Raw genomic sequence first — 113,886 nt, 5'->3', positions numbered from 1 at the left:
CACAGCATGGGCGCCCTGCTCGGCTTCGAGACCGCGCGCGTGCTCGAGACCGTGCACGGCCTTGCGCCCACGGCGCTGGTTGTGTCCGGACGAGGCGCGCCGGCGCTGCCGTCGGCGCGGCCGCCGTTCAGCACGCTGCCTGACGGCGCCTTCGCCGACGTCATCGCGGGGATGGGCGGCATGCCGGCCGAGATCCGCGAAACCCCGGAAGCACTGGCGTTCTTCCTGCCGGTGCTGCGTGCCGACATCGCGCTGTGCGAGCGCTGGCGCTACGTCCGCGGCCCGCGCCTGGGCTGCCCGATCACCGTGCTGGGCGGCCAGGACGATGTCCACGCGCCGCCCGCCACGCTGGCAGCCTGGCGCGACGAAACCCTGCACGATTGCCGCCAGCAGGTCTTCGCGGGTGGGCACTTCTTCCTGCACGAAGCGGCGCCCGCGGTGCTGGATGCCGTTGCGCAGGCAGTGCTTGGCACCGCGCCGCTCAGCGGAGAAGCCGGCCATGCGCTTGCCTGACTTCGCCGCACCGTCGCACGGCGACATCCACGTGTGGCACGTGGCGGCCGATGCGCCGGTGGATCCCACCGTGCTTTCTGCTGACGAGCACGCCCGCGCCGCCGCGTTTCGCCAGGCCGCCGACCGCAACCGCTTTACCGCGGCGCGCGCGGCCTTGCGCACGCTGCTGGGCGGCTGCCTGGCCCTGCCGCCCGCCGCCGTCCCGCTGGCCGCCAACGCCTTCGGCAAGCCCGTGCTGGCCACGGCCCCGGAGAACCCGCCCCTGCACTTCAACGTCAGCCACAGCGGCGCGCGCGCGGTGATCGCGCTGTCGCGCGCGCCGGTCGGCATCGACATCGAAGCCTGGCGTGCCGGCATGGCCTGGGCGGACTGGCGCGACAGCGCCGCCGTCGCCTGCGCGCCCGATGAAATGCACTGGCTTGCCGGGCTGGCGCAGCGGCAGCCGGAGCACGCCATGCTCGGCTTCCTGCGGCTCTGGACCGCCAAGGAAGCGTGCAGCAAGGCGCTCGGCACCGGCCTGTCGGCGTCGCCGCAAGCGGTGCGCGTGGCGCCGCCCGGCAGCGCCGGATGCGTGCCGCCGCTGGCGCGCGCCGGCGCGGGTGTCTGGTATCTGCACGATGCCGGCGGCGGTTCGCGCTATGTGGCATGCCTGGCCACGCCGCTCGCGGCGGTGCGCGTCGTGCAACGGCAATACCCGCCGCGGTGCGCCAGCGCCAACCCTTGATCCAGTCCTTGCAGTCAACGCCCCCAACGCCCCTGTATCAACGCCCTCCGCTAGGAACGACACCATGACGCCTCCCTCGCTCGCCACGCTCGCCCATGGCCAACCCGCGCCGTTCTCGGCCGGCGCCTTTGCCCGGCAAGCGCCGATCCGGCTCGACGACAATGCCTACCTGCAGCGCCAGTGCGCCCGCGAATCCAACGCCCGCTCGTATCCGCGCCGCATCCCGCTGGCGCTGGAACAGGGCTACGGCGTGTACCTGCGCGACACCAGCGGCCAGCTCTTCATCGACTGCCTGGCGGGTGCCGGCACGCTCGCGCTCGGCCACAACCACCCGGCGGTGGTGCGCGCGCTGCGCGACACGCTCGACAGCGGCCTGCCGCTGCATACGCTGGACCTGGCCACGCCGGTCAAGGACCGCTTTATCGACGACCTGTTCGGCCTGCTGCCGGACGAGTTCGCCGCGCGCGCGCGCATCCAGTTCTGCGGCCCGACCGGTGCCGACGGCATCGAAGCCGCGCTCAAGCTGGCCAAGACCGCCACCGGCCGCCACACCGTGCTGAGCTTCGCCGGCGGCTACCATGGCATGACCCACGGCACGCTGGCGCTGATGGGCAACCTGGGGCCCAAGGCGCCGCTGGGCGCGCTCGGCGCCAGCGTGCAGTTCCTGCCTTATCCGTATGACTACCGCTGCCCCTTCGGCCTGCGCGGCGAAGCCGGCATCGATGCCGGGCTGCGCTATATCGGGCAGATGCTGTCCGATCCCGAGTCCGGCGTGTTGCCGCCGGCAGCGGTGGTGGTAGAAGCGGTGCAAGGCGAAGGCGGCGTGATTCCCGCGCCGGCACGCTGGCTGCGCGAACTGCGCCGCATCACGCGCGAGCGAGGCATCGCGCTGGTGCTGGACGAAGTGCAGACCGGGCTGGGCCGCACCGGGCACACCTTCGCGTTCGAGCATGCCGGCATCGTGCCGGACGTGCTGGTGCTGTCCAAGGCGATCGGCGGCGGGCTGCCGATGTCGGTGGTGATCTACGACGGCGCGCTCGACGCCTGGCAGCCGGGCGCGCATGCCGGGACCTTCCGCGGCAACCAGCTGGCGATGGCGGCGGGCTCGGCCACCATCCGCACTATCGCTGCGCAAGGGCTGGTGGCGCATGCCGAGGGCATGGGGCAGCGGCTCGCGACACGGTTGCGCGAGCTGCAGTCGGACTTCGCCGCAATTGGCGAGGTGCGTGGGCGCGGGCTGATGCTTGGGGTGGAGCTGGTGGATGAGCGTGCCGACCCTGACGTGGTCGGCGCGTACCCCGCCGATGGCGACTTCGCGCGTACCATGCAGCGCGAATGCCTGCAGCGCGGGCTGATCGTCGAGCTGGGCGGGCGCCATGGGGCGACGGTGCGGTTCCTGCCGCCGCTGGTCATTGACGAGGCTGAGGTGGATCTGGTGGGTGAGTTGTTTGGCGAGGCGCTTGGCGCGGCAACGCGGGAGTTACGGTAAGCGCGCTTGACACGCGCCGGCCCTCTCCCCCGGCCCCTCTCCCCCGGCCCCTCTCCCGCAAGCGGGAAAGGGGAGCAAACCAACGGTTAGCGCATCGTGCTACAGCGCATCCCGCAACAGATCGCGCAGCCTGAATTTCTGGATCTTCCCCGCCGGCGTCGCCGGCAACGCATCGCGCACGACAAGCTTTTCCGGGATGTACTGCAGCGCCATCTTCTGCCCCTTGAGCCATTCCACCATCGCCGCGTGATCGAAGTCATGCCCGGCGCGCGGCACCACGAAGGCACAGGCACGCTCGCCCAGCCGTTCGTCGGGATAGGCGACGATCGCCACCTGCGCCACCGCGGGATGGCGGTACAGCAAGGTCTCGACCTCCAGCACGGGGATGTTCTCGCCGCCGCGGATGATCACGTCCTTGCTGCGGCCGGCGATGCGCAGGTACCCCTCGGCATCGAGCCGGGCCAGGTCGCCGGTGTCGAACCAGCCATCGCCATCGGTGCCGTTCAGCTGCGGGCGCTTCAGGTAGCCGCCGAAATTGGAGCAGGCGCGCACCAGCAGCCGGCCGGTCTCGCCGACAGGCACGTCCGTGTCGGTGCCATCGACCACCCGGATCGCCACGCCGGGCAGCGGGCGGCCGTCGGTGGTGGACGCGCGTTCGTCGCTGTCCTCCGGCAGCGTCGTGGTGACCGCGCCGTTCTCGGTCATGCCCCATGCCGATACGATCTTCGCGCCCAGCGCCTGCCGTGCCTGCTCGACCAGCGCACCCGGAATCGGCGCGCCCGCGCACAGGAAGATGCGCAGGCTCGGCACCGGCGCGCCGGACTCGGCCACCACGCGCGCCAGGTCCGTGAGGAAAGGCGTGGAGCCCATGGTGAAGGTCACGCCCTCGTCGCGGATCAGCGCGGCGGCGCGGGCCGGGTCCCAGATGTCCTGCAGCACCGCATGCGCGCCCAGCACCACCGGCATCATCAGGCCGTACATGAAGCCGGTCTGGTGTGCCATCGGCGACGCCATCAGCACCACGTCGTCGCCGGTGAGATGCAGCCGGCCGGCATAGGCGACGATGTTGGAGAACAGCGTGTTCGCGGTATGCATCACGCCCTTGGGCTCGCCGGTGGTGCCGGAGGTGTAGATCAGCTGCGTGACGTCGTCCGGGCCCGGGCGGCTGCACTGCAGGATGGTGGCGGCATCGGCTGCGTCTTCCCAGGACGGGCCGCTCAGCAGCGCCTCGAAGCTGTCGTCGCCGTCGCCATCCACCACGACGATATGGCGCAGCGCAGGCAACCCTTCACGCAAACCCCGCAGCATCTGCGCATGGTCGAAGCCGCGGAACAACTTCGGCACCACCACCACCTTGCTCCGGGCGTGCGCCAGCATGAACGACAGCTCGCGCTCGCGGAAGATCGGCATGACCGGGTTGAGCACCGCGCCCAGGCGCGCGCAGGCCAGGTACAGCACGCTCAGGTGCCAGCCGTTGGGCAGCTGGCATGAGACCACGTCGCCGGCCACGATGCCGAGGCGGGAAAGGCCCACCGCCACGCGTTCGGCCATGCGCTCCAGCTGCTGCCAGGTGAAGCGCGTCACGTGTTGACGATCGATGCTGAGCGCGGTCAACGCGGGGGCGTCGGGCCGCTCACGTACGCACTCGGCAAGATAGTCGTTGATGGTACGGTCCTGCCAGTGCCCGGCGGCAATGCTGGCGGCACGGCGCGGCGCGATCAGTACGGCGTCGAAATCCATGGCGGTCTCCTCGTTGTTGTGTGCTGCCAGTCGTTGCGTCGGGCGCGCGTCAGGCCGGTACCGCTTCGCGCCCCGCGCGCGTGCGCGCGATGATGGTCTTCATGATCTGCGCGGTGCCGTCGCCGATCTGGAAGCCGAGCACGTCGCGCAGGCGCTGCTCCATCACGCCGCGGTCATAGCCGCCGTGGCCGAACGACAGCAGGCACTGGTGCACCACGTCGTACGCCTGCTTGGGCGCCCACCACTTGCACATGGCGGCTTCGGCGGTATGCGGCAGGCCGCGGTCCTTCAGCCACAGCGTCTGCAAACACAGCAGGCGCGCGCCCTGCACCTGGGTCTCGAAGTCTGCCAGCGGGTGCGACACGCCCTGGAACGCCGACAGCGGCTTGCCGAAGGCCTGGCGCTCGGCCACGTAGGCCCAGGTCTCGTCCAGCGCCGCCTGCGCCACGGCCAGCACCTGCAGGCCGATCAGCGCGCGCGAGAAATCGAAGCCCTGCATCACCTGCACAAAGCCTTCGCCCTCCTTGCCGAGCAGATGGCTCGCCGGCACGCGCACGTTCTCGAAGAAGATCGAGCCGCGTCCGATGGCGCGCTGGCCGTGGCAATCGAAGCGGTTGCGCGTGATGCCCGGGAGGTCCATCGGCACCAGCAGCGCCGACACGCCGCGCGCGCCCGCCTCGACCGAACCGCTGCGTGCGAACACCACCGCGGCATCGGCCTGGTCGGCGGCGGAGATCGAGGTCTTCTCGCCGTTGAGCACATAGTGGTCGCCATCGCGTTCCATGCGCAGCCGCAGGCTGGCCGCGTCCGAGCCGCCGCGCGGCTCGGTCAGCGCGATCGCCAGCAGCGCTTCGCCGCGCGTCAGGCGCTGCAGCCATGGGCCGGCGATCTCTGGCCGCGCGTGATGCGCCAGGATCTGCCCGTTCAGCGAGGCCAGCAGGTTGATATACGACAGGCTCAGGTCGGCGCGCGCCACCGCTTCGTGGATCACACCGGCCGCGAGCGAGCCCATGCCCTGCCCGCCGTATTGTTCCGGCAGCTCGGGCGCGATAAAGCCCATCTCGCCCATCTCTCGCATCAGCGCGCGGTCGAGCACGCGGGTGCGGTCGCGCTCCAGGTAGCCGGGCGCGACGCGGGCGTCGGCAAAGCGGCGGGCATGTTCGGCCAGCGCCGACAGGTCTTCGTCAAGGTAGGGATTCATGGCTGTCTCCGCTGGCTCCATTCACTTTGCGTACTTGCGGAAGTCAGGCTTGCGCTTTTCCTGGAAGGCGCGCACGCCCTCGCGCGATTCCTCGGTGTCGTAGTAGAGCTTGAGCGCGTACATGCCCATGCCGGCGATGCCGCCCTGGTGCGCGGTGTCCATATTGAACGAGCGCTTGGCGATGGCGATCGCGGTCGGGCTCTTTTCCAGGATCTCGTCGCACCACTTCTGCACTTCGGCGTCGAGCTGCTCGTGCGGCACCACGGCATTGACCAGCCCCATCGCCAGCGCCTCGGCGGCGGGATAGCGGCGGCACAGGTACCAGATCTCGCGCGCCTTCTTCTCGCCGACCACGCGAGCCAGGAACGCAGTGCCATAGCCGGGATCGACCGAGCCGACACGCGGGCCAACCTGCCCGAACACCGCCTTGTCCGAGGCGATGGTGAAATCGCAGATCGTGCACAGCACGTTGCCGCCGCCGATGGCATAGCCCTGCACGCGCGCGATCACCGGCTTGGGCACGTCGCGGATGGCGTTGTGCAGCTCTTCCATCGGCAGGCCGATGGTGCCGCGGCCGTCGTACTGGCCTTCATGCGCGGACTGGTCGCCGCCGGTGCAGAAGGCCTTCTCGCCGGCGCCTGCCAGCACGATGGCGCCGATCTCGCGGTCATAGCCGGCGCGGTTGATGGCGTGGATCAGTTCGTCGCAGGTGCGGCCGCGGAAGGCGTTCATCTTTTCCGGGCGGTTGATGATGATCCAGGCCGCGCCGTTGCGCACTTCATAGCGGATGTCTTCGTATTGCATGGTGGTCTCCGTTGTCAGTTCGGGATGGGTTGCGCTCAGCCGTTCATGGTCAGGCCGCCCGACACGCTCAGCACCTGTCCGGTGATGAACGACGCGTCGTCGCCGGCAAAGAACAGCACCGCGCCGGGCAGGTCGTCGGGCTGGCCGATGCGGCCCAGCGGGATCGAGCGGGTGAAGGCTTCCACCAGCTTTTCGGGGTTGCCCGCGCCCTGCTTGTAGTCTTCGAACAGCGCGGTCTCGGTCGGCCCCGGGCACACCACGTTCACGGTGATGCCGTGGCGCGCATGCTCGCGCGCGATAGTCTTGGAGAACGACACCAGCCCGCCCTTGCACGCGGCATACACCGCTTCGCCGGAAGACCCCACGCGCGCGGCATCGGAGGCGATATTGACGATGCGTCCGCGCTTGCGCGCCACCATGCCGGGCAGCACTGCGTGGTGCATATGCAGCGCGCCGGTCAGGTTGATGGCGATCAGCCGCTCCCACTGCGCCGGCTCGGTCTTGACGAACGGGCGGAACACGTCCCAGCCGGCGTTGTTGACCAGCACGTCGATCGGGCCCAGCTCCTGCTCCACCGCAGCCACCGCGGCGTCGACGCTGGCGCGATCGGTAATGTCGCAGCGCACGGACAATGCGCGGCCGCCGGCATCGCGGATCTGCGCCGCCACGCGTTCGCCTGCCTCCGGGTTCAGGTCGAGCACGCCGACCGCCGCCCCGGCGCGCGCAAAGCGCAAACAGGTTGCGCCGCCGATACCGCCACCACCGCCGGTCACGATGACCGTCTTGCCTTCGAGTCCTTGCACAGCCGTTCTCCTTTCAGGGTTCCGGTGCTATCGTGCCGGCGATGCCGCCGCCACCTGCCCCGTCAATTACGTAAATATATTGACGTATAATAGGAGCGGTCGACGGCTGGCGCAAGGCATCAATACTATGGAAATGACTATGGTTAACCCCGACAAAAATGGCGCACCCCCTACCAGCGCCCGCGCGGAACTGGCCAACCGGCTGTTCTTTCGCCTATACCAATGCGCAAATATGTTGCATAAAACCGGGTCGCGAGCGGTCGAAGCCGAAGGCCTGACGACGCAGCAGTGGGCAGTGCTGGGCGCGCTGTCGCGTCCGGAAGCCGCCGATGGCATGAGCGTCGGCGACCTGGCGCGCTACCTGATGGTGAGCCGCCAGAATCTGTCGGGCCTGGTCAGCCGGATGGAACGGGACGGCCACGTGACGCTGGCGCCGGACGGGCGCGACCGCCGCTCGCGGCTGGTGCGGATGAGCGAGCCGGGCCGCGAGGTGTGGCTGCACCAGGCGCAGCCGAAGATCCGGCAGTACTACGAGCAGGCGCTGGACGGGTTCTCGACCAACGACCTGACGCATACGCTGCACTACCTGCTGAAGCTGCTGGACAACATGCGCGCGCTGGATACGCCGGACGGCGGCGATAGCGGCCCGGCGCAGGACTGAGGCGGGCCGCTGTATCAGGGCTGATACACATCGCGCCGCCACGCGGCGGCCGGCCCTGCGGCATCTCCCGCCACGCGGCGCGCCACGGCCGCTGGCGCGCGATATGCATCGGCATGGGGTTGCTCAGGCACCCCGGTGCTGCGCCGGGGAGTCCTGAACCACTGCCCCGGCTTGCGGCGATGGCTTGCGTGCGCGCAGCCGGGACGGCGTTCGATCGATCCTTTACCGGAGGTCCCGCCATGACCCGCTACATCGTGCTAGCCAGCTTCACCGACCAGGGCATCCGCGCCGTCAAGGACACCACCAAGCGCGCCGCCGCGGTGCGCGAGATGGGCGCGCGTTTCGGGGTGCAGATGAAAGACATCTTCTGGACACTGGGCAAATACGACATCGTGCTGACTGTCGAGGCCCAGGATGATGCCAGCATGACCGCCTTCGGCCTGGCGGTCGGCGCGCTGGGCAACGTGCGCACGCAGACGCTGCGGGCATTCAATGTCGACGAAATGCAGGCGATCCTCGGCAAGATGAGTTGAGCCCGCCTTCGCACTGTCCCCGTCATGAAGCACGCCCGCCATGGTGCCTGGCGGGCGTTGTCGCTTCTGGCTTGTGTTGTTCTCCTGATATCCGACGGCCTTGTCAGACGACGCCCGATACCTGGGAGGCGAGACAGAGCAGACACTCATACTGCCAACTTCCGGGAGAGCGCCATGCCAGGCAAGAATATCCACGTCGTGCCTACCCATAACGGCTGGGCGGTCGAAGCGGAAGGACGCTCCGGCAACCAGCAGCGATTCACTTCGATGGATCATGCGATCGCTACCGGCATGGAGAAAGCCAGGCGCGCAAAGGTTGAGCTGCTGATCCACGGCAGGGATCACCGGATCATGGAGCGAAGCTCATTTGGAAACGCTCCTGGCGACCTCGACGGGTAGTTGCAGGGCACCACCGGCATCGTGCTTCTGCGACCCTGAATCCGGGCGCTGCCTCCGTGGCCCCTCCAGACCGCGCACGGATCTGCTCCGGATAGCGACCGGCATGGCATACCCCACGTCAGGCCGCACACGTACACCAATGCGCTTCGACTACCGCAATGTACGCAGGCCGGACTCATGGACAATCCGATGCGCAACTTGAAAGGCTTTTACATCCTTCTGGTCGCCGTCACCATTGCGTTCATCTGGATACTGCTGCCCTTCTTCAGCGCGATCCTCTGGGGCACGATACTGGCGATCCTGTTTCATCCAATGCAACGCAGGCTGACGGTGCGATTTGGCAACCGGGAAAATCTCGCAGCGCTGACGACGCTGCTTGTTTGCGTGCTATTGGCCATTGTTCCCGTCTTCCTGATGATTGCCACACTCGCACAGGAAGTGGCGCATGCCTACAACCAGATCAAGACTGGCCAGTGGGACTTCGGGCAGTATTTTCGGACTGCCGTACAGGCCCTGCCCGCTTCCGTCGAGAACTGGCTGAACGAAATCGGATTAGCCGACATAGCGGGGTTGCAATCGAAACTGACCGAAGGTGCCGCGCGGATCAGCCAGTTCATGGCGGCCCAGGCTGTCACCATTGGCCAGAACACCCTGCAGTTCGCCGTCGGCATCGGCATCATGCTGTATCTGGTGTTTTTCCTGCTGCGTGATGGTACGGTCATTTCCCATCGCATCCGCGAGGCGATACCGCTGAACGACGCGCACACACGCCGGCTGGTCGGCCGATTCACCACCGTAGTCCGCGCCACGGTCAAGGGTAACGTCGTAGTGGCCGCGGTCCAGGGAATCCTGGGCGGCGTGGCTTTTCTGCTGCTGGGCATCAACGGGGTGTTGCTGTGGGGGACGCTGATGGCGTTTCTGTCCCTGCTACCGGCCATCGGGGCCGCGCTGGTCTGGGGTCCGGCCGCGGTTTATTTCTTGCTGGCGGGCCCTGCCTGGAAAGGAATCGCGCTCATTGCCATCGGTACCCTTGTCATTGGCGCCGTGGACAACTTGCTCCGTCCTGTCCTGGTCGGCAAGGACACCAAGTTGCCAGACTGGGTGGTCCTGATATCAACATTGGGCGGCATGTCTGTATTTGGCATCAACGGCTTTGTGATAGGTCCTCTGATTGCTGCGCTGTTTATTTCCTGCTGGGATATTTCGGTGATCGAGGATCGCGACGACACGATGTGAACGGCCGTCGCCGCCACTCCGGCATCCTGATGCCGCGATTGGCAATAAGCCGATCAAATCCCTAGAAATACGAATTATTCTTATTTATTATTCGGCCTTTCGTTGCTTTCGCCCTGGGCCGTCATGCTTTTCCGCCGTCTTGCCATACCCGCCGCTGCCAGTTCCCTGCTCCTGCCTCCCGTTGTCTCCCACGCCGCCGACGAACTCACCACGCTGCCATCCGTGACGGTCAGCGCCGCCAGTGACGGGCAAACCGACGTCGGTTTCGCCACGCGGCGGGCGGCCGGCGTGACCAAGTCGGGCGAATCGGCGGCCGACGCCGCGCAATCGATCACCGTCATCACGCGCGACCTGCTCGACAGCCAGCAGGCACAGAACCTCAGCGACGCGCTGCAGAATTCAGCCGGCGTGGTCACCAACGCCTATGGCAGGCGCGGCTGGGACGACTTCATCATCCGCGGCCAGCGTGCATCGGAATCGATCTTTGCCGACGGCCTGCTCGTCGACAGCAACAACCGCGTGGCGCAGGAACTGTTCGGCGTGGAACGCGTGGAAGTGCTCAAGGGACCGGCCTCGATACTGTTCGGCGCGGTGCAGCCCGGCGGCCTGGTCAACATGGTCAGCAAGCGTCCGCGCGCGGAACTGTTCGGCGAACTGGGGCTTACCGTCGGCAACTATGGCTTCCGGCAGATGACGGTCGACGTGGGTACGCCGCTGGCCAGGGACAGCAAGGCTGCGTTCCGCCTGAACGCGCTGATGATGAACAGCGACGATCCGACCGACTACGTCTGGTATCGCAACCGCTGGATCGCGCCGTCCCTGACGCTCGACCTTGGCACGCGCACGGACTTCACGATCCTGGCCAGCCACAACCAGCGCAACTACGTGCGCCAGCAGGGCCTGCCCGTGAACGGCACCCTGGTGCCGAACCGCAATGGCGTGGTGCCGAGCAACCGCTTCATCGGCGAACCGAATGCCCCGTCTTACGACGGCGAGCAGAACCGCATCGGCTACGCGCTGACGCACCGCTTCGACTCCGGCTGGACGCTGAACCAGAACCTGCGCTACCAGGCATCGTCGCTGACCGGCACGCTGGTATCGGCCGGCACGATGGCGGTCAACAGCCAGTCGATGAACCGCAGTGGCACGCAGCAGAGCTTTTCGGGGAATTCGTTCGGCGTTGACACCAACGTGCAGCGGACCTTTGCGTTTGCGGGGCATGCCCATAGCGTGACCTTCGGCGTCGACTACCGGCATACGAAGGAAGACCGCCTGCAGAAGACGTGCCGCGTGGCCGCGCTGAACGTCTACAACCCGGTCTATGGCGCCAGCATCAACTGTCCGTCCGCCTATAGCCTCGACGCGACCGATACGCTGGATGCGGTCGGCCTCTATCTGCGCGACCAGATCCGTCTTGCAGAGCGCTGGACCTTGACTGGCGGCGTGCGCTACGAATCGGCGCGGACGAGCACATCGGACCGGCTGGCGTCGTCGCGTTCCGTGAATGACAACAATGCCGTCACCGGCAGCGCGGGCGTGATGTACGAGCTGACGAACTGGGCACGGCCGTACGCGAGCTTCGCCACGTCGTTCCTGCCGAACGCCGGCACCGATGTCAGCGGCGCCACATTCCAGCCAGAAAAGGGGCGCCAGTACGAAGTGGGCATCAAGTTCGACATGCCCGCCAAAACCGGCCTGCTGACGCTGGCCGCGTTCGACCTGACACGCACCAATGTGCTCAGCAGCGATCCGGTCAATACGGGTTTCAGCATGGCCGTCGGCGAACAGCGCTCGCGCGGGCTGGAAGTGGAACTGACGCAGGATCTCGGCAATGGCCTTAGCGTGTCGGCGGCCTATGCCTACATCGCAAGCGAAGTCACCGAGGACACCACGGCCGCCAACGTCGGAAAGCCGCTGAACAGCGTGCCCCGGCACAGCTTCTCGGTCTGGAGCCAGTATCGCTTGCGTGGGGCGCTGGCCGGCTGGTACGTCGGTGCCGGCCTGCGCGGCGACAGCGCCAAGCGCGGCTACAGCTTCAACTACACCGTGCCGGGCTACACGGTGGCCGATCTTGCCGTCGGGTACGTGGCATCGCACTGGCGCGCGGCATTCAACGTCAAGAACGTGTTCGACAAGATGTACTACGCGGGAGGCCTGAACAACAACGTGTTGCCCGTGGGCAATCCGCGGGTAGCCATGCTCAACGTGACGATGAACTATTGAGCCCGGGAACGGGGTGGTGTCTCGCCTGCCATGCGAAACACCACCATCCTTCCGGTCAGACGGATGCTGGCTCCAATATCTGCCCGCCCCCATAGCTCGACTGCACCGGCACCTGCCCGCCCACCGTCATCCTGATCGCGCAATACTTGAACTCGGGAATCTTGCCGAACGGGTCCAGCGCCGCGTTGGTCAGCTTGTTGATCGCCGCTTCGTAGTAGCAGAACGGCACGAACACGGCGCCGCGCGGCGTGCCGGCATCGGCGCGCGCATACAGCGTGACTTCGCCGCGGCGCGACGACAGCGTGACCACATCCCCGGGCTTGCCGCCCAGTGCATCGAGATCCAGCGGATGCACCAGCGCCACCGGGTCCGGCTCGATCGCATCGAGCACGCCGGCGCGACGCGTCATGCTGCCGGTATGCCAGTGCTCCAGCTGGCGCCCGGTGATCAGCACCATCGGGTAGTCCGCATCAGGGCGCTCCGCCGCCGGAATGATGTCCGCGGGCACGAAACGGCCACGGCCGCTTTCGGTCGGGAAGCTGTCCGTGAAAATCACGGGCTCGCCCGGATCGCCTTCTTCCTTGCACGGATACGTCACCGCATGTTCGCGCTCCAGCCGCTCCCAGGTCACGCCGCCGATGCTCGGCATTGCCTGCCGCATCTCGTTGAACACGTCCACCACGCTGTCATAGTGCCAGTCCAGCCCGAGCTGTGCCGCCATCTGCCGGATGATCCACAGGTCCTGCCGCGCCTGCCCCGGCGGGTCGAGCGCCTGCCGCCCGAGCTGCACGGTGCGGTCGGTGTTGGTGAAGGTGCCGGTCTTCTCCGGGAACGCCGATGCCGGCAGCACCACGTCCGCCAGGTACGCCGTCTCGGTCAGGAAGATGTCCTGCACCACGAGGTGGTCGAGCGATGCCAGCGCCTCGCGCGCATGCTCGGCGTCGGGGTCGGACATCGCCGGGTTTTCGCCCATGATGTACATGCCGCGCACTTCGCCGCGCTCGATCGCCTGCATGACCTCCACCACGGTCAGGCCCGGCTGGCGGTCCAGCGGCATGCCCCATAGCGCTTCGAAGCTGGCGATCGCCGCCGGATCGTCGACGCGCCGGTAGTCGGGATACATCATCGGGATCAGCCCCGCGTCGGAGGCGCCTTGCACGTTGTTCTGCCCGCGCAGCGGATGCAGCCCGGTGCCGGGCCGTCCGATCTGGCCGGTCATCAGCGCCAGGGCGATCAGGCAGCGGGCGTTGTCGGTGCCGTGCACGTGCTGCGAAACTCCCATGCCCCAAAGAATCATCGAGCTCTTCGAGGTCGCATAGAGCCGGGCGACTTCGCGGATGGTTTCGGCGTCGATGCCGCAGATCGGCGCCATCAGCTCCGGACTGTACGCGGCAACGTTGCGCTGCAGTTCGTCGAAGCCGATGGTGCGGCTGTCGATGAAATCGCGGTCCACCAGGCCCTCGTTGACGATCACATGCATCATCGCGTTGAGCAGCGCCACGTCGGCATCGGGCTTGAACTGCAGGAAGCGCCAGGCGAAGCGCGCCAGGTCGGAGCGGCGCGGATCGGCCACGATCAGCCTGGTGCCGTTTTTCACGGCGTTCTTGATCCAGCTTGCCGCGACCGGATGGTTCACGGTCGGGTTGGCGCCGATCACGATCACGACCTCGGCCTTGTCGACATCCATCACCGGATTCGACACCGCGCCCGAGCCGATGCCTTCCAGCAGCGCCGCCACCGACGAGGCATGGCACAGCCGCGTGCAATGGTCGACGTTGTTACTGCCAAAGCCGGTGCGCACCAGCTTCTGGAACAGGTAGGCTTCTTCGTTGCTGCCCTTGGCCGAGCCGAAGCCCGCCAGCGCGCGCTTGCCATGCGTGTCGCGGATCTGCGCGAGCCTGCCGCCGGCGAGCGCCAGCGCCTCTTCCCAGCTGGCTTCGCGGAACACGTCCATCACATGGTCGGGATCCATGACGAAATCACCGCGCTTGGGCACGCCTTCGCGGCGCACCAGCGGCACGGTCAGCCGTTGCGGATGCTGCACGTAGTCGAAGCCGTAGCGGCCCTTCACGCACAGCCGCTGGTGGTTGGCGGGGCCGTCGCGGCCTTCCACGAACAGGATGCGGTTGTCCTTGACGTTGTAGGTCAGCTGGCAGCCCACGCCGCAGTACGGGCACACCGATTCGACCTGCTTGTCGGGCACGGCCAGGGCCACGTCGCGCGCCGGCATCAGCGCGCCGGTCGGGCACGCCTGCACGCATTCGCCGCAGGCGACGCAGGTGGAAGCGCCCATGGGGTCGTCCATGTCGAACACGATGCGGGCCTGATCGCCGCGCAAGGCCAGTCCGATCACGTCGTTGACCTGCTCGTCACGGCAGGCGCGCAGGCAGCGGGTGCACTGGATACAGGCATCGAGGTTGACGGCGATGGCCGGGTGCGACAGGTCAGCCGCCACGCGCTCGCGCGGCGCAAAGCGCGGCTTGCCTACCTCCAGCTTCGTCGCCCACTGGTCGAGTTCGTTGTGGCGCGTGTATTCCGCTTCCGGCATGTCCGACTGCAGCAGCTCCAGCACGGTGCGCTGGGCGCGGCGGGCGCGTTCTGATTCGGTCTGGACCTGCATGCCCTCGGCGGGATAGCGGCAGCAGGACGGGGCCAGCACGCGCTCGCCCTGGATCTCGACCATGCAGGCGCGGCAGTTGCCCGCGGCTTCGAGGCCGTCCTTGTAGCACAGGTGCGGGACGTCGAAGCCCTCGCGCTGCGCCACCCTGAGCAGGCTTTCGCCGGGTTGCGCGGTGACTTCACGGCCGTTGAGCGTGAAGGTGACGGCCGGCTCGGCGGATTCGACAAGCGCGCGTTCGGCGCGGGTCAGTGCATTCATGTCAGTCTCTCACGCGAGTTCGTGCGGGAAGTACTTGATCACGCAGTCGACGGGATTGGGCGCGGCCTGCCCCAGCCCGCAGATCGATGCATCGCGCATCACCGCGGACAGGTCGTCCAGCGCGGCGAGGTCCCACTTCGGCTGGTGGATCAGGTCGAGGGCCTTGGCTGTGCCGGTGCGGCACGGCGTGCATTGCCCGCACGACTCATGCTTGAAGAAGTGCATCAGGTTGCGCGCCGCCTGCGTGGCGCTGTCGTGGTCCGACAGGATCACCACCGCGGCCGAGCCGATAAAGCAGCCGTACGGCTGCAGCGTGTCGAAATCGAGCGGGATATTGCCCAGCGACGCGGGCAGGATGCCGCCCGACGCGCCGCCCGGCAGGTAGGCGTAGAAGGCATGGCCGTCGAGCATGCCGCCGCAGTATTCGTCGATCAGCTCGCGCACGGAGATGCCCGCGGGCGCCAGGTGAACGCCCGGCTTCTTCACGCGTCCGGATACCGAGAACGAGCGCAAGCCCTTGCGCCCGTTGCGTCCCTGCGCGGCGAACCACTCCGCGCCCTTCTCGATGATGTCGCGCACCCAGTACAGGGTCTCGAAGTTGTGCTCGAGCGTGGGCCGGCCGAACAGGCCCACCTGCGCCACATATGGCGGGCGCAGCCGCGGCATGCCGCGCTTGCCTTCGATCGACTCGATCATCGCCGACTCTTCGCCGCAGATATACGCGCCTGCACCGCGGCGCAGCTCGATCGCGGGCAGGCCGGGAATGGGCGGGTCGTCGCGCAGCTGCTGCAGTGCCTCGGCCAGCAACGCACGGCAGCCGGCGTATTCGTCGCGCAGGTAGATATAGATCGCCGACACGTTCACGACCGTCGCCGCGATCAGCATGCCTTCCAGGAAGCGGTGCGGATCGCGCTCCAGGTAGACGCGGTCCTTGAAGGTGCCAGGCTCGCCTTCATCGATGTTCACGGCCATCAGGCGCGGTGCGGCTTCCTTCTGCACGATGCGCCATTTGCGGCCGGTGGGGAAGCCCGCGCCGCCCAGGCCGCGCAGGCCGGAATCTTCCATCGTGCAGAGCACGGCGGCGGGATCGAGGGTGCCGTCGGCCAGCGACTGCAGCAACCCATAGCCGCCGGCTGCACGGTACGCGCCGTAGCCGATATGGGGCTCGGGCTCGTGACGCACGGCCCCGGCCTGCACCGCGGCGGCCACCGTGTCGGCGGTGGCACCGTCCACGGGATTCTGTCCGACCAGTGCCGCGGGCGCCTTCTCGCAACGGCCGATGCAGGGGGCTGCGATCACGCGCACGTCGGTGCCGAGCAAGGCGGGCAGCTTGTCGATCAGCGCGCGGGCACCGGCCAGTTCGCAGGCGATGCCCTCGCAAACGCGCACCGTCAGCGCGGGCGGCGCCGCGATCTGTCCGTCCGCATCCTCGCGCACCACGTCGAAATGGTGGTAGAAGGTGGCGACCTCGTACACCTCGGTCATCGATAGCCTCAGCTCGCTCGCGAGCGCGACCAGGTGGGGCATCGCAAGCTGGCCATAGCGGTCGTTGATGCAATGCAGGTGTTCGATCAGCAGGTCGCGGCGGCGCGGCATGTCGCCCAGCGCCACGCGCACTTCGGCCAGCGCGGCCGCGTCGACCTGGCGGCCCTTGGGCTGGCGGCGCTTGCGCTGCCGGCCGAGCCCGGTCGCCTCAAGGGGGATGACAACCTGGTTCATGGCGGTGCCTGGATCTTTTGTGGATGTCGGAAGGCCGATCAGGAAGGTGCCTCGCGGGCCACCCTCCTGTCGTGCTTCATTTTTCTCGTATTGTGCTACCGGGGCGGGTGCCCGTGCAGGTATCGCGGCCGCCCGCCCCGGCTACTACCGGCGCCCGCAGGCGCCGCAAGGCTCCTCTCTTCATCAGGTCAGGTCTTCCGGCACGGTACGGTAGCCCATCGGTGCCGAGGTATTGGCGTGGACATACTTGCGGGCATGGGCTTCGCGCATTGGCTTGAGCACGAACAGCGCCATGATCGCAGTCAATGCCGCCATGCCCGAGGCCACCATGAAGACCGCATGCCAGCTGCCCGTGGCGGCCGTGATCACGCTGGAGAACGGCACCAGCAGCGCGGCCGTGCCCTTGGCGGTGTACAGCAGGCCGGCGTTGGTCGCGGCAAACTTCGGCCCGAAGGTGTCGCCGCAGGTGGCCGGGAACAGGCTGTAGATCTCACCCCAGGCGAAGAACACCACGCCGGTCAGGATCACGAAGGCAACCGGATGGTGGCCGTACTTCGACAGCAGCAGGATACCGACGGCCTCGACCCCGAAGGCAAAGAACATGGTGCGTTCGCGGCCGATATGGTCGGAGATCCAGCCGAAGAACGGTCGCGTCAGGCCGTTGAGCACGCGGTCGATGGTCAGTGCGAAGGTCAGCGCGGGCAAGGTCAGGCCAAGGATCGAGATCGGCGCCTCGTGCAGGCCGAAGTCCTTGGCGATCGGACCGAGCTGGGCGGTGGCCATCAGGCCGCCGGCGGCCATCATCACGAACATCGCGTACATGACCCAGAAGATCGGCGACTTCAGCACCTCGCGCGGCGAAGCGTTGTAGGTGGCGGCAGCCTTCAGCGTGGTCTTGACCTCGCTCAGGATCTTGGCCGACGGCGGGAACAGGGCCATGCCCAGGATGAACACGACCAGGCCCTGGCCAAGACCGAACCACAGGAACGCGGCTTCATAGCCCGACGTCTTGATCATGTTGGCGATGGGCACCACGGTCAGCGCGGAGCCCGCGCCAAACCCGGCCGCCGTGATCCCTGCCGCCAGCCCACGGCGATTGGGGAACCACTTCAGCGCGTTACCCACGCAAGTGCCATACACAGCGCCAGCACCCAGGCCGCCGATTGCCGCCGCGACGTACAGCATCGGCAGCGAGGATGCCACCGAGTTCAGCGCCCAGGCAACGGCGCAGAGCAGGCCACCGCCCACCACTACCGGGCGCGGGCCGTACTTGTCGACGAGGTAGCCCTCGATCGGTACCAGCCAGGTTTCCGTCACGACGAAGATGGTGAATGCCACCTGGATCGCGGTGCGGCCCCAGTGGTATTTATCGTCGATCGGGTTGACGAACAGCGTCCAGCCGTACTGCATGTTGGCGATCATCGCCATGCAGATTACGCCGAAGACCAATTGCACCCACGGCGACGCAAAGCGCGACGTGGACTCCCTTTGCTGCAGTTCCATGATGTCTCCTTATAGCGGCATGCCGCCAAGGTGGAAGATTGGGCGCCTGAAGACGCCTCTGCGTGACTCTCGGTCTCGAACAGCTTAGCCGTTCTAGTGCTATACGGTATGTGATATATCAACCAAGTCAAGCGTATTTGTTGCGGCTCTGCAGCAAACTCTGTCCGCAACCTGCGCCGGGCTGCTCGATGCTGCCGCGCCACTATTGCGCGCGTTGCATCAAAGGCCGTGCCTCTGGTACCGGGAATCCTTGGAAATCAAGCAGTTGTCCTGAGCCGGCGCATCAATCGGCGCGCCGGTGGGCAACCATCAGCATGCCGGGGATTGGCGACCGGGGAAACCGGGGAAAACGGTCGGGTGGGGAAAGTCCCTAGTTTGATACATTCAGACCAACGTGACTCTCGCTTCGCATGCCGGAGCGGAATGCGGGTACGGTTCAGCCGAAAGTCAGGGAAGACGGGAACGCAAGCGCCGGTGATAAGAGCCTGGCGGGAGGTTCGCGATGGGGCGGGGAAGCAGGACAGCGCGCAGGACAACAGCGCACCGAAGGGCGGAAAGATGGCGGCCGCAGGATCTTCAAGCCAGGCTTGAGACGACAGGGTCTACGACAAGGTGCCGGCCGCTACATCCTTGTCAAACGCGCTCAGGGCCCCGCCTGCCATGCGCAGAACGCACGGACGGGCCAGCCCGGCACGGATCAGGCGTACGCCAGTTCGCCGGCAGCAGGCACGACACGCGTCTGGCGTGCGCGGCCCACTCCGTCGCTTTCCTGGCTCGATCCCAGCCCGGCAAAGCGGCCATGTTCCTGCGCGGTCACCAGCACGTCCATCGGCAGGCGGGTAGCCAGCAGGACGGTCATGGCGACACCGCCGGCAAGCGCGGCCAGGCCAAGGACGAAGAGCAGTGCGACTTCCATTTCAAAAACTCCAGTTGCGTTGTGGTCAGGAGTTTTCATTATATGCTGCGCCGCACTATGTGTAAATATCCTGTATGTAATATATCAATAGAGAGTTTACTCCAATACAACAGCGGTTGGACGGCGATCCCGCATGCGTCACACGGTGGTGGTATCGCGGCGCGCAGCGGTCGCTGTGGCCGGGGGTTCGTACTCCAGGCCGCGCAAAGCGTCCCAGATCGCGGCTGCGTTGGGCTTCAGCGACCGGCTCTTGCGCCGCACCAGCATGACTGTCGAAGTCACCTGCGGCCGCAATGGCCGCATCACGGCGGCCGGGTTCAGCCCGCCCGCCTGCGCGCGCGACGGCACGACGCCGATGCCCAGCCCCAGCGCCACCATGCCGAACACCGCGGCAAAGTGCCCGAGCAGCTGCAGCGAGCTGGTCCGCACGTGGTAGCTGCTGAGCGCCCTCTCCACCGCCGGCTGCACGCCGCACTGCTGGTCCAGCGTCAGCACGCTGGCATCGCTGAGCTCGCCCCACCCTACCGAGTCGCGCGCGGCCAGCGGATGCTGCGCGGGCAGCACCGCGTGATAGGGATCGATGCACAGCGGCTCGCAATACAGGTCATCGGCGGCAATCGGATCGGTGGCGATGCCGAAGTCGACCTCGCCGCTGCGCACGCTCTGCAGCACAGATTCCTGCGAACGGTCCTTCAGGTGGATCGCGATCGCGGGCCACGCCTGCCGGCAGCCCGCCAGCCAAGCCGGCAACGACATCGAGCTGAGCACCGGGTCCGACGCGATCTGCACCAGCCCCTGGCACGGGCGGCTCGCGCTCTGGCTGTCGCGCAGCGTCTGCTCGACCTCTTCGATCAGGTGGCAGATGCGCTGCGACAGGTGCAGGCCCGCGTCGGTCAGTTCCACCTGGCGGGTAGTGCGGTCGAACAGGCGCTGGTCGATTTCTTCTTCCAGCTCGCGCACGCTGCGGCTTACCGCGGACTGCGTCAGGCCGAGTTCGGCGGCCGCGCGCGTAAAGTTCTTGTGCCGCGCCACCGCGGCGAAGGCCTTCAATTGGGGCAGCGAGATATTCATGGCCGCCCTCCCTGACACGCCACGGCGCGGCTCGGGCGCAACCCTAGGTCGGGCGCGGCGGGATGTCGCGGTGCGGGCACCGATGCATGCGGTCCGGTCATGGCAGTCTCCTTGGATGGGGCGTGGCTGTGTGCAGCCATCGTTGCTGTGGGTATGGATTTGCTGGTGTCGCGCGGTCGTTGGCCTGATGTCATGGCAACGGCCCGCACGCAGGCAGGCCGTTCTTCCGGGGAACTTAGTCTCCTTCTCTCTGGATTCGTGGCAGATAGGCGGCATCCGCGACCTGCAGGCCTTCGGCCTGCCCGGTGATGAATCGCCTGCGCATTGGCGCCAGCAATACCTTGGCCGAGATTCCCGCTCTCGCGGCCGAACTTGTCCGACAGGAACCCGCACAGCGGCCGCGTGAAGCCGTTGCACAGGTTGTCGATCGACAAGGTCATCGTCAGCAGCGGCAACGTGAGCCCCAGCAGCGTCACCGGCATCGACGCAAACCCGTAATCCTTCGCGATCGGGCCCAGTGCTCCCCAGTGATGCCTGGCGTCCATCGGGGATACAAACAGGGTCCAGCCATACTGCAGGTTGGCCACCAGCCCCATGCATACCACGCCGATTGCGAGCTGGATCCAACGATTCTGCAGGCCCCGGCCGTTCACATTTCCGTGAGCGGGCGTGGCCGCCGCTTCATATTGCGCCATCTGTTCTTGTCTCCTGGTGCTTGCCAGCTGCGTCCCGGATGGGACACCCTCCCGGGCCTCTTCGGTGTGGGCCCTTGGTCGCGATGAGATCGGCGCCTGACATTGCGGCATGCAAATCCGGGATTGATGCTACTTGAATCTAAGATCAGGACTGCATAAAGTTTTTTATCGTTTGTATTGATGACCGTTTATATATTGCACGGAACGATTGAATGAGGAACGCCACGCTGCGGCAACTGAAGGTCTTTGAAACCGTCGCCCGCCATATGAGCTTTTCACGCGCCGCCGAGGAGCTGCACCTGACGCAGCCGGCCGTGTCAACCCAGGTCCGGCAGCTGGAGCACCATGTCGGCCTGCCGCTGTTCGAGCAACTCGGCAAGAAGATCTACCTGACGCCGGCAGGGCACGAAATGCTGCATTACAGCCGCAGCATCATCCAGCAGTTCCGCGAAGCCGAAGAAGCCATGTCGCAACTCAAGGGCATTTCCGGCGGGCGCCTCAACGTGGCGGTGATCAGCGCCGGCGACTATTTCTTTCCGCGGCTGCTGGCGGAGTTCATGGAGCGCCATGAAGGCGTGACGCTGAACCTTGCCGTGCACAACCGCGAGGAATTGCTGCACCAGCTAGCCGGCAACCTGACTGACCTTGCGGTGATGGTGCGTCCACCCGAAGGCATGGACACCATCAACGAAGTCTTCGCGCCCCACCCTTACGTCATCGTCGCGGCGCCCAGCCATCCGCTGGTCGGCAAGCGCAACATCCCGCTGGCGGCATTGGCGGACGAGGCCTTCGTTTCGCGCGAAAAAGGCTCTGATACGTGGAATTCGATGCAGGAAGGCTTTGCCGGGCGGCTGTCCAACCTTCGCATTGCCATGGAGATCAAGAGTACGGAGACCATCAAGCAGGCGGTGATTGCCAACATGGGCATCGCCTTCCTGTCGGCGCATACGGTCGGGCTCGAGTTGCAGGCGGGGAAGCTGGCCGTGCTCGATATCGAGGGCTTTCCGGTGATGCTCAACTGGTACGTTGTGCATCGCAAGAACAAGCGGCTGCCGCCGGTGGCGCTTGCGTTCAAGCAGTTCCTGATGGAGGAAGGCGCCGGACTGATCCAGCGGATTACAGGCGTGGAGGGACTGATTCGACTGGAAGCCTAGGCCGCCAATCCATAAACAATGGATTATGGTTTTGCAGTGAAACTTTAATTATCGTAAATCCTTCTCCGTCCCTATGCTTGTCTCAACCCCACCGCTACGGCGTATCGAGGAGACAAGCCATGAACCAGGTCCAGACTGACAGCCGCCCCGCCGCCATCACGGTCGGCACCGACAACCGGCCCATCCCGCGCGAGACGCAGCTCGCGGCGTATAACGCCGCCTTCATCGAGCTGGGCCTGCGTTTCCGCTGGGACGCCGAGATGTATGAATGGCTGTGCGGCATCGAATGCGAAAAGGCCCGCGTCGCCCGCTATATCGAAGAGCACCACGCCCACCTGCTCGCCGCTTATGATGCGGCCTTCCTCAGCGGGCTGATCTTCGAGAAAAAGAACGAGTACCTGCGCGCGGTCGGCCATCTCAACTGAGCAGTCCGATCGGTTACAGGCGAGGCGCTTTGGCGGCCTCGCCTTTTTTATTGCGGTGCGAACTGCCGACTCGACATTGGCATCGACATTGGCTTTGGCGTTCGCGGCGGCGCTCACGCGGCGGCATCTTCCACTGCCCGCCGGATCAGCCGCTTGATCCGGGGACGAGGCTTCTGCGCCGCAAGCCAAAGGTCATGGGCCATCTGCATGCCACTCCACATCTCGCGGCTTGCCCCCAGCGCGTCTTCGAGCCTGATGGCAATGTCAGGTGTAATCGAAGAGTGTCCGTTGAGGATACGCGAAAGCGTTGCCCGCGTTACGCCGATATGCGCGGCAAACGCCGTGATGGTCATGTCGTCCACGCCTTCAAGCCACTCGGCCAGGACGGTTCCGGGGTGCGGCGGGTTGTGCATGCGATTCATGATGCGGTCCTTCAGTGGTAGTCCTGGTAGTCCACGACGATGGCATCTCTTCCCTCGAACCTGAATGTCAGCCGCCAGTGGCCATTGACAACGACGGACCAATGGCCAGCCAGGTCGCCACATAGCGGATGCAAGCGCCCAGCCAGGAACAGCCATGTCTTCAGGCCGGATGGCCTGATCCAATGCACCGAGTTGCCTGCGCAGCCGATCCGCGTGATGCGGTTGAAGCAGCGCCTTATCGCATAGGCACCGAGCGCTCGTGACGATAGCCCGCTGGGCTACGCCCTGCAATGAGATTGCTTCGCTTGCCGCGCCGGACCAGGGTTGACCACCACATCGACACCGGTCATCACCGGCACCCGATCCGCGGCGGCCGTCATGCGCGCGCAGCCCACTTTGGTGACGGCATGAAATTCGCTTGCCATGACGGTGTCGCCGCCATACGGGCGCTTCCGCAGCGGCCAGCGCAGGCATGTGCCGCACCGCTGCCACCACATGGAACCTACTCGCCACCACTTCCGCACAGACATGCCGGCCGGTGAAGCCGCCGGCACCGGGCAGCACTTCCCGGCGGATGCGTCGACCATCCTGCGCCGCGCGGCGATTTCCGGGACCTGCGCCAGCCTGGTCTCCACCGGCATGCTCGCCCGTGGCGGCACCGTCGATTGCGGCAGTGCGTTCGCGCCGGTCAATGCGGTCAGCCACTGGATCTGGGGCGAACGCGCCATGCATGCCAACCGGCCGTCGGTCCGGCATACCATGCTGGGCTACGTCATCCATCATGCGATGTCGGTGTTCTGGGCCGTGTTCTATGAAACCGCGGTGGCACGGCATCATGCGCGCGGCGCCGCGGGCACCCTGGCGCTTGGCGGTCTTGGCGTGGCAGCCCTTGCCTGCCTGGTGGACCTGACGTGTACGCCGCACCGCCTGACGCCTGGCTTCGAGCGGCGCCTGTCGCCGCGCATGCTGACGCTGGTCTACCTGGCTTTCGGGCTGGCCCTGCCGCTGGGATCGCTGCTGGTGCGGCACACAGCGCGCAAAGGGTGAGCCCGCAGCGCGCGCAAAGCGCGCGGCGGAGACGATGCGGGGTATGCCGGGGAAAGTCAGTCGACGGAAGTCAGCGGTTTCGACAACGCGCAACGGCATTGCCGACGCCAAGGCGGTACGGAGCGAAATGCAGGAAGCGGCCGGCAAGCCGGCCGCCGGGATGCAGCGATATCAGGCCTGTTCCTTGACCTGAGTTTCCAGTTCGACCAGCCGCTTCTTCAGCGCCCGCTCTTCCTGGAAGCGCACGGTTTCATCGCGGATTATGGCGACGATGCCGGTGATGGCCCCCGCGTCATCCTTGAGCAGCGCCACGGTAAAGGCGATCGACAGAGACTTGCCGTCCTTGTCGACCGCGGGCACCTTGAGCAGGTCATGGCCGTAGCGCGTGATGCCGGTGGCCATGGTCTTGTCATAGCCCTCCCAATGGCGCCCGCGCAGCCGCTCGGGAATGATCAGGTCGAGCGACTGGCCCATGGCCTCGGCCTGGGTGTAGCCGAACATGCGCTCGGCGGCGGGGTTCCACAGCGTGATGGCGCCCTTGGCGTCCGAGATGATGATGGCGTCGCCGATGGCGGACACCAGCTGCGCGTAGTCGATGGGTTCTGGCATGGGAACTCCCTCTCTGTCGGTCATTGCCGGTTGGGGTATGTAGCCATCAAGGTAGCGCGGCACGGGGCAGCGCTGCAAGCGAAAACGCCGGGGCGGCGCAGTTGGCGCGGCCCCGGCGTACGCCCCGGCACATGCGCCGGGCGGGCGGCGTCAGATCACCTGGGACTCGCGCAGGCGCTTGATGTCGTCCGCACCGTAGCCCAGGCCGGCCAGCACTTCTTCGCTATGCTCGCCCAGCAGCGGCGAACCCGTGATTTCCGGCTTGAGGTCGGAGAACTTGATCGGGCTGCCCACCGTCAGGTAAGTGCCGCGCTCCTTGTGCGGCACCTCGGTGATGCTGCCGCTGGCGCGCAGCGACGGATCGGCGGCGATCTCCTTCATCGACAGCACCGGCGAGCACGGGATGTCATGCTTGCGCAGGATGTCAACCGCCTCGTACTTGGTCTTGTCGGCGAGCCAGTCCTCGATGGTCTTGAAGATATCGAAGATATGCGGCTGGCGTGCCTTGGCGGTGCTGTAGTTGGGATCGTCGATCCATTCCGGCTTGCCCAGCGCCTTGCAGATCGGCTCCCAGGCGTGGCCCTGGATGGTGAAGTAGATATAGGCGTTGGGGTCGGTCTCCCAGCCCTTGCACTTCAGCACCCAGCCCGGCTGGCCGCCACCGCCCGCGTTGCCGCCGCGCGGCACCACGTCGCTGAACGAGCCGTGCGGATACTGCGGGTACTCTTCCAGGTAGCCCAGGCGGTCCAGGCGCTGCTGGTCGCGCAGCTTGACGCGGCACAGGTTCAGCACGGCGTCCTGCATCGACACGGCCACCTTCTGGCCCTTGCCGGTCTTGTCGCGACCGATCAGCGCGGTCAGGATGCCGATGGCCAGGTGCATGCCGGTGTTGGAATCGCCCAGCGCCGCGGCGGACACCGTCGGCGGGCCGTCCCAGAAGCCGGTGGTCGAGGCCGCGCCGCCCGCGCACTGCGCCACGTTCTCATAGACCTTCAGGTCTTCATAGTGGTGGCCGTCGCTGAAGCCCTTGACCGAAGCCACGATCATCTTCGGGTTCAGCTCGTTGATGCGCTCCCACGAGAAACCCATGCGATCCAGCGCGCCCGGGCCAAAGTTCTCGACCAGCACGTCCGACTCGCGGATCAGCTGTTCCAGGATCTTCTTGCCTTCCGGCTTCTTCGTATCCAGCGTGAGCGAACGCTTGTTGCTGTTGAGCATGGTGAAGTACAGCGCGTCGACATCGGGGATGTCGCGCAGCTGCGTGCGCGTAACATCGCCGGAACCGGGGCGTTCCACCTTGATGACGTCTGCGCCGAACCACGCCAGCAGCTGCGTGCACGCGGGACCGGCCTGGACGTGCGTGAAGTCGATGATCTTGATGCCGTTGAGTGGGAGGTTCACTTTCGTCTCCTATTGGATTAGGGGGTGAAATTCGGATCGATTACTTCTTGGCCGAGCTTTGCGGATTCAGGTTGGTCAGGCGACCGCTTTCGGTGCCGGCAGCGGGGTCGATGACGGCGTTGACCAGCGTGGGCTTGCCCGACCGCAGCGCTTCGTTCACCGCGGCTTCGAGTTCCGCCGGCGTGGTAACGTTGGCGCCGACGCCACCGAACGCTTCCATCATCTTGTCGTAGCGCGCACCCGGCACGAAGGTCGTGACCGCCGGGTCCTTGCCGCCGGTCGGATTCTTGTCGATGCCCTTGTAGACGCCGTTGTTGTTGAAGATGACGATGCAAACCGGCAGGTTGTAGCGGCAGATCGTCTCGACTTCCATGCCCGAGAAACCGAACGCACTGTCACCGCACAGCGCCAGCACCGGCTTGCTGGTCTCGACCGCCGCGGCGACCGCGTAGCCCATGCCCACGCCCATCACGCCCCAGGTACCCACGTCCAGGCGCTTGCGCGGCTCGTACATGTCGATCACGGCACGGGCGTAGTCCAGCGTGTTGGCGCCTTCGTTGACGAACGAGATGCCCGGGTTCGCCTTGACCACATCCTTCAGCACGCTCAGCGCGCCGTGGAAATTCATCGGCGCGGCATCCCTGGACTTGGCCAGGGTCTCGGCCATCTTCGCCAGGTTCTTGTCCTTGCGCTCATCCACCGCGTTCAGCCACTCGGCGGGCGGCCTCGCGAAGTCGTTGCCGACCTTGCCGAGGATCGCCGACACGCACGAACCGATGTCACCCACCACCGGCGCGGCGATGGCGACGTTGCTGTCCATCTCGGTCGGCGCGATGTCGATCTGGATGAATTGCTTCGGGCCACCCCAGGTCTTGCCCTTCCCGTGCGACAGCAGCCAGTTCAGGCGGGCGCCGACCAGCATCACCACGTCGGCTTCAGCCAGCACGTACGAGCGCGCGGCCGAGGCCGATTGCGGGTGCGTATCGGGCAGCAGGCCCTTGGCCATCGACATCGGCAGGTACGGAATGCCGGTCTTCTCGACCAGCGCACGGATATCCGCATCGGCGCGTGCGTACGCGGCACCCTTGCCCAGCAGGATCAGCGGGCGCTTGGCGCTCTTCAGCAGCGCGACGGCACGGTCGACCGAGTCCGGCGCAGGCAGTTGGCGCGGGGCCGGATCCACCACCTTGATCAGCGACTTGCGGCCCTTCTCGGCTTCCATCGACTGGCCCAGCAGCCTGGCCGGCAGGTCCAGGTACACACCGCCCGGACGGCCCGACACGGCGGCACGAATGGCACGCGCGACACCGACACCGATGTCCTCGGCGTGCAGCACGCGGAAGGCGGCCTTGGCGTGCGGACGGGCGATGGCCAGCTGGTCCATCTCTTCGTAGTCGCCCTGCTGCAAATCGACGATCTCGCGCTCGCTCGAGCCGCTGATCAGGATCATCGGGAAGCAGTTGGTGGTCGCATGCGCCAGTGCCGTCAGCCCGTTCAGGAAGCCCGGCGCAGACACGGTCAGGCAAACGCCCGGCTTCTGGGTGAGAAAGCCGGCAATCGCTGCCGCGTTGCCTGCATTCTGCTCGTGACGGAAGCTGATGACGCGCATGCCGTTGGCCTGCGCCAGCCGAGCCAGATCGGTCACCGGAATGCCGGGCAGGCCGTAGATGTTTTCAATGCCGTTCAGCTTGAGCGCGTCGATGACCAGATGAAAACCATCGGTCTGTGCCTGATGTTCTTCCGCGGCGTGACGCTGCAGCTCGTTTCCAACTTCTGCCATGGTTGCTTCCTTCTATACGAATTGACTGGGGTTGGATTTCTTCTACTTCAGGGGGTCTGCCGCGGTGGTGTCTCGGCCCGCTTCGCTACGACTTCGGACATGCTTGGTCTCCTCGTTGAACTCGTGTTCGTGGTGCGCGGGGACTATCCCCCTTGCTTCAACCTCTGCCGGTTCGTTCAACCGGTCTTGATGACATACGGTATGTGATATATCAGAGAACGGCAAGCTCTTTTCCTACTCTGCGACGAACTTTCGTCAGTGCACCGCAGCAAACCAGCTTGTATCTGCGCTCAAATCGGCACAACTCCTTAATCTGTGGGAATCATTCTCCCTTTGCACAGATGCAGGAGTTCAATCGCAAGCGAATAGCCTGCGACTTCCAGCCAATAGATATATTACATACAACGTTTTGAGACGCTTTAAGGCCTTCTGAAATGACTTGCGGGATCCTCAACTTCTCATGCCTGCCCCTGCTCCCGGAACAGGAACGTCAGGCCCACAGCGGCGCCTGGCTTTGTTGCAGCATGAATCTGTGGATTGATGCTAACTGAGGCTTAATTAGTCTTGGCTTAAAGTTTTTTATCGTATCTATTCATGACTGTTTATATATCGCGGAAATGGCATGAATTTGGGTGCAGGGATGGCATCGAGGACCACCGGTGGCATCCCCGCCCGTGGAAAACCCCTACGCCGGCGTTTCCTCCAGCTGTCGCAGCAGCGCATCGACACTGCCCTTGGCGTCGCCAAACCACATCCGCGTGTTGTCCTTGTAGAACAACGGGTTGTCGACCCCCGCGTAGCCCGCTGCCATGCTGCGCTTGGACACCACCACGGTCTTGGCCTTCCACACCTCTAGCACCGGCATGCCGGCAATCGGACTGGCAGGGTCCTCCAGCGCACCCGGGTTAACGATGTCGTTGGCGCCGACCACCAGCACCACGTCGGCTTTCTCGAAGTCGTCGTTGATCTCTTCCATTTCCAGCACGATGTCGTACGGCACGCGCGCCTCGGCCAGCAGGACGTTCATGTGCCCCGGCAAGCGGCCGGCCACCGGGTGGATGCCGAAGCGGACGTTGACGCCCTGCGCACGCAACCGCCGCGCGATCTCGCTGATGGTGCCCTGCGCCTGCGCCACCGCCATGCCGTAGCCGGGCACGATGATGACCTCGTTGGCATCCTTGAGCAGGCTACTGACTTCCTCGCTCGATACCGGCAGCACCTCGCCCTGCTCCGCCGCCGCGCCCTGCGCCTGCACCGCGCCGAAGCCGCCCAGGATCACCGACAGGAACTTGCGGTTCATGGCCTTGCACATGATGTAGCTGAGGATGGCGCCGCTCGACCCCACCAGCGCGCCGGTGATGATCAGCAGGTCGTTGCCCAGCATGAAGCCGGTCGCCGCGGCCGCCCAGCCGGAGTAGCTGTTCAGCATCGACACCACTACCGGCATGTCGGCGCCGCCGATGGCCAGCACCAGGTGCGCGCCGACCAGCAGCGCGATCACCGTCATCGCTGCCAGCGGCACCAGCCCCTGCTGCACATCCGGCGCGCTGAGGAAGGCATAGCCCAGCCACACGCACACCGCCAGCGCCCCGGCATTGAGTACGTGGCGGCCCGGCAGCAGCATCGGCTTGCCGCCCATGGTGCCTTGCAGCTTGAGGAAGGCGATGATCGAGCCGGTAAAGGTGACCGCGCCGATCAGGATGCCGAGGTAGGTCTCGACCTCATGGATCGCCTTCTCCGCGCCGGCCAGCGTGGTCGGCTCCAGGTAGTTGGCGTAGCCGACCAGCACCGCGGCCAGCCCGACGAAGCTGTGCAGCACCGCCACCAGCTGCGGCATCTGCGTCATCTCCACGCGTTTGGCCAGCACCGCGCCGGCGATGCCGCCCGCCAGCATCGCGCCGATGATGATGGGAACGCCGTCGGGCGTGCCGGCCAGCACGGTGGTCACCACCGCGATCGCCATGCCGGCGATGCCGAACAGGTTGCCGCGTTTGGCGGTGGCAGGATGGCTCAGCCCGCTCAGGCTGAGGATGAACAGCGCGCTGGCGCCAAGGTAAGCGATATTGCTGATGCCGGAAGGCATGGCTCGGTCTCCTTTGCCTTTGTATTCAGTCGCGCTGGAACATCTTCAGCATGCGCTGCGTGACCAGGAAGCCGCCGGCGATGTTGATGGTCGCAACCAGCACCGCGCAGCCCGCGATCACCGCCGTCAGCAGCGACGGCTTGCCCAGCTGCACCAGCGCCCCCACCACGATGATCCCGCTGATGGCATTGGTCACGCTCATCAGCGGCGTGTGCAGCGCGGCGGTGACGTTCCACACCACCTGGTAGCCGACGAAGATCGCCAGCACGAACACGGTGAAGTGCGCCATGAACGCGGGCGGCGCCACTGCCCCGAGGGCGAGCAGGGCAATCGCCGCCAGCCCCAGCGCGACCAGCGTCACTCCGGTGCGGTTGCGCGGCGGGGGGGCTTCCGCCTCCACCGGCGGCGACGCGGCCGGCGCCTGCTGCTGCGGTATCGCCACCGTCAGCGGCGGCGGCGGCCAGGTCACCGCGCCCTGGTGCTGCACCGTGGCGCCGCGGATCATCTCGTCGTCCATGTTGACCACGAGCTGGCCGTCCTTGCCCGGCGTCAGCTCGGTCAGCAGGTGGCGGATATTGGTGGCGTAGAGCTGGCTCGACTGCGCCGCCATCCGGCTCGGCAGGTCGGTATAGCCGATGATGGTCACGCCACCGCGGCGCACGCTTTCGCCCGGCACGGTGAGTACGCAGTTGCCGCCCTGCTCGGCGGCCAGGTCAACCACCACGCTGCCGGCACGCATGAGCCCGACCGTCCCGGCTTCCAGCAGCTTCGGCGCCGGCTTGCCGGGGATCAGCGCGGTGGTGACGATGATGTCGACTTCGCGCGCCTGCTCGGCAAAGAGGCGCATCTCCGCCTCGATGAAGGCGGGGCTCATCTCCTTGGCGTAGCCGCCGCTGCCGCTGCCGTCTTCTTCGATCTCGACGGTCAGGAATTCGGCGCCCAGGCTCTCGATCTGCTGGCGCACCACCGGGCGCGTGTCGAAGGCGCGCACCACCGCGCCCAGGCTGCGCGCCGCGCCGATCGCCGCCAGCCCCGCCACGCCCGCGCCGATCACCAGCACGCGCGCCGGCGGGATCTTGCCCGCGGCGGTGATCTGCCCGGCAAAGGGCCGGCCGAAGGCATGCGCGGCCTCGATCACCGCGCGGTAGCCCGCCATATTGGCCATGGAGCTGAGCGCATCCAGCTTCTGCGCGCGAGAGATGCGCGGCACGCAATCCATCGCCAGCACCGTGGCGCCGCGCTGCGCCAGCCGCTCCAGCATCGGCATCTGCTGCGCCGGCCAGACAAAGCCGATCAGCGTGGCATGCTTCTTCAGCAGCGCCGCCTCTTCCACGCCCAGGCTGGGGTGGACCTGCGGCGGGCGCACCTTGACCACCACGTCGACCGACGCCCACAGGCTTGCCGCATCGACGATGGCGGCGCCGGCGGCGCGGTAGTCGTCGTCCGAGAACGAAGCCTCCTGGCCCGCGCCGGTCTCTACCGCGACCTGGTAGCCGAGCTTGAGCAGTTCCTTGACCGAGTCCGGGGTGGCGGCAACGCGCCGCTCGCCCGGGTGGACCTCGCGGGGCACACCGATCGTCATTGGCATGGCATTCACCGTATCGAGTTTTGGGTTGGGTCGCGCTCAGCCGCGCACGTGGTTGACCAGCGAGCCGATGCCCGCGATCGACACCTCCACCACGGCGCCGTCTTTCATCGAACCCACGCCCAGCGAGGTGCCGACGGCAATCACGTCACCGGGCATCAGCGTCAGGTCTTGCGAAATGCGGCTGACCTGCTCTTCCGGCGAGAAGATCATGTCCGACAGCGGATAGTTCTGCCGCTCTACGCCGTCGAGCCGCGTGACTACGCTGGCGGCGCGCCAGTCAAAGCCGGTGACGATGGCCGGGCCGACGCAGCCGAAGGTGTCGAAACCCTTGGCGCGCGTCCATTGCGGGAAATTGGGATCGGCGGCGATCAGCTCGGCCGCAGTCACGTCGTTGACGATGGTGTAGCCGAAGATATGGTCGCCGGCCTCCGACACCGGCACATTGCGCGCCTTCTTGCCGATGACGATGCCAAGCTCGCCCTCGTAGACGATCTTGCCGTCGTAGCTCTTGGGGCGCTGCACGGCGTCGTTAGGGCCGGCCAGCGACGATGCCGGCTTGATCAGGAACAGCGGGTGCGTCGGCACCGGCTTTTCCAGCTTGCGGGCGAGCGCGTGGAAGTTGTTCCACAGCGCCACCACCTTGCCGGGCTGGCATGGCGCGACCAGCGTCAGCGCGGCGCGCTCGTGCACGGCGCCGGTGGGCGCGGCATGGTTGAAACCGTCGCTATCGTATTCGACCACGCGATTCTGGTCAGGGCCATCGAGACGGCCATGGCCGATGCTGCCGTCGGCGCGGCGAAAGCGTATCCAGGTTTGCACGGCAATGCTCCTTGCGCAGGCAAAGGCGGGCCTGCCTGCGCCGATATCGGTTGCAGGATCTTGTAAAGGGAAATGGGAATGAGATCAGGGCTGGCGCGTCCGCCCGTCGTTCCCGCGCAGGCGGGAACCCAGTGACTTCAAGAGACGTCGCTGGATTCCCGCCCACGTGCCCCGGGGGGTATGCGCGGGAATGACATCGGTACGCTCACACACCCGCTCCCGGGCTACCGCCTCATACCGCCCCGGCCAGCTTCATCGCCGCGATCTGCGCGGGCGTGCGGCCCAGCCATTCGAGGATCTCGTCGGTATGCTCGCCCAGCAGCGGCGAGCGCTCCACCTCCACCGGCGATGCCGACATCGTGATCGGGCAGCCCAGCTGCACGTAGTTGCCGCGCTGAGGATGCTCCAGCTCGACCAGGTAGCCGCGCTGGTACAGCGACTGGTCCTCGATCAGGTCCTTCATCGACAGGATCGGTCCGCACGGCACATCCACCTCGTTGAGCGCGGCCATCACGTCGAACTTGCTGACCTTGCTGGTCCATTTCTCGATCACGGCGAAGCAGTCGGCCAGGTGCTTGAGGCGCGCTTCGGGCGTGGCGTAGTCCGGGTTGGTGATCAGGTCCTCGCGGCCGCACAGGCGCATCAGCGGTTCCCAGCCCTGCGGCTGGATGATGACGTAGACGTAGTCATTGGGGCCGCCCGGTGCGCAGCGCAGCGCCGCGCCCGGCTGGCCGCCGCCCGAGGCATTGCCGGCGCGCGGCACGTGGTCGCCGAACTCCTGGTTCGGGTACTCGCGCAGCGGGCCGTTGTCCAGGCGCTGCTGGTCGCGCAGCTTGACGCGGCACAGGTTCAACACCGCATCCTGCATCGCCACCTCCACGCGCTGCCCGCGGCCGGTATGCTCGCGCTGCAGCAGCGCGGCGAGGATGCCGACCACGCAATGGATGCCGGTGCCCGAGTCGCCGATCTGCGCGCCGGTCACGGTCGGCACGCCTTCGGCATCGCCGGTGGTCGAGGCCGAGCCGCCCATGCACTGCGCCACGTTTTCATACGCCTTGCAGTCGGCGTACGGCCCCGGGCCGAAGCCCTTGATCGACGCATAGACCAGCCGCGGATTCAGGTCCTGCAGGTGCTCCCAGTCGAAGCCGGCGCGCGCCAGCACGCCGGGCCCGAAGTTTTCGATCAGCACGTCGCTGCGCTGTACCAGGTCTTCGAGCAGCGCCTTGCCTTCGGGCGTCTTCATGTTCAGCGTCAGGCTGCGCTTGTTGGAGTTGAGCATGGTGAAGTACAGGCTGTCGGCGTTGGGCACGTCGCGCAGCTGGCTGCGGGTAATGTCGCCGCGGCCGGGCATCTCCACCTTGATCACGTCCGCGCCCAGCCACGCCATCAGCTGCGTGGCCGACGGGCCTGCCTGGACGTGGGTCATGTCCAGGATGCGAACACCTTGCAGTGCCTTGGTTTCCATTGCGAAAGTCTCCTTTTAACCGCTGATTTTGTAGCTCTTGATGACATACGGTATGTGATATATCAGAAGAGAGCAAGAGGAGATTGGCAGTCGCAGCAGAAATATCGACGATGCGCCGCAGCATAAGCAGAAAAAGAGACGCTTAGTGCGGGCGATGCCGCAGACATCGGCACTGGATCCTCACATTGATATATCACATACCATCTGGCGAAATGCATCGATGCCTGCACAAAACAAAAACGGCGGACCGAAGTCCGCCGTTTTGCCCTGCCCTGCTCGCCTCAGTCGAGGAAGTCGCAGTGCTTCTCCACGTAGTCCGCCAGGTCCAGCGAATGCTGCCGCACCAGCCGCTCGGCCAGTTCGGTATCGCGCTTCTCCAGCGCCTCGATGATGCGCAGGTGATCCACGATCGACCTTGCCGCCCGGTCGCTCTGCGAGATCGTCATCTTCCGGATCGCGCGCACATGGATAAAGATATTGCGGATCGTGTCCATGATGATCTGCGACCTGGACAGCTGCACGATTGCCTGGTGGAACGCGATATTGGCGTCGGAATACTCCTCGATATGTTCCGCCGGCGTCGAATCGCGGAAGCTGTCGAACATGCGTCGCAGCTGGGCGATTTCCTGGTCGGTGGCATTCTGCGTGGCAAGGCGCGCCGCCATGCTCTCCAGCGCCGCCCACATCTGGATCATCTCGACGATCTCGCGCTTGGTCTTGCGCATGATGTAGATGCCCCGGCGCGGCACGGTGCGCAGGAAGCCTTCCTGCTCCAGCAGTGTCATGGCTTCGCGGATCGGCGTGCGGCTGACGCCCATGGCTTCGCTCAGCACTCGTTCGTCGAGCCGGATCTCGTCGTGCGACTGGTAGATATCGGCGTCGGCAATGGCCTGCCGCAACATGGCATAGGCCTGGTCGCGCAGGCTCGCGCCGGCGTTGATCGGTTGCACTGACAAGGTCAGCCCGTTGGGCTGGACGATGGATTGTGGTTGCGCAGACATGGAATATGCTCGTGTGAGACCGGTGGCGCGGCGGCCGGAATGGCTGCCCGCCGCATTTCCGCACAGCTTAGCAAAACGCCCGACTCATTACGAAAATGCATCAAGCAATACGTTGCGGTCATGCATCGGCACCGTCAGCGTGCGCGGTCTGTCGTATATGGTATATCACAATCGTCTTGCCATTTCTTGCCCAAAAGCGGGCCAGGCGCAACATGGGCGCCGCCCGCTCGGGGCGGGAGGGCCAGACCCGTAGCCGCTCCCGTCACCAGCCAACGCCAGCGGTTACGCCGCGAGCTTGGCCATCGAGTCGCGCTGCTTGATCAAACCCAGCACGGCGTCGCACATCGGCGTCGGCTGCCCGACCAGCCGGCCCATTTCCTGCACCACCGTGAGCAGCGGATCGATTTCCATGGCGCGCCCCGCCTCCAGGTCCTGCAGCATCGAGGTCTTGTGCGCCCCAACCGCTCCCGCCCCGTCGATGCGCCGCTCCACGTCGACGCGGAACTTGACCCCGAAGCGCTCGGCAATGCCCTGCGCCTCCACCATCATCTGGCGCGACAGCGCGCGCGTGGCCGGGTCCGAGGTAATGACATCGAGCGTGGCATGGGTCAGCGCGCTGATCGGGTTGAAGCAAAGGTTGCCCCACAGCTTCAGCCAGATCTCGTCGCGGATGTTGTCGCGCACCGGCGCCTCCAGGTCGGCCGCCATCATCATTTCGCTGAGCCGGGTCACGCGGGCCGAACGGCTGCCATCCGGCTCGCCCAGCGGGAATTTCTTGCCATACACATGCTTGATCACGCCGGGCGCGATGATTTCGGCAGCCGGATAGACCACGCAGCCGATCGCGCGCTCCGGCCCGAAGCCGCGCCATTGCCGGCCGCCCGGGTCGACACTTTCCAGCGTCGATCCCGCCAGCTCGCCGCCGTGCTTGTAGAAATACCAGTAAGGAATGCCATTGACGCCGGTCACGATCGCGGTTTCCGGACCCAGCAGCGGCTGGATCAGGTCTACCACGCCCGGCACCGAATGCGCCTTAAGCGTAATGAAGACGTAGTCCTGCGGCCCCAGTTCGCGCGGATCGCTGGTGCAGCGCACTCGCGCCGCGCGCTCCTCGCCGTCGATCAGCAGCCGCACGCCGTGTTCCTGCATCGCCGCCAGGTGCGGGCCGCGCGCGACGAAGCTGACATCGGCCCCCGCGCGCGCAAGCTGCGCCCCGACATAGCCGCCGATGGCGCCCGCGCCGTAGATACACACTTTCATTTGCCTGTCTCCTTGATGGCTCGATTGGATTTTTTGATATATCACATACTATATTCCACTAAGCCGCAAAACAACCTTTATCTTTGCGGACACATTTAGGCAAGCGGCGCTGCGCTAACATGAAGCTTCGTGCGCCTGGAACGATGCCCGGGCGCCGGTTGCTTACCAACACCGGAGCCCACTGATGGAATCGTCGCTGGCTTTGCTGCAGGACCCCGCCGCCTGGGCGGCTCTGGCCACGCTGGTGGCCATGGAAATCGTGCTGGGGATCGATAACCTGATCTTCATTTCGATCCTGACCAACAAGCTGCCCGCAGAGATGCGCGAGAAGGCGCGCAAGGTCGGCATCAGCCTGGCGCTGCTGATGCGCCTTGGCTTGCTGGCCACCATCGCCGTCATCGTCAAGCTGACCGAACCGGTCTTCACGATCCTTGGCCAGGGGCTGTCGTGGCGCGACATGATCCTCATCGCCGGCGGCGCCTTCCTGGTATGGAAGGCCACCCGAGAGATCCATCACCACGTCACCGCCGGCGAGGAAGGCGAACACAATGGCACCGGCAAGGTGGCGCACAGCTTTGCCGCCGCGATTGGCCAGATCCTGGTGCTCGACCTGGTGTTCTCGATCGACAGCATCATCACCGCGGTTGGCATGACCGAGCATGTCCAGATCATGTTCGTAGCGGTGATCGCCGCTGTGATGGCGATGCTGTTCGCCGCCACGCCGCTGGCCAACTTTATCAACCGCAACCCGACCATTGTGATGCTGGCGCTGGCCTTCCTGATGATGATCGGCATGACGCTGATCGCCGAAGGGCTCGGCACGCATGTGCCGAAGGGCTACATCTATACGGCGATGGCGTTCTCGGCCGCGGTGGAAGGGCTGAACATGCTGGCGCGGCAGCGGCGCCACGCGCGGCGCGCGCGCGGCGAAGCCCACTGAGCGTCAGGCGGCACAATGTGAATCTTGTGCCGCAGCAGGCTGTAACAGACGGTGTCCGAACTTTTCCCGGGAAACGCCGTCTTTTAGAGTTCTGCTCAACCCTCGGACAAGAAAAGGACGCTTTCGCCACATGATGAACCGCCGAACCCTGCTGGTCTCCGCCACCGCCTCAGCCGCCCTGGCCGCGCTGGGCATTACCCCACCGGTGCTGGCGGCCAGCCGGATCAAGCTCGGCGAGGCGCAGCCGTTCGGCTTCGACGCCCTGATCGAGCGGGCGCGCGCGCTGGCTGCCAAGCCCTATGCGCCCCCGCCCTCGCCGCCTGCGGACGTGCTGTCGCGCATCGACTACGATGCCCACGGCAAGATCCGGTTCCGCACCGACGATGCGCTGTTTGCCAACGGCCCGGGCCAGTTCCCCGTCACCTTCTTCCACCTCGGCACCTACTTCCGCACCCCGGTGCGCATGCATGTGATCGAGCGCGCCAAGGGCGGCGGCGGGCGCGCGCGCGAGATCGTCTATGACGATGCCTACTTCGACATGCCGGCCGACAGCCCCGCGCACAAGCTGCCGCCCGGCAGCGGCTTCGCGGGCTTCCGTTTCCAGGAAAGCCGCCTCGGCGACCAGAAGACGCGCGACTGGCGCAAGAACGACTGGGTCGCCTTCCTGGGCGCCTCCTACTTCCGCGCCATCGGCGACCTGTACCAGTACGGGCTGTCGGCGCGCGGCATCGCCATCGACGTGGCCGAGGCCGGGAAGCCCGAGGAATTCCCCGCCTTCACCCATTTCTGGTTCGAGACCCCGGAAGGCAACGGCGATACCGTCACGGTCTACGCCCTGCTCGACGGCCCCAGCATCTCCGGCGCCTACCGCTTCGTGATGCAGCGCGCCAAGGCCGTGATCATGGACGTGGAATGCGCGCTGTTCCTGCGCAAGGACGTCGCGCGGCTGGGACTGGCACCGCTGACCTCGATGTACTGGTTCTCGGAAAGCATCAAGGGCATCACCGACTGGCGCCCGGAAGTCCACGACTCCGACGGCCTGGCCATCTGGAACGGCGCCGGCGAGCATATCTGGCGCCCGCTCAACAACCCGCCCCAGACCACGGCATCGGCATTCTCCGACGACAACCCCAAGGGTTTCGGCCTGCTGCAGCGCGACCGCCTGTTCGACCACTACCAGGACGGCGTCAACTACGAACGCCGCCCGAGTCTGTGGGTCGAGCCGCGCGACGGCTGGGGTGCGGGTGCCGTGCAACTGGTCGAGCTGCGCACCGACGACGAGATCCACGACAACATCGTCGCCATGTGGGTGCCCAAGGCGCCCGCCAAGGCCGGCGCCACCTACCGCCTGCGCTACCGCCTGCACTGGCAGGCCGACGAACCGAACCCGTCGCCGCTGGCGCGCTGCGTGGCCACGCGCCTGGGCAACGGCGGCCAGCCCGGCCAGCCGAGGCCCAAGGGCGTGCGCAAGTTCATGGTCGAGTTCAAGGGCGCGCCGCTGGAAAAGCTGCCGTTCGGCGTCAAGCCCGAAGCCGTGCTGACCGCTTCGCGCGGCACCTTCTCCTATGTCTTCACCGAAGCCGTGCCCAACAACGTGCCCGGCCACTGGCGCGCCCAGTTCGACCTGACCACCGATGGCAAGGGGCCGGTCGACATCCGCCTGTTCCTGCGCCTGGACGGCAAGCCGCTGTCCGAGACATGGCTGTACCAGTACCACCCGCCCCAGGCGTAAGCCTCCGTCGTAAGCCCCAGTCAAAAGCCCGCCCCCGGCGCAGCCGCCAGCCGGCGCCGCTTTGCAGGATATTGCGGCGCCGTGATGTCAGGCGCGCTTGAGCGGGTATGATGGCTGGCTACGACAGTCAAACCGCACCAGCCAGCCTCACATGATTTCTCAAGAGTTTGCCGGTGCCGCCGAAGGCGGCCAGGCTGCATCGCTCCCGCGCTCGGAGCGTGCCTACCAGCAACTGCGCGCCGCCATCCAGGCGGGGCAGCTATCTCCCGGCACCCGGCTGCGCGAAGTGGAACTGGCGGAATCGCTGGGCTTGTCGCGCACCCCGGTGCGCGAAGCGCTGTCGCGGCTGGAATCGGAAGGCCTGGTGGTCAACGAGCCCAACCGGGGCATGATGGTGACGCAGCTCGACGCCAGCATGGTCAGCGAGCTGTACGTGATGCGCGAGGTGCTGGAAGGCACCGCCGCGGCACTGGCCGCACGCCATGCCACCGATGTGGAGATTTCGCTGCTGCGCGATATCGTCGAGCGCGACCTCGCGTTCGCCGACGATCCGGACCGGCTCGCGCAGAACAACCGGCTGTTCCACGAAACCCTGCACCGCTGCGCCCACAACCGCTACCTGCTGAAGAACCTGCGCTCGCTGCACGAATCGATGGCGCTGCTGGGGCGCACCACGCTGGCGGTGCCCGGCCGCGCGCGCAGCTCCTATGAAGAGCACACCGCCCTGGTCGAAGCGCTGGAAAAGCGTGATCCGGCGCAGGCCGAGCAGATTGCCCGGCGCCATATCCAGCAGGCCTACAAGGTGAGGCTGTCGCTTTGGATCCAGGAGCAGTCCGGCAGCTGAGCTTGCGGGCCAGGGCGCTTCAGGCAGCCGCCTGCGCCCGCGCCGTGCGCAGCGTGCCGACGCTCAGCACCGCCAGGGCAAGCAGGATCAGCACCACCGCGTACAGCGTCTGCGGCGCGATCACCTCGCCGCCCAGCCAGGCGCCCATCGCCAGCGCCACCGGCGGATTGACGTAGACATAGCTCGTCGACAGCGTCTGGCCGACCGTCGCCACCAGGTACATATAGGCAGAGAACGCCACCAGCGAGCCCGCCACCACCAGGTAGACCCAGGCCCAGCCGGCCTGCGCGCTGATCGACCCCAGCGACACCGGCCATGGCTCCTGCCGCAGCGCCGACAGCACCAACAGCACCACCCCGCCGATCAGCATCTCCGCGGCAAAGGCCGCCGCGCCCTGCGGCAGTTCGAGCCGGCGCACCAGCTGCGAGCCGAACGACCAGCTCGCCACCGCCAGCATCAGCGCCACCACGCCACCCGCGCTGACGCGGAATTCCGCCCCCGCGGTCAGCACCACGATGCCCGCGCTGCCGATCGCAATCGCCACATACTCGTACCACTTGGGGCGCTGGCCGAAGCAGGCCGCCCAGATCAGCGCAAAGATCGGCATCGAGCCGATCATTACCGTGGTCGCGCCCGACGAGATGGTCTGCTCGGCCATCGCGGTCAATCCCATGCCGCCTACCAGCAGGAACAGCGCCGGCACCGCGCAGTTGCGCAGCTGCCGCCACGACGGCATCGGCGTGCCGCGCCACGCCAGCCAGGCGGCCAGCAGCAGGCCCGCGCATAGAAAGCGCGTACCCGTCATGAACAGCGGCGGAAAGCTCTCCAGCGTAAAGCGGATCGCCAGATAGGTCGTACCCCAGACCACGTAAGTGATCAGCAGGCACATAAGGACAAGCGGGGGCATGGTCGCGGACGGTTCTGCAAAGGCATCCAAGATAGCCTTTGGCCGCGCCACGACAAAACGAAAAGGTCTGGCAAGCCTTGTCAGAGTTGCTCACAAGGCACGTCGACCTGCCTTGCGTAAAGCGAGCAGGCAAAACAAAACCGGCCGCGTCTTGCCCGTGGCGGGCGCGCGTCTGGCCGGTTCTACAACGCAGCCACCAGGGCCGCGGGTACTGCAATACCGCTGGAAACTGCTTAGCCGTTGGCGTAGACGACCTTGGCCTTGCGGGCTTGCGACTGCAGGCGCGCGATGACTTCCTGCACCGCGGCGATGGCGCGCTTGGCGTCATGCACGAAGCCCAGGCTTTGCTTGCCGAGCTCGCGCTCGATGAGGTCGCGTTCCAGTTGATCGGTCAGCTTGATATCGGATTGGGTGTTCATGGCTTCCTTCCTTGCTTGTTGCTGCGGGATTACCCTCATGGGGTTTTCCCGAATTGTAGCAAAGGAATTGTCGCAACGCAGCATTAGGTAATAGTGCGTATGCGGGAAAGCAACGGCACAACGGAGGCGGCCGCCCGCAGGCGGCCTTTTGGACACACTGGGCTAGCCAAGTCACCAAAAAGACTGGCGCATGCTTTACCGGTCACCCATCGACCGAGGGACTGCCACCCGTTGCTCCCACAGCGGAGAACGCGCCTTATCATCCAGACACATAGACCTGAAGTGACGAGGTGCGACTGCCGCGGCAACGGCAGTCCGCGACTCGGCCAACGGAGCAGATTGCAATGTCAGGCGACCTGGTGATTCGGAACATGACGCGCGCCGAGCTTGATCAACTGATCGGCTGGGCGGCAACCGAGGGGTGGAACCCCGGCCTTCACGACGCGGCGCTGTTCTGGGCCACGGACCCGGATGCTTTCATCGCAGCCGAGCTGGATGGGGAGCTGATCGGCGGCGGCGCGATCACGTCCTACGGCGGCGCGTTCGGCTTTATGGGTTTCTTTATCGTCCGTCCGGCCTTTCGCGGCCGGGGACTGGGCAACGCGCTGTGGCATGCGCGCCGAGACCGGCTGATTGCCCGCCTGCGGCCCGGAGCCACCATCGGGCTGGATGGCGTTTTCGCGATGCAGGATTACTACGCCAGGGGTGGCTTCGTTTTCTCCCATCGCAATCTGCGCTTTCGTGCCGAGGTACCGGATAGCCCGCCCCAATCGCCCCTCTCGCCGGACGCGTCGCGCCCGGATGACGTGATCGTCCCGCTGGAAGCGGTGCCCTTCGACGACGTGCTGGCATACGACCGCACGTGCTTTCCCGCCGCGCGCGAGACCTTCCTGCGCGGATGGATCCGGCAGGAGGATGGGCTTGCGCTCGGTTGTCTGCGACAGGGACGGCTGGGCGGATTCGGCGTGGTGCGCCGGTGCGGGGAAGGCTGCAAGATCGGGCCGCTGTTTGCCGACGACGCCGAAGCGGCCGAAGCGCTTTACGAACGCCTGGCCGCCTTTGCGTCGGGTGGCCCGTTGTTCCTCGATGTCCCGGAAAACCACCCCGCGGCCATGGCGCTGGCCCATCGGCACGGCATGGCGGAAGTCTTCGGCTGCGCGCGCATGTATCTGGGGCCTGCGCCGGGCCTGGTGCACAAGCGCATCTTCGGCATTACTACCTTCGAGCTGGGATGATGCAGGCACGCGACCTCGCCGGCTACGGCGGCTCCCCGCCCCATCCACGCTGGCCCGGCGGCTCGCGCGTGGCGGTGCAGTTCGTGCTGAACATCGAGGAAGGCGCGGAATCGTGCATCCTCAACGGCGATATGCGCTCCGAAGCGTACCTGCACGAACTGCCCGGACGGCCGCCGCGTGAGGCCGGGCGCGACTGGAGCGTCGAAAGCATGTACGAGTATGGAGCGCGTGCCGGCGTCTGGCGGTTGCTGGATCTGTTCGCCGAGCGCGGCCTGCCGCTGACCGCGTTCGCGGCCGGTCGCGCGCTGGAGCTCAATCCGCGGATCGGACAGGCACTGAGTGCGGCAGGACACGAGGTTGCAGGGCATGGCTATCGCTGGATCGATTATCGGGACGTCCCGGAAGATGAGGAGCGGCGCCATATCCGCCTGACCATCGCGGCAATCGAACGCACCTGCGGCAGGCGGCCGGTAGGCTGGTACACCGGGCGGGTCAGCGCCAACACGCGGCGCCTGGTCCATGAGGAAGGCGGGTTCCTTTACAGCTCGGATGCCTACAACGATGACCTGCCGTACTGGCTCTGCAGCGCCCCACCGCTGCTGGCAATCCCGTATACGCTGGTCAACAACGACGCGCGCTATCTGCTGCCTGACGGCTTTGCCTCGGGGCAAGATTTCTACCGCTCGCTGCGGGATGCATTTGACCAGTTGTGGCACGAGGGGGCGCGCGCGCCGAAGATGATGAGCGTCGGTCTGCATCCCCGCATCAGCGGCCATCCGGCGCGCGCCATGGCGCTGGCACGCTTCCTTGACGACGTACGCGGCCATGACGCCGTGTGGATCTGCCGCCGGGAAGACATCGCCAGGCACTGGCTGACCGAGCATCCGGCGTAGCGTGGCTCCTGGTCGGGCGGGCTACCGACGCGCCCTGGCAAGTGTCTGCCCCTGATCGGCTGACAAAACTGAAGGCAGACGTCCGGCTGCCTCAGTTGCAATCGGCTTCGCATTGCGGGAAAAGCGGCAGAAATTGTCAATGAATGGGCAGGTTCGGGTAGTGTCGAACGCTCCCCGCGGCGCTACGATCACCAGACATAGCGACCGCCGGCGGCCTACGTCAGCTTATTCCGTGCCGCCCTCCATCGGCTTCGACGTCCGCGACGGCGTCCTGCATGCAATCTGTGCGTGCCATCCAGGCAGCGCCCGATCCGGTGACTGCGATCGCACGCTATGTTGACAGGCTGGGCTGTGCCCGCAGCTCCATGGCCTCAACTCCACCAGACACTTCAAAACTCTCAAACCCTAAGGCGTTAAGACATGGCAATCAAGACAGTAGGCATCGTCGGTGCCGGCACCATGGGCAATGGCATCGCCCAGGCCTGCGCAGTGGCCGGCCTGAACGTGGTGATGGTCGACATCAGCGACGCCGCGGTGCAGAAGGGCGTGGCCACCGTGGCGGGCAGCCTGGACCGGCTGATCAAGAAGGAAAAGCTGACCGAGGCGCAGAAGGCCGATGCGCTGGCGCGCATCCAGGGCAGCACGTCGTATGACGACCTCAAGGCCACCGACATCGTGATCGAGGCCGCCACCGAGAACTACGACCTGAAGGTCAAGATCCTCAGGCAGATCGACGGCATCGTCGGCGAGAACGTGATCATCGCGTCCAACACCTCGTCGATCTCGATCACCAAGCTGGCCGCGGTGACCTCGCGCGCCGGCCGCTTTATCGGCATGCACTTCTTCAACCCGGTGCCGGTGATGGCCCTGGTCGAACTGATCCGCGGCCTGCAGACCAGCGACGCCACCCACGCCGCCGTGGAAGCGCTGGCGAAGGAACTGGGCAAGTACCCGATCACGGTCAAGAACAGCCCGGGCTTCGTCGTCAACCGCATCCTGTGCCCGATGATCAATGAAGCCTTCTGCGTGCTGGGCGAAGGCCTGGCCTCGCCCGAAGAGATCGACGAAGGCATGAAGCTGGGCTGCAACCACCCGATCGGCCCGCTGGCGCTGGCCGACATGATCGGCCTGGACACCATGCTGGCCGTGATGGAAGTGCTGTACACCGAATTCGCCGATCCGAAGTACCGTCCGGCAATGCTGATGCGCGAGATGGTGGCTGCCGGCTACCTGGGCCGCAAGACCGGCCGCGGCGTGTACGTCTACAGCAAGTAATCGTTACTTGCCCCCTTCTATTGGAGATTTAGAGCATGACGCGTGAAGTCGTAGTGGTGAGCGGTGTCCGTACCGCGATCGGGACCTTTGGCGGCAGCCTGAAGGACGTGGCGCCGGCCGAACTGGGCGCGCTGGTGGTACGCGAGGCGCTGGCCCGCGCGCAGGTATCCGGCGACGACGTCGGCCACGTGGTGTTCGGCAACGTGATCCAGACCGAGCCGCGCGACATGTACCTGGGCCGCGTTGCCGCGGTCAACGGCGGGGTTTCGATCAACGCGCCCGCGCTGACCGTGAACCGCCTGTGCGGCTCGGGCCTGCAGGCCATCGTCAGCGCCGCGCAGACCATCCTGCTGGGCGATGCCAACGTCGCCATCGGCGGCGGTGCCGAAAGCATGAGCCGCGCCCCGTACCTGGCGCCCGCGGCCCGCTGGGGCGCCCGCATGGGCGACGCCGGCCTGGTCGACATGATGCTGGGCGCGCTGCACGACCCGTTCCACCGCATCCACATGGGTGTCACGGCCGAGAACGTGGCCAGGGAATACGACATCTCGCGTGCGCAGCAGGACGAAGCCGCGCTGGAATCGCACCGCCGCGCGTCCGCCGCGATCAAGGCCGGCTATTTCAGGGACCAGATCGTCCCGGTGGTGAGCAAGGGCCGCAAGGGCGATGTGACGTTCGACACCGACGAGCACGTGCGCCATGACGCGACCATGGACGACATGACCAAGCTCAAGCCGGTGTTCGCCAAGGAAAACGGCACCGTCACGGCCGGCAATGCCTCGGGCCTGAACGATGCCGCCGCCGCAGTGGTGATGATGGAGCGCGCCGAGGCCGAGCGCCGCGGCCTGAAGCCGCTGGCGCGCCTGGTCTCGTACGGCCATGCCGGTGTCGATCCGAAGACCATGGGCATCGGCCCGGTGCCGGCGACGAAGATCGCGCTGGAACGCGCCGGCCTGCAGGTGGCGGACCTGGACGTGATCGAAGCCAACGAGGCCTTCGCCGCGCAGGCCTGCGCCGTGACCAAGGCGCTGGGCCTGGACCCGGCCAAGGTCAACCCGAATGGCTCGGGCATCTCGCTGGGCCACCCGATCGGCGCCACCGGCGCGCTGATCACGGTCAAGGCGCTGTACGAGCTGCAACGGGTGCAAGGCCGCTACGCGCTGGTGACGATGTGCATCGGCGGCGGGCAGGGCATTGCCGCGATCTTCGAACGCGTCTGAGGTTCGACTTGCGCCTGGATTGCCGATCAAGATGTCAAGGCGATCCAGGTCCTTTGGCAGGTCTGCAGCTTGATTCAGGGTGCGCGGCAACGCGTCCGCGCACGCGGCCGTGATCGTTGAAGCGGGCGCACTCCGCCAGTACGGCTGCAGCCGTTGCCATGCCGGCGTCCTCGAAGCCATCGATGGCGATCTTCGAGAACGCCTGCAGGAAGTAGGCCGACTTCGCCGCAACCACGACATCGCAGGCCAGCGCGAGCGACGCGCCGCCGCCCGCAGCCAGGCCGTTGACAGCCGCAACGCTCGGGACTGGCAGGCTTTGCAGCTTCATGACAAGAGGCTTGAAGTACCGCTCGACGTGAGCGCCGATATCGGGCAGCTTTCCGTTCACGATCTGCATCGCCGGATCGGCCAGATCCTGGCCGGCGCAGAACGCGCGCGGGCGTCGAGCGCCGTGGCGGCACCATCGGCACCCCGCTCCTTCAGTTGATACGTTATTTGCCGGTGAACTGCGGCGAGCGTTTGGCGAGGAATGCTTCGATGCCTTCACGCGCGTCCTCGGTGCGCGTGGCGCGCGAGAACAATTCAGCCTCCGCGCGCAGGCCGGCATCCAGATCCAGCCGGGCTGCAGCCAGCACCGCCTCGCGCGCCAGGTGGACAGCCGATGGCCGGTCTTCCGAGACTTCAGCCAGGTGCGCCTTGCCGACAGCGACAGGGTCGCCCGCCTCGACCAGCCGGTCGACCAGGCCGATCTCCAGTGCCTCGTCCGCGGCAATCATCCGCCCGGTGGTAATCAGATCCAGCGCCCGCGTCGTACCCACCAGCCGTGGCAGCCGTTGCGTCCCCCCATAGCCCGGGATCAATGGCGGCATGGCCGATGTGCACCTTGACGGCGCCGAGGGCGACGCCACCGCGGACACCGACGCCGCACAAGCCCGCTAAAAAAGCGGGCAGCATCCCGTCCTCATGCCGGCAGTGCGAAGGGATTGAACCCGGTGCGCTGATAGCCCTCCGCCGTTACGGCATGGTCCAGGGCCAGCGTGGCAAGATCATCGGCGACGGCCTCGGCTTGCCGGTCGCGTTCCAGTGAGATGACTTTCAGGTATCCGTGACACACGCCGCAGCATTCGGCGCGCACCGTGGCTTCGGCGGTGTCGAAGCTGAGGTAGTCAAGGTCCGCAGCGGCACCACAGTTGGTGCATTTCGCCCGCACCATGTGCCAGGCGCTCTCGCAGAGCGCGCAATGCAGATAGCGCAAGCCCTGGCGATCGCCGGTCAGGATCAGGCTTGCTACAGGCGCACTGCCGCAGGCCGGGCAAGACGCGTGCTCGGCAGGGCCACAGCCGGGCACGGGCACGGGCGCGGCGCGCACGGCGCTGGCGCGTTGCAGCGAGAGCGCGGCCCAAAGGAAGGGCGCGATCGCCGCCGGGACGGCGTCGAAGCGACCCAGGGTCAGCGCCTGGGCCGCGCCGAGGCGCTCCTCGTCCGGAAGGCCGCGCAGCACCGCTAGATGCGTGGCGACCGGGGCGGGGACATCGGGCGCAAGCCGCTCAATCAACCGGTCAAGCAGAAAACCCAGATGCCCCTGCTGCAGAATGGCCCTGGCGCCTGCCGGTCCGGATCCGCCGGCGTCGGGCACAAGCGATGCCTGCACCTCGGCCACGCGGGCGGCCAAGCGCAGGTAATCGGCGTGATCGTGGCCTTCGGCCAGCGTGCGCAGGCGCGCGGCGCGGCGGCCGTAAAGACCGGCAAGGTCTGGCTGGATCTGCGGCGCGAAATTCCGGGATGCCTCGCCCGATGGCAGCCCGCCTGGCGGCATCGGATGCGGGCTCATGACCGACGGCCCTTCGCTTCCACCTCTTTCGCCTCTTTCGCCTCTTTCGCCTTCACCTCGCCATACCAGCGGTCATGGTGCTGCCTGGCCCAGGCCTGTGAAACATAGCCCGTCACCATGCCAGTGATCGAACCGCGGACCCAGAGGGCCAGATAGATGTGCCCCACAATCAGCAGGATCAGGCCGATCCCTGCGACGGAATGGGCCAGGATCGCCAGGCGGAGCACGGGAATCGGGAAATACTCGGCGAAATAGGCGCGCCACATGATCAGCCCGGTGATCAGAAGGGCCAGTATCGAAGCCATGATGAGCCAGAACAAGACCTTCTGGCCGGCGTTGTACTTGCCTATCCGCAGCGGTTCGCCACCATGCCGGTTCAGGAGCACGTCCCGGACGCGGCGGAACCAGATCGCGTCGGTGCGCGCGGGCATGTTGTAGCCCACAAAGCGCACGAACATGTAGCAAAGGCCAACGAAAACCGCGATGCCGAGGAACGGGTGGAGCAGCCGCGCCATCTGCGGCGTGCCAAGGAATCCGCTCATCCAGCTCACCATCGGGAAGAACCACGAGATACCCGAAACCGCAGCGAGGAAGAAGCAGAACACAATCGCCCAGTGGCACAGCCGTTCGGCGAACTTCGTGCGCAAGATCCTATCGTTGTTGGTCGCCATCTCCGCTCTCCGCCTATGCTGCGCCATCATCCGGGCCATGGTGCCCATCCGATTCGGTGGTGTTGGGGCCGACCGCCATGAAATGCGCCGCCATGCCCACGACCACCGCCGCGCCAACGACGGCCGCGCCAGGTTGCAGGCCATCCTTCCAGCCCGAAACGACCGTGCTGATCTTCGGGTCCTTCGGCAAGCCCGCGTAGCGCTTGGGGTCATCGGCATGCTGCAGCACGTACATCACGTGGGTGCCGCCGACCCCCGCCGGGTCATACAGTCCCGCCTTGGCAAAGCCGCGCTCGTTCAATTCGGCCACGCGCTCGGCCGCGAGGGACTGCATCTCTGCCTTCGAGCCGAAGCTGATGGCGCCGGTCGGGCAGGTCTTGACGCACGCAGGCTCCTGCCCGACCGAGACGCGGTCCGAGCACAGCGTGCACTTGTAGGCCTTGTTGTCCTTCTTGGAAATGCGCGGCACGTCGAAGGGGCAGCCGGCCACGCAATAGCCGCAGCCGATGCACAGGTCAGACTGGAAGTCGACGATGCCGTTCGCATACTGCACGATGGCGCCGGGCGCCGGGCAGGCCTTCAGGCAGCCGGGGTCCTCGCAATGCATGCAGCCGTCCTTGCGGATCAGCCATTCCAGCTTTCCAGCCTGGTCCTCATGCTCGGTAAAGCGCATCAGGGTCCAGGTGTCGGGCGACAGATCGCGCGGGTTGTCGTAGACGCCGACATTCTCCTGCACCTCGCCGCGCAGGTCGTTCCATTCGCTGCAGGCGACCTGGCACGCCTTGCAGCCGATGCAGGTCGATACGTCGATCAGCTTGGCCACTTGCATCTGATGGTCACGGATCCGAGGGGCCGGTGTCAGCTCCGACGAGGCCGAGCGACGGATGATGTTCTGCGAGTTCATGCCTGTGCTCCCGCCATCTTTTCAATGTTTACGAGGAATGCCTTGAATTCCGGAGTCTGTGAATTGGCATCGCCAACGCCAGGCGCAAGCGTGTTGGCGAGATAGCCCTTGCGCGTCGCTCCCTCGAAGCCCCAATGGCACGGGATGCCGATCTGCTCGACCGCCTGCCCGGCCACCTGGAGCGTGCGCATGCGCTTGGTCACCACCGCCTTGGCAGTGATGTAGCCGCGTTTGGTCGTAATCTTCACCGTGTCGCCATGGGCGATGCCCTTGTCCGCGGCCAGCTTCTCGCCGATCTCGACGAACTGCTCGGGCTGGAGCATGGCGTTCAGATGCGAGTGCTTGGTCCAGTGGCGGAACAATTCCGTGATCGAATAGGTCGTGGCGACATAGGGAAACTCGGTGCGGTTGCCCATGCGCTGCGCATCGTTCTGGAAGATGCGTGCGGTCGGATTGTGGGTGACCTTTGCGTGCAGCGGGTTCTTCCCGATCGGGCTCTCGACCGGCTCGTAATGCTCGGGGAAAGGGCCGTCGATCATGCCTCCGGCCGAGAACAGGCGCCCCACGCCTTCGGGCAGCATGATGAAAGGTCCGATCGGTGAGCCGGGTGCCGCGGTGAGCGGAAAGTCGGGCACGTCGGCACCCACCCATGTCTCGCCGTTCCAATGCAGGATCTGGCGCTTGGGGTCCCAGGGGTTCCCCATCTCGTCCATCGAGGCGCGGTTGTAGAGAATGCGGCGGTTCGCGGGCCAGGACCAGGCCCAGCCCGGCGTGTTGCCGAGACCGGTGTCGGTGTTGTCGCGCCTGGCCATCTGGTTGCCGGCCTCGGTCCAGGAGCCGGTGAAGATCCAGCAGTAGCTCGAGGTGGTGCCGTCGTCGCGCAGTTGCGCGAACGAATCCAGCAACTGGCCCTTGCGCAGGATCTTTTTCCCGGTCTCGTCGAATACATCCGCCAGCGCGTAGCCGTTGGCTTCCTTGGCCATTTCCTCGGGATGGGGGCTGCAGGGATCGTGATAGGTCTCCTCGTCCCAGGTCATGTGCAACACCTGTTCGGGGCAGGCGCCGCCCTCTTTTTCGTAAAGCCGCCGCAGCTCCATCATGATGCCGCCAAGGATGGCCGGATCATGCCGCGCCTCGCCCGGCGGCTGCTGGCCCGCGTAGTGCCATTGCAGCCAGCGGCCCGAATTCACGACGGTCCCGTCTTCCTCGGCAAAGCAGCTCGACGGCAGCCTGAAGACCTCGGTCATGATCTCCTCGGTCCTGACGTCGTTGAACTTGCCTTCGTTGCGCCAGAAGTTGGAGGTCTCGGTCACCAGCGGGTCGATGACCACCAGGAACTTCAGCTTCGACAGCGCGGCCGAGGACTTGTTCTTGTCAGGCATTGCCGCCAGCGGATTGAACCCCTGGACCACGTAGCCGTTGACCTTGCCCTCGTACATCAGGTCGAAATAGGCCAGCATGTCGTAGCTGCGGTCCCATTTCGGCAGCAGGTCAAAGGCCCAGTCGTTTGCCGCCGTGGCATGTTTGCCGAACAGGTTTTTCTGCAGCGAGACGAAAAACTTCGGCAGGTTTTTCCAGTAGTTCACCTGGTCGGGCAACATCGCTTTCGGCGTGGCATCGGCCAGGAACTGCCTGAGCGTCTGCTGCCTGTCGGCGGGCAGGTCCATGTAGCCCGGCAGCCGCAGCGACAGCAGGCCCAGGTCGGTATAGCCCTGGATGTTGGAATGGCCGCGCAGCGCATTCACGCCGCCGCCGGACATGCCGACATTGCCCAGCAGCAGCTGGATCATCGCCGCGCCGCGGATGATCTGCGCGCCGCCGGTGTGGTGCGTCCAGCCGAGCGCGTAAAGCCAGGTGAGCGTCTTGTCCTTCGCCGAGCACGAGCCGACGATCTCGGCGATCTGCAGGAAATCGGCCTTCCTGACGCCGGTGATCTCCTCGACCTTCTCCGGCGTGTAGCGTGAGACGTGCCGCTTCAGCAGGTTCAGCACACAGCGCGGATGGCGCATCGAGGGATCGCGTTTCGCGTTTCCCCGTGCGTCGAGCTCATAGGTCCAGGAGGCTTTGTCGTAGACGAGCTTTTCGGGATTGAAGCCCGAGAACAGCCCTTCGTCGAAGCCGAAATCCTCGCGCACGATCAGCGGCGCGTTGGTGTAGGCGCGCACGTAGTCATGCTGGATCTTGTCGTTCTGCAGAAGCCAGTTGACCATGCCCATCAGGAAGGCCGTGTCCGACCCCGCCCGGATCGGCGAGAAGATATCGGCAACCGAGGCCGTGCGGTTGAAGCGCGGATCGATGACGATGACCTTGGCCTTGTTTTTGATCTTGGCCTCGATCACCCATTTGAAGCCGACCGGGTGGGCCTCGGCCGGGTTGCCGCCCATGACCATGACGACATTGGCATTCTTGATGTCCACCCAGTGGTTCGTCATCGCGCCGCGGCCGAAGGACGGCCCCAGCGCCGAAACCGTTGGCCCGTGGCACAGGCGCGCCTGGCAGTCCAGCGCCAGCATGCCGAGTGAGCGGGCGAACTTGAAGTCGAGCACCCCCGTTTCGTTGGAGGCCGCCGACGAGGCGAGCATGCCCGAGCTCAGCCAGCGGTTCACCAGCTGGCCCTTCTCGTTGCGCGCGATGAAGTTCTTGTCGCGGTCGTCCTTCAGCAGCCGGGCGATGCGCCTGGTCGCTTCGTCCCAGCTGATGCGCACCCACTCCTTCGACCCCGGCGCGCGGTATTCCGGATACAGCAGCCGGTTCCTTGAATGGACAATGTCCAGCAGCCCCGCGCCCTTGGGGCAGAGCGAGCCACGGCTGACTGGATGATCGGGATCCCCCTCGATGTGGAAGATGCGGGGTTTCGCATTCTTTGCGCCGTCACCGAGCGAATACATCAGCAGGCCGCACCCGACCGAGCAATAGGTGCAATTGTTGCGCGTCTCCTTCGCACGCAGCAGCTTGTAGGGGCGCACGCCGGCGGGGGCCTGCGCCCAGGCCGTACCCATGCCCAGGGCCGAGGCCGTGACGGCAACGGGGCCTGCGCCGAGAATCTTGAGGAACCGCCGGCGTCCGATACTGGTGGTGCTTGTCATGTCTCCTCGCCTTGCCGGGCTTGCTGACGTGTCCGCCGAAGCCTCTGTGCTTATTGTTCCGCGGCTGATGCAAGAGACATCTTGAGCTGACTCGTCGCCTTGGCCGCAATGCTGATCGCAAGGCAGTGGGCATGCGCACAGCGACCCGGAGAATCGTGCGGCAGGACCAACGCCTTTCGCCCAAAGATATCCGTCCGCTCACTTAAGGTAAATTCAGCGATTCTTTGCCGGTCTATAAGAGATTGCTTAAGTAGCGCGGCGGCTACCTCATCAACCCGGCGCGTGCCAGGCCGGTCGACCGTGACGCCGCGGTCCGCTCGCTCAGGTGCTCACCCGGCCAGGTGCCGGTGCCTCACGCCGGGAACCGACATGCCAATCTGCAGAATCTCGCCGGCAGTTGAATCGGTCACGTAAAGCGTGCTTGCATCGGGTCCGCCGAAGGCGACGTTGGTCAGCGAATGGCCAGCAGTGCCACGGATCACCTCGACCGGCTCGGCACGATGATTGAGCACCCAGACATAGGCAAGGCCGGGATTGGCAACAAGGAGGCGGCCATCGACATCCATGGCGAGGCCGTCCGGCCCGCTGGGACCATATGACGTAAAGAACTGCCCGGCCTTGGATACGCTGCCGTCCTCCTGCAAGGGCATGCGCCAGACGCAGTTGCCCCGTGTGACGGCAACGAACAGGAAGCGCTCGTCCGGTGACAGCACGATGCCGTTCGGACTCGGCACGTTGGAAAGCAGCAGTTCGAGGCGCCCTTCGCCAGTCAGCCGATACACGCGGCCGCTAGGGTCATGCAGCCCCGTTTGCCCCTGGTCCGTGAAATAGATGTTTCCCTGAGAGTCCAGCGTCAAGTCGTTGACGCCCTTGAAGCTTTCGGTATTCCGGCGCGGCAGGTACGGCCGGACGGTACCCGTTCGCACGTCAACCTCCATCAGCCCGTTGCGGTAGTCCGTGACAAGCAAGGACCCGGCATTCAGGAATTTCATCCCGTTGGGCTCGCCGTCCCATTCGGCAACCAGGTCCCAATCGCCCTTCTGGTCGATCCTGAAGATCCGGCCATTGGGAATATCGGTGACGTACAGGTTGCCGGCATCGTCGAAGACGGGGCCTTCCAGGAAGGAATCGCTTTCGCGCCCTCCCTGGTTCGCCCTGGACCATTCGGTTCGCCGCGGGTGGCGATAGCGGGCAGGCAGGCTGGAGAACGACGACGCTTCACGTATGACCGGCGAATTCAGTAGAAACATGTCTCGACACCTGTTGATCGTCCTGTTGCAGCGGCGCGCCCATTACTGCTTCTGAAACCCCGTCCCGCGTGCAACCTTCCCCCAGAAGGCGGTCCTGCTGGCCACTTCGGTCCTGAACGTGCCGGCATCCCAATAGCCCGGCTCGGCACCGATACTCTCAGCATAGGCCTGCATGTCCGGCGTCGCCATCGCCTTGGACACCTCGTTCTGGATTCGCTCCAGCACGTCGGCGGGCGTGCCCTTGGGCGCCCACAAGCCGGTGAAATTGGTGACACCGTAGCCCTTGACACCGGCCTCCGCAAAGGTGGGCACGTTGGCCAGCGCGGGCAGGCGTTTCGTGCCGCTGACGGCCAGCACCGCCAGCTTGTTACCCTTGACCTGTCCGATCACGCCCGGAATAGAAGCCATCTGGAAGTCGACGGTACCGCTCAGCAACGCGATGGTTGCTTCGCCGGCGCCTTTGAATGGCACATGCATGAAGTGCGTTCCCGCGGCGAGGCCCAAGGCTTCGCTGGCGAAATGCGGAGTCGAGCCCGGCCCGCCCGACCCGTAGGAAACCTTGTCGTCGGACTTCGCCGCGGCAATCAGGTCGGCCAGCGTCTTGTACTTGCCGTCAGCCTTGACCACCACGCCCATCGGGGCGAACACGTATGCCGCGACAGGTTGCAGGTCCTTTGCGGCATCGAAAGGAAGCGACTTGAAGATGTGGGGCAACAGCGCGTAGGTCGTATCGTTGGCGAGCAGCGTGTAGCCATCCGGCGCGGCGCGCGCAACCTGGGCCGAGCCGATCGTTCCGGTCGCGCCTGCCTTGTTTTCGACATAGAAGCTCTGGCCCGTCTGCTCGGTGAGCCGCTGCGCCATCTTGCGGGTGACGGCGTCCACGGCGCCGCCAGGCGGGTAAGGAACGACGATCTTGACCGGCTTGGCTGGCCACCCCTGGGCTTGCGCCGCCGTCGACATGGCGGCAAGCGCGGCAAGTGCCAGCGCCCGGAGCAGCGCAGCTCCGATGTTCATCTGTTTCATGCTGTCTCCATCTTGCGAACGTTCTTGTCAGGGAGTACTGCGACTAGTGCGGTCCAAGCGCCGGCTCGGCCAGCCTGCGCAGGACCGCCAGGGTATTGTTCGCCGCTGCGACACCCATATTGACGTAGGCCGCGCTGGTCACGCCACCGATATGCGGACTGAGCACGAAGCCCGGCTCTCCCTGGAAGGCATGCGGCACCTGCATCGGCTCGCGCGCAAAGCTGTCCAGGCCGGCAGCGGCGACGTGGCCCGAGCGGACGGCTTCGAGCAGCGCCGCTTCGTCGATCAACCCGCCGCGCGCAGTGTTGATCAGGATCACGCCACGCTTGCACTGTGCCAGTGTGCCGGCATTGACCATTTCCCTGTTCTCGGCCGTCAACGGGCATTGCAGCGAGATGACATCCGATCGTCTCCAGATCTCTTCCAGCAGCACGGCTTCGATATGGTCCGGCAAGTCCGTGGCAAACGGGTCGAAGCCGATCACGCGCATGCCGATGGCGTCGCACATTCTGGCGAACCGCCGCCCGATCGCGCCCAGGCCAATCAGGCCGATGGTCAGGCCATTCAGCTCCAGGCTCTTGTGCGTGGCTTTGTCCCAGTGGCCGGCATGCATGCGCGCGTCCAGTTGCACCACCGACTTGGCGCACGCAAGCATCAGCGCCAGCGCGTGTTCTGCAACGGCCGCGGCATTGGCCCCGGCAGCGGCGGTCACCTTGATGCCGCGCGCCTCGGCAGCGGCCTTGTCGATGGTGTCGGTTCCGGTGCCGTGCTTCGAGATCACCCGCAAGGCGGGGGCCGCGTCCATGACTTCGGCCGTCACGGCGCCATAGCGCACGATGATGCCGACAGGATTGTGCTTCGTTGCCAGCGCGACGAGGTCGGCGGTCTGGGGTGTCCTGCCGGCGAAAACGACCTGATAGTCGCCCAGCAGCGCCAGGGCTTCCGGTGCCAGGTCCGCACCCGTGACGATAATGACTGGCCGGTTCATCACAATGCTTCTCCCTCTTTCAGGACGCCGGCGGTCACCAGCGATGCCAGCAGCCACGGCGCGGTGGTATTGCCCTCCTTTATCTGTTCGATGCGCCTGGCCTCCGCCTCTTCCTTCTTCGCCGCGGCGTCGAGCAGGGCCTCGATCTTCTCGCGCTCCACCACGACCAGGCCATCGGCATCGCCGCAGATATAGTCGCCCGGGTTCACCGTCACGCCCCCGACGGAAATCGGGTGTCCGATGCGGCCGCCGACTTCCTTGGTCGGACCATTGGGATTCGTGCCCACCGAGAAGACCGGGAACTGCATGTCGTCCAGCTCGAGGCTGTCCCGCACGGCGCCATCGAGGACCACACCCGCCAGGCCGCGCTGGCGGGCGGCATGCATCATGATGGTTCCCATCAGCGCCGAGGTCTGGTCGCCCTTGCCGTCCACAACCAGCACGTCGCCGGGCTGCGCAAGCGCCAGGGCTGCGTGGATCATCAGGTTGTCGCCCGGACGGACTTCGACAGTGAATGCCGGACCGGCGACTTTCATGGTCGGGCGCAGGGCCTTGATCCGGCCGTGCAGGGCGCCGCGGCGTCCGCCGACATCCGACAGGATTGCGGGCTGGAACCTGGCGGCGCGCGCGATGATGTCAGCGGGTACGCGATCGAACGATTTGATGATGTTGGGCAAAGCCATGACGAACTCCAGCGAAATTTGAGAAATGGTTGGATACGGTGCCGCTCAATCCAGCTTTGTGCCGGAGGCTTTGATGACCGCCGCCCAGCGTCCGATGTCCTGCTTGATCAGCGCGGTGAATGCTTCGGGTGTGCCGCCGAGCACCGATGCCCCTTGTTCGTTCAGCTTGCTGGCGAGTGCCGGGGATTTGAGCGCCTTGTTGAACTCGGTATTCAGGCGCATCACGATTTCCTTCGGTGTCGCGGCAGGCGCGACGAAGCCGAACCAGGTCGCCGTCTCGAAGCCGGGATAGCCCGACTCGGCAACGGTCGGCACCTGGGGCAGGTCTTGCAGGCGCTTCGATGAGGTCACCGCGAGCGGCCGCAGCTTGTTGTTCTTGATATGCCCGAGCAGCGTCGGCACGGACGCCATGTACAGGTCGACTTGCCCGCCCATCAGGTCATTGACCGCCTGTGCCGCGCCCTTGTACGGCACATGGGTGAACTTCACTTTCGCGGTGCCTTGCAGTTGCTCGCCACCGAGGTGCGCCACCGTGCCATTGCCCGGCGAAGCAAAATTCAGCGACCCGGGCTTTGCCCTGGCGGACTGGATTGCGTCCTTCATCGTCTTGTACGGCGAGTTGACGTGCGTCACCAGCACCAGCGGCGCGGAAGCGACCAGGCTGATCGGCGCAAGGTCCTTCAGCGGGTCGTACGGCAGCCGCTCGTACAGCGAGGGATTGATGGCAAGGTTGCTGGTCTGCCCCAGGGCAATGGTGTAGCCATCGGCAGGCGCCTTGGCTGCCGCGTCCACGCCGAGGTTGCCGCCGGACCCCGGCTTGTTCTCCACGACAAAGACCCAGCCGGTCGACCTGGCGACGGTAGTGGTCACTTCCCGCGCGATGATGTCGGTGCCGCCGCCGGCGGGAAACGGGACGATGACCCTGATGGGCTTGCTCGGATACTGCGGCGCGGCATGAGCCGTGGCGGATGCCAACAGGATGCCTGCAATGGCCAGGAGGCCGCGACGGGATATTGCCTTCATTGGTGTCTCCGAATCTGGTTTCGTTGTGAGGCTTCGTTGTGATTGGATTGTGGTCGACCGTTTCACGTCATACAATGCCGTTTCATACCGTGCACCGCATTTCGCGTCATGAACCGGAAAAGTGATACACAGGTCGCCTCAACCGGCGATGAGGGGCCGAGCGCCGTGATTGCGGTGACGCGCGCGTTACGCGTGCTGGAAGCCTTCGGGGTCAATGACCCGCACCTGTCGCTGGCCGAACTGAGCCGGCGCACCGGCATCCACAAGACCACCGTGCTGCGGCTGGCCCGGACGCTGGCGGCGGACAACTACCTGGTGCAGAAGGAAGACGGCAACTGGCGGCTGGGGCGCGCCGCGGGATGGCTGGGCGCGTGCTACCAGGCAACGTTCAATGTGCAGGAAGTGGTGGAGCCGGTCCTGCGGGAACTGACGATCCGGACCGGCGAAAGCGCTTCGTTCTACATCCGCGAGGGTCAGCAGCGCACCTGCCTGCTCCGGGTCGAAGGGCCGCAGGCCATCCGCCATCACGTCAGGATCGGCGCGGCACTGCCGCTGGACAGCGGCTCGCCCGGCCGGGTCATATTGGCGTTCTCGGGAGAGCCGGGCGAGCCCTATGAAATGATCCGGCGCCGCGGATTCCACCTGTCGCTCGGCGAGCGCGAACCCGAGGTCTCCAGCGTCTCCGCGCCGGTGTTCGGATTGCACTGGCGCCTGCTGGGCTCGATGTGCATTTCGGGACCGACTTCCCGGCTCAGCGAAGCGCGGTTGCTCGAGCTGGCGCAGACCGTGGTCGACGCCGCGAACAAGCTGTCGTATGCGATGGCAGGCAGCCAGCGGCCCGCCATGCAGTTGGAAAAGCCGTCGACCTGGCATCCCTGACGCGCAGGACCCGACGGATTACCGGCTCAGAAGAAGTGCCGGATCCCGGTGCGCAGCAGCAGCTGGTTCCGGTTCGAGGAGACCCCGTACAAGGTCACCGAGCCCTGCGCGAATGCCGGCGCCTCAACACGCACAACAATATTCTTGTCCTGTTATTGAATGGATTTCACTGCCCGTGGGCGCGCTCGTGCGCTGCGCCCGGTTCCGGCGAAGCCGGTGCCCTGGCACGTTGCCCGCGCGTAGCGAGCCAACACAGGATGGAGCCGGCGCAGACCATGGATGCGCCCTTCCAGAATGCGATCGACAGCGGCGTGCGCAACAGCATGGCCGCCAGCGCGGCGGAAAGGACCGGGATGAAATAGGAGGCGCCGGCAAGTACCGTGACATTGCCGTGCAGGATGCCGACGTTCCAGGCAGCGTAGCCAAACCCCATCGCGGAGGCTGCCAGCGCCAGGTACAGGATGGCCTCATAGCTGAACACCATTGCCCCGCCGTCGCCGGTGAAGTACTTGATCCACAGCGCCAGCGCCGTCAGCATGAAGAACAGCGTGACGCCATTCTTGCCGCCGGCGATGCGGCTGGTCACGGTGCAATAGGCCGCCCAGATCATGGCGCCCGCAAAGGCCAGCCCGTAGCTGAGCGGGTTGTCCTGGATATTTGCCGCCATCCCGGCGAAGTCCAGTCCCTGGTCGCCGCCAAGCACCCGGCAAATGCCAAGGACGGCAATCGCAAATCCGGGAACGACCAGCAGGTTCGATTTCTGGCCGTTGAATGCAATGGCGCACAACATGGTAAAGCTCGGCCACAGGTAGTTGACCATGCCGACCTCGATGGCCTGCCTGCCGCTGTTGGCATAGCCAATGGACAGGGACAGGCACAGCTCATAGGAAACGAACAGGAGGCTTCCCCAGATGAGGTAGCGCCGGGGAAATTCACCTGGCTTGACGAAGCCGACAGTCAGCCAGAGCAAGGCCGAGGCAACGGAATACATCATGGCCGCGCCGCCGGTTGCGCCAAGGCTTTCGCTGACGCCACGAATCAGGCCGACGATCGAACTCCATAACAGGATCGCGATCAGCCCGATGAGTGTTGCCTGACGTTTGCTTCGGATGACACCTGCTTGCATTGAACGGATGACCTCATGAGGGACGATGGGAGGAAAAAATGCGGGAGCGGACTCCGGCGAGTCGCGCATGATACGTGTGTTGCGGCGCGACCGGGCATCGCGCGAGCGCCATGCCCGGTCCCGGACGGGACCCGGGGCATGGCTCGCCATGTCACTCAGCTGTGGCCCGACCGGTCCGATACGTCGATCCAGATGGGGCCAGCGCGATGGCTTCGTCCACGCTCTGGAAAGTCGTGACCGAAAGGACCGAAATGGGCTTCGCTGACCAGCGCACCGATCCGATGGTCCGGATCGGGGCGATTACCCATCTTCCACTCGCGCATCTGGACGCAACAGGCTCGCCACATGCACGCCCGCATGTGGCGTGCATGCCGCTACTCCAGCACCACGCCATTGGCCTTGATCACCGCGGCCCACTTGCGCACTTCCGCATCGATGAACCGCGCAAATCCGGCACTGTCGCCCGGCTCGGGCTGCAATCCCAGCGCCGCCAGCTTGCTGCGCATATCCGCGTCGGACAGCACCGCGCTGGCATCCTGGTTGAGCTGGCGCACGATCGCCGCGGGCGTCCCGGCTGGCGCCATCAGGCCGAACCAGCCGTAGCCGGTCACGCCGGGACAGCCCTGCTCGACTAACGTGGGCGCATCGGGATAGACCGGCGTGCGCTGCTCCGACGCAACCGCCAGCACCCGCAGCTTGCCCGCCTTGATAAACGGCAGCGCCGTCGTGATGGCGGTCAGCGTGGCATCCACCCGGCCGGCCAGCAGCTCGGTGTAGGCGGTGGCATCGCCGCGGTAGTGCACGTTCAGCACCTTGAACTTCGCCTGTGCGCCGAACAGTTCCGCCGTCAGGTGCGGCCCCGACCCGGCGCCGGGCGAGGCAAAGGTCACGCCGTCCGCTTTCGCGCGCGCCAGCTTGACGAAATCCGCGACCGAGCGCGCCGGCGAATCCGCCTTGACGATCAGGAACACCGGGCCGAGCACGCGCGGCCCGACCGCGACGAAATCCTTGTGGATGTCGTATTGCTGCGGCAGCCCGGCCGCCGTATTGATGGCAAACGGCGCGGCGGCCCACAGCAGCGTGTAGCCGTCGGGGGCGGCGCGCGCCAGCGTTTCGTTGGCGACCCGGGTGCCGGCGCCCGGCTTGTTCTCGACCACGAACTGCTGGCCATACTTGCGGCTCAGCGCTTCGGCCAGCAGCCGCGCCGAGGTGTCATTGGACCCGCCGGGGCCATACGGCGAGATCAGCCGCACGGTGCGCGCCGGATACGCCTGCGCCAGCGCGGACAGCGGCGCCAGCGCGGGCGCCGCGCCCAGCAGCATCACGTCGCGCATGCGTGCCAGCAGGTCCCTGCGCGATATCTTGTCAGCAGTCATCGTCATGCCTCCACGGCCTGGATCCCCGGATACGAAAAGGTCTTGCCAAGGTGCGCCGCGCCCGGCACGTACAGCCGCAGCGCCACGTAGAAGGGCCCTGCCGGCGCCGGCAGCCAGTTGCCGTGGCGCGCCGCGTCGCGTGGGGCCGCGGCGCCCAGGTGCAGGCGCAGGCTGCCGTCCGGCTCGTAGCGCAGGCTCGGCGAGCGGTCGCCCAGCGAATAGCGGGCGATCGGGTTCTCCACCAGCATGCAGTCGCCCTTGTCGTACATGGTCAGCGACCAGAACGCGCCCACCTGCGGCAGCTGGCCGGCGGGGAACGCCAGCTCGTGCGGCTCGTTCCCGTCGAGCTGGCGGCCGTGCGCATCGCAATCGGCGATGATGTACATGGCCTCTTCCATGCCGAGCGCGCCGATGTAGTTGCGCGCCACCTGCGCGCGCTCGGCATAGCGCGTGCCGAACGACGCGCCGATCTCGACCGGCAGGTTCCAGCCGCCGCCCAGCGCGGAAGGCATCGGCCGGGCCAGTTCGGCCAGCACCTGCTCCATGGCAGCGGCCAGCAGCGCCACCTGCGTTTCCTTCAGCGGCACGCCCTCGCTCGCGGCACCGAGGCCGAGCGCGGCGAAGGCCTGCACTGTCGCCGCCTCGTCTGCTGGCGGCGGGTTCTCGCGCAGCGCGCGGTTCACCACGTCGGCATAGCGCCGCACCTGCTGCGGCGACGCGCCGAGGTGTTCGTTGGGCTGCATGCCGACATCGTACGCGCGCACCGCGTCGCCGCCGTCCGGCAGCGTCAGCCGGAAGCGGTCCTGCAGCGCATGCACCGCGGGCAGGTCGTCCGGGCCGTCCACCAGCAGCCGGCCCAGCAGCCACACCGCATCGGTCGGACAGGCGATGGCGGTGGCGCCAGCCGGGGCTTCGCCCTGCCAGCCGGGACCGTGCAGCAGGAAGCGCCCGGCCTGCGTGCCGGTGGTGCGACTGCCGATGTAGGCGAACGGGTTGGTATAGAAATCGAGCAGCCCTAGCACGTAGTAGCGGCCGGCGCTGTCCGGCACCTCCAGCAGCAGCGGTCCCTGCGACAGGTCGAGCCAGGCGTTGCTGTACAGCGTGTCGTTGTTGGGCGTGACCACCTGCCGGTGCTGCGGCCCGAGCAGCTGGCGCGTGTGGAAGAACTGGTTGACCCAGCGCAGCGTGCCGTCGGGGCGCGCGTCGGCAAAGGCGCCTTCACGGCGGCGGCGCGGGCAGGTGGCGGCGCGCATGCGCGCCATTTCGTAGAGCGGCAGCGTGTACAGCACTGCCTCGCGGGCCAGCGCGGGCAGTCGGGAACCGGCGAAAGAATCGGCGGATGAATCGGCGGATTTTGTCATGGAATCTCGCTCCTCAGGCAACCCGGCGCACCGGCGGAATGCGGTACTCGCCCGCGATAAAGGCCGGCGCGGGATGGTACAGGCGCAGGATCAGGTAGAACGGGCCCGCGGGAGCGGGCAGCCAGTTGTCGGCCTGTTCGGCCTGTTCCGGCCGCCGGTGCGAGATCGGGATGACCAGGCTGCCGTCGGGCTCCATGCGCAAGCCGGGCGTGCGGTCTCCCACGGCGTAGCGGCCGATCTCGTTGGCGCTGAAGAAGCGGTCCTCACCGTACAGCGAGACCGACCAGAACGCCTGCGCCGGCGGCAGCATGCCGGGCGGGAAGCTCAGTTCGTATGCCTGCGCCCCATGCAGGGGCTCGCTGTCGGCATCGAAATCGGCCATCGCGTAGATGGCTTCGTCGGCGCGCAACGCGCCCAGGCCCTTCATCGCGGTGCAGGCGCGCTGCAGCCAGTCGTCGCCATAGACGCCGAGCTTCAGGCTGTAGCCCCAGCTCTTGCGGCCCTGGCTGCGCGTATGCGCCTCGATCAGCTGCATGGCCTGGCGATACGCGTTCTCCAGGCCGGCGCGGACTTCCGCGCGCAATGCCGTGACGTCGACCTCGCCCTCCAGCTTCAGGCCGGCCTTGCGCAGCAGCGTGAACGCGCCCAGCTCGCGCTCGGCGGGCGGGTACTCGCGCAACGCATTGAACAGGTTCTGGAAGAAATCGAGCGCCTCGTTGCCGGTATCGCGCCAGTCGCGCACGCATTGCGGCATGGGCTTGCCCGGCGCCTCGAGCGCGAAGCCGCTTTCGAATGCATGGGCCGCGGCCAGGTCGTCAGGACCCTGCACCAGCACGCGCCCCAGCAGCCATACCAGCGAGGTCGGACAGGCCACGACATGCTCGCCTTCAGCGTGCTGGCCGGGGCCGACCAGCGTCACCGTGCCGCCTTCGGCCGGCACGGTGCGCGGGCCCAGGTTCTCGAAGTTGTTGGTCCAGGCATCGAGCAGCTCCACCACGTAGTAGCGGTCGCGCTGTTGGTCGCACTTCGGCAGCGGCGGCACGCGCAGCGTGACCGCCCCGTCGGCCAGGTTGGCCCAGCCGCAGAAATACAGCAGGTCATTGGCGGGCGTGACGACGTCGCGGTCTTCATGCGTCCACTGGCGCTCGCTCGCCGACAGCGTGTTGACCGGGGCGCGGCCATAGCCGGTGGCCTCGCTGACTGCGGTCTGCAGCTTGCAGGTACGGATCGTTTCGACCAGCGGATAGCCGTAGATCGCCAGCGGTATGGCGGCGGCGGCGACCAGCGCTTCCTGGCTGGAGCTGTAGACGGGTGCGGAGAAGAACTGTGGCGCGGGATGGTTCATGCAGGGCTCCGGGAAAAATAGGCGGAAATTGTGGGAACGCGTGCGGCTCATTCCTGTGCCGCGCCGCTCGACTTGACCAGCGTGGCCCAGGCTGGCACATCGCTGCGCATCTGCGCGGCAAAGGCGCTGCGCGGCTGGGGGCTGTAGCGCATGCCGAACGCGTCGGCCTGCGCCTTGATGGCGGGATCGCGCATGACGGCGACGGTGGCGCGCTCAAGCTTGTCGACGATCTCGGCCGGCGTGCGCGCGGGGGCGAACAGCGCGAACCAGCTGTCCACGCCGAACGCCACGCCGGCCTCGGTAAAGGTCGGCACGTCGGGCAGCGCCGGCGAACGCTCGGAGCCGGTAACCGCCAGCGCCCTCACCTTGCCGCTGCGGATCAGCGGCAGCGTGCCGGCAAGGTCGGACATGGCCACGGGCAGCGTGCCGCCCATCACGTCGGTCAGCATCGGGCTGACGCCCTTATAGGGGATGTGGCGCAGGCGGATGCCGCCCAGCACGTTGAGGCTTTCGCCGGCGAGATGGCCGCCGGAGCCGTTGCCCCACGAGCCGTAGGTCAGGTCGGCACCGGGGCGCCTGGCCGCGGCGATCAGCGCGGGCAGGTCGCGGCCGGTAAAGCCGGGGCCGGCGATCAGCACGTTGCCGCCGTAGAAGAGCCGGCTGACGGGCACGAAGTCGCGCAGCGGGTCGTAGGGCAGTTTCGGGAAAATGGCTGGTGCGATCGCATGCGTGGCGGAGATGCCAAGCACCAGCGTGTAGCCGTCCGGCGCGGCGCGCGCGACCTGTGCGGAGCCGATGGTGCCGGTGGCGCCGGCTACGTTCTCCACCACCACGGTCTTGCCGAGTTCCTTCGACAGGCCCGCCGCCAGCAGCCGGCCGACCACATCGGTGCCGCCGCCCGGCGGGAACGGCACTACCAGCCGGATCGGCTTGTCGGGATAGGTGCCGGGATTGGGGCCGGGATTGGGGCCGGCGTGCGCGGGGGATACCACCCCGCAGAGCGCCACGGCGAGTGCGCCGAGTGCGCCCAGCGCGCGCAGCGCGATGCGCCGCGCCGGCAAGTGCTTGTGCCTTTGCATGCTTGTCTCCAGTCTTGTTTGAGGTACTGCGTCTGGCCGCGGGGCGTCGCCCGTCTGTGCGGGCATCCTGTCCACCGCGTTGCGCGCCGTCACTATGAAGCGGTACGACGGTCCGGGCGAAGCGTGACCACCGCGTCGGCGGCGACCAGCCCCTGCGCGGTGACGATGAACGGATTGATCTCGAGCGTGTCCAGGCGCTCGCCCAGACCGGCTGCCAGTTGCGACACCGTGGCCAGCACCTGCGCGGCGGCATCGAGATCCACTTCGGGGTTGCCGCGATGTCCTTCGCACAGCGCGGCGGCACGGCTGGCGCGCAGCATCGCGCGCGCCTGTGCGCGCGACAGCGGCGCCAGCCCGCAGGCGGTCTGGCGGAAGATCTCGACCGCGGTGCCGCCGATGCCGGCCAGCGCCACCAGCCCGAACACCGGGTCGCGCCGCACGCCGACCATCACCTCGCCCCAGCCGCGCACCATGCGCGCCACCAGCACGCCTTCCAACGGCACCGGCGCGCCGCTCCCGGTGCGCGCCAGGGCGACCGCTTGCGCCATGCGGGCGAAGGCTTCGCGCACCGCCTGCGCATCGGCCAGGCCGAGGGCCACGCCGCCGACATCGCTCTTGTGCAGGATCTCGCGCGAGCACAGCTTGACCACCACGGGATAGCCGAGGCCCTCGGCAATGCGCACCGCCTCGTCCGCATCGCGCGCAAGCCCGTGCGGGGCCACCGGCACGCCAGCGTCGGCGAGCAAAGCCATGGCCTCGTACTCGGACAGCGCCGTGGTTTCGGGCGGCAGGCCGCGCAGTCGCGCTTCGCGCCGCGGCCCGGTCCCGGACAAGGTATCCCGTGCGGATTCCAGCGCCGCCGCCTGCGCCAGCGTGGCGACGGCTTCCACTGCATGACCCGGCTCGCGGAACACCAGGCACCCGCGCGCTTCCAGCCATGCGCGCTTGTCGTCGTCGACAATGCCGGCCAGCAGCAGCGGAGCGGCATTTGTGTCTTCGCTCAACGCACCGATGGTCTGCTGCAGCTCCGGCCACAGCCGCGGCGCATTGGCACCGCCGGCCAGGAAGGCCGCCACGCAGCCATAGGCGCCGCTGCGCGCGACGCCCGCGAGGGCATCCATGAACACGCGCGGCTGCGCCACCACCTGCCCCGTGACGTCGATGGGGTTCGCAGTGCTGGCGAACGGGATCGCGGTACGCAGCGCCTCGGCCGCAAGGTCCGGCATCGGCGGCAGCGGCAAACCCAGCTGCTCGGCGCGATCGGCCATCATGATGCCGACGCCGCCCGACACGGTGACGATCGCCAGCGGCGTGGCGGCAGCGGCGCCGCTCCCTTCCGGGCGTTGCCAGGTCGCCGGCCGCCGGCCGCGCGACAGCACATAGCCGAGCCGGAAGAATTCTTCCAGCGTATGGGCCCGGTGCACGCCGTAGGCATCGAACACCGCCTGGTACACCGCATCCTCGCCGGTCAGGCTGGCCGTGTGCGACTGCGCCGAGCGCGCGCCGGCCGCCGTGGTGCCGACCTTGGTAACCACCACCGGCTTGCCCGCCGCGCGCGCCGCGGCCAGCGCCTGGCGCAGGCGCGCGCCGTCGCGGCAGCCTTCGATGTAGGCGAGGATCACGCGGGTGTTGGGGTCGTTGGCAAGCCATGCGATCACGTCCGCCACCTGCAGCCCGGCCTCGTTGCCGGTGGTGACCCAGTGGCTCAGGCCCAGCCCCGCCTCGCGCGCCAGCGCATAGGCGTAGGCACCGAAGGCACCGCTCTGGCTGACCAGCCCGACTTCGCCGACCGGCGGCACGCCGCTGAGCGGGATCGGCGAGAAGGTGGCGAACATGCGCTCGCGCAGGTTCATCGCGCCCAGGCAGTTGGGGCCCAGCAGCGTCACGCCCGCATCGCGCGCGCTGCGGGCCAGCAGGTCCTGCATGCGCACGCCGCCCTCGCCGGCTTCGGCGAAGCCGGAAGTGAAGACCACCGCCGCGCGCGTGCCGTTGCCGGCCAGCTGCGCCATCACGTCCTGGCTGGCGCTGGCCGGCACCGCCACGATCGCCAGGTCGACCGGCTCGCCGATGTCCGCCAGCGAGCCATAGGCGCGCAGGCCCTGCACTTCGGCGGCGGACGGGTTGACCGGATAGACGCGCCCCCCATAGCCCAGTTCGCGCAGCAGCCGGATCGGCATGCCGCCCACCTTGTCCGGCTGGGTGGAAGCACCGACCACCGCGATCGAACGCGGGTACAGCAGGGAATTCAGGTCAACCATGTGGCAGTCTCCGGGTCTTGTTTTATGGATGGTTCCAGTCGGGCCTGGCCGGCTATTGCCGCAGGCCGGTGGCGGCCTCGATGGAGCGGACCATCTCCATCAACAGCGGCGCCACCTTCTTTTCCATCATCCCGCGCTTCACCTGCGAGCCGGGCACGGCGCAGTTGAACAGCAGCGGGCGGTTCAGGTATCGGATGCGCGAATAGACGCCCACGCCGTACACGCCGATGCCGGCATCGCCCTCGTTGAGCGCGAAGCCGCGCTTGGGGTAGTGCGCCACGTTGTGGCACAGCGTGTCGTAGAACGCCGCGTATTCCTCGGGCCGCTCCTCGCGGGCGGCCACCATCAGGCTTTCGAACTCCGCCTTCGACAAGGTGCACAGGTAAGCCCGGCCCATGGCCGTGCTCAGCACCGAGCGCACGGCGCCGGTTCCCGGCCGCGCCGGGGTGCCCTCGTTGTGGGTACAGGACTGCAGGTAGGTAACGTCGAGCCGGTGCGCCACGCCCATCGACGCAGCGCCCTCGATGCGGTCGGCCAGCGCCTGCATCAGCGGACGGGCCACGTGGCGCACCTGCAGCCCGGCCAGGTACGGATAGCCCAGCGCCAGCACCTGGGCGCTGACGAAGTACTTGTCGAGCTTGGGATCCCAGTCGAGGTAGCCCAGCTCGAACAGCGTGCGGCAGATGCGCGAGACGGTGGCGCGCGGCAGCTGCAGCCGCTGCGCCAGCTCGCCGTTGCCGAGCGGGCGCGGCTCGTCGATAAAGCAGCGCAGCAGGGCAAAGCCCTTGGCCAGCAGGCCGCCGAAGGACGGGTCCTCGCGGCGGCGTTCGGCGATGAATTGTTCGACCGGCAGGTTCATGGCGTTTTCCTCTTTACCCAGTCTGGGACAGCGCGTGATCGAGTGTCAAAAAGCGGAATCAATTTCCACATATTGGAAATATAGGCCATCGTGTTGACCCCTCCGGCGTGCCGCCCATAAGGTTCTCCGGCATCGGACACAGATTCGAAAAGGAGACAAGACATGAAAAACCGCACCTTTTCACGCCGCCGGCGTGTCGTGCTGATCACCGCCGCGGCCTTGTGCCTGCTGCCGTCTGGCGCAGGCGCCGAAGATGCTTACCCGACCAAGCCCGTGCGGCTGGTGGTGGCGTACCCGGCAGGCGGCCTGACCGACACGCTGGCGCGCGCGCTGGCCGATGGTCTCGGCAAGCGGCTCGGCCAGACCATCGTGGTCGAGAACAAGGGCGGCGCGGGCGGCATTATCGGCACCGACCAGGCGGCCAAGGCGGCGCCCGACGGCTACACCCTGCTGCTGACCATTCCCGGCCCGATCACCGCCAACCTGGCGCTGTACAAGAAACTGCCCTACGACCCGCGCACCGACCTGCGCCCGATTTCCGACATCGCCACCGCGCGCACCGTGCTGGCGGTCAATGCCACCGTGCCCGTCAAGACCGTGGCCGAACTGATCGGCTTTGCAAAGAAGGAGCCCGGCAAGCTGCGCATGGGTTCGTGGGGACCGGGCACCCAGCCGCATACCATCCAGACCTACATGGCCAGGAAGTATGGTGTCGACATCCTGCACGTGCCCTACCGCGGCGAGGGACCGATGGTGACCGACCTGCTGGCGGGCCAGGTCAACGTCACGGTGGGCTCGGTCACCGCGCTGCAGCAGCACTTTGCCGGCGGCAAGCTGCGGCCGATCGCCGTGACCGGACCGCGCCGCGCCAGGTCGCTGCCCGACGTGCCCACCTTTGCCGAGGCCGGCTATCCCGACGACGCCTACCGGCTGACCGGGCTGATCACGCTGATGGCCCCGGCCAAAACACCCCAGCCCATCGTCGACCGCCTGGGGCGCGAGGTCAGCGCGCTGGTGAAAAGCCCGGCGTTTTCGAAGCGGATCGAGGACATGGGCGCCGAGCCCATCGGCAACACGCCGTCCGAGGCGGCCAGCGCCTACACCGCCTACCTGCCGGTGGTGCTGAAGCTGACCGCCGACACCGGGGTCACGCTGGACTGACGCCGCCCCCGGAGCGCCAGCCATGCGCCTTAGCCAGATCCAGGACTTCATCGCGGTGGCGGAAGGCGGCAGCACTTGTAACTTGAAACCGGTTCGGCACGCCTCGAAGCGATTTGCAGGCCGCTAAACTCAGGTGTGACATTTTTTCCCACGGCGCGGCCGAGGTACCCGCGGGCACTACAATGCTGCAAAAATTGCACCGGCAGCGCCCGCCTCCATGATCGACCTTGCAAGACGACGCCTGCGCGTACGCCTGAACCCCGCCGCGATGATCGTCCCGGCGACCATCGCCCTGGCGGTTGCCATCGCCGGACTGGGCGCCGCGGCACTGGCCCAGATGCGCAGCGACGCGCTGGCCGGCGCCAGCGAAGCCTCGGCCAATCTGGCGCTCACGCTGGAGCGCAGCATCTCGCGCAACCTGCATATCTACCAGTTCGCCATCGCCGGGGTCGCCGATGCCATGCAGGACCCGGAAGTGATGCAGCTGCCGACCGCCTTGCGCCAGCGCGTGCTGTTCGACCGCTCCATCAACGCCGAGGACATGGGCTCGCTGCTGGCCACCGATGCCAGCGGCAACCTGCTGCTCGATTCGCACCAATGGCCGCCGCGCGCCGTGAACCTTGCCGACCGCGACTATTTTCAGGCCCACGTGCACGACGCCAACGCCGGCATCTTCCTCAGCCAGCCGTTCCAGCCGCGGCTCACCGCGCAGAACAAGTCCATCGGACTGAGCCGGCGGGTGTCGGGGCCCGATGGCGCGTTCCGCGGCATCGTCGTCGGCACGCTGCGCCTGAACTACTTTCGCAAGCTGTTCGATGGCGTCAGCCTCGGCGGCGGCGGTACGCTGACGCTGCTGCGCACGGACGGGACCATCATCATGCGCCGCCCCTACGACGATGCGTCGGTGGGCCGCAATATCTCGGCCAGCCCTTCCTTTGCACCGCTGCTGCGGGGCACCGAAGGCAGCTTTATCGGCATCGCCGCGGTCGACGGCGTGCGGCGGCTGTACAGCTACCGGCGCCTGCCCGACTTCCCGCTCATGGTGGTGGTCGGGCTCTCGGTCCACGACGTGCTGGCCCCCTGGTACAAGCGCGCATGGTGGTTTGCCGGGCTGATTGCCGTGGTCGATGCGCTGATCGTGGCGCTGGCGGTGCTGCTGTCGCGCCAGTGGCGCCGCCGCCTCGACATGGAGGCGCACCTGCGCCTGATGGTGAATACCGATGGCCTGACCGGCCTGGGCAGCCGGCGCGCGCTGGATGACGCCGCCGACAAGGAATGGCGGCGGGCATGGCGCGACGGCCAGCCGCTGTCGCTGCTGATGGTCGATGTCGACCACTTCAAGCAGTTCAACGACCGCTACGGCCACGTTGCCGGCGACGATGCGCTGGCCGCGGTCGGCGACAGCATCCAGAAGCAGATCCGCCGGCCGGGCGACTATGCCGGCCGCTACGGCGGCGAGGAATTCGCGATCCTGCTGCCCGGCACGCCGGCCGCCGGCGCCGCGAGGATCGCCGAGGCCATCCGGCATGCGGTGCAGGCACTGGAGATCCCGAACGCGACCAGCCCGCTCGGCACGCTGACGGTCAGCATCGGCGTTGCCACCAGTTCGGCCGGCGGCGGGGATGCCGGGCCGTTCGCGGACCTGCGCGCCTTCCTGCATGGCGGCGACCAGGCGCTCTACCTGGCCAAGCGCGACGGCCGCAACCGCGTGGTGATATTGGGCGAGGCCACGCCGGCGCTGGCCGTCTGATGCGCTCGCCTGTCCGGCGATGCAGCGCGCTGCAGCACGATGCAGCGCCTCAGTGCGTCCGGTGCAGGTACGCTTCGACGTAGCTCACGCCGAACTGGATCAGGTCGCGGGTATCGCCGGAATGGTGCCCCGCCTCGGCAGACACTACCAGCGCCTGGGCCAGTTCGCGCAGCCGGTTGCGCAAGGCCTGCTTGTCCGATCCCGCTGCGCTCCTGAAGTGGGCAACGGCCTTCTCGGCGGCGTCCGCGATGGCGACCGCGGTCGCCTGGCCTTGCTCTCCCGCCTTGACGGCAGCGTTCACGATCTCGTCGACATAAAGCGCCACGATGGGCGTCACGCCGTCGATGCCGGTCCTTACCGGATGGCGGGTCGCTTCGCCCCGGGCCTGCTCGTCCACGACCACCTGCGCCCGCCCGCGTAGCGGCGCGATCGGCGGCGCTGGCTGGCCGCTGTGCCGCATCGAGCCAAAGCGCTGGGCAAAATGCCAGGTAAATTCGGCACCCAGCAGGAAAATCTGCGCGGCGTAGTACACCCATAGCAGCAACACCACCAGCGAACCCGCGGCGCCATACCCGCTGGCCACGCCGCTCTTGCCGATGTACAGGCCGATCAGCAACTTGCCCAGCGTGAACAGCAGCGCCGTGACGACGGCGCCAAGCCAGACGTCGAACCAGCGGATCTTGGTGCGCGGCATAATCTTGTAGATCATCGCGAACACCACGGTCGTCAGCACCAGGCTGATGGCAGTGTCCAGCGCATGCCCGACCGCCTCGTCGATGCCTAGCAGCGGTCCCCATTCACGCCCCATCGCCGAAATGCCGGCACTGAGCAGCAGCGACACGACCAGCAGGAAGCCGATGCCCAGGATCATGCCGAACGACAGCAGCCGCGCGCGCAGCAGCGAAAACAGGCCCGAACTCTTCTGGCGCTGCGGGACCCGCCAGATGCGGTCGAGCGCCGACTGCAACTCGGCGAACACCGTGGTCGCGCCGATCAGCAGGGCCACCACCCCGATGATGGCGGAGACCGTGCTGGCGGCCGGCTCGCTGACCGCAACCAGCATGTCTTCGACCACCTCCGCGCCTTCGGTGCCGATCAGCCCGCTCAGCTCGCTGACGACCTCGCCGCGCGCCGCTTCCGCGCCGAATATCACGCCCGCCACGGTGATGACGATCATCAGCAGCGGGGCAATGGAGAAGACGGTGTAGTACGCCAGCGCCGCGCCCATGCTCGGGGCATAGTCGTCGATCCAGGAGTTGATGCTCTCGCGGATCAGCTCGAAGGCGGCGCGCGGCGACACGGGGCCAAGGGATAGCATGCGAGGTCCTGTCGCGACGTGTCCTGCATGGCAATAGCAAATCCCATTCCAGAGCAACGGCGCCCGCAATGCGGCGCCTGGGGAGGCACGCTGGCCGGTCCATCATGCAACGGGCGCTTCCAGAATTACCAGGCGCGCGCGCTCGGCTATGCCGCATGTGCCTGCCAGAATACGCGGCGGGTGGTCCGGCGCGAATAAACCTGGGCGTGCTGTCGCAGGCCTTCATGGCCGCAGTGGCGGCGGCACGGCCCGCCTATGACGTGCCGTCGCGCGGCGCGGCGGTAGACCCGCGCACGATCAGCTGCGGCGTCAGCTGCACGGTGACGGCATCGGATCCCGGCTTGTCGATCTGCCGCAGCAGCAGCCGTGCAGCCTCCTCGCCCATCTCATGGACGGCGATGCGCACCGTGGTCAGCGGCGGCGTCAGCGCGTCGGCAAAGGGCATGTCGTTGTGGCCCACTACCGAGATGTCGGCGGGGCAATGCAGCCCGCGCTCGCGCAGCAGGTCATAACAGCCCATCGCCACCAGGTCATTGCCGGCGGCGATCGCGGTGACCGCCGGAAAGGCTTCCAGCAGTTGCGCGCACGCCAGCTTGCCGGCCTCGCGCGAATAGCTGGCGGCCTCGATCACGTGCCAGGCGTCGCGGCGCAGGCGGTGCCGCCTGACCGCCTGGACAAAGCCCTCGCGCCGCAGGAAGCCGGTGGACAGCGCGGCCGGGCCGGCGATATGGCCGATATGGCGATGGCCCAGGCCGGCCAGGTGGTCTACCGTCAGCCGCATCGCCAGCAGGTTGTCGCTGACCACGCACGAGACCCGGCCCGTCTCTTCGCCGCGATTGACCGTGACCACCGGGATATGCTGCCGGATGCAGTAGTCGAGCACCGCGTCCTCGCGCTCCGCCGTCGCCAGCACCAGCCCTTCGACCTGCCGGCCGATCATCTGGTCGATGATGAAGCGCTGCCGGCTCTTGTCGGTGCCGGCGTTGACGACGATGGGCACGTAGCCCTGCTGCGCCAGCACCGACTCGATCCCCGCCAGGATCGGCGGGAACACCGGGTTGGCGATGTCGGGCAGCACCACGCCTACCAGCCCGGAGCGCTGCGTGCGCAAGCCGGCGGCGATGCGGTTGGGGCGGAAGCCGCGCGCCTCGGCCACCTCCAGGATGCGCGCCGCCACGTCCTGCGCCACCAGGTGCCGCGTGGCCGGGTTCATGACCCGCGAGACCGTCGAGTAATGCACGTCGATCTCGGCGGCCAGGTCTTTCAGGGTGAGGCGCTTGCGCTCGGACATGACGGCTGGTTGTTGGGCGGCGGGCCGGGAATGGGAGATGCGATATTTTAAGGCGCATTGCTGATGGGGGGTGGGGACGGGGGCCTGAATGAAGTCTTGGGCTTCACTTCGCCGTCATCCTTCACGTGGCTGTGGCTGGACATCTGGCGGATATTTGATATGCCCTGGTTTCGCCCCTGAAGGGGCGAGTCACTTTTGCCCGAGCGGCAAAAGTAACCAAAAGCGCGTTTTCTGCCCTGGGCGGGCGGCCACTCTTATCGTAGCGTGCCGGGGCTTTCGTACGGGGCTGCGCTTCGTTGCAAAGCAGGACTGCCTGACGCCGTGGTGCGCCACCATGGCTCGGCATTGACACGGTGATTGAACGAGCCCAGAGCTGTGGGCGGCCCCTGCTGCTGGCGGCAACGCAGGAACGCCTGCGGCTGCGCTGCGCGCCTGCAGTATCGCAGGTCAGGGGCTCGGGCACGTAACGCGTCGCTGCGCTCGCTTGGCGCCGTCGCGGCGCTGCCCGCAATCCATTCTATCCGGCTTGTTTGCTCCCCTCTCCCGCAAGCGGGAGAGGGAGCACACAATCGGCAAGCCTGGCCATCGCGATGCCCTGCCCTTACTCCCCAGCCCTGACCCCTGACTGCCGCACCACCGGCGCCAGCTTGCCGATTTCCGCCTGGATATACGCGGCAAACTCCTGCGGCGATGAACGCCGCGGCTCGGCGCCCTGCGCCGCCAGGCGCTCGCGCACGTCGGGGGATGACAGCGCCTTGCCGATCTCGGCGTTGAGGGCATCGACGATCTCGCGCGGCGTGCCGGCCGGGGCGAGGATGCCGAACCACGAATCGAAGGCATAGGCCGGCAAGCCCGACTCCGCTACGGTCGGGATATCCGGCAGCGCGCTGGCCCGCCTGGCCGTGGTCACCGCCAGCGCGCGCAGCTTGCCTTGCCTGACGAACGGCATCGCCGAGACGGAGGGCGCGAACATCATGTCGCCGCGGCCGGCCATGACGTCGGTAAGCGCTTCGCCGGTGCCCTTGTACGGGATATGCGTGATGTCGATGCCGGCCTGCATCTTGAACATCTCGCCGCTCAGGTGCGTGGAGCTGCCGGAGCCAGCCGAGTCAAAGTTCAGCGCGCCCGGCGTGGCCTTGGCCGCCGCCACCACGTCGCGCACCGACTTGTACTTGCTGGCCGCATTGACCACCAGCACGTTGGGCACGCTGGCCACCAGCGAGACCGGCGCGAAGTCCTTCACCGTGTCATAGCCGAGCCTGGGATACAGCGTGGCGTTGATCGCATGCCCGACCGACACCAGGATCAGCGTGTAGCCGTCCGGCGCCGCCTTGGCCACGCCGGTCGCGCCGACAGTCCCGCCCGCGCCGGGCCGGTTGTCGACGATCACCTGGTAGCTGCCGCCCTCGGCCATCTTGCTGCCGAGGATGCGCGCCAGGATATCGGTGGCGCTGCCGGCCGAGAACGGCACCACCAGCCGGATCGGCTTGCTGGGGTACTGGGGCTGTGCACTGGCGGCGGGGGCGGCCGCCAGCATCAGCGTCGAAGTCAGCGCCAGCACGGCGCCCTGGATGGATCGAATCATTCCTTGTCTCCTCACTGCTAGTCGGGACGCGTGTGCCGCGCCTCAGAAGAAATGCCGCATGCCGAGCGCGACGGTCTGCGGGTCGGCGCCCGCGCTTACGCCCAGCTCGTTGATGGCAAAGTCATAGATCGCGTTGCGCTTGTTGTTGATGCGACTGTAGTACGCAAACAGCGCCGTGCGCTTGGACAACGGATAGTCGTAGCCCACCGTGACCTGCGTCGCGCCCGTCTCCGCGCCGCTGCGGAAGAAGCCGACGGTCTCGGTGGCGTTGCCGGCGCCGTTGCTGGCCAGGCCAAAGCCGACCCGCACGCTGCCCGGCCCCAGCTTCTGCACCACCGACGCGTAGTAGCCGTTGCGCGTGAGGTCGCCGGTGGCGGTGCGGTAGTGCAGCCGTTCATAGAGCAGCGCGACGGTGGTCGTCGGGAACTTGTAGGAAACGCCCGCCTTCATCGCATCGTCGTTGCGGCCCGCGGTCTGGTAATGCTGGTGGATTTCATAGGCCAGCACCACGTTGAGGGGGCCGTTGTCGTAGGCGGCGGAGAACGAGTACAGCCCCGGGTTGCGCGGCACCGTGGTCTTTTCCTCGTTGATGCCCCACGCGGCGGCGCCGCTGAAGCCCGCCAGCGACGGCGACTTGTAGACGATGATGTTTTTCTGCCGTCGGTCGAACGCGCTGGTGTCCTGCACGTTGTCCGAGCTCGACGTGGAGCCGTTGCCGATCAGCGCCATATACCCCGCCGTGGTTGGGTAATACGGATCGTAGGTCGAGGTCGCCTCGGTATAAGGCGTCTGCCAGTGCCCCATGAACAGCGTGCCGGCGCTGCCCTGCAGCCCGATGCGCGAATTGCGCCCCGCGATCTGGCCCTGGCCGGTGTCGAGCGAGACGTTGCTCTCGATCTGCCAGATTGCCTTGAGGCTGCCGCCCAGCCCTTCCTCGCCGCGCATGCCGAACACGGAGCGGTTGTTGGTCAGCCGGCCGACGCCGCCAAGGCGCGTGCCGTCGGTCGCCGTATTGGCGTAGGAATACTCCAGCGCGGTGTTGAGGCGCCCGTACAGCGTCACGGACGACTGCGCGCCGGCGTGGCCGGTGCAGGCCGCGCCCATGGCCAGCAGCAGCAAGCGGCACCGCTTGGGAACGGATGTCATTGGTCTACCCCTTTGGTTGTGGTCATTCTTTTTGTAATCACCTTTTTGGTCAGCGCCGTTTATTTCGGGGCTGCAATCGTTTGCATCACGGCACAAGAAAATCAGGCCTTCGGATACGGCATCGCCAGCAGCAGCAAGGCGGGCCGGTTGCCGGGATTGGAGACCTGCCGCGCCTCGCCCGGCGCCAGGCGCACCGAGTCGTACTGTCCCAGCGTGACGGCCTCGTCCGGCGTGCGCACGCAGACTTCGCCCTCGAGCACGACGTAGTGCTTTTCCACCGGCGAGGCATCCAGCGCGGTATGGCCGCCTGGCAGCAGTACCGAGACGCCGAGCCACAGTGCCTCGGACGGGCCGGCCTCGTGTCCCTGCAGCCGCAGGCAATGCATGCCGTCGTGGTTGGGCGGGAAATACGCCGGCGCCCGGGCAAAGCGGGTCGTGTTCATGGCTTGAGCACCACGCGCTCGGTCGCGCCTTGCAGGACCGCGCGGTATGCGTCCTTGGCATTGGCCAGCGCATAGGTGTAATCGGACAGCACCGGGAACGGCCGCAGCGCGCCCGCGGCGAACATTGGCGCAAGCTGGTCCAGGATGTGCGCGCACGCGCCGCTGTCCAGGGCCAGCGTATCGACGCCAACGTATGTATGCTGGCCGCGGTAGAAGGCGAAGATGTCGAACGGCACCGGCTTCTCGATGGTCGAGATGAAGATCTGCGCTGCGCCGATGGCCATCGCCTGGTTGGCTTGCTCGAAGTACGGGCTGCCGACGGTGTTGTAGACGATGTCGGCGCCATGGCCGCCGGTCTCGTCGCGCACCACTTCTGCGATCGCTTCGCGGCTGGCGTCGATCATGCGCACTGCGCCGCTGGCATGGCCGCGGTAAGGCTCGGCCGTACGCTCGACGGCAAAGACGCGCGCGCCCAGCGCCGTGGCGATCTGGATGGTGGCCTGCCCCACCTTGCCGTTGCCGCCACAGACCAGCACGGTGCTGCCGGCCTGGGGCATGCCGGCGCGGCGCAAGCCTTCGTAGGCAGTGATGAACGGCACGCCCACGGCGCCGGCCTCCAGCAGCGACACCGACGCCGGCTTGGCGCGCACCGCACTGGCCTGGATGCGCAGGTACTTGCCATGGGTACCGTCGCGGCGGATGCCGAGCTCGCCGCCGCTGCCCCACACCTGCAGGCCCAGCAGCGCGGCCGGCCCGTCGACCACCAGGCCGGCATAGTCGCGGCCGGGCGTGCGCGGCCACACCGCATGCGGCATCAGGCCCAGCGTCGCCTTCACGTCGCTGGGATTGACCCCGGCACTGGCGACTTCGATGATGCATTGGTCCGCCGCGGCATCGGGGCGCGGCACGCCGAGCAGTTCGAGCTGCAGCGCCTCGATATCGGCGGCTTTCTGGTTCACGCGGATCGTGTTCATAAGTTCTTTCCTTTCAGGAATCGGCAATTCGGTTGGCAAGGCTCAGGCTTCGCGCAGCCCCAGCGTGCGGCGCGCCTCGGCGGGCGACGCGATCTCGCCGCCGAGCGAGCGCACGATGTCGCGGGCCTTGGCGACCAGCGCGGCGTTGCTGGGGGCCAGCACGCCCTTCTCCAGGTAGATGTTGTCTTCCAGGCCGACACGCACATGGCCGCCGGCCAGCCATGCCTGCGCCACGATCGGGAATTCGGCGCGGCCGATGCCGAAGGCGGACCAGTGCGCGCCGGCGGGCAGCATGTTGCGCGCATAGAAAATCGTTTCGGGCGTGGGCGCGAAGCCGTATTTGACGCCCAGCACGAAGGTCCACAGGCCAGGCCCGTCGAGCACGCCGTCGCGGATGAAGTCGAGCGCCATGTTGAGGTCGCCCGAGTCGAAGATCTCCAGCTCCGGCATGACGCCGGCGGCGCGGATCGCGGCGGCCATCTTGCGCACGTTGGCGGGCGTGTTGATGACCACGTCGCCCCCGGAATTCATGGTGTTGAGGTCGAGCGAACACACATCGGGGCGCAACGCGGTGATGTGCTCGACGCGCTTGCCCGGAGGCAGCAGCGTGGTGCCCGGCGCGGCCACGCGCGGCTCGTCCTCGCTCGGCACGAAGCGGCCGCCGGGTCCGGTGGTGAGGTTGATGATCAGCGTGCGGTTGCGCGCGCGGATGCGGTCGATGACGTCGGCGTAGTATTCGAGCGCCATCGACGGGCGGCCCGTTTCGGGATCGCGCACGTGGATATGGGCCGCGGCAGCGCCGGCTTCGGCGGCTTCGAGCGCGGCGTCGGCGATCTGCGCCGGCGTGACCGGCAGGCCGGGATGCTGCTCGGGGGTGACGATATTGCCGGTCACCGCGCAGGTGATGATGGTCTTGCGTGCGTGCATGAGCGAACGTTGGTGAAGAACAAGAGAAAAACGGAGCGTGGCGCCGGGCTAGCCGAGTTGCCTGCCGCCGTCGACGACGATGGTGGTGCCAGTGGCAAAGCGCAGCGAGGTAGCGCACGCGGCAATGGCATCGGCCACGTCCTGCGCCTGGCCGATGCGCTGCAGCGGCGTCGTCCTGGCGGCGCGCTCGTTGAAGCTGCTGTCGCGGCCGGGCACGAAGTCGCTGTCGACCACGCCGGGCGAGACGTTCAGCACGCGGATCTGCGGCGCCAGTGCGCGCCCCAGCGACATCGCCATGGCGTCGAGCCCGGCCTTGGCCGCGCAGTACGCCACGTTGCTGCCCTGCCCGTTGCGCCCCGCGATGGAGCCGACGTTGACCACCAGCCCGTCGCCGCTGGCGCGCAGGTGCGGCGCAAAGGCGCGGATCGCGGCGAACTGGCCGCGCCAGTTGATGGCAAAGAGTTCGTCGATCAGCGCGTCGTCGAGCGCGTCGAGGTCGGCGTGCGGGATTGCCCGCGTAAAGCCGGCGGTATTGACCAGCATGTCGGCGCGGCAGTAATGGCAGATGACTTCGTCGGCCAGCGCGCGCAGCGAGGCGCTGTCGGCAACTTCCGCGACGGCGGCAAGATGGTTGCCGGCCGGCAGCGCGGCCGCCGCGCTGGCCGCCTTGTCGGCGTCGCGGCCGGTCAGGACGATGCTCGCGCCGAGGCGGGCCAGCGTTTCACCGGCGGCAAAGCCGATGCTGCCGGTGCCGCCGAGGATCACGGCAACCTTGCCGGAAAGGGGGGATGCGCTCATGTTCGGAGTTGAATTTGCGTGAAAGGAAATCGGCCGGCGTTCAGTCGATCGGCGGCTTGGGAAAGGTCTGCTGCCCCGGCTCCAGCGTGAAGTCGAAGTCCAGCGTGTAGAACGGCGCCGGCACGTCGCCCCACGGGCTGCTGCCCTGGTCGTGCAGCTGCAGCGTGCCGACCAGTTGCCGGTGCACGCCGAAGGTGACATCCGAGGCCAGCTTGTCGGCCTCGTCGGCAAACACCTGCGTCACCAGCGTCCGGTATCCCGGCGCGGCGACGATGAAGTGGATATGCGCCGGCCGGTACGGATGGCGCTGTTGCGCGGCCAGCAGCGCGCCGACCGGGCCATCGGTCGGCACCGGATAGCCGGCCGGACGCACCGTGCGGAAGCGGTAGCCGCCGTCGGCATCGGCATGGAAGCAGCCGCGCAGGTTGCGGTCGGGCTGGGTCGGGTCCTGGTTGTCGTACAGGCCGACCGGCGAGGCCTGCCATATCTCGACCAGCGCGCCCGCCAGCGGCGTGCCGTCGGTGCCGCGCACGGTGCCGCTGACCAGCAGCGGCAGGCCGGGCGCGTCGTCCTGCACCACGCAGTCGCCGCAGGCATAGCGCGGCGCGTTGGCGCGGTAGAACGGTCCCAGCAAGGCGCCGGGCGTGCGGCCGTCGCGGGTGCTGTTGTTCATCACCGTCACCAGGGTCGACAAACCCAGGACGTCGGCCGCGAGCACGACCTCGTTGTGCGTGGCATGCGTCGCATGGCCAAGGCTGGCGAGCCAGCCCAGCGCGAACTCGAACTCTTCGTCGGTCAGGCGCGCCTCGCGCAGGAAGCCATGCAGATGGCGGACCAGCGCATCCATGACGAAGCGCAGGCGTGGGCTGGCGGTGTCCGCCATCGCGGCCTGGACGATGCCGGTGACCGAATGTTCGTCGTCTATCAGCGTGGGGCGCGGGGCCGGCGATACCTGCCGCGCGATCGATGTTTCCATGTCACTCCTCCTTTGCAAACGTTTGCATTATTATCGGCGGCCAGCACCGGAGGTCAAGGCGAAAGTTCGGGCCGGCGGGGCCCCGCCCCCTTTCGCGCCGCCGGAAATCACAATCAAAACAAGCCGCTACGCCTCGTCTTCAGGACAAACCCTAGGCGGTCCCCGCTCGCGCGGAGGGTGGCATTTGTGGGTACACCTGCCTATATATGCCTTACCAGGCACTAACCGGCGATATACCGACATGCCAGCGAGCGCTGGTCGCGCCACAATGCAACGGCAGCGTGGCCCCTCCCGTTCATACAAGCGTTGGACTGGTGGAAGCCCGGTCACAATCGTTGCCGAGGACTTGGCACAGTAATCGCTGACGTGCAGAAAGCCCGACGTGCCTGCGATGCCCGGGTTCCTGGCCATGCCGCCAGCGATCTCCTTCGATCCCTCCTACCTACCAGAGGAAAACCGATGTTCTCCGCCGTCCAGCGTCCGCAACCGACGCACCCCGTTCCCTGCCCCCCCCGCAGCGTGACCACGCCGCCGCTGCCGCAGTGGATCGCAGCACGCATGTCAGAGCATTTCGATGCCAGGCTGGGCAAGCTCTGGGGTGGCGACCACCTGCTGCACGGGCGCAAGCCGGGGCCCGACGCGCTGCACCTGAGCAGCAACGACTACCTCTGCCTGCTGGGCGAGCGGCCGTTGCTGGAGGCGCAGGCGCGCGCGCTGCTGAACGAGCAGCCCGAGCTGCTGATGTCGTCCGTGTTCCAGTACGGCGAGACGCCGCAACGGCACGTCGAGCGCAAGCTGGCCAACCTGATGCAGGCCGAGGACGGGCTGATCGCGCAGTCCGGCTGGGCCGCCAACGTCGGCCTGGTGCAATGCATCGCCGGGCCGGGCGTGCCGGTCTATATCGACATGAACGGCCACGCCTCGCTGTGGGAAGGCATCACCGCCGCCGGCGCGCAGGCCGTGCCGATCCGCCACAACGACGTGGGCCATGCGCGCCGCCAGGCCGAACGCTTCGGGCCCGGCGTGATCATGGTCGACGCGGTGTACTCCACCACCGGCAGCGTGGCGCCGCTGGAGGAATACGTCGCGGTGGCGGAGGCGACGGGTTCGGTGCTGGTGGTCGATGAATCGCACTCGCTCGGCACTCATGGGCCATCGGGCGGCGGGCTGGTACCGGCGCTGGGGTTGTCGGAGCGGGTGCATTTCCGCACCGCGTCGCTGGCCAAGGCCTTCGCCGGGCGCGCGGGCTTCGTCACCTGCTCCAGCACGTTCAAGGACTTCTTCGCGGTCGAGTCGCGGCCGGCCATTTTCAGTTCGGGGCTACTGCGCCACGAGGTTGCGTGGTTCGACGCCGCCATCGACTTCATCGCCGCGGCGGACCAGCGGCGCGAACAGCTGCATGCGATCACCCGCACCACCCGCGAAGCGATCGGTGCGCTGGGGTACAACATCAGCGACGGCTCCGAGCAGATCATCGGGCTGGAGGCCGGCACCGAGCCGCAGGTGATGGTCCTGCGCAACGCGCTGCAGCAGCGCGGCATCTTCGGCGCGGTATTCTGTTCGCCGGCAACCCCCAAGAATCGGGCATTGATGCGACTTACCCTGCATGCGAAACTTAGCGCCGGTGAAATCGACCGGCTGGTCAGCGTTCTCGCCAGTATCCGCGACGAGGTGCGCCTGGAAGAATGGTCATCGACGCGCCGCAGCCGGCGCAAATCCCCCAATCCCAAAGAGGAGCTCGCCGCAAGCTCCCGCGAGGAGTAGCCGTTGGAGATGGAAGCAGAGTTGGCCGACTCGGGCGGCCGCAAGCGCCGTTCCGGTCTGCCGGGACTTGCCAGCCTTGCCCGCCGGGCCTGGCAGGCGGTGTTCGATACCGCGGCGCGGGCCATCCTGCTCGACGAGGAAAGCGTCATCCGGCTGCGGCGCATCCAGATGGTGGGCGCGCTGGGGGTCATCGGTCACCCGCTCTATTACCTGATCTGGTCGTACGTGTTCCCGCAGCCCTACGAGAACCTGTGGCTGCGCCTGGTCTGCACCGCGCTGTTCGTGCCGCTGCTGTTTGCCAGGGCGTTCTCGCACCGCCGCTGGCTGCCGCCCTACGCGCTGTTTGCGATCACGGTGGGCATGCCGTTCGCCTTCATCTTCCTGTACCTGGAAAACGGCGGCTCGATGGCCTGGGCCGAGTCGGTCATCATCGCCGTGGTGATCCTCTATCACTTCAATACGGCGTTCGCGACCATCTCGCTGCTGTCCGGCGCGGCCGCCGCGGTGGCGCTGTTCGTGCTGGCCGGCAATTCCATGGGCGGGATTCCATGGGAGCCGGTGCTGCTGCAGCTGCCGATCATCGGCTTCGTGATCTCGGTGCTGGTGGTGATCAAGCTCGACCGCCAGCTGCTGATCGAGCAGAAGCGGCGCGGCATGGCCGCGGCGCTGGCCACCGTCGCGCATGAGCTACGTACGCCGCTGACCAGCCTGAGCGTCAGCGCGAGCGGCCTCAAGGCGCGGCTGCCGGCGGCGCTGGACCAGGATGCGCCACGCCGCGAGGGGCTGATGCAGGCGGTGGCGCGCATGGAGTCCGACATCGCGCATATCAGCAACAGCATCGAGCTGCTGGTGTCCAACTCCAAGAACCCGGAACAGGCCACGCGCGAGTTGTTCGAGCTGGGCGGCGTGATCCGCGATGCCATCGCCCGGTTTCCGTTCGACGAGCCGGGCCGCGACATCGTCGCGTTCGACCTGCCCGGCCCGGTGCGCGTGCTCGGCAACGCGCAGCTGTTCGGGCTGGTCGTGACCAACCTGCTGAAGAACGCGCTCGAAGCGATCAAGCGCGCCGGCAAGGGCGATATCCGGATCTGCTGCGAGGTGCGGCCGGACGGGGTGCACGTCACCTTCCGCGACACCGCGACCGGGGTGCCACCGCAGGTGCTGGCGCGCATGTTCCAACCGTTCTTCTCCTACCCGGCGCACCGCGGCACCGGCATCGGGCTGGCCTTCTGCCAGAACGTGCTGACCAGCTGGGGCGCGGGCATCAGCTGCCGTTCCGTCGAGCACGAGTTCACGGAGTTCAACATCCGCTTCCCGCATAGGGATCACTGAGGGACCACTGAGGGACCACTGAGCGGCATCAGCCGGACAGCGCCAGCGCCACCTGCCGCCGCAGCCGCGGCAGCACGTCTGTGTCGAACCACGGATGGCGTTGCAGCCAGAAGCGGTTGCGCGGGCTGGGGTGCGGCAGCGGGAAGAATGCTGGCAGGTAGTCGGCGCAGGCGGCGACGGTATCGGCCAGCGTCGCCCCGGCCCGGCTGCCGAGGTAGTAAGCCTGTGCGTGGCGGCCGACCAGCAGCGTCAGCCGGATTTCCGGCATGGACGCCAGCAGCGGCGCATGCCACAGCGGCGCGCATTCGCGCCGCGGCGGCAGGTCGCCGCTGGCGCCCTTGCCCGGATAGCACAGCCCCATCGGCACGATCGCCACCTTGCCGGCGTCATAGAACTGCTCGGGCGTCAGTTGCAGCCAGGTGCGCAGCAGGTCGCCGGAAGGATCGTTCCAGGGGATGCCGGTTTCATGCACGCGGCGCCCGGGCGCCTGGCCGACGATCAGCAGGCGCGCATGGGCGCCGGCCTGCACCACCGGCCTGGGCTCGTGCGGCAAGGCACAGGCGTGGCAGCCGGCAATGTCGGCGAGGAGCCGGTCAAGCCTGGTGGATCGGGTACGAGGCAAAATCAGCGGCTGAGCCCGCGCCCCTCGATGGCCCAAACCGCTTCCACGCGCTCGCCGCGCACGCAGGCATAGGCATCGTGCAGGTTGGCGGTGGGATCGCAATGGCCCGGCACCAGCCACAGCCGCTCGCCCAGCAGGTCGCGGCTGTCGGCGCCGGTCACCGTCAGCACACCGTGCTCGTCGTTGGCGGCAACGTACTCCAGCGCGCCATCGGCATCGCGCGGCCACACGTGCGGCAATCCGGAATCGACCGCGACCGACTTCAGCCCCACATCGCACACCGCCACGCCGGCGCGCGCCGCGCTCATCACGGTGGCTGCCACGAACAGGGAATGCAGCGGCCGCAGCGCGCCCTCCCATTCGAGCGAGCCGTAATGGCCGTCGAGAAACAGGTACGAGCCCGGCTGGATCTCGGTGTAGACGCCGCTCTCCAGGTCGAATTCGGCGGTGCCGGTGCCGCCGCCGGTCACCACCGGGCAGCGCAGCCCGCGCCGCTCCAGCGCGCGCAGGTAGCCGGCGGTGGCTTCGGCCGCGCGCTGCGCGGCTTCGCGCCGCTGCGCCCAGGCCTCGATATGCTGGATGCCGCCGTGATAGCCCTGCAGGCCGCCGAAATCCAGTGCGGCTTCGGCGCCGATCGCATCGACCAGCGCCAGCAAGGCCTCGTCGCTGTCCACGCCGCAGCGGCCCTGCCCCACGTCCACCTCCGGCAACACCGCAATGCGCACGCCGGCGCGCGCCGCGGCGGCGCCGACCTGGCTGACCTGGCGCGCATCGTCCACGCAGATCGACAAGCGCGTGTGGCGCGCCAGTTCGGCGGCCATTGCGGCCTTGTCGGCGCCGACGAATTCATTGCTCAGGTGGATGCTGCCGATGCCGGCGGCGGCAAAGGGATACGCCTCGGACAGCTTCTGGCAGCAGATGCCGACCGCGCCCGCATCGACCTGCCGCTGCGCGATCGCCACGGACTTGTGCGCCTTGGCATGCGGGCGCAGCGCTACGCCGGCGCGTTCGGCAAGTTCCGCCATGCGCGCCAGGTTGGCTTCAAAGGCATCGAGTTCGATCAGCAGCGCAGGCGTGGGCAACGCTGACAACGATTGGCCGACCGCCGCGTGCGGCGGCCGGAGAACGCTGGCTTCATGCATGGTATGGGGCCCGGTTGCGGCAGTGCTTGCCGTGGGCCCCTCACGATAACACCGGCGTGCCCCTTGCGCACAGGCTTGCGCGCGCAAAACGCGCTAGCGGCGCGTGGCCAGCAGGCGATAGCCGCGTCCGCAGTGTTCCGCGGCAGCGGCGCGGGCCACATCGGCATCATCGAACAGGCCGGCCTGCGCGATCGACCTCACCATCACCGCCTCGCCGCGCTCGTTAGCGAGGAAACGACCGTCCCAGCCTTGCACGATGTACAGCACGTCGCCGGCCGGGGAACCGACCTGCCGGCGCTGGCCGGTGGACTGGCCGACCCGCTGCTGACCCTGACCCTGATCCTGATCCTCGCCACGCGCTGCGCGGCCGGCACGCTCGCCGATTTCGCCACTGCCGCCGCTACCGCCGCTGCTGCCGGGCCGCACCATCTGGATGTTATTGCGCACTTCACTGACGCCGAGCACATCCTCGGCCATTTGCTCGATGCGGAACTTGGCGTCGCGGTCCCGGACGGTGCCGGCCAGCGTGACGATGCCCGAGCCGACGTCGACGGTGACATCCGAGACATCGTCATCGGCGTGCGCGAGCCGTTCGCACAGGTCATCGCGAATGCGGGCGTCGGTGCGCTGGTAGCCCTTGGGCATGCGGCGCGACCCCGCTTGCGCGGCCCAGCGCGAAGGGCGCGTGGGGCGCTCGTCATCTTCATCCTCGAGGCCATAGCGGGCCTCGCCATAGCCATACGGCGAGCCGCCAGTGTCGCCGCTGCGCCAGTGGCGTGCCTGGCGGGTATCGTCGGGCTCATCGTAGCCGCGGTGGCGCCAGGTTCCCCGGATTTCCGACGGTGGATAGTCTTTCATGGATTGCCTCCGATCTGACGTCCTAGCCTGATATCGGTAGCACAAAACATGCCCTTGCGCCGGTGCTGGCCGCGTGGCGCTCCGGCAGCGCCGCGGGACGCAGTTTTTACACGATGCGCAACAACGTCATGCGCTTCGTCCATCCCCGGCGGGCCGGTCGAGGTACTGGCCGACGATGCGCACCAGCAACGGCAGCTTGCCGGTAAAGAAATGATCGGCGCCCGGCACCACCACCACCGGCAGCGCCTGCGGTCGGGCCCAGTCGAACAGCGCCGACAATTCCGCGCGCTCGTCGCGCTCGCCATGCACCACCAGGCAATCGGCCGGCACTGCCGGCGTGTCATAGCTGCGATGGGCCTTGACCGTGCCATACGGCAGGCCGGCTAGCACGAGGTGACGGACCGGCACGCCCTGCGCCGCCAGCGTGGCGGCCACCTGCGCCATCACGAACGCCCCGAAAGAAAAGCCCGCCAGCGCCAGCGGCAGGCCGGGGTGGTCGTCGCGCAACTGCGCCACCACGGCCAGCATGTCGCCGGTCTCGCCGTGGCCCTGGTCGTGCTCGCCGCCCGAGCCCGCCACGCCGCGGAAGTTGGGCCGCACGGTCAGGAAGCCGCGCGCCAGCAGCGCCTTGGCCAACTGGTGCGGCACCTTATGCGTGGCCGAGCCGCCCAGCAGCGGGTGCGGATGCGACACCACCGCGATCCCGCGCGGCGTGCCGGCGGGACGGTCGACCAGCATCTCGATCGGCCCGGCGGCGCCAGCCAGGTGCGCCGTTTCCGTGGCAGACGGTACTCCCATGAATGCTCCTTGCAATGTCGGGCGAGCCGATTGCCGGCGCGCGAAAGCCGTGATGGTAATGCGATTGTGGCGAACATGCCGCCCGCGCTGTTTCCTCGCACGGCCACGCACGGCCGCGCACGGCACCGATGCGCAAAATTCTGCCCGCCGGTGCCCCATGCGCCGCCTGTGCGGGACGTGTGACCTGAACGCTTTCGTATAATGCCCCGAGCCGTGGCGGCTCCGAAAATGGTCCCGCCGCGATCGGTCAGCACGACCCGTGCCACGCATTGCCCGCTTGCGGCTTCGCCCGCAGGCCTTTCTCGTGGCTGACCCAAATTCGCCGAAGCGGATGGACTGTACGCAGCCATCCCTTCCCGTGTTCATCGCCGGTGTCCCGGCCGTTCCGCAGCGGAATCGCGATGCAGCGCCATGTGGCCCTGCCCGCACCGTGCCTTGCCATTTCCATCCGCCGCCGGAGCGCCGCAAGCCGTCACCATCCGACGAGAATCCGCCATGAGCAAAGCTTCACGGCTCGCACTGGGCCTTGCGCTCGCTGCGCTATGCCACCTGATGCCGGTCACCCTGCCCGCCGTCCATGCCGCAGGGACCGCATCGGAAGCCGAGGCCGCCGCACAAGCGCCCGCGCTGACCCACGCCGAAGCCAACGCCGAACTCAAGCGCCTGCAGACCGAGCAGGACAGCGTCAAGCAGCAGGCCTCCGACCCCGACGGCAATACCAAGCTGCATGACCTGCAAGAGACGCTGCGGCGGCTGGATGCCGACGCCGACAAGCTCGGCGCCGCCCTGAAGCCGCAGCGCGAACAGTTGCAGGCACAGCTCGACGTGCTCGGTCCGCCACCGGTCGACGGCACCACCAGGGAAGCTCCCGCGGTGATGAAGCAGCGCGCCGAGCTGAACACGCGCCGCACGCAGCTCGACGCGCATCTCAAGCAGGCTGCCGAGAGCAAGGAGAACATCGCCAACCTGAGCGAGCAACTGGCCCGGCTGGAGCGCGGCCACCTGAAAGACCAGCTCGCGCTGCGCTCGGAAAGCATCCTCAACCCGCAGTTCTGGCAGCCGCTGTTCAGCCCGCCGCCGGAAGACCAGGCGCGGCTGGACGGCTTCCGCGACCAGGTGGAGCCGATGCTGCAGCTGGCGTGGCAGCCGTCGCAACGCGCGGCCACGGTGGCCCTGCTGCTGCTCGCGCTGGCGGTATGGACGCTGGGGCGGCGCCTTGCCGAGCGCGCGCTGGCGTGGTTCTGCCTGACCCGGCTGCCCGAGACGCGCCTGCGCCGCAGCGCGCTGGCGCTGGCGACCACGCTGGCAACGGTCTGCACCACAGGTCTCGCGGTGCAGCTGGTCTACCACGCCTTCGCTCGCAACTATGAATTGCCGCCCGACGTGATGGCGCTCTACGCGCAGCTGGTCAAGCTGACGATGACCAGCGCGCTGATCGTCGGGCTGGGGCGCGCGCTGCTGTGCACGCGCCACCCCAGCTGGCGCCTGCCTGCGCTGGCCGATCCGGTCGCGCTGGCGATGAAGCCCTTCCCCGCCGTGCTGGCTGGCCTGTTGCTGCTGGCCGGCACGCTCGAGCAGATCAACCGCATCGCCGACACCAGCCTGCAGGTCACGCTGCTGGGCCGCGGGCTGGTGTCGCTGGTGGTGGTGCTGACCATCGGCGCGGCGCTGCTGCGCGCCAACCGCGTGCGCAACGAACTCGCCGCCGCGGGCGAACGCCCGGAGGCGCGCGCCACGCTGGCCGGCATGATCCACGCCGCCGTGACCGTGCTGGTGATCGTGTCGATGGTCGCGCTGCTGGCCGGCTATATCAGCTTCGCGCGCTTCCTGACCTATGAGCTGGTCTGGTTCGACATCGTGCTGTGCAGCCTGTACCTGCTGACGCAGGTCACGCGCGATGTCTGCGAGGCCGTGCTGTCGACCAACCACGCCAGCGGCCGCGTCATCAAGCAGCTGTTCGGCGTGGACGATTCGCATCTGGAGCAGGCCTCGACCGTCCTGTCGGGCATCGGCGCCAGCGTGCTGCTGCTGGTGGCAGTGGTGGCGCTGCTGACCGGCGGCTTCGGCACCACGCCGGCGGACCTGCTCAACAGCCTGCTGATGGTGCTGGGCGGCGAGAAGCTGCGCAGCCTGAACATCATGCCGGAGCGAATCCTGAATGCGGTGCTGGCGCTCGGCGTGGGCATCTGGCTGCTGCGTTCGGTGCGGCGCTGGCTCGATGCGGAACTGCTGCCCAAGGTGTGCAGCGAGCCGGGGCTGCGCGCATCGCTGATCACGCTGTTCAGCAATGTCGGCTATGTGCTGCTGGTGCTGCTGACGCTGTCGCTGCTGGGCGTGCGCTGGGACAACCTGGCGTGGATCGTCAGCGCGCTGTCGGTGGGCATCGGCTTTGGCCTGCAGGAGATCGTGAAAAACTTTGTCTCGGGCCTGATCCTGCTGACCGAGCGCCCGGTCAAGGTAGGCGACATGGTCAGCCTGGCCGGCGTGGAGGGCGACATCCGCCGCATCAATGTGCGCGCGACCGAAATCCAGCTGGGCGACCGCTCGACTGTGATCGTGCCCAACTCGCAGCTGATCTCGCAGAACGTGCGCAATGTGACCATGAGCAACAGCACGCAGGGCGTGGCATCGCTGCAGCTGACATTCCCGCTCAATACCGATCCGGAACAGCTGCGCGACCTGCTGCTCGATGTCTACAAGGAAAACGAGTCCATCCTGGACGTGCCGGCGCCGTCGGTCATGTTCAGCCAGCTCGCTTCCAACGGCATCACGCTGTCGGTGACGGGCTACGTCGGCAGCCCGCGCATCGCCGCGGCCACGCGCAGCGACCTGTTGTTCGAGATCCTCAAGCGGCTGCGCGCCGAGGACATCGCACTGACCGAACCGCAATCGCTGCGGCTGGAAAACCTGCCGCCGTTCGGCGAAGCATCGCAACGCGCATACGCGGCGGGGTAAGTCCGCCGACCGCTCCGCCCGGTGGTCCGCGCTCAAGACATCGGTACGCCCGCCCTGCGCGAGCCCGGGCGGACTGGCCCAAATCCCCGGGGTGGATTCCGGACAGGGTGGGTGACAGGGGCCGTATTACGGCCTGTTAAAAACCGGTCCCTGAAAAAAGCCCCGTTACAAAGCTAACAAGTCGGCCTCCGCGGCGAAACACCTTGCCGGGCAGTTTGCATCCATCATTCAGGAACACAAGCTGCATCACAAGGAGTCCGACATGCGCCCCTCCACCCGAATCGTCGCCGCGGCCGCCCTGGCCGTGGCGCTGGTAGCCGCCGGCCCCGCGTCCGCGCACGGCCGCCACCATGGCGGCGGGTCGAATGCCGGCGCGGTCCTTGCCGTCGGCGCGCTGGTCGGCCTGGCGTTCGGCGCGGCGCTGGCCTCGGCGCCGGTAGTGGCCGCACCGGTGGCGGTGGCGCCGCCGGTCACCTATGCCCCCGCGCCGGTCTCGTACGCGGCGCCGGCGGTGCCACCGGGCTATTGCTACAGCGACTACGACCGCGCGTACGTGCCGTGCGGCCCGCAGCCGTCCGGCTACTACCGGCAACAGCCTTACTACGGCTACTGATCATGCCGGTCGATCGCGAATACTTCAGCCGGCTGTACGGCCGGCAGGACGACCCCTGGGGCATCGGCACGCGCTGGTACGAGGCACGCAAGCGCGCGCTGCTGATGGCCACGCTGCCGCGCGAACGCTTCGCACGCGTGTTCGAGCCCGGCTGCGGCGGCGGGCATCTTACCGTCGAACTGGCGCCGCGCTGCGATGCGCTGGTGGCAATGGAGCTTGCCGACAGCGCTGCCGGGCAGGCGCGGCAACGCGTGGCGGAGTTTGCCCACGTACAGGTGCTGACGGGTGAGCTGCCGCAGCATTGGCCCGAGGGATCGTTTGACCTGATCGTGTTTTCAGAATTGGGGTACTACTTCCCGAAGTCCGACTGGCACGAGGTCGCGGCGCTGGCGGCGGGTGCGTTGAGCGATGACGGCGTCATTGTCGCCTGCCATTTCCGGCATTTGTTCGCCGAGCAGCAGATCACGGCGCAGGCGGTGCATGATGCGATTGGTGCGCAGCACGGGCTGTATCGGCATATTCATCACCAGGAGCCGGATTTCACGATGGATTTGTGGTCCAGGCAGTTGGAGATGAGGTTGGCTTGAGGGGGATGGGGTTGGGTTTTTAGGGGCAGGCGTCTGGTGGTTTTTGTTGTGCGTGGCGGCTGGCATCTGGTGGGATTTGATATGCCCTGGTTTCGCCCCTAAAGGGGCGAGTCACTTTTGCCCGAGCGGCAAAAGTAACCAAAAACGCGTTGACGGCCCTGCGGGCGGCCACTCTTATCGTAGTATGCGTGGGATTTCGTACGGGGCTGGGCTTCGATGCAGGGCAGGACTGCCTGACGCCTTGGTGCGCCACGGTGGCTCGGGATTGACGCGGTGATTGAACGAGCCCAGAGCTGTGATTGGCCCCTACTGCTGGCGTCAACGCGGGGACGCCTGCGGCTGCGCTGCGCGCCGGCAGTATCGCAGGTCAGGGGCCTGGGCTCGGGGGCCTGTCAGAAATTTTGTGTTTAGGGCATAACATATCGCCCAGCCCAGCAAACCAACTAGGACTCGCGCGCAGCGCAGCCGCAGGCGTTCCTACCACGCCGCCCGCAGCAGGGGCCACTCAACAGCTCTGGGCTCGTTCAACAACCGAGTCAATCCCAAACCACCGTGGCGCACCAAGGCGTCAGGCAGTCCTGCCCTGCAACGAAGCAAAGCCCCGTACGAAAGCCCCAGCCCACTACGATAAGAGTGGCCGCCCGCAGGGCCGTAAACGCGCTTTCTGGTGACTCTTTGTCGCTCGGACAAAGAGTTACCCGCCCTTTAGGGCGGAACAGGGCATATCAAGCACCGCCAGATGCCAGCCGCAGCATAACCAAAAAAAACGCCCCACACGCAACCAGCGCACAGGGCGTCCCACTACCTAAAACCTAAACACAAACAAAACCTTAAACCGGCACATCCCTAGTAGGATCCGGCTTCCGATCATCAAACCACCGATACAAAGTCGGCACCATCACCAGCGTCAGCAACGTCGACGTAATCAACCCGCCGATCACCACCACCGCCAGCGGCCGCTGCACTTCCGAGCCAGGCCCGGTAGAGAACAAGAACGGCACCAACCCCAGCATCGCAATGGTCGCAGTCATCATCACCGGTCGGAACCGCTGCGTCGCCCCCTGCACCACCGCCTCATCAAGCGACAAGCCCGAATCGCGCAGCGAACGGATATACGACACCAGCACCACCCCGTTCAGCACGGCCATGCCCCACAGCGCGATAAAGCCCACCGACGCCGGCACCGACAGGTATTCCCCGGTGACGAACAGCCCGATGATGCCGCCGATCGATGCGAACGGCAGCACCGTGATGATCAGCGTGGCAAAGCGCAGCGAGTTGAACAGCAGGAACAGCAGGAAGAAGATCGCAGCGATGGTCACCGGCACGATGATCTTCAGGTGGCCCATGGCGCGTTCCATGTTCTGGAACTGGCCGCCCCACTCCAGGTAGTAGCCCTCCGGCAACTTGACCTTGGACGCAGTGGCCTGCTGCAGTTCGGCAACGAAGCCACCGAGATCGCGATCCTTCACGTTGATCATCACCACGACGCGGCGCTTGGCCATTTCGCGGCTGATCTGCGCCGGGCCGTCGTTGACTTCGATCCTGGCCACGCTCTGCAGCGGCACCTGCGTGCCGTCCGGCGCGTTCACCAGCAGCTGCCGGATCGACTGCACGTTGTTGCGGAAGTCATCCGGCAGGCGCACGGCGGCGGCAAAGCGGCGTTCGCCTTCGAAGATGTCCGTGGCGCGCTTGCCGCCGATCGAAATCTCGATCACGTCATGGATGTCCGACACGTTCAGCCCGTAGCGCGCAATCGCCTGGCGGTCGATTTCGATCGACAAGTATTGCTGGCCCGAGACGCGCTCGATACGGATATCCTGCGAGCCCTGGATGCCCCCTGCCACGCGCGAGATCTCGCCCGCGAGTTCACGCAGCTTGTCGAGGTCGTCGCCGAACACCTTCACCGCCACGTCCGAACGCACGCCGCTGACCATTTCGTCGACGCGGTCCGAGATCGGCTGCGCCATCACGATCTGTACGCCGGGGATGGCCTTGAGCTTCTCGCGAATGGCGTTGGCGATATCGTCCTGGGTCCACCCGTCGGGCCACTGGTCGCGGTCCTTCAGGCTGGCGATCGGGGTCGATTCGTTCTGGCCCTGCGGGTCGGCCGGGCTTTCGCCGCGGCCCACGCCGGACACCACCGACTTGACGCCGGGCACGCCCAGCACCAGCCTGTTGGCTTCCTTTTCCAGCTTGATCGACTCTTCCAGCGAGATGTTCGGCACGCGGTCGATCGCGGGAACGATCGAGCCTTCCTTCATCTCCGGAATGAACGACGTACCGAGCAGCGGCACGATCAGCAGCGTCGCGACGAACGCGCCCACTGCGCTGAGCACGGTCTTGCGGCTGTTGCCCAGCGCCCAGTGCAGCATGCGCAGGTAGTGGCGCTTCATGAATGCAATCACGCGCGTGTCATGCTCGGCGCCGCCCTTGAGCAGGTACGACGACAGCACCGGCGACAGCGTCAGCGACAGGATCAGCGAGATCGCCAGCGCGATCGAGATGGTGAACGCCAGCGGCGCAAACATCTTGCCTTCCATGCCGGACAGGGTCATCAGCGGCAGGAACACCAGGATGATGATGCCCACGCCGACGATCACCGGCGTGGCCACTTCCTGCACGGCCTTGACCAGGATCTCGGTCTTGGTGAGGCCCGGCTCCTTGTGTCCCAATCGCTCGAACGCGTTCTCGACCACCACCACCGAGCCGTCGACCATCAGGCCGATGGCAATTGCCAGGCCCCCTAATGACATCAGGTTGGCCGACAGCCCCACGTGGTTCATCACCATGAACGTCAGCAATGGCGTCAGCACCAGCGTGGCCAGCACGATCACCGACGAACGCACGTCGCCCAGGAACAGGAACAGCACGATCACCACCAGCACCACGCCTTCGAGCAGCACCTTGGTCACCGTCCACAACGCGGCATCGACCAGCTCGCTGCGGTCGTAGTACGGCACGATCTGCAGCTTGCCGGGCAGCATGCCGCGTTCGTTGATCTCCGCCACGCGTGCCTTCACGCGGCTGACCACTTCCTTGGCATTGCCGCCGCGCATCATCATGACGATGCCGCCGACGGCCTCGGTCTGGCCGTTCTTGACCAGCGCGCCCTGCCGCACCTCATGGCCGATGGAGACGTTGGCCACGTCGCGCAGGTAGACCGGCGTACCGTTGACTTCCTTCAGCACGATGCTGCCGAGGTCCTCCACGCCCTTGGCCAGGCCGACGCCGCGGATCAGGTACTGCTCGGCGTAGTGCGGCAGCACGCCGCCGCCGGAGTTGGCGTTGTTGCGCGCCAGCGCCTGGTAGACCTGCTGGATCGACACGTCGTAATGGCGCATGCGCTCCGGGTTGACCAGCGCCTGGTACTGCCGCACGTAGCCGCCCTGCGAGTTGATCTCGGCCACGCCGGGGATCGAACGCAGCAGCGGGCGCACCACCCAGTCCTGGGCAATGCGGCGCTCGGCCAGCTCTTCCTGCGTCAGCTCGCCGTTGCCGTCGTCGGCACGGTCCAGCGTGTACTGGTAGACCTCGCCCAGGCCGGTCGAGACCGGGCCCAGCACCGGCGACACGCCTTCCGGCATGCGCCCGCCCACTTCGATCAGGCGCTCCATCACCAGCTGGCGTGCAAAGTACACGTCGGTGGCGTCGGTAAACACCAGCGTGATCAGCGACAGGCCCGCCTTGTTCAGCGAGCGCATCTCTTCCAGGCCGGGCAGGCCCGTCATTGCCATTTCCACCGGCACGGTGACAAAGCGCTCGACTTCCTCGGGCGAGCGGCCCGCGGCTTCGGTCGCGATCTGCACCTGCACGTTGGTCACATCGGGGAAGGCGTCCACCGACAGCTTGGTGGCAGCGCGCAGGCCGAAGAAGAACAGCACCACGGCCAGCACGCAAACCACCAGCCGCTGCTTGATGGCGGCTTCGACTAGGGATTTCATCATGTCCGATTACCCTTGCTCGATGCGCTTGCGCTCGTTGTCCAGGTGGAACGCGCCATCGACCACGATGCGGTCGCCGGCCTTCACGCCGTTCTGCACCACGCGCATGCCGTCGCTCTCGGCGCCCAGCTTGACCTTGGTCAGGCGGAACTTGTTGCCCGGCATCTCGACATAGACCAGCTCGTCGTTGCCGTCACGCACCACCGAGGCCGCGGGAATCACCAGCTGGTCCTGCGGCTTGCCGGCGATCAGCATGCTGGCGAGCATGGCGGGCTTAAGGCGCCCTTCGCGGTTCTCGAGCTCGGTGCGGACCAGCACCGTGCGCGACTGCGGGTTGACCGTGCGGCCCACGTAGATCAGCTTGCCGGTGATGGTGTTGCCGCCCTTGCCGTTGGCCAGCGACGGCACCTCGATCTCAACGCTCTGCCCTTCGGCTACCTGCGCGGCCTGTTGCTCGGGCACCTCGGCCACGACCCACACGCGCGACAGGTCGGCCACGGTGTAGAGCGCGTCGGCCGGCTGCACCACCTGGCCCTGCGCCACGTTGCGCTCGACCACGGTGCCGCTGATGCTCGAATACACCGGCGAATGCGAGTTGATGCTGCCGTTCCTGGCCAGCTCTGCGATCGAGCCTTGCGACATGCCCAGCACGCGCAGCTGGTCGCGGTAGGCGCGCATCTCGGCGGAGGCGATCGCCAGCTCGCTCTCGCGGCGCTGCAGCTCGCCGCGGCCGATCACGTCGGCGGCAAACAGCTGGCGCGCGCGCTCGGCGTTGCGCACCTGCAGCTCGTGCTGCGCCTCGCTCTTCAGGAACGACATCTGCGCCGCGCCCAGCTCGCTGCTGTGCAGGCGCGCCAGCACCTGGCCGGCCTTCACTTCCTGGCCCAGCGTGGCATACAGGTCGGTGACGCGGCCGGTCACGCTGGCGCCGATGCGCGATACGCGCTGCTCGTCGAAGTCGATGCGGCCGGCCACGCGCAGCATCTCGCTGAACGGGGAGGTGCTCACCGGCGCCACTTTCAGCGACTGCTGCAGGTTGCCTTCCGGCTGGATCACGCCGGGCGGCAGCTTGGGCGCCTCGGCAACGGGTTCAGGCTTGTCGGAACAGGCCGCCAGGCTGAACGTCAGGACGGCGGCGGCCGTCAGCGAAAGCAGGAAATTGGGACGCATGGTTATTTCTGTTCGATGGTGGAGGTCGGCGGCAGGCCCGGCGCGGCGGTGGCGCCGGGGGCGGTCGACAAGAGCTTTTCGATCTGGATGGCGGCCAGCTGCTGCTCGTACTGGGCGGCGATCAGCTCGTTGCGCGCGCTGCGCAGCACGCGCTGGGCATCGATGAAGTCCAGGATGCCGCGCTCGCCGAAGCGATAGGCGGACTCGGCCACGCCCAGCGCCGACTCGGCCTCGCGCACGATGCCGGACTCCAGCGCGGTCACCTGCGCCTGCGTGATCTCGTACTGGCGGTAGGCCGATTCCAGTTCCTGCGTCAGCTCGAACTCGCGCATTTCCAGCGCGCTCTGCGCCTGCGTCGCCTGCGCGGTGGCCTCGCCCACGGGACCGCGGCGGCGGTCCCACAGCGGGATGGTCATGACCAGGCCGATCTGCGAGACGTTGTTGTCGGGCTGGCGGTCGGTGCTGGCGCGCACCGCCACTTCCGGCCAGCGCAGCGAGCGCTGGTAGTCGACGCCCAGGCGGGCGCGCTCCAGCTCCGTGCGGCGCTGGACCAGCTCGGCATTGCTCGCGGCCATGGTGTCGCGCAGCACCGGCAGCGGCGGCACGTCCGGCGACTGTCCCAGCGTGCCGTCCAGCGAGAACTGGCCCGGCATGGCGCCGCCGACCTGCTGGCGCAGCGCGGCCTTGGCCTGGTTCACGCGCAGCTCGGCGGTCTGCTGGCTCTTCTGCGAGGCCAGCAGCTCGGTCTCGGCCTTGATCAGTTCATAGCGCGGCGCTTCGCCAACCTCCACGCGCAGGCGTGCGCGCGAATGGATCTGCCGCATCATCGCCAGGTCTTCTTCCGCGGCATGCAGCTCGCTTTCGCGGCGCAGCACGTCGTAGTAAGAGGTCTTGACGCGCGCGGCGAGGTCGGCGCGGAAACCCTGGCGGGCCGCCTGCGACGACTCCAGGCCGCGCGAGGCCATGGCCTCGCGCAAGCTGCGCTGGTGCGGGTAGTCCAGCTTCTGCACCACGGCGTAGCTGGGCGCATTGCCGCTGGTCACGCCGGGCTGCTTGCCGGACAGCCGGCCGTACATCACCTCGACCTGCGGATTGGGATAGGCGCGCGCGCTGCTGATGGCGGCGCTGGCAGCATCGACATTGGCCTCGGCCGCGGCGACGCCCTTGTTGGTCGACTGCGCCATGTCGAGCAGCTGCGGCAGCGAGAAAGCGGGTCCGGCCGCGGTACCCGCGGGGCGTGCGGATGCCGCCTTGGGCACGGCCGTGGACGCAAGCAGCTCGGCGCCGGGAGTGAGTGCCGGGGCGGCGGAAATCTTCGCGGAAGGCTTGGAGAGCGGTGCGGCCGGGGCGGCGGGCGTGGTGCCCGCTGCCCCCGCGGCCTTCGCCGGGGCGGCGCCCTGCTCACCGGCATGGGCCTGGGCAGCGGCGAACGCGAGCAGCGAAAGCGACGCGATCAGGGTCAGCTTGGTTGTTGTCATGAGTCCGGAATGCAAGCAATACGACGCCTGCGCCATGCCGCCGCGCGCCCCGGCGCGAATCACGGCTGGGAATCACGGCGGGACGGACCACGGCAGCGGCTTACCCGCGCGCGGTAGCGGCGGGCAGGCTGGCGTTATCAGGCAAGGGGGCGCGGCCCGCGGCACGGCAGCTGCGGAGGCAGCGCGTGCGCGCGGGGGAGCGGCAAGGCGTGGAACGCCCGGCGCTCAGGAGCGGGTTATTGGCGGCCGGAAGAAGGCCGAAGGCGGCGGTTCGGCGCGGCCTGGGGGATATTGCGCGACATCCCCGGCGGGCAGCAGCAGCTTCACCGGGGGCAAGGCAATGAGGGCACTGGATTCTTCGATTTCGTCCAGCAGGTCCAGCGGGTCGAGCAGGTCGGCCGACCAGATATTGCAATACCCGGGCGGCGGGTCCTCGCAGATGTCGTCGTCATGCAGCCCATCGTCGCCGGGCACGATGACGCGACCCATGTCGTCCACCGACTGCAGCGCGGCCAGTTCGGTACTGGCCTGGACCTGCGGCTGCACCGACGTGCGCGCGTCCGCCACCGCCCCAAAGGAGAGCAGTGACAGGCACATGGCAGTCAGCAGCAGGAACAACAATCGCATGGGTCGGGGGCTTGGAGCACGGGGCGGAAGCGCCCTTTCGGACGGGCACCGGCCGTGCTGCGGGACAGCATTGTAACGTAACGATTACGATTGACAGAGAATCGTTACGTTCGTTCCGCAATGCAGCGAAAAGATGCATATCAATAGCGCGATTTTACCAGCAGATCGTTGAAAAGCCCGGGATAACCCTGAGCCAGGGTTTCGGACAGCCGCGGGTCTCAGAAGACCGGGCGGCCCTACACCACCCTGAACCCGTGGGTCCCGTCGCGCTCCAGTTGCGCGATCAGCCCGAACTCCCAGTCCAGGTAGCCCTGCATCGCCTCGCGCGGATTGTCGGTGCCTTCATACGGCCGGCGATAGCGGTCGGTGCGCTCTGACGCCAGGTGCGTCTCGCCGGACTCCAGCGGCAGCCCGGCCGCGATCCACGCCTGCGTGCCGCCTTCCAGCACCACCACTTCCGCATCGGTCAGCCGCTGCAGGTCGGCGGCGGCAAAGCGCGCGAGCAGGCTGGAGCCGCAAGTCAGCACATAGCGCCGCGCCTGCGGGATGCGCGCCAGCGCATCGGCCAGCTGAGCGCGGATGACGAAGTACGCGCCGGGGATATGGCGCTTGACGTAGTTGGCGCTGGCGGTGAAGTCGAGCACCACGGTGCTGCCGTCCGCGTCCTCGTCTAGCCACGCGGCCAGTTCGGCGGGTGCGACCGCCGGCACCGCTGGCGGCACCGGCACGTCTGCCGCCACCGCGCCGCTCTCGCCGCGCTCGGCCGCATCGGCCGGCTCCACCACCCAGACCTCCCAGCCCATCTGCGCCAGCCATGAACCGGTCATGCCGGCGCGCACGTCGTCGTCATCGGCCAGCACGATGCGCGCGCCGCGGACGGGGGCGTTGTGGTCGGTCTCCTGCACCAGCTGTCCGCCGGGCGCATTGACGAAGCCAGGCAGGTGGCCGTCGGCGAATTCCTCCGGCGTGCGTACGTCGAAGCGGTACACGGTGCGGCCAGGCTCCTCCAGCGATGCCAACGCCCCCAGCGCGATGCGGCGCACGCCGGCGCGGTCGGCGATCTCGCGCGCGCCGCTGCGGGCGCTGTCGCGGTTGCCGCTGCTCACTTCGGCGGGCGCACGGCGGCTGGCGCCGTGGTCGAGCTGCTGGCCCGCCAGCGTCCAGCCGATGGTGCCGTTGCGCAGCGCCGCAACCGGGTTGGGAATGCCGGCGTTGACCAGCGACTGCGTGCCGATGATGCTGCGCGTGCGGCCGGCGCAGTTGACGATCACCCGCGTGCGCGGATCGGGCGCCAGCTCGCGCACGCGCAGCACCAGTTCGGCGCCGGGCACGCTGGTGGCGGTGGGAATGCTCATGGTCTGGTACTCGTCGAAGCGGCGCGCGTCGACGATCACCGCGTCGGACTTGCTGTCGATCAGAGCCTGCACTTCCTCGGCGGACAGGGAGGGCGTATGGCGTTCTGCCTCGACCACTTCGCCGAACGACTTGCTCGGCACGTTGACGTCGCGGAACACCTCACCGCCCTCGGCGATCCAGGCGGCCAGGCCGCCTTCAAGCCGGTGCACGTTGGTATAGCCCAGCGTTTGCAGCACCGCCGCGGCGCGCGGCGCCAGGTCTTCCCCGGCGTGCTCGCCGTAGACCACGATCAGCGTATCGCGGCGCGGGATGCGCGGCCACGCTTCCAGCTCAAGCTTCGACAGCGGGAAGTTGGCGGCCCACAGCGGATGCGCCTGCGCGAAGGGGTCTTCCTCGCGCACGTCGATCAGTGCGATCTCGGCGCCGGCCAGCAGGGCCTGGCGCACCTGCGCGCGAGTGAAGATGGGGATCGCCGTGGCGGCGGCTTGCGTAGCGTGCTGGATGGTCATGACTTCCGGTCTTCGCGGGAACAGTCCCACAGGTTAGGCAGGGTCCGGTTGGAATACCCGGAGATAAAGGGCTTGCGCGTGCCGTCCTCGGCGTAGACCGAGCGGCGCACCGCGCCGATATTGGCGCCGTACACATGGATGCTGACCGAGACGCGGTCGTCATGCACGTTGTTGACGCAATGGATGTCGCCCACGGCCGGCGACACGGCTTCTACCTGTCCGGGCAGCAGCCGCACCGGCTCGCCATGCGGCACGGGGCGGCCTTCGGCGTCGAGCACGAAGGGCTGCGAGTCCTCCGCGCCGCGCAGCATGCCGATCAGGCCCCATACGGTGTGGTCGTGGATGGGCGTGCGCTGCCCCGGGCCCCAGACAAAGCTGACGATCGAGAAGCGCTCGCCGGAATCGCAATGCAGCAGGTGCTGCTGGTAGTACTCGGGGTGCGGCTCGGCCCACGCCTCGGGCAGCCAGTCGTCGCGTGCCACCAGCCGCGCCAGCAGCGCCCCGCCCTCGCGCAGGATGCGCGGCTCGTCGGGATGCTGGTCCAGCAGCGCGGCCAGGCCGGTGATGAAATCGCGCAGCGGTGCGAGCCCGCTGGCTTCGGGGGAACTGCTCATGGAATGCCTCCGGGGTGGTTCTGTGTTCGGGCCCTCTGCGGGGCGCTGCCGCTGCAAACATAACACGGCGCGGCGCCCGCGTTCATGCCAGCACTGCATGCCCCTACAGCCCCAGCTGGTGCTTGCCGGCAGCGACCAGGATCGAATCGTTCTGCGGCGTATGGATGCGGCTGCACAGCACGTCGCGATAGTGCCGCTCGAGCGGATTGTTGCGGCTCAGGCCGTGGTTGCCGGCAAGCTGCAGCGCCAGTTCCACCGCGCGAATCGCATTGCCGGTCACGGTGAACTTGAGCAGGCCGCTGTCGGCGGTGGCAGGTGGCGCATTGCCGTCGGCGCGCGCGGCGGCATCGTCGAGCAGCACCTGGTTGGTCCGCAGCAGCGCGGCGATCTCGCCGATGGATTCCTGCACGCGCGGCAGCGTCGCCAGCGGCGCGCCCAGGCTGCCGGGTGCGCGCTCGCGCACGAAGCCGCGCACCCACGACCCGGCGGCGCGCGCCACGGCGTCATAGAGGCTGCCGAGCAGCACGGTCATCCACGCCTGCTGGTCGGCATTGGCGTCGATGTCGGCCTGGCTCGCACCCGCCGGCGCCCACGCGGCGGGCGGGCGGATATCGACGGCGTGGTCGGGCGGGATCCAGATATTGTCGAGCACGGTCTCGTGGCTGCCCGAGGCGCGCAAACCCAGGTGGTTCCAGTTCTCCACGATGCGCACCCCGGCCACGCCCGCGGCCGGCCCCGGCACCAGGAACACGCCCACGCGCGGCTGCGGCTCGTCGGTGCGTGCCCATACCGCCAGCCAGCGCAGCGCGGGGATGCCGGTGCTGTACAGCTTGCGGCCGCTCAGGCGCCAGCCATCGCCGACCTGCGTGGCGATGGTGGCGGGCAGGCCGCCGCGCGCAGGGGAGCCGAGCTCGGGCTCGACCCGCAGCGCGTTGATCAGCGCCCCGTCCTGCACCGCATCGGCAAAGACCTGCGCGCGCACCACATGCGGCCAGTGCGAATCGGGGCGAGCGATGGCGCGATGCTGCAAGTAGGTCATGGTCAGCACCAGCGCCGTGGCCGGGTCGCCACCGGCGACGGCCGCGATGATGCGGCGCGCCTGCGCCAGCCCTGCCCCGCCGCCGCCGTAGTCGCGCGGCACCACCTGCGCGATCAGGCCTTGCGCGTGCAGCTGCGCGAAATTGTCATGCGGAAAGCTGGCGGCGGCGTCGTGCGCGGCGGCGCCGGCGGCGAAGCGCGCGGACAGTTCGGCCAGCACTTCGCCAAGGCGCGCGGCGCTGGCGGGCAGGCGGCGCAGGGAAGACGTCGAAGACATGGAACGGAACTCCGGGAGGGATGGCTGGCAATGCGGGCAACTTGCTGATGCTTGAGCCGATTGCCGCGAATGCCGCATAGCGTAGCGCCGCACCCGCGTTCCGGAAACGACGCTTATTGAATATGGTCCGTCGTTTTTATTCGTTAGTCGCCGCGCGCCGCTGGCGTACTTTGTTCCCCAGTCCATACAAGGCCCGGGCGGCAAGCCGCCGCCATCACCGAATCAGGAGCGTACGAATGAGCGTCGATTTCATCGGCATGATCCAGAGCCAGAAGCAGTCCGAGATCCATCCCCCTGCGGGCCCCGCGATCGACCGCGACTATGTGCGTGCCTTTGCGCAGGCGCACGAGCAGGCCGGCTTCGACCGCATCCTGGTGCCGCACCATTCGACCGGGCCGTCGGCCACGCTGACCATTGCCTATGCCGCGAGCGTGACCGAACGGATCCATTTCATGCTGGCGCACCGGCCCGGCTTTACCGCGCCGACGCTGGCGGCGCGCCAGATCGCCACGCTCGACCAGTTCAGCGGCGGGCGCCTGGGCGTGCATTTCATCTCCGGCGGCTCCGACAGCGAACAGCAGCGCGACGGCGATTTCCTCGACCATGACCAGCGCTACGCGCGCACCGACGAGTACCTGCATATCCTGCGCCGCATCTGGACCGAGCCGCAGCCGTTCGACCATGCTGGCGAGTTCTACCGTTTCACGCAGGGCTTTTCCGAGGTCAAGCCGTCGCAGCATCCGCATGTGCCGGTCTATTTTGGCGGCGCATCGGCAGCGGCCTTGCAAGTTGCCGGCAAGCACGCCGACGTCTATGCGCTGTGGGGCGAATCGCTCGACCAGGTGCGCGAGCTGACCACCCGCGTGCGTGCGGAGGCGGCAAGGCATGGCCGCACGGTGCGCTTCTCGGTCTCGTTCCGGCCGGTGCTGGCCGAGACCGAAGAGCAGGCGTGGGCCCGCGCCGACAGCATCCTGGAACGCACCCGCGCGCTGCGCGTGCAGGCCGGCTACAGCCGTGGCGGCCCGCAGCAGAGCGAAGGCGCGCGCCGGCTGCTGGCCGCCGCCGACAAGGGCGACCGTGTCGACCAGCGCCTGTGGACCGCGATCGCGCGCGAGACCGGCGGGCGCTCCAACTCGACCGGACTGGTCGGCACGCCCGAGCAGGTGGCGCAGGCACTGCTGGCCTATTACGAACTGGGCGTGACCACCTTCCTGATCCGCGGCTTCGATCCGCTGGAAGACGCCATCGACTATGGCCGCGAGCTGATCCCGCGCGTGCGCGAGCTGGTGGCGCAGCACGATGCCGCGCACCACGCGGAGCGCCGCGCCGCCTGAACACCCACAACAAGAATCGGGGAGTCTCACCATGAGCCAGAAGCACAACGACACCGACCCGCGCCGCCGCAGCGTGCTGCGCCTTGCCAGCGCCGCAGCCATCGCGGCGCCGGCGCTGATCCTCGGCCGCCAGGCCTGGTCCGCGCCGCGCAAGCTGACCTTCGCCTGGAACCAGAACTCGTTCTGCCTGACGCCGATCGTGGTGGCGCAGGAGAAAGGCTTCTTCGAGAAGAACGGGCTGCAGGTCGACCTGATCAACTACAGCGGCTCGACCGACCAGCTGCTGGAGTCGATCGCCACCGGCAAGGCCGATGCCGCGGTGGGCATGATCCACCGCTGGCTCAAGCCGCTGGAGGCAGGTTTCGACGTCAAGATCATCGGCAGCTCGCACGGTGGCTGCGTGCGGCTGGTGGGTTCGAAGGCCGCGGGCGTGACCGGCCTGCAGCACCTGAAGGGCAAGACCGTGGGCGTCAGCGACCTGGCCGCGCCCGGCAAGCACTTCTTCACCATCCTGCTGGCCAAGAACGGCATCGACCCGGACAAGGACATCACATGGCGCCAGTATCCGGCCGACCTGCTCGGCGTGGCGGTCGACAAGGGCGAGATCCAGGCCATCGCCGACGGCGATCCCAACCTGTACCTGCTGGAGAAGCGCACCAACGGCGCCTACGTGGAACTGGCCACCAACCTGACCGGCGAATATGCGCGCAAGGTGTGCTGCGTGGTCGGCGCGCGCGGCGAACTGGTGCGCAATGACCGCCCCGCCGCCGCGTCGCTGGCACGCGCCATCGTGCAGGCCACCGACTACGTCAACGAGAACCCCAACGAGGCCGCCAGGGTGTTCGCCAAATACTCGCCGAAGATCAATCCGGAAGACCTGCGCAAGCTGTACGCGACGCTGACCTACAACCATCACCCGACCGGCGCCGACCTGCGCGACGAGATCGCGTTCTACGCCGACGATTTCCGCCGCATCGGCGTGCTGAAAAAGACCACCGATGCCAATCGCCTGGCGCAGCATGTCTACGCCAACGTCCTGGGATAAGCGATGACGACAAGCCAACCTGCATTCGATGCGCGGCTGGCGCGCCAGCCGGCCGCCGCGGCTTCCGAAGTGCCCGCGCAGGATGCTGCCCCGGCACGCATCTGGCCCGTGGGGCTGCTCGCGGCGCTGGCATGGGCCGCCTTCGGCGCGCTGACGTGGCGCTGGCCCAACCACGTAGTGGGCTTCAGCGACTGGGCCTATACCGAGGAGCTCGGCCTGGCCGCGCTGGCGGCGGCCGCGCTGCTGGCGCTGCTCGCCTTGGGCGGCCAGCACGTGCGCGCGCTGCAACGGCCGCTGGCTGCGCTGCGGACCGCAGGCCCGTGGCTGGTGGCGGTGCCGGCGGTGCTGTCCGCATGGGAGATCCTGACCGCCAAGACCGCGATCCTGCCGACGCCCTTCTTCGCGCCGCCGCAGGCGCTGATCGAGGTCTACGCCGATGACTGGCGCCGGCTCGGCGACAGCGTGCTCAACACGCTCAAGCTGCTGGGGCTGGGCGTGGCGTACGGCGGGCTGGTGGGCTTCCTGGTGGGCGTGTCGATCGGCTGGTCGCGGCGCATCGGCTACTGGGTGCATCCGGTGCTGCGCGTGCTGGGGCCGCTGCCTTCGACCGCGCTGCTGCCGCTGACGTTTTACTTCTTCCCGTCGAGCTATTCGGCGGCCGTGTTCCTGATCGCGCTGGCGACCGCCTTCCCGGTGGCCGTGCTGACGTGGTCGGGCGTCGCCGGCGTCAACAAGAGCTACTACGACGTGGCGCGCACGCTGGGCGCGTCCGGCTGGTTCCTGGTGCTGCGCGTGGCGATTCCGGCGGCGCTGCCGCAGGTGTTTGTCGGGCTGTTCATGGGACTGGGCGCGTCGTTCTCGGTGCTGGTGACGGCCGAGATGATGGGCGTGAAATCGGGGCTGGGGTGGTACCTGACCTGGGCGCAGGGCTGGGCCTCGTACGTGAATATGTATGCGGCGCTGATCGTGATGGCGTTGCTGTTTTCGGGGGTGATTACGTTGTTGTTCGTGGCGCGGGACCGGGTGTTGTCGTGGCAGAAGGGGACGGTGAAATGGTGAGCGTGGTCGAGCGGTTGAAAGCATCGAGATCTCACGTACGCCCGCAGAAGGCTCCCCTCTCCCGCGAGCGGGAGAGGGGAGTTAACGCGGCGGCGGGTGATGACTCGAACGTACTGACTGGGGCTCGCATCGATATCCGGCAGGTCAGCCACTGGTTCGGCCACGGCAACGAGCGCCTGCAGGTCCTCGACGACGTCGGCCTCAACGTCGCGCCCGGCGAGTTCGTCGCGCTGCTCGGCCCCAGCGGCTGCGGCAAGTCCACGCTGCTGCGCCTGGTCGCCGGCCTGGACCAGCCCACGTCGGGCGAGATTCTGCAGGACGGCACGCCCATCACCGAGCCGGACCCGTCGCGCATCGTGGTGTTCCAGGACCCCACGCTGTACCCGTGGCGCCGTGTCTGGGACAACGTCGCGCTCGGCTTGCAGGCGCAGGGCATCCTCGCGCAGCAGCGCCATCGCGTCGACGACGCGCTGCGCCGCGTCGGGCTGGAGTCGTTCGCGCGGGCCTTTCCGCACCAGCTCTCCGGCGGCATGGCGCAGCGCGTGGCGCTGGCGCGTGCGCTGGTCAACGATCCGCGCCTGCTGGTGCTGGACGAGCCGCTGGGCAAGCTCGATTCGCTGACGCGGCTGGCGATGCAGAGCGACCTGGTCGAACTGTGGCAGCGCTCGCGCTTCTCGGCGCTGCTGGTCACGCACGACGTGGAAGAGGCGCTGTTCCTGGCGCAGCGCGTGATCGTGTTCAGCCAGCGGCCAGCGCGCATCGCGGCGGAGCTGAAGGTCGACCTGCCCTACCCGCGCCATCGCGGCGACCCGCGCCTGACCGAACTGCGGCACGAAGCGCTGCGCCACCTGGGACTGGACGCGAGCTGGTAATGGCCCTTCGCAGCACCGGGCGAGCCGCGCCATGAGCGGCCCGCCGCCCCAGGCGTGGCTGAACGCACTGCTTGTCCTGATCGAGAAATGCCAGCTGGGCCTGTTGTGGCTGTGGCATGCGCTGGGCCTGACCGGCACCAGCCATGGCCAGCCGGCCTGGCCGTGGGCGCGGCGGATTGCCGGCGAAACGCTGCTGATCGACCTTGCCCTGGCACGGCAGGTCGGCTTCAGCCTGTGCGCGCTCGCCTTTGCGCTGCTGGCCGTCGCCGTCGCCAGCGCCTGGCGCCGGGGCCGCCCCATGCTGCTCGCGGCAGCGCTGCTGGCCCTGCTGCTGGCGCCGTGGCCACGGGCCGCGCTGCTGCTCGGCCCGGCCAGCCCCACCAGCTTCCACGCCAGCCCTACCGGTTTTGCGGTCGACGCCATCGTGCTGGGGCAACGCGTCTACGCACAGCATTGCGCCGCGTGCCACGGCAATGACGGCCGCGGCGAAGGACCGCTGGCCGCCGGCCTGCCGCAATGGCCGCCGACGCTGGTCAGTCCCCTGCTCGCGCGCCGCGCCGATGGCGAGCTGTTCTGGCATGTGCTGTCCGGCATGCGCGACCGCCGCGGCCAGCCGACCATGCCGGGCTTCCGCAGCCAGCTTGCCGAGCGCGAGGCCTGGGCCGTGATCGACTACATGAAGGCGTTGTCGGCAGCCAACAGTACCGAAGGGAACTGGCCGGTGCCGCTGCGGTTGCCGGAGATGGCCATCCGCTGCGGCGACGCCGCGCCGGTGGCGCTGTCGCATTGGCGCGGCGAGCAGCGCGTGCGGCTGGTGGCGGTGGACGGGATCGCCGCTACCCTGCCCTATGAAGACCCGCGCTTCCTGACCGTGCTCGTCACACCGGACGGCCGCGTGCCGGCGCAGGTGCCGCGCTTCCGCGCCGGCTGCACGGCAGCTTCCGCCCAGGCCTGGCAGGCACTGGCGGCGATTGCCGGCCTGCCGCCGGCACGGCTGGCCGGCACCCAGCTGCTCGCCGACGGTGCGGGATGGCTGCGCGCGCGCGGCACGCCGGGCAGCACGTGGTCCGATGCCGACCTCGTCTGCGTGTCCGGGCCGGCTGCCGCGACGCGGCCCCTGCCCGCCGGGATCGATGGCCTGACGGCGCTGTTGCTGCGCATGGACGCCGAGCCGGTTCGCTTCGTCAAGGGCGGTTTCATCCATTGAGCAGGGATTGTTCGCTGGCAGCGAATTCTGACTTTCCAGCCGCCGCCGCCATCGACCGCGCCCGGGACAGTACCCTCGGCTTCATGAAGGACAGCCTGGAACGCTGACATGTTGCGGTCAAGGATGGCGCCATGAGCGCCACGGGAAGTTCGCGGCCCCTGCAGGGCATCGCGCTGATGGTTGCCGCGGTGGCATGCTTCGCCGCGCTCGATACGATGACCAAGATCACCGGCGCCGCCGTGCCGGTGGTGATGGCGCTGTGGGTGCGCTACCTTGCGCAGGCGGCGCTGACCGGCGCGGTGCTGCTGCCGGCGCGCGGCCGCATCCTGCTGCGCACGCGCCGTCCATGGCTGCAGGCTACGCGCGCGGTGACGATGCTGCTGTCCAGCGCCTGCGCGTTCTTCAGCCTGCAGGTACTGCCGGTGGGCGAGTTCACCGCGGTGGTCAGCCTGACGCCGCTGGCGATCGCGCTGGCGGCCGCGACGCTGTTCGGCGAGCGCATGTCGGCGCTGCGCTGGCTCTGCCTGCTGGCCGGATTTGCCGGCGCGCTGGTGGTGATCCGGCCCGGCGCCGACGTGGAGCCGGCCATGCTGCTGCCGCTCGCGGCGGTCTGCCTCAATGCCGCCTACCAGTTGCTGACCAGCGTGCTGACCCGGACCGACGGCGCCGGCACCACGCATTTCTATACCGGCTGCATTGCCGCGGCACTGTTGTCGGCGGCGCTGCCGCTGGCGTGGACCTGGCACGTCGACGCGCTGCACTGGTGGCTGCTGGCGGGCATGGCGCTCGCCGGCTGCGCCGGGCACATGTTCCTGGTGCTGGCCTATGCGCGCGCCCCGGTCGGCGTGCTGACGCCGTATCTCTACCTGCAGATCGCCTTTGCCATGCTGGGTGGCTGGCTGGTATTTGGCTGGCTGCCCGATGCCTGGTCGCTGCTGGGCGTGGCGATGATCGCCGCCAGCGGCGTGGCCGGCACCGCGGTGGCGGCCCGCGAGCGCGCCTTGCCGGCACGGCCGGCGGCGCGGCAAGCGAGCGCGGCATAGGGTATGGGTCGCGGTATAGCGTCGCGGTATAGCGTTTTAGCGTGCCGCGAGAGCCGGGCCACCGGCGCGCTCTGCGGCCACGGGCACGCCGTTCGTCACCGCTTCCAGCCATTCCAGCGAGCGCAGCCCGTCCTGCGCAACCGGCAACGGGGGCGCCGCGCGGAAGCCATCGTTGAACACCTCCAGCGAAAGCGGGCCGCGATAGCCGGCCCGCAGCACGGCACGCGTGAAACCGACCACGGGCAGGTCGCCCTGGCCAGGGAAATTGCGGTGGTGGCGGCTCCAGGTGCGCACGTCCAGCGGCATGCGCGGCGCGTCGGCAAGCTGGACAAAGAAGATCCGTCCGGCCGGCACCGCATCGAGGCCATGCAGCGTGTCGCCGAGCGCCAGCGTATGGAAGCTGTCCAGCATCAGTCCCAGCGCGGGATGCCCGGCGCGCTGCACGATGTCCCACGCCTGCCGCCAGCGGCGCACATGGCGGCCCCAGGCCAGCGCCTCGTAGCCCAGCCGCAGGCCGCGGCGGGCCGCGGCTTCGGCCAGCGCGTGCAGGTCGGTGGCGGCGCGCGCGGCATCGTCGAGCGCCGCATCCTGCACGTTGCTGCAGACCAGCGCCAGGTGCACCCCGAGTTGCTCCATCGCATCGAACTTCCGCTCGGCGCGCGCCAGCTCCGCGGCGGACAGGCCGCCCGGCATGGCCTCGAAATCGCGCAGCGGCTGGTAGAGCAGGATCTGCAGGCCGAGGTCGGCGGCCATGCGCCGGACCTCGGCGGGCGTGCCGGGGAACTGCAGCAGGTCGTCCTCGAAGATCTCCACGCCGTCGAAACCGGCGTCGGCAGCGGCTTGCAGCTTCTGCGGCAGCGATCCCGACAAGGTGACGGTAGCGATCGATTTGCGCAGCGGAACAGGAAACAGGGTCATGGCGATCAGTCGAGGTAGCGGCTTGGATTTCCCAAGGTTATGAGCCATCATTGCCCGCAACAACCGTCATTCGCGCGCACGCGTGCGACAATCGCTCCAATGCAATCATCTATCGCGCGAAGCAAGGGTTAACCATGGAAAACGAACCGCTGAACCGGCGCGACTGGATCGCCGGGCTGGAGAAGGGCCTGGCCATCCTGGAGGCCTTCGACAACGACCATCCGCGCCTGACGCCCACGCAGGCAGCCGAGCGCACCGGCCTGACGCGCACTGCCGCGCGCCGCTACCTGCTGACGCTGGAGCACCTGGGCTACACCACCAGCGACGGCACGCTGTTCAGCCTGACGCCGCGCGTGCTCAAGGTGGGCTGGTCGTATTTCGATTCGGCGCGGCTGCCGCGCACGGTGCAGCCGTTCCTGCAGCAGATCACCGCGCAGCTTGGCGAGGCCGCCTACCTGAGCGTGCTCGATGGCTGGGAGCTGGTGTTCATCGCCCGCACCAGCACCAACCGCGTGATGAGCACGGGCTTCGTGCTGGGCGCGCGGGTGCCGGCACCGCTGGGGTCGGCGGGCGTGATGATGCTGGCGTCACGGCCGCAGGAACAGGTCAGGACCTGGCTGGAAAACGTGGTGCTGGCGCCCTACACGCCCTACACGATCCTGCAGCACGACCGGCTGCTGGAAGAAATCCGCAAGGCCGGCGCGCAGGGCTATGCGATGCTCGAGCAGCAGCTGCAGACCGGCGTGCGCGGCGTGGCGGTGCCGCTGCGCGATCGCCACGGCAAGGTGATCGCCGCGCTGTCGGTCAACATGCCGATCGGCGACGAGACCCCGCAACAGGCGCTGGACCGCGTGCTGCAGGTGCTGCAGGACACGGCGCTCCTGATCATGCGCGTGCTGTAGCGGCCTGGCCTTCCAGCGACGTCGCCAGCGCGTGCGGCCCTTGTGTCAGTTGCGCCTTCAGGAAGGCCAGGCACACGCGCATGCGCGCCGAGGCCGACGCCCGCGCGCTGGTCACGGCCCAGATGTCGGACGGATGCCGCCAGCCGGGCAGCACGCGCACCAGGTCGCCCGCCCGCACGGCGGCGGCCACGTCCCAGACCGACGCCATGATGATGCCGTAGCCCTCCAGGGCCCACTCGTGCGTCACGTCGGCAACATTCGATGCCATTGGGCCGGTGACTTTCGTGGTCTCCCAGCCGCCGTCCTGCCCCTGCAGCCGCCACACGCCGAAGGCCTGGTCGCGCTCGCGCAACAGCAGGCAGTCGTGGCGCGGCAGGTCTGACGGATGCTCCGGCATGCCGCGCCGCGCCAGGTAGGCCGGCGCCGCGCACAGCACGCGGCTGCCGGTGGCGATGCGGCTGGCGATCAGGTGCGGCTCCTGCACGTCGCCCACGCGGATATCGAGGTCGAACTGCTCGCCGATCAGGTCGACGCGGCGGTCGAGCAGTTCCAGCCATACCTCCAGCCCCGGATGCTGCTGCCGCAGCAGCGACAGCACCGGCGCCACGTGCCGCCGCCCCAGCCGCAGGCTGGTGGCGATGCGCAACTGCCCGCGCGCCTCGCCGCCGGCACCGCCGACGGCTTCCAGCATGCCATCCACGTCTTCCAGGATCTTCTGCGCCCACGCAAACGCGCTCTCGCCCTCGGCCGTGACGCTGACGCGGCGCGTGGTGCGGTGGAACAGCCTGGCGCCGAGCATGGCCTCCAGCATGGCGATGCGCTTGCTCACATGGGCCGGCGAAATGCCCGTCTCCTGGGCCGCGGCGATAAAGCTGGCGCGCCGCGCCACCGTGCAGAACAGACGCAGGTCGCGCAGGAACGGGTCATTGTTCGCGCTGGGCGCATGCTGAATTTCCATGGCAGTCGATGATGAGACGAGGGCTAAACGATAGGCTATCGGCCGTGGCCGCGCCAGCATCGCGGCCGACAGCAGACGTTACAGCAGACATGAAGGAGACATGATGAAGACCGTACTGGTGCTCAACGGACCCAACCTCAACCTGCTCGGCACGCGCGAGCCGGCCGTCTATGGCAGCGAGACGCTGGCCGATGTGGAACGCATCTGCCAGCAGGCCGCAGAACGGCTCGGGCTGCGGGCCGAGTGCCGGCAGACCAATCACGAAGGGCAGCTGATCGACTGGATCCACGAGGCGGGCAAGCTGTGCGCGAGCGGCGAGATGGCCGGCGTGGTGTTGAACGCGGGCGCGCTCACGCATACGTCGATCGCGCTGCATGATGCGATCAAGGGCGCGGCGGTGCCGGTGGTCGAGTACCACGTCTCCAACGTGCATGCGCGCGAGGCGTTCCGGCACAAGTCGTGGATTTCGCCGGTGGCGGTGGCGGTGATGGCGGGGCTGGGGGTGAGGGGGTATGGGCTGGCGGTGGCGGCGGTGGCGCAGGTGACGGGGGTGGTTGCGGAATCCGCTTCCGCCTGACCGCTGCAGGCGGCGCACGCCGCGTGTTTGCTCCCCTCTCCCGCAAGCGGGAGAGGGGAGCAAACCGGCACGGGTGGAGAAGGCCGAAAGCGATCAGAACTTATGCCTGACCCCCGCCATCACCCCCAGCCGCGTCTTGTTCCCGTACGTATTCCCGCTGTTCACAAACGCCGCCCCGCTGTTCAGCGCAATCCATTGCCCCTGCAGGTGGGTGTAGTCCACCTCCACATACACATCGGTACGCTTGCTGAAGTTGTAGTCCAGCATGCCCGCCGTGGTCAGCCGTTTGCCGCCCTGCCCCGCGTGCCGCAGCCAGTCGTACTGGAACGTGCCGATAAACGCCAGCGCCTCCGTCAGGCTGAAGCGCGTGCCGACATAGCCTACGTTGTTGCGATAGTCCGCCACGTCGAGCCGGTTGTTGGTATAGCCCAGGTAGTATTGCGACCGCGCCGCCTTCCACGTCCCGCCCAGGCCCCATACCGTCTGCTTGCTCGCCTGCGCCGCCGGCACCGCGCCGAAATAGGCCGAGGTGACGTTCTGCGTCTGCTGGTAGACCGCGCCGATTTCCAGCGGTCCCGAGCTGTACACCAGCGACCCGGCCGCGGCCGAATTGGTCTTCATGCTGCCCGGCACCTCGCCGAAGGTGTAGGCCGCCGCCACCTGCAGGCCGTTGAAGCTCTTGATGTACTTGAGCGTGTTGTCGTAGCGCAGCCCCGTGTAGTTGCCGCCCTGGTAACCGACGATGGAGTTGTTGGCAAAGGCCATGGCCTCATACGACGACAGCACTTCATGCGCCAGCGTGTATTGGCGGCCGAGCGCGAGCTTGCCATAAGGACCGTCGAAGCCGACGACCGCGGTACGCCCGAACAGCCGCCCCCCCTGCTGGCTGGTCCCCGTGTCGGGCGAGAAGCCCGACTCCAGGATGAACCACGCCTTGTTGCCGCCGCCGATATCCTCCGCGCCGCGGATGCCCCAGCGGCTGCCGGTCAGCACGCCGTCGGTCATCTGCGTGCGGCTGTGGCCGGCCGCGTCTTCGTTGGTGCTGTAGCGGATGGTGGTATCGAGCAGCCCGTAGAGCGTGACGCCACCGGAAGTCTGGGCGACGGCGGGCACGCTGCCCGCGCCCAGCGCGAGCAGCGCAATGAATCGTTTATGCATCGGAGTGTTGTCCCGGTCTTTGTTGTCGTACTCGCGGCACCAGCAGTGCCGGCGAGGAATTGTCGTCAGGCGGCCTCAGGCACCTTGCGCGGGGCGAGGAAGAACAGCCACGTCAGCGCGATGAAGTAGGCGCACGGGATCATCGTGAACAGCACCGCGTAGTTGTTGTTGGTTACGGTCAGCACGTAGCCCACCAGCTGCGTCATGAACATGCCGCCGATCGCGCCGATCATTCCGCCGAAGCCGAACACCGAGCTGACCACGTGCTTGGGCGTGTAGTCCATCACCATGCTCCAGATATTGGCGGTCCATGCCTGGTGCGCACCGATCGCCACCGAGATCGCGGCCACGGCCATCCACAGGCTGCTGGCGCCGGCGGCCATCACCACCGAAACGATGCACACGGCAAAGACCAGCATCGACAGCAGCCGCGCCCGCACCGCCGGCATGCCGCGCGCGATCAGCCACGACGACAGCGCGCCGCCGCCCACGCTGCCCACGTCGGCGCACAGGTAGATCACGATCAGCGGAATGCCCATCTGCGTCACGCTGATGCCGAGCTGGTATTGCTGGTTGAGGAACGGCGGCAGCCAGTACAGGTAGAACCAGAACACCGGCGCGGTGATGGCGTAGGCCAGCGCAAAGGCCCAGGTGCCGCGCATGCGCAGGATCTGCGTGTAGCGGATGCGCTGGGGCGGCGGATCGATGTCGCGGGTGACGTGCGCCAGTTCCGCGGCGGTGACGGTCGGGTGCTGCTCGGGGTTGTGGTAGCGCGTGAACCAGAACGCCAGCCAGACCGCGCCCAGCGAGGCGATCACCAGGAACGCGGCCTGCCAGCCCCATGCCTGCAGGATCAGCGGCAGCATGATCGGCGTCAGCATCGCGCCGACGTTGGTGCCGGCATTGAAGATGCCGGTGGCGATGGCGCGCTCGCTGGCCGGGAACCAGATGCGCGTGGTCTTGACGCACGCCGGGTAATTGGCCGCTTCAGACAAGCCGAGGAAGAAGCGGCAGATCATGAAGCCGACCGCCGACGCCGCGAACGCATGCGCGCCGCAGGCAATGCTCCACAGCAGCACCGCCAGCGCAAAGGCGCGCTTGACGCCGACCAGGTCGATAAAGCGGCCCTGCAGCGCAAAGCCGATGGCATAGCCCACCTGGAACCAGAAGTTGATATTGGCGTAGTCCTGCGCGGTCCAGGCCATGGCCTTGGCCAGCACCGGCTGCAGCACGCCCAGCGCGGCGCGGTCCACATAGTTCAGCGTGGTCGCGAAGAACACCAGCGCCAGCATGCCCCAGCGCACCTTGCCGAAGGCAAAGGCGGCGCGCACCTTGTCGCCGAGCGAGTTGCCGAACGCGGAAGCCGCTGGCAGCTCCTTGTGAGTCGTTGT

General features: G+C 67.3%; 98 protein-coding genes and 2 pseudogenes (2 of these 100 cut by a window edge). 34 read left to right on the top strand and 66 right to left on the bottom strand.

Going from position 1 to position 113,886, the window contains the following annotated elements; translation table 11 throughout:
• From AC5WJ1_RS25825 to AC5WJ1_RS25815, 3 genes are all read left to right on the top strand, one after another.
• On the top strand, nucleotides 1-513 hold the 3' portion of the coding sequence (locus AC5WJ1_RS25825) for a thioesterase II family protein (RefSeq protein ID WP_434034542.1). Its footprint begins 312 nt before the window's first position; only the last 513 of its 825 coding nucleotides appear in the window; its start codon lies off the left edge, out of view; it ends in the stop codon at nucleotides 511-513.
• Nucleotides 500-1,237, top strand: a complete 738-nt coding sequence (locus tag AC5WJ1_RS25820; RefSeq protein WP_167884546.1) for a 4'-phosphopantetheinyl transferase family protein — start codon at nucleotides 500-502, stop codon at nucleotides 1,235-1,237. The genes AC5WJ1_RS25825 and AC5WJ1_RS25820 overlap by 14 nt, the downstream gene beginning before the upstream one ends.
• 64 nt (nucleotides 1,238-1,301) lie before the next feature.
• Nucleotides 1,302-2,726, top strand: coding sequence for a diaminobutyrate--2-oxoglutarate transaminase (locus AC5WJ1_RS25815; protein ID WP_135702901.1), 1,425 nt, complete (start codon nucleotides 1,302-1,304; stop codon nucleotides 2,724-2,726).
• 99 nt (nucleotides 2,727-2,825) lie between these two features.
• Here AC5WJ1_RS25815 and aliA read toward each other — a convergent pair whose 3' ends face one another.
• Genes aliA through badH form a run of 4 tightly spaced genes read right to left on the bottom strand, consistent with a single transcriptional unit; the run spans nucleotide 2,826 to nucleotide 7,274 of the window.
• Entirely contained in the window at nucleotides 2,826-4,466 is a 1,641-nt protein-coding gene (gene aliA / locus AC5WJ1_RS25810) for a cyclohexanecarboxylate-CoA ligase (RefSeq protein WP_494476675.1), read from the bottom strand.
• 49 nt (nucleotides 4,467-4,515) lie between these two features.
• A complete protein-coding gene (gene aliB / locus AC5WJ1_RS25805; protein ID WP_494476674.1) occupies nucleotides 4,516-5,667 on the bottom strand; it encodes a cyclohexanecarboxyl-CoA dehydrogenase in 1,152 nt (383 codons plus the stop codon).
• A gap of 21 nt (nucleotides 5,668-5,688) precedes the next feature.
• Complete coding sequence (gene badI / locus AC5WJ1_RS25800) at nucleotides 5,689-6,471, bottom strand: 2-ketocyclohexanecarboxyl-CoA hydrolase (protein ID WP_133094411.1); 783 nt, start codon at nucleotides 6,469-6,471, stop codon at nucleotides 5,689-5,691.
• Between the two features lie 35 nt (nucleotides 6,472-6,506).
• The gene (badH, locus tag AC5WJ1_RS25795; RefSeq protein ID WP_133094410.1) at nucleotides 6,507-7,274 is read right to left on the bottom strand and encodes a 2-hydroxycyclohexanecarboxyl-CoA dehydrogenase; all 768 of its coding nucleotides are present in this window, start codon (nucleotides 7,272-7,274) and stop codon (nucleotides 6,507-6,509) included.
• Between the two features lie 139 nt (nucleotides 7,275-7,413).
• Here badH and AC5WJ1_RS25790 point away from each other — a divergent pair, with 139 nt between their 5' ends.
• From AC5WJ1_RS25790 to AC5WJ1_RS25770, 5 genes are all read left to right on the top strand, one after another.
• On the top strand, nucleotides 7,414-7,935 hold the full coding sequence (locus AC5WJ1_RS25790) for a MarR family winged helix-turn-helix transcriptional regulator (RefSeq protein ID WP_135702904.1): 522 nt from the start codon (nucleotides 7,414-7,416) through the stop codon (nucleotides 7,933-7,935).
• A gap of 239 nt (nucleotides 7,936-8,174) precedes the next feature.
• Nucleotides 8,175-8,468 (top strand): GYD domain-containing protein, encoded by a 294-nt coding sequence (locus AC5WJ1_RS25785; protein WP_133094408.1) that lies wholly within the window; start codon nucleotides 8,175-8,177, stop codon nucleotides 8,466-8,468.
• A gap of 174 nt (nucleotides 8,469-8,642) precedes the next feature.
• Nucleotides 8,643-8,867 (top strand): DUF2188 domain-containing protein, encoded by a 225-nt coding sequence (locus tag AC5WJ1_RS25780; RefSeq protein ID WP_133094407.1) that lies wholly within the window; start codon nucleotides 8,643-8,645, stop codon nucleotides 8,865-8,867.
• A gap of 177 nt (nucleotides 8,868-9,044) precedes the next feature.
• Nucleotides 9,045-10,103 carry an AI-2E family transporter gene (locus AC5WJ1_RS25775; RefSeq protein ID WP_195427864.1) on the top strand — a complete coding sequence of 353 codons (1,059 nt, stop codon included), beginning with the start codon at nucleotides 9,045-9,047 and terminating at the stop codon, nucleotides 10,101-10,103.
• Between the two features lie 123 nt (nucleotides 10,104-10,226).
• Entirely contained in the window at nucleotides 10,227-12,326 is a 2,100-nt protein-coding gene (locus tag AC5WJ1_RS25770) for a TonB-dependent siderophore receptor (RefSeq protein ID WP_494476673.1), read from the top strand.
• Between the two features lie 55 nt (nucleotides 12,327-12,381).
• Here the strand turns inward: AC5WJ1_RS25770 and fdhF are convergent, their stop codons facing one another.
• The 6 genes from fdhF to AC5WJ1_RS25740 form a co-directional block, all read right to left on the bottom strand.
• Nucleotides 12,382-15,204 (bottom strand): formate dehydrogenase subunit alpha, encoded by a 2,823-nt coding sequence (gene fdhF / locus AC5WJ1_RS25765; RefSeq protein ID WP_494476672.1) that lies wholly within the window; start codon nucleotides 15,202-15,204, stop codon nucleotides 12,382-12,384.
• A 9-nt stretch (nucleotides 15,205-15,213) separates the two neighbouring features.
• A complete protein-coding gene (locus AC5WJ1_RS25760) occupies nucleotides 15,214-16,923 on the bottom strand; it encodes an NADH-ubiquinone oxidoreductase-F iron-sulfur binding region domain-containing protein (RefSeq protein ID WP_135702907.1) in 1,710 nt (569 codons plus the stop codon).
• Nucleotides 16,924-17,106: 183 nt separating this feature from the next.
• Nucleotides 17,107-18,426, bottom strand: a complete 1,320-nt coding sequence (gene oxlT / locus AC5WJ1_RS25755; protein WP_133094403.1) for an oxalate/formate MFS antiporter — start codon at nucleotides 18,424-18,426, stop codon at nucleotides 17,107-17,109.
• A 697-nt stretch (nucleotides 18,427-19,123) separates the two neighbouring features.
• Nucleotides 19,124-19,342, bottom strand: a complete 219-nt coding sequence (locus AC5WJ1_RS25750; protein WP_133094402.1) for a hypothetical protein — start codon at nucleotides 19,340-19,342, stop codon at nucleotides 19,124-19,126.
• A gap of 138 nt (nucleotides 19,343-19,480) precedes the next feature.
• Nucleotides 19,481-20,413, bottom strand: a complete 933-nt coding sequence (locus AC5WJ1_RS25745) for a LysR family transcriptional regulator (protein ID WP_494476671.1) — start codon at nucleotides 20,411-20,413, stop codon at nucleotides 19,481-19,483.
• Nucleotides 20,410-21,108, bottom strand: a complete 699-nt coding sequence (locus AC5WJ1_RS25740) for a hypothetical protein (protein ID WP_434034538.1) — start codon at nucleotides 21,106-21,108, stop codon at nucleotides 20,410-20,412. Before AC5WJ1_RS25740 ends, AC5WJ1_RS25745 begins: the two co-directional genes overlap by 4 nt.
• 212 nt (nucleotides 21,109-21,320) lie before the next feature.
• Here AC5WJ1_RS25740 and AC5WJ1_RS25735 point away from each other — a divergent pair, with 212 nt between their 5' ends.
• Nucleotides 21,321-22,262 carry a LysR family transcriptional regulator gene (locus tag AC5WJ1_RS25735; RefSeq protein ID WP_494476670.1) on the top strand — a complete coding sequence of 314 codons (942 nt, stop codon included), beginning with the start codon at nucleotides 21,321-21,323 and terminating at the stop codon, nucleotides 22,260-22,262.
• A gap of 119 nt (nucleotides 22,263-22,381) precedes the next feature.
• Complete coding sequence (locus tag AC5WJ1_RS25730; RefSeq protein ID WP_133094398.1) at nucleotides 22,382-22,687, top strand: HAD family hydrolase; 306 nt, start codon at nucleotides 22,382-22,384, stop codon at nucleotides 22,685-22,687.
• Nucleotides 22,688-22,800: 113 nt separating this feature from the next.
• Here AC5WJ1_RS25730 and AC5WJ1_RS25725 read toward each other — a convergent pair whose 3' ends face one another.
• From AC5WJ1_RS25725 to AC5WJ1_RS25715, 3 genes are all read right to left on the bottom strand, one after another.
• A complete protein-coding gene (locus AC5WJ1_RS25725; protein WP_494476669.1) occupies nucleotides 22,801-23,109 on the bottom strand; it encodes a HigA family addiction module antitoxin in 309 nt (102 codons plus the stop codon).
• 11 nt (nucleotides 23,110-23,120) lie between these two features.
• Nucleotides 23,121-23,297, bottom strand: a complete 177-nt coding sequence (locus AC5WJ1_RS25720; protein WP_434034536.1) for a type II toxin-antitoxin system RelE/ParE family toxin — start codon at nucleotides 23,295-23,297, stop codon at nucleotides 23,121-23,123.
• A gap of 90 nt (nucleotides 23,298-23,387) precedes the next feature.
• Complete coding sequence (locus AC5WJ1_RS25715; RefSeq protein ID WP_165971461.1) at nucleotides 23,388-23,534, bottom strand: hypothetical protein; 147 nt, start codon at nucleotides 23,532-23,534, stop codon at nucleotides 23,388-23,390.
• Between the two features lie 70 nt (nucleotides 23,535-23,604).
• On the opposite strand from AC5WJ1_RS25715, the gene AC5WJ1_RS25710 reads away from it, so the two are divergent.
• Entirely contained in the window at nucleotides 23,605-24,156 is a 552-nt protein-coding gene (locus AC5WJ1_RS25710) for a hypothetical protein (protein WP_240745820.1), read from the top strand.
• Nucleotides 24,157-24,327: 171 nt separating this feature from the next.
• On the opposite strand, the gene AC5WJ1_RS25705 is transcribed toward AC5WJ1_RS25710, so the two are convergent.
• The 9 genes from AC5WJ1_RS25705 to AC5WJ1_RS25665 form a co-directional block, all read right to left on the bottom strand.
• A complete protein-coding gene (locus AC5WJ1_RS25705) occupies nucleotides 24,328-24,765 on the bottom strand; it encodes a PAS domain-containing protein (protein ID WP_133094396.1) in 438 nt (145 codons plus the stop codon).
• Nucleotides 24,766-24,915: 150 nt separating this feature from the next.
• Entirely contained in the window at nucleotides 24,916-26,166 is a 1,251-nt protein-coding gene (gene frc / locus AC5WJ1_RS25700) for a formyl-CoA transferase (RefSeq protein WP_133094395.1), read from the bottom strand.
• A gap of 40 nt (nucleotides 26,167-26,206) precedes the next feature.
• Nucleotides 26,207-27,946, bottom strand: coding sequence for an oxalyl-CoA decarboxylase (gene oxc / locus AC5WJ1_RS25695; protein ID WP_494476668.1), 1,740 nt, complete (start codon nucleotides 27,944-27,946; stop codon nucleotides 26,207-26,209).
• Nucleotides 27,947-28,631: 685 nt separating this feature from the next.
• Entirely contained in the window at nucleotides 28,632-30,029 is a 1,398-nt protein-coding gene (gene pntB / locus AC5WJ1_RS25690) for a Re/Si-specific NAD(P)(+) transhydrogenase subunit beta (RefSeq protein ID WP_494476667.1), read from the bottom strand.
• A 25-nt stretch (nucleotides 30,030-30,054) separates the two neighbouring features.
• Nucleotides 30,055-31,617 carry a Re/Si-specific NAD(P)(+) transhydrogenase subunit alpha gene (locus AC5WJ1_RS25685; protein WP_133094392.1) on the bottom strand — a complete coding sequence of 521 codons (1,563 nt, stop codon included), beginning with the start codon at nucleotides 31,615-31,617 and terminating at the stop codon, nucleotides 30,055-30,057.
• A 36-nt stretch (nucleotides 31,618-31,653) separates the two neighbouring features.
• The gene (locus AC5WJ1_RS25680) at nucleotides 31,654-32,436 is read right to left on the bottom strand and encodes a fumarylacetoacetate hydrolase family protein (RefSeq protein ID WP_494476666.1); all 783 of its coding nucleotides are present in this window, start codon (nucleotides 32,434-32,436) and stop codon (nucleotides 31,654-31,656) included.
• A 232-nt stretch (nucleotides 32,437-32,668) separates the two neighbouring features.
• On the bottom strand, nucleotides 32,669-33,901 hold the full coding sequence (frc, locus tag AC5WJ1_RS25675) for a formyl-CoA transferase (protein ID WP_135702915.1): 1,233 nt from the start codon (nucleotides 33,899-33,901) through the stop codon (nucleotides 32,669-32,671).
• Nucleotides 33,902-34,182: 281 nt separating this feature from the next.
• A complete protein-coding gene (locus tag AC5WJ1_RS25670; protein ID WP_029047003.1) occupies nucleotides 34,183-34,902 on the bottom strand; it encodes a GntR family transcriptional regulator in 720 nt (239 codons plus the stop codon).
• A 282-nt stretch (nucleotides 34,903-35,184) separates the two neighbouring features.
• Nucleotides 35,185-36,162, bottom strand: a complete 978-nt coding sequence (locus AC5WJ1_RS25665) for a 2-dehydropantoate 2-reductase (RefSeq protein ID WP_133094389.1) — start codon at nucleotides 36,160-36,162, stop codon at nucleotides 35,185-35,187.
• A gap of 184 nt (nucleotides 36,163-36,346) precedes the next feature.
• Between AC5WJ1_RS25665 and AC5WJ1_RS25660 the strand changes: the two genes are divergently transcribed.
• The 3 genes from AC5WJ1_RS25660 to AC5WJ1_RS25650 all read left to right on the top strand — a co-directional run bounded on the left by AC5WJ1_RS25660 (nucleotide 36,347) and on the right by AC5WJ1_RS25650 (nucleotide 39,678).
• Nucleotides 36,347-37,102 (top strand): TerC family protein, encoded by a 756-nt coding sequence (locus AC5WJ1_RS25660; protein ID WP_133094388.1) that lies wholly within the window; start codon nucleotides 36,347-36,349, stop codon nucleotides 37,100-37,102.
• Nucleotides 37,103-37,232: 130 nt separating this feature from the next.
• Nucleotides 37,233-38,834 carry an OpgD/OpgG family glucan biosynthesis protein gene (locus AC5WJ1_RS25655; RefSeq protein WP_434034533.1) on the top strand — a complete coding sequence of 534 codons (1,602 nt, stop codon included), beginning with the start codon at nucleotides 37,233-37,235 and terminating at the stop codon, nucleotides 38,832-38,834.
• A 151-nt stretch (nucleotides 38,835-38,985) separates the two neighbouring features.
• Entirely contained in the window at nucleotides 38,986-39,678 is a 693-nt protein-coding gene (locus AC5WJ1_RS25650) for a GntR family transcriptional regulator (RefSeq protein WP_133094386.1), read from the top strand.
• 19 nt (nucleotides 39,679-39,697) lie between these two features.
• Here AC5WJ1_RS25650 and AC5WJ1_RS25645 read toward each other — a convergent pair whose 3' ends face one another.
• A complete protein-coding gene (locus AC5WJ1_RS25645; protein WP_494476665.1) occupies nucleotides 39,698-40,585 on the bottom strand; it encodes an EamA family transporter in 888 nt (295 codons plus the stop codon).
• A 233-nt stretch (nucleotides 40,586-40,818) separates the two neighbouring features.
• Nucleotides 40,819-41,004: a hypothetical protein gene (locus AC5WJ1_RS25640; RefSeq protein WP_135702917.1), complete on the bottom strand. Its 186-nt coding sequence runs from the start codon at nucleotides 41,002-41,004 to the stop codon at nucleotides 40,819-40,821.
• Nucleotides 41,005-41,348: 344 nt separating this feature from the next.
• Between AC5WJ1_RS25640 and AC5WJ1_RS25635 the strand changes: the two genes are divergently transcribed.
• The 4 genes from AC5WJ1_RS25635 (at nucleotide 41,349) to bktB (ending at nucleotide 45,627) form a co-directional block, all read left to right on the top strand.
• Nucleotides 41,349-42,239 carry a GNAT family N-acetyltransferase gene (locus AC5WJ1_RS25635; protein ID WP_135702918.1) on the top strand — a complete coding sequence of 297 codons (891 nt, stop codon included), beginning with the start codon at nucleotides 41,349-41,351 and terminating at the stop codon, nucleotides 42,237-42,239.
• Nucleotides 42,236-43,132 (top strand): polysaccharide deacetylase family protein, encoded by an 897-nt coding sequence (locus tag AC5WJ1_RS25630; RefSeq protein ID WP_218959532.1) that lies wholly within the window; start codon nucleotides 42,236-42,238, stop codon nucleotides 43,130-43,132. The genes AC5WJ1_RS25635 and AC5WJ1_RS25630 overlap by 4 nt, the downstream gene beginning before the upstream one ends.
• Before the next feature lie 420 nt (nucleotides 43,133-43,552).
• Nucleotides 43,553-44,407 (top strand): 3-hydroxybutyryl-CoA dehydrogenase, encoded by an 855-nt coding sequence (locus AC5WJ1_RS25625; RefSeq protein WP_135702919.1) that lies wholly within the window; start codon nucleotides 43,553-43,555, stop codon nucleotides 44,405-44,407.
• 35 nt (nucleotides 44,408-44,442) lie between these two features.
• Nucleotides 44,443-45,627, top strand: a complete 1,185-nt coding sequence (bktB, locus tag AC5WJ1_RS25620; protein WP_135705033.1) for a beta-ketothiolase BktB — start codon at nucleotides 44,443-44,445, stop codon at nucleotides 45,625-45,627.
• A gap of 34 nt (nucleotides 45,628-45,661) precedes the next feature.
• Here bktB and AC5WJ1_RS25615 read toward each other — a convergent pair.
• The 11 genes and pseudogenes from AC5WJ1_RS25615 to AC5WJ1_RS25565 all read right to left on the bottom strand — a co-directional run.
• Nucleotides 45,662-46,063, bottom strand: a pseudogene (locus AC5WJ1_RS25615) (enoyl-CoA hydratase-related protein); the annotation flags it as partial.
• 55 nt (nucleotides 46,064-46,118) lie between these two features.
• Nucleotides 46,119-46,496 (bottom strand): enoyl-CoA hydratase/isomerase family protein, encoded by a 378-nt coding sequence (locus AC5WJ1_RS25610; protein ID WP_195427119.1) that lies wholly within the window; start codon nucleotides 46,494-46,496, stop codon nucleotides 46,119-46,121.
• 92 nt (nucleotides 46,497-46,588) lie between these two features.
• Complete coding sequence (gene fdhE, locus AC5WJ1_RS25605) at nucleotides 46,589-47,458, bottom strand: formate dehydrogenase accessory protein FdhE (protein WP_494476664.1); 870 nt, start codon at nucleotides 47,456-47,458, stop codon at nucleotides 46,589-46,591.
• The gene (locus tag AC5WJ1_RS25600; RefSeq protein WP_494476663.1) at nucleotides 47,455-48,129 is read right to left on the bottom strand and encodes a formate dehydrogenase subunit gamma; all 675 of its coding nucleotides are present in this window, start codon (nucleotides 48,127-48,129) and stop codon (nucleotides 47,455-47,457) included. The genes fdhE and AC5WJ1_RS25600 overlap by 4 nt, the downstream gene beginning before the upstream one ends.
• 13 nt (nucleotides 48,130-48,142) lie before the next feature.
• Nucleotides 48,143-49,033: a formate dehydrogenase subunit beta gene (fdxH, locus tag AC5WJ1_RS25595; protein WP_494476662.1), complete on the bottom strand. Its 891-nt coding sequence runs from the start codon at nucleotides 49,031-49,033 to the stop codon at nucleotides 48,143-48,145.
• Entirely contained in the window at nucleotides 49,030-52,119 is a 3,090-nt protein-coding gene (gene fdnG, locus AC5WJ1_RS25590) for a formate dehydrogenase-N subunit alpha (RefSeq protein ID WP_494476661.1), read from the bottom strand. Before fdnG ends, fdxH begins: the two co-directional genes overlap by 4 nt.
• A 329-nt stretch (nucleotides 52,120-52,448) precedes the next feature.
• The gene (locus AC5WJ1_RS25585) at nucleotides 52,449-53,369 is read right to left on the bottom strand and encodes an SMP-30/gluconolactonase/LRE family protein (RefSeq protein WP_135702925.1); all 921 of its coding nucleotides are present in this window, start codon (nucleotides 53,367-53,369) and stop codon (nucleotides 52,449-52,451) included.
• A gap of 42 nt (nucleotides 53,370-53,411) precedes the next feature.
• Nucleotides 53,412-54,392, bottom strand: coding sequence for a Bug family tripartite tricarboxylate transporter substrate binding protein (locus AC5WJ1_RS25580; protein WP_135702926.1), 981 nt, complete (start codon nucleotides 54,390-54,392; stop codon nucleotides 53,412-53,414).
• A gap of 43 nt (nucleotides 54,393-54,435) precedes the next feature.
• Nucleotides 54,436-55,380, bottom strand: coding sequence for an NAD(P)-dependent oxidoreductase (locus AC5WJ1_RS25575; protein WP_135702927.1), 945 nt, complete (start codon nucleotides 55,378-55,380; stop codon nucleotides 54,436-54,438).
• Nucleotides 55,380-56,063, bottom strand: a complete 684-nt coding sequence (locus AC5WJ1_RS25570) for an RraA family protein (RefSeq protein ID WP_135702928.1) — start codon at nucleotides 56,061-56,063, stop codon at nucleotides 55,380-55,382. The genes AC5WJ1_RS25575 and AC5WJ1_RS25570 overlap by 1 nt, the downstream gene beginning before the upstream one ends.
• A gap of 45 nt (nucleotides 56,064-56,108) precedes the next feature.
• Entirely contained in the window at nucleotides 56,109-57,086 is a 978-nt protein-coding gene (locus AC5WJ1_RS25565; protein WP_135702929.1) for a Bug family tripartite tricarboxylate transporter substrate binding protein, read from the bottom strand.
• A 108-nt stretch (nucleotides 57,087-57,194) separates the two neighbouring features.
• On the opposite strand from AC5WJ1_RS25565, the gene AC5WJ1_RS25560 reads away from it, so the two are divergent.
• Nucleotides 57,195-57,965, top strand: a complete 771-nt coding sequence (locus tag AC5WJ1_RS25560; RefSeq protein WP_133094370.1) for an IclR family transcriptional regulator — start codon at nucleotides 57,195-57,197, stop codon at nucleotides 57,963-57,965.
• 166 nt (nucleotides 57,966-58,131) lie between these two features.
• On the opposite strand, the gene yddG is transcribed toward AC5WJ1_RS25560, so the two are convergent.
• From yddG to AC5WJ1_RS25525, 7 genes are all read right to left on the bottom strand, one after another.
• A complete protein-coding gene (gene yddG / locus AC5WJ1_RS25555) occupies nucleotides 58,132-59,076 on the bottom strand; it encodes an aromatic amino acid DMT transporter YddG (protein ID WP_135703955.1) in 945 nt (314 codons plus the stop codon).
• Between the two features lie 389 nt (nucleotides 59,077-59,465).
• Nucleotides 59,466-60,467, bottom strand: coding sequence for a tripartite tricarboxylate transporter substrate binding protein (locus AC5WJ1_RS25550; RefSeq protein WP_494476660.1), 1,002 nt, complete (start codon nucleotides 60,465-60,467; stop codon nucleotides 59,466-59,468).
• 2 nt (nucleotides 60,468-60,469) lie between these two features.
• The gene (locus AC5WJ1_RS25545) at nucleotides 60,470-61,828 is read right to left on the bottom strand and encodes a DUF1254 domain-containing protein (protein WP_494476659.1); all 1,359 of its coding nucleotides are present in this window, start codon (nucleotides 61,826-61,828) and stop codon (nucleotides 60,470-60,472) included.
• A 13-nt stretch (nucleotides 61,829-61,841) separates the two neighbouring features.
• Nucleotides 61,842-63,173, bottom strand: a complete 1,332-nt coding sequence (locus tag AC5WJ1_RS25540; protein WP_195427108.1) for a DUF1254 domain-containing protein — start codon at nucleotides 63,171-63,173, stop codon at nucleotides 61,842-61,844.
• Nucleotides 63,174-63,220: 47 nt separating this feature from the next.
• Entirely contained in the window at nucleotides 63,221-64,252 is a 1,032-nt protein-coding gene (locus AC5WJ1_RS25535; protein ID WP_195427104.1) for a Bug family tripartite tricarboxylate transporter substrate binding protein, read from the bottom strand.
• 92 nt (nucleotides 64,253-64,344) lie between these two features.
• On the bottom strand, nucleotides 64,345-66,510 hold the full coding sequence (locus AC5WJ1_RS25530; RefSeq protein WP_195427101.1) for an acetate--CoA ligase family protein: 2,166 nt from the start codon (nucleotides 66,508-66,510) through the stop codon (nucleotides 64,345-64,347).
• Between the two features lie 52 nt (nucleotides 66,511-66,562).
• The gene (locus AC5WJ1_RS25525) at nucleotides 66,563-67,369 is read right to left on the bottom strand and encodes an IclR family transcriptional regulator (protein WP_133094364.1); all 807 of its coding nucleotides are present in this window, start codon (nucleotides 67,367-67,369) and stop codon (nucleotides 66,563-66,565) included.
• A gap of 162 nt (nucleotides 67,370-67,531) precedes the next feature.
• On the opposite strand from AC5WJ1_RS25525, the gene AC5WJ1_RS25520 reads away from it, so the two are divergent.
• Nucleotides 67,532-68,530, top strand: coding sequence for a Bug family tripartite tricarboxylate transporter substrate binding protein (locus tag AC5WJ1_RS25520; protein ID WP_494476658.1), 999 nt, complete (start codon nucleotides 67,532-67,534; stop codon nucleotides 68,528-68,530).
• Between the two features lie 217 nt (nucleotides 68,531-68,747).
• On the top strand, nucleotides 68,748-70,280 hold the full coding sequence (locus AC5WJ1_RS25515; RefSeq protein WP_133094362.1) for a sensor domain-containing diguanylate cyclase: 1,533 nt from the start codon (nucleotides 68,748-68,750) through the stop codon (nucleotides 70,278-70,280).
• 49 nt (nucleotides 70,281-70,329) lie between these two features.
• Here AC5WJ1_RS25515 and AC5WJ1_RS25510 read toward each other — a convergent pair whose 3' ends face one another.
• The 9 genes from AC5WJ1_RS25510 to AC5WJ1_RS25470 form a co-directional block, all read right to left on the bottom strand.
• Complete coding sequence (locus AC5WJ1_RS25510) at nucleotides 70,330-71,598, bottom strand: YihY/virulence factor BrkB family protein (protein ID WP_133094361.1); 1,269 nt, start codon at nucleotides 71,596-71,598, stop codon at nucleotides 70,330-70,332.
• A gap of 253 nt (nucleotides 71,599-71,851) precedes the next feature.
• On the bottom strand, nucleotides 71,852-72,889 hold the full coding sequence (locus AC5WJ1_RS25505; protein WP_133094360.1) for a LacI family DNA-binding transcriptional regulator: 1,038 nt from the start codon (nucleotides 72,887-72,889) through the stop codon (nucleotides 71,852-71,854).
• 601 nt (nucleotides 72,890-73,490) lie between these two features.
• The gene (locus tag AC5WJ1_RS25500; protein WP_135702937.1) at nucleotides 73,491-74,474 is read right to left on the bottom strand and encodes a tripartite tricarboxylate transporter substrate binding protein; all 984 of its coding nucleotides are present in this window, start codon (nucleotides 74,472-74,474) and stop codon (nucleotides 73,491-73,493) included.
• 42 nt (nucleotides 74,475-74,516) lie between these two features.
• The gene (locus tag AC5WJ1_RS25495) at nucleotides 74,517-75,620 is read right to left on the bottom strand and encodes a porin (RefSeq protein ID WP_133094358.1); all 1,104 of its coding nucleotides are present in this window, start codon (nucleotides 75,618-75,620) and stop codon (nucleotides 74,517-74,519) included.
• A 101-nt stretch (nucleotides 75,621-75,721) separates the two neighbouring features.
• A complete protein-coding gene (locus AC5WJ1_RS25490; protein WP_133094357.1) occupies nucleotides 75,722-76,063 on the bottom strand; it encodes a cupin domain-containing protein in 342 nt (113 codons plus the stop codon).
• Nucleotides 76,060-77,037, bottom strand: a complete 978-nt coding sequence (locus tag AC5WJ1_RS25485) for a quinone oxidoreductase family protein (protein WP_133094356.1) — start codon at nucleotides 77,035-77,037, stop codon at nucleotides 76,060-76,062. Before AC5WJ1_RS25485 ends, AC5WJ1_RS25490 begins: the two co-directional genes overlap by 4 nt.
• A gap of 42 nt (nucleotides 77,038-77,079) precedes the next feature.
• Complete coding sequence (locus AC5WJ1_RS25480; protein ID WP_135702938.1) at nucleotides 77,080-77,964, bottom strand: beta-keto acid cleavage family enzyme; 885 nt, start codon at nucleotides 77,962-77,964, stop codon at nucleotides 77,080-77,082.
• A 48-nt stretch (nucleotides 77,965-78,012) separates the two neighbouring features.
• Nucleotides 78,013-78,762, bottom strand: a complete 750-nt coding sequence (locus AC5WJ1_RS25475; protein WP_135702939.1) for an SDR family NAD(P)-dependent oxidoreductase — start codon at nucleotides 78,760-78,762, stop codon at nucleotides 78,013-78,015.
• A gap of 40 nt (nucleotides 78,763-78,802) precedes the next feature.
• A complete protein-coding gene (locus tag AC5WJ1_RS25470; protein ID WP_133094353.1) occupies nucleotides 78,803-79,738 on the bottom strand; it encodes a dioxygenase family protein in 936 nt (311 codons plus the stop codon).
• A gap of 459 nt (nucleotides 79,739-80,197) precedes the next feature.
• On the opposite strand from AC5WJ1_RS25470, the gene cqsA reads away from it, so the two are divergent.
• Complete coding sequence (gene cqsA / locus AC5WJ1_RS25465; RefSeq protein WP_133094352.1) at nucleotides 80,198-81,502, top strand: alpha-hydroxyketone-type quorum-sensing autoinducer synthase; 1,305 nt, start codon at nucleotides 80,198-80,200, stop codon at nucleotides 81,500-81,502.
• A gap of 9 nt (nucleotides 81,503-81,511) precedes the next feature.
• Nucleotides 81,512-82,834, top strand: coding sequence for a sensor histidine kinase (locus AC5WJ1_RS25460; RefSeq protein ID WP_133094351.1), 1,323 nt, complete (start codon nucleotides 81,512-81,514; stop codon nucleotides 82,832-82,834).
• Nucleotides 82,835-82,862: 28 nt separating this feature from the next.
• Here AC5WJ1_RS25460 and AC5WJ1_RS25455 read toward each other — a convergent pair whose 3' ends face one another.
• The 4 genes from AC5WJ1_RS25455 to AC5WJ1_RS25440 form a co-directional block, all read right to left on the bottom strand.
• Complete coding sequence (locus tag AC5WJ1_RS25455; protein WP_135702940.1) at nucleotides 82,863-83,456, bottom strand: uracil-DNA glycosylase family protein; 594 nt, start codon at nucleotides 83,454-83,456, stop codon at nucleotides 82,863-82,865.
• 2 nt (nucleotides 83,457-83,458) lie between these two features.
• Nucleotides 83,459-84,598, bottom strand: a complete 1,140-nt coding sequence (locus AC5WJ1_RS25450; RefSeq protein ID WP_133094349.1) for a DSD1 family PLP-dependent enzyme — start codon at nucleotides 84,596-84,598, stop codon at nucleotides 83,459-83,461.
• Nucleotides 84,599-84,691: 93 nt separating this feature from the next.
• Nucleotides 84,692-85,456 carry a BON domain-containing protein gene (locus AC5WJ1_RS25445; RefSeq protein WP_494476657.1) on the bottom strand — a complete coding sequence of 255 codons (765 nt, stop codon included), beginning with the start codon at nucleotides 85,454-85,456 and terminating at the stop codon, nucleotides 84,692-84,694.
• Nucleotides 85,457-85,582: 126 nt separating this feature from the next.
• Nucleotides 85,583-86,254 carry an alpha/beta hydrolase gene (locus tag AC5WJ1_RS25440; protein WP_494476656.1) on the bottom strand — a complete coding sequence of 224 codons (672 nt, stop codon included), beginning with the start codon at nucleotides 86,252-86,254 and terminating at the stop codon, nucleotides 85,583-85,585.
• A 495-nt stretch (nucleotides 86,255-86,749) separates the two neighbouring features.
• Here AC5WJ1_RS25440 and AC5WJ1_RS25435 point away from each other — a divergent pair, with 495 nt between their 5' ends.
• From AC5WJ1_RS25435 to AC5WJ1_RS25425, 3 genes are all read left to right on the top strand, one after another.
• A complete protein-coding gene (locus AC5WJ1_RS25435) occupies nucleotides 86,750-89,209 on the top strand; it encodes a DUF3772 domain-containing protein (protein ID WP_135702942.1) in 2,460 nt (819 codons plus the stop codon).
• Between the two features lie 262 nt (nucleotides 89,210-89,471).
• Nucleotides 89,472-89,822, top strand: a complete 351-nt coding sequence (locus AC5WJ1_RS25430; RefSeq protein WP_133094345.1) for a mechanosensitive ion channel protein MscS — start codon at nucleotides 89,472-89,474, stop codon at nucleotides 89,820-89,822.
• Between the two features lie 2 nt (nucleotides 89,823-89,824).
• Entirely contained in the window at nucleotides 89,825-90,409 is a 585-nt protein-coding gene (locus AC5WJ1_RS25425) for a class I SAM-dependent methyltransferase (RefSeq protein WP_133094344.1), read from the top strand.
• An 830-nt stretch (nucleotides 90,410-91,239) separates the two neighbouring features.
• On the opposite strand, the gene AC5WJ1_RS25420 is transcribed toward AC5WJ1_RS25425, so the two are convergent.
• From AC5WJ1_RS25420 to AC5WJ1_RS25390, 7 genes are all read right to left on the bottom strand, one after another.
• On the bottom strand, nucleotides 91,240-94,356 hold the full coding sequence (locus AC5WJ1_RS25420; protein ID WP_135702943.1) for an efflux RND transporter permease subunit: 3,117 nt from the start codon (nucleotides 94,354-94,356) through the stop codon (nucleotides 91,240-91,242).
• 6 nt (nucleotides 94,357-94,362) lie between these two features.
• Entirely contained in the window at nucleotides 94,363-95,523 is a 1,161-nt protein-coding gene (locus AC5WJ1_RS25415) for an efflux RND transporter periplasmic adaptor subunit (RefSeq protein WP_133094342.1), read from the bottom strand.
• 2 nt (nucleotides 95,524-95,525) lie between these two features.
• Nucleotides 95,526-97,001: a TolC family protein gene (locus AC5WJ1_RS25410; RefSeq protein WP_135702944.1), complete on the bottom strand. Its 1,476-nt coding sequence runs from the start codon at nucleotides 96,999-97,001 to the stop codon at nucleotides 95,526-95,528.
• A gap of 225 nt (nucleotides 97,002-97,226) precedes the next feature.
• Nucleotides 97,227-97,628 carry a cobalt-zinc-cadmium resistance protein gene (locus AC5WJ1_RS25405; RefSeq protein ID WP_133094340.1) on the bottom strand — a complete coding sequence of 134 codons (402 nt, stop codon included), beginning with the start codon at nucleotides 97,626-97,628 and terminating at the stop codon, nucleotides 97,227-97,229.
• Between the two features lie 236 nt (nucleotides 97,629-97,864).
• Nucleotides 97,865-99,493 carry a rhodanese-related sulfurtransferase gene (locus tag AC5WJ1_RS25400; protein WP_135702945.1) on the bottom strand — a complete coding sequence of 543 codons (1,629 nt, stop codon included), beginning with the start codon at nucleotides 99,491-99,493 and terminating at the stop codon, nucleotides 97,865-97,867.
• Nucleotides 99,490-100,107: a cysteine dioxygenase family protein gene (locus AC5WJ1_RS25395; RefSeq protein WP_135702946.1), complete on the bottom strand. Its 618-nt coding sequence runs from the start codon at nucleotides 100,105-100,107 to the stop codon at nucleotides 99,490-99,492. Before AC5WJ1_RS25395 ends, AC5WJ1_RS25400 begins: the two co-directional genes overlap by 4 nt.
• 103 nt (nucleotides 100,108-100,210) lie before the next feature.
• A complete protein-coding gene (locus AC5WJ1_RS25390) occupies nucleotides 100,211-101,422 on the bottom strand; it encodes an acyl-CoA dehydrogenase family protein (RefSeq protein ID WP_133094337.1) in 1,212 nt (403 codons plus the stop codon).
• A gap of 236 nt (nucleotides 101,423-101,658) precedes the next feature.
• Between AC5WJ1_RS25390 and AC5WJ1_RS25385 the strand changes: the two genes are divergently transcribed.
• The 6 genes from AC5WJ1_RS25385 to AC5WJ1_RS25360 all read left to right on the top strand — a co-directional run bounded on the left by AC5WJ1_RS25385 (nucleotide 101,659) and on the right by AC5WJ1_RS25360 (nucleotide 107,982).
• Entirely contained in the window at nucleotides 101,659-102,756 is a 1,098-nt protein-coding gene (locus AC5WJ1_RS25385) for an LLM class flavin-dependent oxidoreductase (RefSeq protein WP_135702947.1), read from the top strand.
• 31 nt (nucleotides 102,757-102,787) lie between these two features.
• Nucleotides 102,788-103,801: an ABC transporter substrate-binding protein gene (locus AC5WJ1_RS25380; protein ID WP_135702948.1), complete on the top strand. Its 1,014-nt coding sequence runs from the start codon at nucleotides 102,788-102,790 to the stop codon at nucleotides 103,799-103,801.
• 3 nt (nucleotides 103,802-103,804) lie between these two features.
• Nucleotides 103,805-104,860: an ABC transporter permease gene (locus tag AC5WJ1_RS25375; protein WP_133094334.1), complete on the top strand. Its 1,056-nt coding sequence runs from the start codon at nucleotides 103,805-103,807 to the stop codon at nucleotides 104,858-104,860.
• Nucleotides 104,854-105,732, top strand: coding sequence for an ABC transporter ATP-binding protein (locus tag AC5WJ1_RS25370; protein ID WP_195427079.1), 879 nt, complete (start codon nucleotides 104,854-104,856; stop codon nucleotides 105,730-105,732). The genes AC5WJ1_RS25375 and AC5WJ1_RS25370 overlap by 7 nt, the downstream gene beginning before the upstream one ends.
• A gap of 31 nt (nucleotides 105,733-105,763) precedes the next feature.
• Nucleotides 105,764-106,939 (top strand): c-type cytochrome, encoded by a 1,176-nt coding sequence (locus AC5WJ1_RS25365; RefSeq protein WP_135702950.1) that lies wholly within the window; start codon nucleotides 105,764-105,766, stop codon nucleotides 106,937-106,939.
• A gap of 131 nt (nucleotides 106,940-107,070) precedes the next feature.
• Nucleotides 107,071-107,982, top strand: coding sequence for a DMT family transporter (locus AC5WJ1_RS25360; protein WP_135702951.1), 912 nt, complete (start codon nucleotides 107,071-107,073; stop codon nucleotides 107,980-107,982).
• Nucleotides 107,983-108,054: 72 nt separating this feature from the next.
• Here the strand turns inward: AC5WJ1_RS25360 and AC5WJ1_RS25355 are convergent.
• Nucleotides 108,055-108,900: pseudogene (locus AC5WJ1_RS25355) on the bottom strand (sugar phosphate isomerase/epimerase family protein); the annotation flags it as partial.
• 134 nt (nucleotides 108,901-109,034) lie between these two features.
• Between AC5WJ1_RS25355 and AC5WJ1_RS25350 the strand changes: the two are divergent.
• Entirely contained in the window at nucleotides 109,035-109,802 is a 768-nt protein-coding gene (locus AC5WJ1_RS25350) for an IclR family transcriptional regulator domain-containing protein (protein WP_133094330.1), read from the top strand.
• On the opposite strand, the gene AC5WJ1_RS25345 is transcribed toward AC5WJ1_RS25350, so the two are convergent.
• Entirely contained in the window at nucleotides 109,786-110,760 is a 975-nt protein-coding gene (locus tag AC5WJ1_RS25345; protein ID WP_133094329.1) for a LysR family transcriptional regulator, read from the bottom strand. The genes AC5WJ1_RS25350 and AC5WJ1_RS25345 overlap by 17 nt on opposite strands.
• Nucleotides 110,761-110,863: 103 nt before the next feature.
• On the opposite strand from AC5WJ1_RS25345, the gene aroQ reads away from it, so the two are divergent.
• Nucleotides 110,864-111,337 (top strand): type II 3-dehydroquinate dehydratase, encoded by a 474-nt coding sequence (gene aroQ, locus AC5WJ1_RS25340; protein WP_135703957.1) that lies wholly within the window; start codon nucleotides 110,864-110,866, stop codon nucleotides 111,335-111,337.
• A 93-nt stretch (nucleotides 111,338-111,430) separates the two neighbouring features.
• On the opposite strand, the gene AC5WJ1_RS25335 is transcribed toward aroQ, so the two are convergent.
• Together AC5WJ1_RS25335 and AC5WJ1_RS25330 are read right to left on the bottom strand one after the other, a co-directional pair.
• Nucleotides 111,431-112,495: a porin gene (locus tag AC5WJ1_RS25335; protein WP_133094328.1), complete on the bottom strand. Its 1,065-nt coding sequence runs from the start codon at nucleotides 112,493-112,495 to the stop codon at nucleotides 111,431-111,433.
• Nucleotides 112,496-112,560: 65 nt separating this feature from the next.
• Nucleotides 112,561-113,886: the 3' portion of an MFS transporter gene (locus tag AC5WJ1_RS25330; protein ID WP_135702954.1), read on the bottom strand. Its footprint extends 3 nt past the window's final position; only the last 1,326 of its 1,329 coding nucleotides appear in the window; its start codon lies beyond the right edge, outside the window; its stop codon occupies nucleotides 112,561-112,563.

The sequence above is a fragment of the Cupriavidus sp. MEYA8 genome (assembly GCF_059278825.1).
The sequence above is the reverse complement of the archived record's forward strand: the minus strand, read 5'-3'. Positions and strand labels throughout refer to the sequence as shown.

Coding starts and splice junctions, on each gene's coding strand:
- AC5WJ1_RS25820 (WP_167884546.1), top strand. CDS start 500: ATGCGCTTGCCTGACTTCGCCGCACCGTCGCACGGCGACATCCACGTG.
- AC5WJ1_RS25815 (WP_135702901.1), top strand. CDS start 1,302: ATGACGCCTCCCTCGCTCGCCACGCTCGCCCATGGCCAACCCGCGCCG.
- aliA (WP_494476675.1), bottom strand. CDS start 4,466: ATGGATTTCGACGCCGTACTGATCGCGCCGCGCCGTGCCGCCAGCATT.
- aliB (WP_494476674.1), bottom strand. CDS start 5,667: ATGAATCCCTACCTTGACGAAGACCTGTCGGCGCTGGCCGAACATGCC.
- badI (WP_133094411.1), bottom strand. CDS start 6,471: ATGCAATACGAAGACATCCGCTATGAAGTGCGCAACGGCGCGGCCTGG.
- AC5WJ1_RS25790 (WP_135702904.1), top strand. CDS start 7,414: ATGGTTAACCCCGACAAAAATGGCGCACCCCCTACCAGCGCCCGCGCG.
- AC5WJ1_RS25785 (WP_133094408.1), top strand. CDS start 8,175: ATGACCCGCTACATCGTGCTAGCCAGCTTCACCGACCAGGGCATCCGC.
- AC5WJ1_RS25780 (WP_133094407.1), top strand. CDS start 8,643: ATGCCAGGCAAGAATATCCACGTCGTGCCTACCCATAACGGCTGGGCG.
- AC5WJ1_RS25775 (WP_195427864.1), top strand. CDS start 9,045: ATGGACAATCCGATGCGCAACTTGAAAGGCTTTTACATCCTTCTGGTC.
- AC5WJ1_RS25770 (WP_494476673.1), top strand. CDS start 10,227: ATGCTTTTCCGCCGTCTTGCCATACCCGCCGCTGCCAGTTCCCTGCTC.
- fdhF (WP_494476672.1), bottom strand. CDS start 15,204: ATGAATGCACTGACCCGCGCCGAACGCGCGCTTGTCGAATCCGCCGAG.
- AC5WJ1_RS25760 (WP_135702907.1), bottom strand. CDS start 16,923: ATGAACCAGGTTGTCATCCCCCTTGAGGCGACCGGGCTCGGCCGGCAG.
- oxlT (WP_133094403.1), bottom strand. CDS start 18,426: ATGGAACTGCAGCAAAGGGAGTCCACGTCGCGCTTTGCGTCGCCGTGG.
- AC5WJ1_RS25750 (WP_133094402.1), bottom strand. CDS start 19,342: ATGGAAGTCGCACTGCTCTTCGTCCTTGGCCTGGCCGCGCTTGCCGGC.
- AC5WJ1_RS25745 (WP_494476671.1), bottom strand. CDS start 20,413: ATGAATATCTCGCTGCCCCAATTGAAGGCCTTCGCCGCGGTGGCGCGG.
- AC5WJ1_RS25740 (WP_434034538.1), bottom strand. CDS start 21,108: ATGGCGCAATATGAAGCGGCGGCCACGCCCGCTCACGGAAATGTGAAC.
- AC5WJ1_RS25735 (WP_494476670.1), top strand. CDS start 21,321: ATGAGGAACGCCACGCTGCGGCAACTGAAGGTCTTTGAAACCGTCGCC.
- AC5WJ1_RS25730 (WP_133094398.1), top strand. CDS start 22,382: ATGAACCAGGTCCAGACTGACAGCCGCCCCGCCGCCATCACGGTCGGC.
- AC5WJ1_RS25725 (WP_494476669.1), bottom strand. CDS start 23,109: ATGAATCGCATGCACAACCCGCCGCACCCCGGAACCGTCCTGGCCGAG.
- AC5WJ1_RS25715 (WP_165971461.1), bottom strand. CDS start 23,534: ATGGCAAGCGAATTTCATGCCGTCACCAAAGTGGGCTGCGCGCGCATG.
- AC5WJ1_RS25710 (WP_240745820.1), top strand. CDS start 23,605: ATGGAACCTACTCGCCACCACTTCCGCACAGACATGCCGGCCGGTGAA.
- AC5WJ1_RS25705 (WP_133094396.1), bottom strand. CDS start 24,765: ATGCCAGAACCCATCGACTACGCGCAGCTGGTGTCCGCCATCGGCGAC.
- oxc (WP_494476668.1), bottom strand. CDS start 27,946: ATGGCAGAAGTTGGAAACGAGCTGCAGCGTCACGCCGCGGAAGAACAT.
- pntB (WP_494476667.1), bottom strand. CDS start 30,029: ATGCCTTCCGGCATCAGCAATATCGCTTACCTTGGCGCCAGCGCGCTG.
- AC5WJ1_RS25685 (WP_133094392.1), bottom strand. CDS start 31,617: ATGCCAATGACGATCGGTGTGCCCCGCGAGGTCCACCCGGGCGAGCGG.
- frc (WP_135702915.1), bottom strand. CDS start 33,901: ATGGAAACCAAGGCACTGCAAGGTGTTCGCATCCTGGACATGACCCAC.
- AC5WJ1_RS25670 (WP_029047003.1), bottom strand. CDS start 34,902: ATGTCTGCGCAACCACAATCCATCGTCCAGCCCAACGGGCTGACCTTG.
- AC5WJ1_RS25665 (WP_133094389.1), bottom strand. CDS start 36,162: ATGAAAGTGTGTATCTACGGCGCGGGCGCCATCGGCGGCTATGTCGGG.
- AC5WJ1_RS25660 (WP_133094388.1), top strand. CDS start 36,347: ATGGAATCGTCGCTGGCTTTGCTGCAGGACCCCGCCGCCTGGGCGGCT.
- AC5WJ1_RS25655 (WP_434034533.1), top strand. CDS start 37,233: ATGATGAACCGCCGAACCCTGCTGGTCTCCGCCACCGCCTCAGCCGCC.
- AC5WJ1_RS25650 (WP_133094386.1), top strand. CDS start 38,986: ATGATTTCTCAAGAGTTTGCCGGTGCCGCCGAAGGCGGCCAGGCTGCA.
- AC5WJ1_RS25645 (WP_494476665.1), bottom strand. CDS start 40,585: ATGCCCCCGCTTGTCCTTATGTGCCTGCTGATCACTTACGTGGTCTGG.
- AC5WJ1_RS25640 (WP_135702917.1), bottom strand. CDS start 41,004: ATGAACACCCAATCCGATATCAAGCTGACCGATCAACTGGAACGCGAC.
- AC5WJ1_RS25635 (WP_135702918.1), top strand. CDS start 41,349: ATGTCAGGCGACCTGGTGATTCGGAACATGACGCGCGCCGAGCTTGAT.
- AC5WJ1_RS25630 (WP_218959532.1), top strand. CDS start 42,236: ATGATGCAGGCACGCGACCTCGCCGGCTACGGCGGCTCCCCGCCCCAT.
- AC5WJ1_RS25625 (WP_135702919.1), top strand. CDS start 43,553: ATGGCAATCAAGACAGTAGGCATCGTCGGTGCCGGCACCATGGGCAAT.
- bktB (WP_135705033.1), top strand. CDS start 44,443: ATGACGCGTGAAGTCGTAGTGGTGAGCGGTGTCCGTACCGCGATCGGG.
- AC5WJ1_RS25610 (WP_195427119.1), bottom strand. CDS start 46,496: ATGCCGCCATTGATCCCGGGCTATGGGGGGACGCAACGGCTGCCACGG.
- fdhE (WP_494476664.1), bottom strand. CDS start 47,458: ATGAGCCCGCATCCGATGCCGCCAGGCGGGCTGCCATCGGGCGAGGCA.
- AC5WJ1_RS25600 (WP_494476663.1), bottom strand. CDS start 48,129: ATGGCGACCAACAACGATAGGATCTTGCGCACGAAGTTCGCCGAACGG.
- fdxH (WP_494476662.1), bottom strand. CDS start 49,033: ATGAACTCGCAGAACATCATCCGTCGCTCGGCCTCGTCGGAGCTGACA.
- fdnG (WP_494476661.1), bottom strand. CDS start 52,119: ATGACAAGCACCACCAGTATCGGACGCCGGCGGTTCCTCAAGATTCTC.
- AC5WJ1_RS25585 (WP_135702925.1), bottom strand. CDS start 53,369: ATGTTTCTACTGAATTCGCCGGTCATACGTGAAGCGTCGTCGTTCTCC.
- AC5WJ1_RS25580 (WP_135702926.1), bottom strand. CDS start 54,392: ATGAAACAGATGAACATCGGAGCTGCGCTGCTCCGGGCGCTGGCACTT.
- AC5WJ1_RS25575 (WP_135702927.1), bottom strand. CDS start 55,380: ATGAACCGGCCAGTCATTATCGTCACGGGTGCGGACCTGGCACCGGAA.
- AC5WJ1_RS25570 (WP_135702928.1), bottom strand. CDS start 56,063: ATGGCTTTGCCCAACATCATCAAATCGTTCGATCGCGTACCCGCTGAC.
- AC5WJ1_RS25565 (WP_135702929.1), bottom strand. CDS start 57,086: ATGAAGGCAATATCCCGTCGCGGCCTCCTGGCCATTGCAGGCATCCTG.
- AC5WJ1_RS25560 (WP_133094370.1), top strand. CDS start 57,195: ATGAACCGGAAAAGTGATACACAGGTCGCCTCAACCGGCGATGAGGGG.
- AC5WJ1_RS25550 (WP_494476660.1), bottom strand. CDS start 60,467: ATGACTGCTGACAAGATATCGCGCAGGGACCTGCTGGCACGCATGCGC.
- AC5WJ1_RS25545 (WP_494476659.1), bottom strand. CDS start 61,828: ATGACAAAATCCGCCGATTCATCCGCCGATTCTTTCGCCGGTTCCCGA.
- AC5WJ1_RS25540 (WP_195427108.1), bottom strand. CDS start 63,173: ATGAACCATCCCGCGCCACAGTTCTTCTCCGCACCCGTCTACAGCTCC.
- AC5WJ1_RS25535 (WP_195427104.1), bottom strand. CDS start 64,252: ATGCAAAGGCACAAGCACTTGCCGGCGCGGCGCATCGCGCTGCGCGCG.
- AC5WJ1_RS25530 (WP_195427101.1), bottom strand. CDS start 66,510: ATGGTTGACCTGAATTCCCTGCTGTACCCGCGTTCGATCGCGGTGGTC.
- AC5WJ1_RS25525 (WP_133094364.1), bottom strand. CDS start 67,369: ATGAACCTGCCGGTCGAACAATTCATCGCCGAACGCCGCCGCGAGGAC.
- AC5WJ1_RS25520 (WP_494476658.1), top strand. CDS start 67,532: ATGAAAAACCGCACCTTTTCACGCCGCCGGCGTGTCGTGCTGATCACC.
- AC5WJ1_RS25515 (WP_133094362.1), top strand. CDS start 68,748: ATGATCGACCTTGCAAGACGACGCCTGCGCGTACGCCTGAACCCCGCC.
- AC5WJ1_RS25510 (WP_133094361.1), bottom strand. CDS start 71,598: ATGCTATCCCTTGGCCCCGTGTCGCCGCGCGCCGCCTTCGAGCTGATC.
- AC5WJ1_RS25505 (WP_133094360.1), bottom strand. CDS start 72,889: ATGTCCGAGCGCAAGCGCCTCACCCTGAAAGACCTGGCCGCCGAGATC.
- AC5WJ1_RS25500 (WP_135702937.1), bottom strand. CDS start 74,474: ATGATTCGATCCATCCAGGGCGCCGTGCTGGCGCTGACTTCGACGCTG.
- AC5WJ1_RS25495 (WP_133094358.1), bottom strand. CDS start 75,620: ATGACATCCGTTCCCAAGCGGTGCCGCTTGCTGCTGCTGGCCATGGGC.
- AC5WJ1_RS25490 (WP_133094357.1), bottom strand. CDS start 76,063: ATGAACACGACCCGCTTTGCCCGGGCGCCGGCGTATTTCCCGCCCAAC.
- AC5WJ1_RS25485 (WP_133094356.1), bottom strand. CDS start 77,037: ATGAACACGATCCGCGTGAACCAGAAAGCCGCCGATATCGAGGCGCTG.
- AC5WJ1_RS25480 (WP_135702938.1), bottom strand. CDS start 77,964: ATGCACGCACGCAAGACCATCATCACCTGCGCGGTGACCGGCAATATC.
- AC5WJ1_RS25475 (WP_135702939.1), bottom strand. CDS start 78,762: ATGAGCGCATCCCCCCTTTCCGGCAAGGTTGCCGTGATCCTCGGCGGC.
- AC5WJ1_RS25470 (WP_133094353.1), bottom strand. CDS start 79,738: ATGGAAACATCGATCGCGCGGCAGGTATCGCCGGCCCCGCGCCCCACG.
- cqsA (WP_133094352.1), top strand. CDS start 80,198: ATGTTCTCCGCCGTCCAGCGTCCGCAACCGACGCACCCCGTTCCCTGC.
- AC5WJ1_RS25460 (WP_133094351.1), top strand. CDS start 81,512: ATGGAAGCAGAGTTGGCCGACTCGGGCGGCCGCAAGCGCCGTTCCGGT.
- AC5WJ1_RS25450 (WP_133094349.1), bottom strand. CDS start 84,598: ATGCATGAAGCCAGCGTTCTCCGGCCGCCGCACGCGGCGGTCGGCCAA.
- AC5WJ1_RS25445 (WP_494476657.1), bottom strand. CDS start 85,456: ATGAAAGACTATCCACCGTCGGAAATCCGGGGAACCTGGCGCCACCGC.
- AC5WJ1_RS25440 (WP_494476656.1), bottom strand. CDS start 86,254: ATGGGAGTACCGTCTGCCACGGAAACGGCGCACCTGGCTGGCGCCGCC.
- AC5WJ1_RS25435 (WP_135702942.1), top strand. CDS start 86,750: ATGAGCAAAGCTTCACGGCTCGCACTGGGCCTTGCGCTCGCTGCGCTA.
- AC5WJ1_RS25430 (WP_133094345.1), top strand. CDS start 89,472: ATGCGCCCCTCCACCCGAATCGTCGCCGCGGCCGCCCTGGCCGTGGCG.
- AC5WJ1_RS25425 (WP_133094344.1), top strand. CDS start 89,825: ATGCCGGTCGATCGCGAATACTTCAGCCGGCTGTACGGCCGGCAGGAC.
- AC5WJ1_RS25420 (WP_135702943.1), bottom strand. CDS start 94,356: ATGATGAAATCCCTAGTCGAAGCCGCCATCAAGCAGCGGCTGGTGGTT.
- AC5WJ1_RS25415 (WP_133094342.1), bottom strand. CDS start 95,523: ATGCGTCCCAATTTCCTGCTTTCGCTGACGGCCGCCGCCGTCCTGACG.
- AC5WJ1_RS25410 (WP_135702944.1), bottom strand. CDS start 97,001: ATGACAACAACCAAGCTGACCCTGATCGCGTCGCTTTCGCTGCTCGCG.
- AC5WJ1_RS25405 (WP_133094340.1), bottom strand. CDS start 97,628: ATGCGATTGTTGTTCCTGCTGCTGACTGCCATGTGCCTGTCACTGCTC.
- AC5WJ1_RS25400 (WP_135702945.1), bottom strand. CDS start 99,493: ATGACCATCCAGCACGCTACGCAAGCCGCCGCCACGGCGATCCCCATC.
- AC5WJ1_RS25395 (WP_135702946.1), bottom strand. CDS start 100,107: ATGAGCAGTTCCCCCGAAGCCAGCGGGCTCGCACCGCTGCGCGATTTC.
- AC5WJ1_RS25390 (WP_133094337.1), bottom strand. CDS start 101,422: ATGTCTTCGACGTCTTCCCTGCGCCGCCTGCCCGCCAGCGCCGCGCGC.
- AC5WJ1_RS25385 (WP_135702947.1), top strand. CDS start 101,659: ATGAGCGTCGATTTCATCGGCATGATCCAGAGCCAGAAGCAGTCCGAG.
- AC5WJ1_RS25380 (WP_135702948.1), top strand. CDS start 102,788: ATGAGCCAGAAGCACAACGACACCGACCCGCGCCGCCGCAGCGTGCTG.
- AC5WJ1_RS25375 (WP_133094334.1), top strand. CDS start 103,805: ATGACGACAAGCCAACCTGCATTCGATGCGCGGCTGGCGCGCCAGCCG.
- AC5WJ1_RS25370 (WP_195427079.1), top strand. CDS start 104,854: ATGGTGAGCGTGGTCGAGCGGTTGAAAGCATCGAGATCTCACGTACGC.
- AC5WJ1_RS25365 (WP_135702950.1), top strand. CDS start 105,764: ATGAGCGGCCCGCCGCCCCAGGCGTGGCTGAACGCACTGCTTGTCCTG.
- AC5WJ1_RS25360 (WP_135702951.1), top strand. CDS start 107,071: ATGAGCGCCACGGGAAGTTCGCGGCCCCTGCAGGGCATCGCGCTGATG.
- AC5WJ1_RS25350 (WP_133094330.1), top strand. CDS start 109,035: ATGGAAAACGAACCGCTGAACCGGCGCGACTGGATCGCCGGGCTGGAG.
- AC5WJ1_RS25345 (WP_133094329.1), bottom strand. CDS start 110,760: ATGGAAATTCAGCATGCGCCCAGCGCGAACAATGACCCGTTCCTGCGC.
- aroQ (WP_135703957.1), top strand. CDS start 110,864: ATGAAGACCGTACTGGTGCTCAACGGACCCAACCTCAACCTGCTCGGC.
- AC5WJ1_RS25335 (WP_133094328.1), bottom strand. CDS start 112,495: ATGCATAAACGATTCATTGCGCTGCTCGCGCTGGGCGCGGGCAGCGTG.